88 protein-coding genes, 1 tRNA gene and 4 pseudogenes are annotated in these 108,116 nt (G+C 68.7%); 36 read left to right on the forward strand and 57 right to left on the reverse strand.

The window, feature by feature from the left end; all coding sequences use genetic code 11:
* Nucleotides 1-84: 84 nt before the first annotated feature.
* The 7 genes and pseudogenes from ABD089_RS07300 to ABD089_RS07330 all read left to right on the forward strand — a co-directional run.
* Nucleotides 85-282, forward strand: a pseudogene (locus ABD089_RS07300) (IS3 family transposase); the annotation flags it as partial.
* A 33-nt stretch (nucleotides 283-315) separates the two neighbouring features.
* Nucleotides 316-717, forward strand: a pseudogene (locus tag ABD089_RS07305) (IS30 family transposase); the annotation flags it as partial.
* 601 nt (nucleotides 718-1,318) lie between these two features.
* Nucleotides 1,319-3,811 (forward strand): sodium-translocating pyrophosphatase, encoded by a 2,493-nt coding sequence (locus ABD089_RS07310; RefSeq protein WP_343885863.1) that lies wholly within the window; start codon nucleotides 1,319-1,321, stop codon nucleotides 3,809-3,811.
* 161 nt (nucleotides 3,812-3,972) lie between these two features.
* Nucleotides 3,973-5,412: a threonine synthase gene (gene thrC / locus ABD089_RS07315; RefSeq protein ID WP_343885633.1), complete on the forward strand. Its 1,440-nt coding sequence runs from the start codon at nucleotides 3,973-3,975 to the stop codon at nucleotides 5,410-5,412.
* 33 nt (nucleotides 5,413-5,445) lie between these two features.
* Entirely contained in the window at nucleotides 5,446-6,144 is a 699-nt protein-coding gene (locus ABD089_RS07320; RefSeq protein WP_386769588.1) for an ABC transporter ATP-binding protein, read from the forward strand.
* The gene (locus ABD089_RS07325) at nucleotides 6,144-6,905 is read left to right on the forward strand and encodes an ABC transporter permease (protein WP_343885634.1); all 762 of its coding nucleotides are present in this window, start codon (nucleotides 6,144-6,146) and stop codon (nucleotides 6,903-6,905) included. Before ABD089_RS07320 ends, ABD089_RS07325 begins: the two co-directional genes overlap by 1 nt.
* A gap of 10 nt (nucleotides 6,906-6,915) precedes the next feature.
* The gene (locus ABD089_RS07330; RefSeq protein WP_343885635.1) at nucleotides 6,916-7,779 is read left to right on the forward strand and encodes a COX15/CtaA family protein; all 864 of its coding nucleotides are present in this window, start codon (nucleotides 6,916-6,918) and stop codon (nucleotides 7,777-7,779) included.
* Between the two features lie 103 nt (nucleotides 7,780-7,882).
* Here ABD089_RS07330 and ABD089_RS07335 read toward each other — a convergent pair whose 3' ends face one another.
* Nucleotides 7,883-8,815 carry a heme o synthase gene (locus ABD089_RS07335; protein WP_343885866.1) on the reverse strand — a complete coding sequence of 311 codons (933 nt, stop codon included), beginning with the start codon at nucleotides 8,813-8,815 and terminating at the stop codon, nucleotides 7,883-7,885.
* 173 nt (nucleotides 8,816-8,988) lie between these two features.
* Between ABD089_RS07335 and tal the strand changes: the two genes are divergently transcribed.
* From tal to pgl, 4 genes are read left to right on the forward strand one after another with little or no spacing between them, the layout of a single operon-like run.
* The gene (tal, locus tag ABD089_RS07340; protein ID WP_343885636.1) at nucleotides 8,989-10,155 is read left to right on the forward strand and encodes a transaldolase; all 1,167 of its coding nucleotides are present in this window, start codon (nucleotides 8,989-8,991) and stop codon (nucleotides 10,153-10,155) included.
* 52 nt (nucleotides 10,156-10,207) lie between these two features.
* Nucleotides 10,208-11,737, forward strand: coding sequence for a glucose-6-phosphate dehydrogenase (gene zwf / locus ABD089_RS07345; RefSeq protein WP_343885638.1), 1,530 nt, complete (start codon nucleotides 10,208-10,210; stop codon nucleotides 11,735-11,737).
* 11 nt (nucleotides 11,738-11,748) lie between these two features.
* Nucleotides 11,749-12,765: a glucose-6-phosphate dehydrogenase assembly protein OpcA gene (locus ABD089_RS07350; RefSeq protein WP_343885639.1), complete on the forward strand. Its 1,017-nt coding sequence runs from the start codon at nucleotides 11,749-11,751 to the stop codon at nucleotides 12,763-12,765.
* Nucleotides 12,765-13,487, forward strand: a complete 723-nt coding sequence (pgl, locus tag ABD089_RS07355) for a 6-phosphogluconolactonase (RefSeq protein WP_343885640.1) — start codon at nucleotides 12,765-12,767, stop codon at nucleotides 13,485-13,487. Before ABD089_RS07350 ends, pgl begins: the two co-directional genes overlap by 1 nt.
* A gap of 107 nt (nucleotides 13,488-13,594) precedes the next feature.
* Here pgl and ABD089_RS07360 read toward each other — a convergent pair whose 3' ends face one another.
* The 9 genes from ABD089_RS07360 to uvrC form a co-directional block, all read right to left on the reverse strand.
* A complete protein-coding gene (locus ABD089_RS07360) occupies nucleotides 13,595-13,951 on the reverse strand; it encodes an RNA polymerase-binding protein RbpA (RefSeq protein ID WP_343885641.1) in 357 nt (118 codons plus the stop codon).
* 72 nt (nucleotides 13,952-14,023) lie between these two features.
* The gene (gene secG, locus ABD089_RS07365; protein WP_343885642.1) at nucleotides 14,024-14,266 is read right to left on the reverse strand and encodes a preprotein translocase subunit SecG; all 243 of its coding nucleotides are present in this window, start codon (nucleotides 14,264-14,266) and stop codon (nucleotides 14,024-14,026) included.
* Between the two features lie 160 nt (nucleotides 14,267-14,426).
* A complete protein-coding gene (gene tpiA / locus ABD089_RS07370; RefSeq protein ID WP_343885643.1) occupies nucleotides 14,427-15,218 on the reverse strand; it encodes a triose-phosphate isomerase in 792 nt (263 codons plus the stop codon).
* Nucleotides 15,218-16,429, reverse strand: a complete 1,212-nt coding sequence (locus ABD089_RS07375; protein ID WP_343885644.1) for a phosphoglycerate kinase — start codon at nucleotides 16,427-16,429, stop codon at nucleotides 15,218-15,220. The genes tpiA and ABD089_RS07375 overlap by 1 nt, the downstream gene beginning before the upstream one ends.
* 94 nt (nucleotides 16,430-16,523) lie before the next feature.
* Nucleotides 16,524-17,525: a type I glyceraldehyde-3-phosphate dehydrogenase gene (gap, locus tag ABD089_RS07380; RefSeq protein ID WP_343885645.1), complete on the reverse strand. Its 1,002-nt coding sequence runs from the start codon at nucleotides 17,523-17,525 to the stop codon at nucleotides 16,524-16,526.
* 213 nt (nucleotides 17,526-17,738) lie between these two features.
* The gene (gene whiA, locus ABD089_RS07385; protein ID WP_343885646.1) at nucleotides 17,739-18,725 is read right to left on the reverse strand and encodes a DNA-binding protein WhiA; all 987 of its coding nucleotides are present in this window, start codon (nucleotides 18,723-18,725) and stop codon (nucleotides 17,739-17,741) included.
* Between the two features lie 157 nt (nucleotides 18,726-18,882).
* Complete coding sequence (locus ABD089_RS07390; protein WP_343885647.1) at nucleotides 18,883-19,833, reverse strand: gluconeogenesis factor YvcK family protein; 951 nt, start codon at nucleotides 19,831-19,833, stop codon at nucleotides 18,883-18,885.
* Nucleotides 19,830-20,711, reverse strand: a complete 882-nt coding sequence (rapZ, locus tag ABD089_RS07395) for an RNase adapter RapZ (RefSeq protein WP_343885648.1) — start codon at nucleotides 20,709-20,711, stop codon at nucleotides 19,830-19,832. The genes ABD089_RS07390 and rapZ overlap by 4 nt, the downstream gene beginning before the upstream one ends.
* A 53-nt stretch (nucleotides 20,712-20,764) precedes the next feature.
* Entirely contained in the window at nucleotides 20,765-22,729 is a 1,965-nt protein-coding gene (gene uvrC, locus ABD089_RS07400; protein WP_343885649.1) for an excinuclease ABC subunit UvrC, read from the reverse strand.
* Between the two features lie 417 nt (nucleotides 22,730-23,146).
* Between uvrC and ABD089_RS07405 the strand changes: the two genes are divergently transcribed.
* Nucleotides 23,147-23,545, forward strand: a complete 399-nt coding sequence (locus ABD089_RS07405) for a Rieske (2Fe-2S) protein (protein WP_343885650.1) — start codon at nucleotides 23,147-23,149, stop codon at nucleotides 23,543-23,545.
* A 379-nt stretch (nucleotides 23,546-23,924) separates the two neighbouring features.
* On the opposite strand, the gene uvrA is transcribed toward ABD089_RS07405, so the two are convergent.
* Nucleotides 23,925-26,939, reverse strand: a complete 3,015-nt coding sequence (gene uvrA / locus ABD089_RS07410) for an excinuclease ABC subunit UvrA (protein ID WP_343885651.1) — start codon at nucleotides 26,937-26,939, stop codon at nucleotides 23,925-23,927.
* Nucleotides 26,940-27,023: 84 nt separating this feature from the next.
* On the opposite strand from uvrA, the gene ABD089_RS07415 reads away from it, so the two are divergent.
* From ABD089_RS07415 to ABD089_RS07430, 4 genes are all read left to right on the forward strand, one after another.
* Nucleotides 27,024-27,761, forward strand: a complete 738-nt coding sequence (locus ABD089_RS07415) for a maleylpyruvate isomerase family mycothiol-dependent enzyme (protein ID WP_343885652.1) — start codon at nucleotides 27,024-27,026, stop codon at nucleotides 27,759-27,761.
* Nucleotides 27,762-27,776: 15 nt separating this feature from the next.
* Entirely contained in the window at nucleotides 27,777-28,400 is a 624-nt protein-coding gene (locus tag ABD089_RS07420; RefSeq protein ID WP_343885653.1) for an MBL fold metallo-hydrolase, read from the forward strand.
* A 102-nt stretch (nucleotides 28,401-28,502) separates the two neighbouring features.
* Nucleotides 28,503-29,231 (forward strand): LppU/SCO3897 family protein, encoded by a 729-nt coding sequence (locus ABD089_RS07425; RefSeq protein ID WP_343885654.1) that lies wholly within the window; start codon nucleotides 28,503-28,505, stop codon nucleotides 29,229-29,231.
* Nucleotides 29,232-29,444: 213 nt separating this feature from the next.
* Nucleotides 29,445-30,422 (forward strand): TerC/Alx family metal homeostasis membrane protein, encoded by a 978-nt coding sequence (locus ABD089_RS07430; protein WP_343885655.1) that lies wholly within the window; start codon nucleotides 29,445-29,447, stop codon nucleotides 30,420-30,422.
* A 5-nt stretch (nucleotides 30,423-30,427) separates the two neighbouring features.
* Here the strand turns inward: ABD089_RS07430 and uvrB are convergent, their stop codons facing one another.
* The 3 genes from uvrB to rpsA all read right to left on the reverse strand — a co-directional run bounded on the left by uvrB (nucleotide 30,428) and on the right by rpsA (nucleotide 34,804).
* Nucleotides 30,428-32,521: an excinuclease ABC subunit UvrB gene (gene uvrB / locus ABD089_RS07435; protein WP_343885656.1), complete on the reverse strand. Its 2,094-nt coding sequence runs from the start codon at nucleotides 32,519-32,521 to the stop codon at nucleotides 30,428-30,430.
* 66 nt (nucleotides 32,522-32,587) lie between these two features.
* Nucleotides 32,588-33,211, reverse strand: coding sequence for a dephospho-CoA kinase (coaE, locus tag ABD089_RS07440; protein WP_343885657.1), 624 nt, complete (start codon nucleotides 33,209-33,211; stop codon nucleotides 32,588-32,590).
* Between the two features lie 135 nt (nucleotides 33,212-33,346).
* Entirely contained in the window at nucleotides 33,347-34,804 is a 1,458-nt protein-coding gene (gene rpsA, locus ABD089_RS07445) for a 30S ribosomal protein S1 (RefSeq protein ID WP_343885658.1), read from the reverse strand.
* Nucleotides 34,805-35,404: 600 nt separating this feature from the next.
* Between rpsA and ABD089_RS07450 the strand changes: the two genes are divergently transcribed.
* Together ABD089_RS07450 and ABD089_RS07455 are read left to right on the forward strand one after the other, a co-directional pair.
* A complete protein-coding gene (locus tag ABD089_RS07450; protein ID WP_343885659.1) occupies nucleotides 35,405-35,527 on the forward strand; it encodes a hypothetical protein in 123 nt (40 codons plus the stop codon).
* 185 nt (nucleotides 35,528-35,712) lie between these two features.
* The gene (locus tag ABD089_RS07455; RefSeq protein WP_343885660.1) at nucleotides 35,713-38,604 is read left to right on the forward strand and encodes an FAD-binding and (Fe-S)-binding domain-containing protein; all 2,892 of its coding nucleotides are present in this window, start codon (nucleotides 35,713-35,715) and stop codon (nucleotides 38,602-38,604) included.
* On the opposite strand, the gene polA is transcribed toward ABD089_RS07455, so the two are convergent.
* On the reverse strand, nucleotides 38,561-41,338 hold the full coding sequence (polA, locus tag ABD089_RS07460) for a DNA polymerase I (RefSeq protein WP_343885661.1): 2,778 nt from the start codon (nucleotides 41,336-41,338) through the stop codon (nucleotides 38,561-38,563). The two genes, ABD089_RS07455 and polA, sit on opposite strands and share 44 nt — an antisense overlap.
* Between polA and ABD089_RS07465 the strand changes: the two genes are divergently transcribed.
* Nucleotides 41,337-41,756, forward strand: coding sequence for a PaaI family thioesterase (locus ABD089_RS07465; protein ID WP_343885662.1), 420 nt, complete (start codon nucleotides 41,337-41,339; stop codon nucleotides 41,754-41,756). The two genes, polA and ABD089_RS07465, sit on opposite strands and share 2 nt — an antisense overlap.
* A 4-nt stretch (nucleotides 41,757-41,760) precedes the next feature.
* Here ABD089_RS07465 and ABD089_RS07470 read toward each other — a convergent pair whose 3' ends face one another.
* The 22 genes and pseudogenes from ABD089_RS07470 to mraZ all read right to left on the reverse strand — a co-directional run bounded on the left by ABD089_RS07470 (nucleotide 41,761) and on the right by mraZ (nucleotide 65,016).
* The gene (locus ABD089_RS07470; protein ID WP_343885663.1) at nucleotides 41,761-42,375 is read right to left on the reverse strand and encodes an ANTAR domain-containing response regulator; all 615 of its coding nucleotides are present in this window, start codon (nucleotides 42,373-42,375) and stop codon (nucleotides 41,761-41,763) included.
* 40 nt (nucleotides 42,376-42,415) lie between these two features.
* Nucleotides 42,416-42,501 (reverse strand) — tRNA-Leu (locus ABD089_RS07475).
* A 131-nt stretch (nucleotides 42,502-42,632) separates the two neighbouring features.
* Nucleotides 42,633-44,051: a pyruvate kinase gene (gene pyk / locus ABD089_RS07480; protein ID WP_343885664.1), complete on the reverse strand. Its 1,419-nt coding sequence runs from the start codon at nucleotides 44,049-44,051 to the stop codon at nucleotides 42,633-42,635.
* A 151-nt stretch (nucleotides 44,052-44,202) separates the two neighbouring features.
* The gene (locus ABD089_RS07485) at nucleotides 44,203-45,123 is read right to left on the reverse strand and encodes an RluA family pseudouridine synthase (protein WP_343885665.1); all 921 of its coding nucleotides are present in this window, start codon (nucleotides 45,121-45,123) and stop codon (nucleotides 44,203-44,205) included.
* A 16-nt stretch (nucleotides 45,124-45,139) separates the two neighbouring features.
* A pseudogene (gene lspA, locus ABD089_RS07490) lies at nucleotides 45,140-45,584 on the reverse strand (signal peptidase II); the annotation flags it as partial.
* Between the two features lie 32 nt (nucleotides 45,585-45,616).
* The gene (locus tag ABD089_RS07495; protein ID WP_343885668.1) at nucleotides 45,617-46,045 is read right to left on the reverse strand and encodes a TraR/DksA family transcriptional regulator; all 429 of its coding nucleotides are present in this window, start codon (nucleotides 46,043-46,045) and stop codon (nucleotides 45,617-45,619) included.
* 227 nt (nucleotides 46,046-46,272) lie between these two features.
* Complete coding sequence (locus ABD089_RS07500; protein ID WP_343885669.1) at nucleotides 46,273-47,391, reverse strand: DivIVA domain-containing protein; 1,119 nt, start codon at nucleotides 47,389-47,391, stop codon at nucleotides 46,273-46,275.
* A 149-nt stretch (nucleotides 47,392-47,540) separates the two neighbouring features.
* On the reverse strand, nucleotides 47,541-48,047 hold the full coding sequence (locus ABD089_RS07505) for a cell division protein SepF (protein ID WP_343885670.1): 507 nt from the start codon (nucleotides 48,045-48,047) through the stop codon (nucleotides 47,541-47,543).
* A 113-nt stretch (nucleotides 48,048-48,160) separates the two neighbouring features.
* Nucleotides 48,161-48,931 carry a purine nucleoside phosphorylase YfiH/LACC1 family protein gene (locus ABD089_RS07510; protein ID WP_343885671.1) on the reverse strand — a complete coding sequence of 257 codons (771 nt, stop codon included), beginning with the start codon at nucleotides 48,929-48,931 and terminating at the stop codon, nucleotides 48,161-48,163.
* Between the two features lie 9 nt (nucleotides 48,932-48,940).
* On the reverse strand, nucleotides 48,941-50,197 hold the full coding sequence (gene ftsZ, locus ABD089_RS07515; protein ID WP_343885672.1) for a cell division protein FtsZ: 1,257 nt from the start codon (nucleotides 50,195-50,197) through the stop codon (nucleotides 48,941-48,943).
* Between the two features lie 221 nt (nucleotides 50,198-50,418).
* Entirely contained in the window at nucleotides 50,419-51,174 is a 756-nt protein-coding gene (locus ABD089_RS07520) for a cell division protein FtsQ/DivIB (RefSeq protein ID WP_343885674.1), read from the reverse strand.
* Nucleotides 51,174-52,610 carry a UDP-N-acetylmuramate--L-alanine ligase gene (gene murC / locus ABD089_RS07525; RefSeq protein WP_343885675.1) on the reverse strand — a complete coding sequence of 479 codons (1,437 nt, stop codon included), beginning with the start codon at nucleotides 52,608-52,610 and terminating at the stop codon, nucleotides 51,174-51,176. Before murC ends, ABD089_RS07520 begins: the two co-directional genes overlap by 1 nt.
* Nucleotides 52,600-53,733 (reverse strand): undecaprenyldiphospho-muramoylpentapeptide beta-N-acetylglucosaminyltransferase, encoded by a 1,134-nt coding sequence (gene murG / locus ABD089_RS07530; RefSeq protein ID WP_343885677.1) that lies wholly within the window; start codon nucleotides 53,731-53,733, stop codon nucleotides 52,600-52,602. Before murG ends, murC begins: the two co-directional genes overlap by 11 nt.
* Before the next feature lie 52 nt (nucleotides 53,734-53,785).
* Nucleotides 53,786-54,958: a putative lipid II flippase FtsW gene (gene ftsW / locus ABD089_RS07535; RefSeq protein WP_343885867.1), complete on the reverse strand. Its 1,173-nt coding sequence runs from the start codon at nucleotides 54,956-54,958 to the stop codon at nucleotides 53,786-53,788.
* Nucleotides 54,959-55,107: 149 nt separating this feature from the next.
* Entirely contained in the window at nucleotides 55,108-56,586 is a 1,479-nt protein-coding gene (gene murD / locus ABD089_RS07540; RefSeq protein ID WP_386769529.1) for a UDP-N-acetylmuramoyl-L-alanine--D-glutamate ligase, read from the reverse strand.
* Complete coding sequence (mraY, locus tag ABD089_RS07545) at nucleotides 56,586-57,656, reverse strand: phospho-N-acetylmuramoyl-pentapeptide-transferase (RefSeq protein WP_343885679.1); 1,071 nt, start codon at nucleotides 57,654-57,656, stop codon at nucleotides 56,586-56,588. Before mraY ends, murD begins: the two co-directional genes overlap by 1 nt.
* A complete protein-coding gene (locus ABD089_RS07550) occupies nucleotides 57,653-59,149 on the reverse strand; it encodes a UDP-N-acetylmuramoyl-tripeptide--D-alanyl-D-alanine ligase (RefSeq protein WP_343885680.1) in 1,497 nt (498 codons plus the stop codon). Before ABD089_RS07550 ends, mraY begins: the two co-directional genes overlap by 4 nt.
* Entirely contained in the window at nucleotides 59,146-60,702 is a 1,557-nt protein-coding gene (locus ABD089_RS07555; RefSeq protein WP_343885681.1) for a UDP-N-acetylmuramoyl-L-alanyl-D-glutamate--2,6-diaminopimelate ligase, read from the reverse strand. The genes ABD089_RS07550 and ABD089_RS07555 overlap by 4 nt, the downstream gene beginning before the upstream one ends.
* Nucleotides 60,699-62,786, reverse strand: coding sequence for a peptidoglycan D,D-transpeptidase FtsI family protein (locus tag ABD089_RS07560; RefSeq protein ID WP_343885682.1), 2,088 nt, complete (start codon nucleotides 62,784-62,786; stop codon nucleotides 60,699-60,701). Before ABD089_RS07560 ends, ABD089_RS07555 begins: the two co-directional genes overlap by 4 nt.
* Nucleotides 62,786-63,415: a cell division protein FtsL gene (ftsL, locus tag ABD089_RS07565; protein WP_343885683.1), complete on the reverse strand. Its 630-nt coding sequence runs from the start codon at nucleotides 63,413-63,415 to the stop codon at nucleotides 62,786-62,788. The genes ABD089_RS07560 and ftsL overlap by 1 nt, the downstream gene beginning before the upstream one ends.
* Complete coding sequence (gene rsmH, locus ABD089_RS07570) at nucleotides 63,412-64,440, reverse strand: 16S rRNA (cytosine(1402)-N(4))-methyltransferase RsmH (protein ID WP_343885684.1); 1,029 nt, start codon at nucleotides 64,438-64,440, stop codon at nucleotides 63,412-63,414. The genes ftsL and rsmH overlap by 4 nt, the downstream gene beginning before the upstream one ends.
* A gap of 147 nt (nucleotides 64,441-64,587) precedes the next feature.
* Nucleotides 64,588-65,016: a division/cell wall cluster transcriptional repressor MraZ gene (gene mraZ, locus ABD089_RS07575; RefSeq protein WP_343885685.1), complete on the reverse strand. Its 429-nt coding sequence runs from the start codon at nucleotides 65,014-65,016 to the stop codon at nucleotides 64,588-64,590.
* A gap of 287 nt (nucleotides 65,017-65,303) precedes the next feature.
* On the opposite strand from mraZ, the gene ABD089_RS07580 reads away from it, so the two are divergent.
* The 3 genes from ABD089_RS07580 to ABD089_RS07590 are packed head-to-tail and all read left to right on the forward strand — an operon-like array spanning nucleotide 65,304 to nucleotide 69,922.
* Nucleotides 65,304-66,224 (forward strand): AAA family ATPase, encoded by a 921-nt coding sequence (locus ABD089_RS07580; protein WP_343885869.1) that lies wholly within the window; start codon nucleotides 65,304-65,306, stop codon nucleotides 66,222-66,224.
* A gap of 3 nt (nucleotides 66,225-66,227) precedes the next feature.
* On the forward strand, nucleotides 66,228-67,487 hold the full coding sequence (locus tag ABD089_RS07585) for a DUF58 domain-containing protein (RefSeq protein WP_343885686.1): 1,260 nt from the start codon (nucleotides 66,228-66,230) through the stop codon (nucleotides 67,485-67,487).
* Nucleotides 67,487-69,922, forward strand: a complete 2,436-nt coding sequence (locus ABD089_RS07590) for a transglutaminase TgpA family protein (RefSeq protein WP_343885687.1) — start codon at nucleotides 67,487-67,489, stop codon at nucleotides 69,920-69,922. The genes ABD089_RS07585 and ABD089_RS07590 overlap by 1 nt, the downstream gene beginning before the upstream one ends.
* A gap of 154 nt (nucleotides 69,923-70,076) precedes the next feature.
* Here the strand turns inward: ABD089_RS07590 and ABD089_RS07595 are convergent, their stop codons facing one another.
* The 4 genes from ABD089_RS07595 to ABD089_RS07610 form a co-directional block, all read right to left on the reverse strand.
* A complete protein-coding gene (locus tag ABD089_RS07595) occupies nucleotides 70,077-70,436 on the reverse strand; it encodes a DUF3040 domain-containing protein (RefSeq protein ID WP_343885688.1) in 360 nt (119 codons plus the stop codon).
* Between the two features lie 74 nt (nucleotides 70,437-70,510).
* Entirely contained in the window at nucleotides 70,511-71,749 is a 1,239-nt protein-coding gene (gene dinB / locus ABD089_RS07600) for a DNA polymerase IV (RefSeq protein WP_343885689.1), read from the reverse strand.
* Nucleotides 71,746-75,795, reverse strand: a complete 4,050-nt coding sequence (locus tag ABD089_RS07605) for a DNA polymerase III subunit alpha (protein ID WP_343885690.1) — start codon at nucleotides 75,793-75,795, stop codon at nucleotides 71,746-71,748. Before ABD089_RS07605 ends, dinB begins: the two co-directional genes overlap by 4 nt.
* Nucleotides 75,795-76,262: a DUF6504 family protein gene (locus tag ABD089_RS07610; RefSeq protein ID WP_343885691.1), complete on the reverse strand. Its 468-nt coding sequence runs from the start codon at nucleotides 76,260-76,262 to the stop codon at nucleotides 75,795-75,797. Before ABD089_RS07610 ends, ABD089_RS07605 begins: the two co-directional genes overlap by 1 nt.
* A gap of 285 nt (nucleotides 76,263-76,547) precedes the next feature.
* Here ABD089_RS07610 and ABD089_RS07615 point away from each other — a divergent pair, with 285 nt between their 5' ends.
* The 4 genes from ABD089_RS07615 to ABD089_RS07630 all read left to right on the forward strand — a co-directional run bounded on the left by ABD089_RS07615 (nucleotide 76,548) and on the right by ABD089_RS07630 (nucleotide 81,314).
* The gene (locus tag ABD089_RS07615) at nucleotides 76,548-77,138 is read left to right on the forward strand and encodes a DUF4126 domain-containing protein (RefSeq protein WP_343885692.1); all 591 of its coding nucleotides are present in this window, start codon (nucleotides 76,548-76,550) and stop codon (nucleotides 77,136-77,138) included.
* Nucleotides 77,135-78,430, forward strand: coding sequence for an NAD(P)-binding protein (locus ABD089_RS07620; protein ID WP_343885693.1), 1,296 nt, complete (start codon nucleotides 77,135-77,137; stop codon nucleotides 78,428-78,430). The genes ABD089_RS07615 and ABD089_RS07620 overlap by 4 nt, the downstream gene beginning before the upstream one ends.
* Nucleotides 78,431-78,606: 176 nt before the next feature.
* Entirely contained in the window at nucleotides 78,607-80,796 is a 2,190-nt protein-coding gene (locus ABD089_RS07625) for a HelD family protein (RefSeq protein ID WP_343885870.1), read from the forward strand.
* An 8-nt stretch (nucleotides 80,797-80,804) separates the two neighbouring features.
* Nucleotides 80,805-81,314 carry an NUDIX domain-containing protein gene (locus tag ABD089_RS07630; protein WP_343885694.1) on the forward strand — a complete coding sequence of 170 codons (510 nt, stop codon included), beginning with the start codon at nucleotides 80,805-80,807 and terminating at the stop codon, nucleotides 81,312-81,314.
* Nucleotides 81,315-81,354: 40 nt separating this feature from the next.
* Here the strand turns inward: ABD089_RS07630 and ABD089_RS07635 are convergent, their stop codons facing one another.
* Genes ABD089_RS07635 through ABD089_RS07645 form a run of 3 tightly spaced genes read right to left on the reverse strand, consistent with a single transcriptional unit; the run spans nucleotide 81,355 to nucleotide 84,885 of the window.
* On the reverse strand, nucleotides 81,355-82,206 hold the full coding sequence (locus ABD089_RS07635) for a MaoC/PaaZ C-terminal domain-containing protein (protein ID WP_343885695.1): 852 nt from the start codon (nucleotides 82,204-82,206) through the stop codon (nucleotides 81,355-81,357).
* Nucleotides 82,206-83,636 (reverse strand): 3-oxoacyl-ACP reductase, encoded by a 1,431-nt coding sequence (locus tag ABD089_RS07640; RefSeq protein WP_343885696.1) that lies wholly within the window; start codon nucleotides 83,634-83,636, stop codon nucleotides 82,206-82,208. The genes ABD089_RS07635 and ABD089_RS07640 overlap by 1 nt, the downstream gene beginning before the upstream one ends.
* A 1-nt stretch (nucleotide 83,637) precedes the next feature.
* Nucleotides 83,638-84,885 (reverse strand): acetyl-CoA C-acetyltransferase, encoded by a 1,248-nt coding sequence (locus ABD089_RS07645; RefSeq protein WP_343885697.1) that lies wholly within the window; start codon nucleotides 84,883-84,885, stop codon nucleotides 83,638-83,640.
* A gap of 74 nt (nucleotides 84,886-84,959) precedes the next feature.
* Here ABD089_RS07645 and ABD089_RS07650 point away from each other — a divergent pair, with 74 nt between their 5' ends.
* Entirely contained in the window at nucleotides 84,960-85,628 is a 669-nt protein-coding gene (locus ABD089_RS07650) for a TetR/AcrR family transcriptional regulator (RefSeq protein WP_343885698.1), read from the forward strand.
* Nucleotides 85,629-85,719: 91 nt separating this feature from the next.
* Nucleotides 85,720-87,702, forward strand: a complete 1,983-nt coding sequence (locus tag ABD089_RS07655; RefSeq protein WP_343885699.1) for an acyl-CoA dehydrogenase family protein — start codon at nucleotides 85,720-85,722, stop codon at nucleotides 87,700-87,702.
* Between the two features lie 147 nt (nucleotides 87,703-87,849).
* Here ABD089_RS07655 and ABD089_RS07660 read toward each other — a convergent pair whose 3' ends face one another.
* Nucleotides 87,850-88,779, reverse strand: a complete 930-nt coding sequence (locus ABD089_RS07660; protein ID WP_343885700.1) for a methylenetetrahydrofolate reductase — start codon at nucleotides 88,777-88,779, stop codon at nucleotides 87,850-87,852.
* Between the two features lie 51 nt (nucleotides 88,780-88,830).
* Here ABD089_RS07660 and ABD089_RS07665 point away from each other — a divergent pair, with 51 nt between their 5' ends.
* Entirely contained in the window at nucleotides 88,831-89,949 is a 1,119-nt protein-coding gene (locus ABD089_RS07665) for a polyprenyl synthetase family protein (protein WP_343885701.1), read from the forward strand.
* Here ABD089_RS07665 and ABD089_RS07670 read toward each other — a convergent pair.
* Nucleotides 89,943-91,127, reverse strand: a complete 1,185-nt coding sequence (locus tag ABD089_RS07670; protein WP_343885702.1) for a thiamine phosphate synthase — start codon at nucleotides 91,125-91,127, stop codon at nucleotides 89,943-89,945. The genes ABD089_RS07665 and ABD089_RS07670 overlap by 7 nt on opposite strands.
* Nucleotides 91,128-91,360: 233 nt before the next feature.
* Between ABD089_RS07670 and ABD089_RS13835 the strand changes: the two are divergent.
* A pseudogene (locus ABD089_RS13835) lies at nucleotides 91,361-92,449 on the forward strand (protein kinase domain-containing protein); the annotation flags it as partial.
* 243 nt (nucleotides 92,450-92,692) lie between these two features.
* A complete protein-coding gene (locus ABD089_RS13840; RefSeq protein ID WP_417498539.1) occupies nucleotides 92,693-93,586 on the forward strand; it encodes a PASTA domain-containing protein in 894 nt (297 codons plus the stop codon).
* 21 nt (nucleotides 93,587-93,607) lie between these two features.
* Here the strand turns inward: ABD089_RS13840 and ABD089_RS07680 are convergent, their stop codons facing one another.
* The 7 genes from ABD089_RS07680 to ABD089_RS07710 form a co-directional block, all read right to left on the reverse strand.
* On the reverse strand, nucleotides 93,608-94,246 hold the full coding sequence (locus tag ABD089_RS07680; protein WP_343885703.1) for an MBL fold metallo-hydrolase: 639 nt from the start codon (nucleotides 94,244-94,246) through the stop codon (nucleotides 93,608-93,610).
* Between the two features lie 35 nt (nucleotides 94,247-94,281).
* The gene (locus tag ABD089_RS07685; protein ID WP_343885704.1) at nucleotides 94,282-95,304 is read right to left on the reverse strand and encodes a threonine aldolase family protein; all 1,023 of its coding nucleotides are present in this window, start codon (nucleotides 95,302-95,304) and stop codon (nucleotides 94,282-94,284) included.
* Nucleotides 95,304-96,692 (reverse strand): class II 3-deoxy-7-phosphoheptulonate synthase, encoded by a 1,389-nt coding sequence (locus ABD089_RS07690; protein WP_343885705.1) that lies wholly within the window; start codon nucleotides 96,690-96,692, stop codon nucleotides 95,304-95,306. The genes ABD089_RS07685 and ABD089_RS07690 overlap by 1 nt, the downstream gene beginning before the upstream one ends.
* Nucleotides 96,693-96,759: 67 nt before the next feature.
* Nucleotides 96,760-97,401: a response regulator gene (locus tag ABD089_RS07695; RefSeq protein ID WP_343885872.1), complete on the reverse strand. Its 642-nt coding sequence runs from the start codon at nucleotides 97,399-97,401 to the stop codon at nucleotides 96,760-96,762.
* Between the two features lie 17 nt (nucleotides 97,402-97,418).
* Nucleotides 97,419-98,573, reverse strand: coding sequence for a MacS family sensor histidine kinase (macS, locus tag ABD089_RS07700; protein ID WP_343885706.1), 1,155 nt, complete (start codon nucleotides 98,571-98,573; stop codon nucleotides 97,419-97,421).
* A 10-nt stretch (nucleotides 98,574-98,583) separates the two neighbouring features.
* Nucleotides 98,584-99,474, reverse strand: coding sequence for a lysophospholipid acyltransferase family protein (locus ABD089_RS07705; RefSeq protein ID WP_343885707.1), 891 nt, complete (start codon nucleotides 99,472-99,474; stop codon nucleotides 98,584-98,586).
* The gene (locus ABD089_RS07710; protein WP_343885708.1) at nucleotides 99,467-100,219 is read right to left on the reverse strand and encodes a lysophospholipid acyltransferase family protein; all 753 of its coding nucleotides are present in this window, start codon (nucleotides 100,217-100,219) and stop codon (nucleotides 99,467-99,469) included. Before ABD089_RS07710 ends, ABD089_RS07705 begins: the two co-directional genes overlap by 8 nt.
* 126 nt (nucleotides 100,220-100,345) lie before the next feature.
* Between ABD089_RS07710 and ABD089_RS07715 the strand changes: the two genes are divergently transcribed.
* Nucleotides 100,346-100,753, forward strand: a complete 408-nt coding sequence (locus tag ABD089_RS07715; RefSeq protein ID WP_343885709.1) for a hypothetical protein — start codon at nucleotides 100,346-100,348, stop codon at nucleotides 100,751-100,753.
* 21 nt (nucleotides 100,754-100,774) lie between these two features.
* On the opposite strand, the gene ABD089_RS07720 is transcribed toward ABD089_RS07715, so the two are convergent.
* A complete protein-coding gene (locus ABD089_RS07720; protein WP_343885710.1) occupies nucleotides 100,775-101,845 on the reverse strand; it encodes an ROK family glucokinase in 1,071 nt (356 codons plus the stop codon).
* Nucleotides 101,846-101,918: 73 nt separating this feature from the next.
* Nucleotides 101,919-102,155 carry a hypothetical protein gene (locus ABD089_RS07725; protein WP_343885711.1) on the reverse strand — a complete coding sequence of 79 codons (237 nt, stop codon included), beginning with the start codon at nucleotides 102,153-102,155 and terminating at the stop codon, nucleotides 101,919-101,921.
* Between the two features lie 116 nt (nucleotides 102,156-102,271).
* Between ABD089_RS07725 and ABD089_RS07730 the strand changes: the two genes are divergently transcribed.
* Nucleotides 102,272-104,014, forward strand: a complete 1,743-nt coding sequence (locus ABD089_RS07730) for a DEDD exonuclease domain-containing protein (protein WP_343885712.1) — start codon at nucleotides 102,272-102,274, stop codon at nucleotides 104,012-104,014.
* Nucleotides 104,015-104,021: 7 nt separating this feature from the next.
* On the opposite strand, the gene ABD089_RS07735 is transcribed toward ABD089_RS07730, so the two are convergent.
* Both ABD089_RS07735 and ABD089_RS07740 read right to left on the reverse strand, forming a co-directional pair.
* Nucleotides 104,022-104,297, reverse strand: a complete 276-nt coding sequence (locus ABD089_RS07735; RefSeq protein ID WP_343885713.1) for an Lrp/AsnC family transcriptional regulator — start codon at nucleotides 104,295-104,297, stop codon at nucleotides 104,022-104,024.
* Nucleotides 104,298-104,454: 157 nt separating this feature from the next.
* Nucleotides 104,455-104,973, reverse strand: a complete 519-nt coding sequence (locus tag ABD089_RS07740; protein ID WP_343885714.1) for a peptidylprolyl isomerase — start codon at nucleotides 104,971-104,973, stop codon at nucleotides 104,455-104,457.
* A 173-nt stretch (nucleotides 104,974-105,146) separates the two neighbouring features.
* On the opposite strand from ABD089_RS07740, the gene ABD089_RS07745 reads away from it, so the two are divergent.
* The 3 genes from ABD089_RS07745 (at nucleotide 105,147) to ABD089_RS07755 (ending at nucleotide 108,073) form a co-directional block, all read left to right on the forward strand.
* Complete coding sequence (locus ABD089_RS07745; protein ID WP_343885715.1) at nucleotides 105,147-106,472, forward strand: sunset domain-containing protein; 1,326 nt, start codon at nucleotides 105,147-105,149, stop codon at nucleotides 106,470-106,472.
* A gap of 399 nt (nucleotides 106,473-106,871) precedes the next feature.
* Complete coding sequence (locus ABD089_RS07750; protein ID WP_343885716.1) at nucleotides 106,872-107,408, forward strand: hypothetical protein; 537 nt, start codon at nucleotides 106,872-106,874, stop codon at nucleotides 107,406-107,408.
* A complete protein-coding gene (locus ABD089_RS07755; protein ID WP_343885717.1) occupies nucleotides 107,405-108,073 on the forward strand; it encodes a prepilin peptidase in 669 nt (222 codons plus the stop codon). The genes ABD089_RS07750 and ABD089_RS07755 overlap by 4 nt, the downstream gene beginning before the upstream one ends.
* Nucleotides 108,074-108,116: the final 43 nt, after the last annotated feature.

Genomic DNA, 108,116 nt, shown 5'->3' on the forward strand with positions numbered 1-108,116 from the left:
TCATGGACCACATCGCCTGAACAGAGCACCGAAACAGGCCCTGACCAGCCCCAATTAGCCGGATAATGCTTCGACAACGCCGCCGCCGAGGCGTTCTTCTCCTCCCTGGAGTGGGAAGTCCTGTCCCGGCACGAGTTCGACACCCGGGCCCAGGCCCGGGCCATCGTCATCGACTGGGCCTACGGGTTCTACAACCACCAACGCCGGCACAGCGCCGCTGGCATGATGTCACCGGTCAATTACGAGCAGACCACCGCGACGCCCGTCCCGGACGCCGCGTAGCCGCAAGCCCTCCACGATCTGGGGGGAACCGCAAACGGCCCATCACTGGGCGGCTACGGCGCGGTCGCGATGAACACCGCCCTGGCCGCGTCGATCACCGCCCTTCCACAACAGCTACGCAAGACCATCACCTGGGACCGCGGCAAGGAACTCTCAGCCCACGCCACATTCGCGATGGAGACCGGCACGAAGGTCTACTTCGCCGATCCACACAGCCCATGGCAGCGGCCCACCAACGAGAACACCAACGGGCTGCTGCGCCAGTACTTCCCCAAGGGCACCGACCTGTCCCGCTGGTCGGCAGAAGATCTGGAAGCCGTCGCCCATACCCTCAACAACCGTCCCCGCAAGACCCTTGGATGGAAGACCCCAGCCGAGGCCTTCGAAGAACAACTACGATCCCTAGAAGAAGCCGGTGTTGCAACGACCGGTTGAACCTGCCCTGTATCGAGCGATTCGCTACACCGAGCGGCGCCCCGAAGCCGAAGCCGTCGCACTAGTCGGATCCAAGGGTGACTCGTATGACGACTCCATGGCGAGTCGCTCAACTCGCTGTCCAAGGCTGAGTGCACCCGCAACCCGGGCAATCGGCCCATGGGCGGTTGGAAGAAGCGTCACCGACGTCACTGACTTGATATGGCTCGCTGCAGACTCGTCTGAGTCGTTGAGTGCTCGGACGGGTTCTTCTTGAGTGCGTCTGAAACTTGAGGGCGTCTGGACGGTTCCGTCAAGTAGACTGACCTCTGAGCGACCCGTCCCCGATTGTCGGGAGCGGGTCGTTGCGCGTCCCGGGGGTTGCGGACAAATGCCCCACCCCGGTCGCGGGGAGGGACCTGGACGGGCATAGGCTCGGACGCGAGACGGTTTGGCACCGCCCCCAGCCACGCCGACGCCACAGCTGACGCCGCCGTGACTGAACACGACTCGACGAAGAGGGAACATCGTGACCAGCACTGGATGGGAGACCATCCCCAGCGAAGACCCGGCGCGCCACCGCGGGCGCCGTCACCTCACCGCCCTTCTCGCCGCTGCGCCCTTGCTGGCGCTGGCTGGCTGTGGTGACGGGGGAGGTTCGCCGGGCACCACCGAGCACGCGGGCGGCGAGGCCAACCTGCAATTGCCCGACCTCTCCCTAGCCCACTTCTTCGGCATGTCCGGGCGCACCCTGCTGATGTTCGGCCTGGTCGTCTGCCTGGCCGGCATCGCCTTCGGCGTCGCCACCTTCGCCCAACTGCGCAACATGCCCGTCCACCGCTCGATGCGAGAGATCAGCGAGCTGATCTACGCCACCTGCAAGGCCTACCTGGTGCAGCAGGCGAAGTTCCTGATGCTTTTGTGGTGCTTCATCGCGGCGGTCATCTTCGTCTACTTCCTGTTCCTGATGCACATGCCTCTGTGGCGGGTGCTGGTCGTCCTGCTGTTCAGCCTGATCGGCATGGCCGGCTCCTTCGGCATCGCCTGGTTCGGCATCCGCGTCAACACCTTCGCGAACTCCCGCTCGGCGCACGCCTCGCTGGCCGGCAAGCCCTACCCCACCTTCGACATCCCGATGCGCTCTGGCATGAGCGTCGGCATGGTGCTGATCAGCGTCGAACTGCTGATGATGCTCGTGATCATGCTCTTCCTGCCCGGCAACCTGGCCGGCTCCTGCTTCATCGGCTTCGCGATCGGTGAGTCGCTCGGCGCCTCGGCCCTGCGCATCGCCGGCGGCATCTTCACCAAGATCGCCGACATCGGCTCCGACCTGATGAAGATCGTGTTCAAGATCAAGGAGGACGACGCCCGCAACCCCGGCGTCATCGCGGACTGCGTCGGTGACAATGCCGGTGACTCAGTCGGCCCCTCCGCGGATGGCTTCGAGACCTACGGCGTGACCGGCGTCGCGCTGATCACCTTCATCCTGCTCGCCGTCAACGAGGCGACCGCTGGCGCGAACTACCAGACCACCCAGGTCACCTTGCTGGTGTGGATCTTCTTCATCCGCGTGGTCATGGTGGTCGCGTCCTTCCTGTCCTATCTGGCCAACCAGGCCATCTCGAAGGCCCGCTATGCCGATGCCGACGAGATGGACTTCGAGAAGCCGTTGTCCAACCTGGTCTGGCTGACCTCAGCGGTCTCGATCGTGCTGACCTACCTCACCAGCTTCGCGATGATCCACTCACTCGGCGACGGGACGCTGTGGTGGAAGCTCGCGACGATCATCTCCTGCGGCACGCTGGCCGGCGCCCTGATCCCCGAGCTGGTCAAGGCCTTCACGTCGACCAACTCCCGCCACGTGCAGGAGGTCGTCGTCTCGGCCAAGGAGGGTGGTTCCTCGCTGGACATCCTCTCGGGCCTGGTGGCGGGCAACTTCTCCGCCTATTGGATCGGCACCGCGATCATCGGCCTGATGGCGGTCGCGTACGGCATCTCCACCCTCGGCCTCGGTGCGCTGATGGTGGCCCCCGCCGTGTTCGCGTTCGGCCTGGTGGCCTTTGGCTTCCTGGGCATGGGCCCGGTCACCATCGCCGTCGACTCCTACGGCCCGGTCACCGACAACGCGCAGAGCGTCTACGAGCTGTCGACCATCGAGCAGATCCCAGGCGTCGAGGACGAACTGAAGCGTGACTTCGGCTTCGACGTGCAGTGGGACCGCGCCAAGCACTTCCTGGAGCTCAATGACGGCGCCGGCAACACCTTCAAGGCGACCGCCAAGCCCGTCCTGATCGGCACCGCCGTCGTCGGTGCCACCACGATGATCTTCTCGATCATCATGGGCCTCACCAAGGGCATGACCGACCAGGCGGCGGTAGCCTCGCTCTCGCTGCTGCATGCCCCCTTCCTGCTCGGCCTGATCATGGGCGGCGCGATCATCTATTGGTTCTCGGGCGCGTCCATGCAGGCGGTCACCACCGGCGCCTACCGGGCCGTGGAGTTCATCAAGGACAACATGCACCTGGACGGGGTGACCAAGGCCTCGACCGAGGACTCAAAGCGCGTCGTCCAGATCTGCACCCAGTACGCGCAGAAGGGCATGTTCAACATCTTCATGGGCGTCTTCTTCGCCACCTTGGCCTTCGCCTTCGCCGACCCCTACTTCTTCATCGGCTACCTGATCTCGATCGCGCTGTTCGGTCTCTACCAGGCCATCTTCATGGCCAATGCCGGCGGCGCCTGGGACAACGCCAAGAAGATCGTCGAGGTCGACCTGGCCGCCAAGGGCACCCAGCTGCACGATGCCTCGGTGGTCGGCGACACGGTCGGCGACCCCTTCAAGGACACCTCCTCGGTGGCGCTGAACCCGGTCATCAAGTTCACGACCCTGTTCGGCCTGCTGGCCGTCGACCTCGCCGTCTCGATCACCAACAAGTCGATCACCCACGTGCTCGCGGCGCTCTTCTTCGTTGCCAGCGCCTGGTTCGTCTACCGCTCCTTCTACGGGATGCGGATCGGCAACACCATGGCCCAGGTGCACGACTCGCTGGCGGATGAGATCGCCCACATCCACGAGTTGGAGGCCGTGGAGGAGGCGGCCCAGCGCGGACACTGAGCCATCCGAAGCACCACTCCAATCCCAGCAGTGGCGCAACGCATGTCCATCTCCCGTCGTACCCTGCTTGCTCGGCGCCAGCAGTTCGACGGCACCCGCGTCCGGCCGTCCACCTCCTCGGTGGGCGGCCGGTCGCCGTCCGGGCCCGATAGGCTCAAGCCGTGCGTTACATCTCCACGCGATCGACCTCCGGTGAGCCGGGGCTGCCCTTCTGCGACATCCTGCTCGAGGGCCTGGCCCCGGACGGTGGGTTGTACCTGCCCGAGAGCTACCCGCAGATCGGCGACCGGCTGGGCGAACTGCGCGAGACCCTGGACCGCGACGGCTACGCCGAGGTCGGTTTCCAGTTGCTGAGCCTGTTCATCGACGATGTCCCCGCCGACGACCTGCGCGGCATCTGCCAGCGAGCGTGGAGCCCCGAAGTGTTCGGAACCACCGAGGTGGTCCCGGTGACGCGGCTTGGCGAGGGTCCCTTGTGGCTGGCACACCTGTCCAATGGCCCCACGGCAGCCTTCAAGGACATGGCGATGCAGCTGCTCGGGCAGCTCTTCGAGTACGAACTGGCCCGCCGTGGCCGCGAACTCACCATCGTCGGGGCCACCAGCGGTGACACCGGATCCGCCGCCGAGTACGCGATGCTCGGACGCCAGGGCGTGCGCGTCTTCATGCTCTCCCCCAAGGGTCGGATGAGCCCCTTCCAGCAGGCGCAGATGTTCGGCATCGACGACCCCTCGATCGTCAACATCGCCGTCGAGGGTGTCTTCGACGACTGCCAGGACATGGTCAAGGCCGTCAGCAATGACCTGGTCTTCAAGGCCAGGCACAGCGTCGGCGCGGTGAACTCGATCAACTGGGCACGGTTGGTGGCCCAGGTCGTCTACTACGTCGTCTCCTGGTTGCGGGTGACCACCGCAGACGACGAGGTCATCGACGTGTGCGTGCCCTCCGGCAACTTCGGCAACATCTGCGCCGGCCACATCGCCCGCCAGATGGGCCTGCCGATCGACGTCCTGTTGCTGGCCACGAACGAGAACAATGTGCTTGCCGAGTTCTTCGAGACCGGCGTCTACCGGGTGCGCTCGTCGGCCGAGACCCACGAGACCAGCTCGCCGTCGATGGACATCTCCAAGGCGAGCAACTTCGAGCGCTTCGTCTTCGACCTGCTGGGTCGCGACGGCGCCCGGACCAACGACCTGTTTGGCGTGCAGCTGGCCCATGAGGGCTTCTTCGACCTGTCCGACACGCCGGAGTTCGCCTCCGTCCGGGAGCGCCATGGCTTCGTCGCGGGCTCGTCCACCCACGCCGACCGGGTGGCGACGATCCGCCGGACGCTGGACGAGTACGGCGTGCTGGTCGACCCGCACACCGCCGATGGCGTGCACGTCGCCAGCGATTTCGTGGCGCGGCATGGTGACGCATCGCCCATGGTGGTGCTGGAGACCGCGCTGCCGGTCAAGTTCGCGGCCACCATCCGCGAGGCGATCGGACGCGACCCCGAGGTGCCCCCGGCCTTCGCCCACCTGGCCGGCCTCGGACGACATGTCGTCGAGCTGGAGGCCGACGCGCAGGCACTGAAGCAGCTCATCGCCGAACACGCGTAGGCTGTGCCGGTGCCTGAACCCCTCGATGTCGCGCTGGACCTGAGCGACGTGGTCGTGACGTTCGGTGACAAACCCGCACTCAACGGCATGTCCCTGACGGCCCGCCGTGGCCGCATCACTGCAGTCCTGGGCCCGAATGGCGCCGGCAAGACCACCATGATTCGCTGCTGCACCGGCCTGGTGACCCCCGAATCCGGGACGATCACCGTGCTGGGGCACCCCGCCGGCAGCACCGAAGCCGCCACCCGGATCGGTGTGATGCCGCAGTCCACGGGCGCGTGGTCCGGGATCGGCGCCGGTGAGCTGCTTCACTACCTTGCTGGTCTGTACGCCGACCCCCAGCCGGTCGACCAGGTGATGCGCCTGCTCGGTATCAACGACTTCGCCACCACCCCCTACCGGCGCCTGTCGGGCGGGCAGCAGCAGTCGGTCAACCTCGCCGGCGCGATCATCGGACGTCCGGAACTGGTCTTCCTCGATGAGCCCACCGCGGGCATGGACCCGCACGTGCGACGCCACACCTGGGGCGTGATCCGCGCCCTGCGCGACGCCGGCGTGGCGGTCCTGCTGACCACCCACGGGATGGACGAGGCGGAACGGCTGGCCGACTACGTGTGGATGGTCGACCAGGGCCACGTCGTCGTCCACGGGACCGTGCCCGAGATGACCAGCGGACAGGGTCTGGAAGACGTCTTCCTGGCCAACACCACCCCCCGCGTCGGAGGCGCTTGATGAGCCTCAACTTCACACCCCGTCCTGCTGCCGCCGACCGCGCGACGATGATCCGCCGGCATGGCCTGACGGAGGCGAAACTGATCCTGCGCAATGGGGAACAGTTGCTCGTCGCACTGGTCGTCCCGCTGGGGTTGCTCGTATTCGGACGCTTCGCCGGTGGCCGTTACGGCATCACCGAGGCGAACATCGCTCCCAATGTGCTGGCGCTGGCCATCTTCAGTTCCTGCTTCACCTCGCTGGCCATCGCCACCGCCTTCGAACGTCGGTACGGCGTCCTGGAACGGCTCTCGGCCACGCCCCTGGGACGCACCGGGCTGCTCACCGGCAAGGCGCTGGGCATCACCATGATCGCCACCGGACAGGTCGTGCTCCTGGCAATGGTCGGCCTGGTGCTGGGTTGGCGTCCACACCCCACACTGGCGCAGTCGGTGGTGCTGCTGCTGTGCGCGCCACTGGCAATGTTCGTCTTCGCGAACCTCGCGCTGACAATGGCCGGACTGTTGCGCGCCGAGGCGACCCTGGCCCTGGCCAACCTGCTCTACCTGGCAGGCATGATGGCCGGCGGCATCATGTGGCCCGTGGCCAGCTTCCCGGCGGCCGTGCGTCCCGCCGTCGCCGCGCTGCCAACCGGGGCCCTGGGTGAGGCCCTGCGCAACTGGAGCAATGGCGCGACGAACTGGTGGTCGCTGGCCGCCCTCCTGCTCTGGGCCGTGGTCTCGTACCTGCTGGCCCGCAAGACCTTCCGCTGGACTTCCTAGGAGCATCTCGATGGACAAGCTGTTCGGCACCACCGGTGCGCTGCGCAATTGGGCGATCGCCTCGCTGGTGGCCAACTGCGCCCTGATCGTCACCGGCGCGGTGGTGCGGCTGTCGGGTTCCGGGCTTGGCTGCCCGACCTGGCCGAAGTGCGACCAGGCCTATGTGCCCAAGGGCGTCGACAGCTACCACCCGCTCATCGAGTTCGGCAACCGGATGCTGACCTTCGTGCTGATCGCGCTGGCCATCGCCGTCCTCGTGGCCGCCTATCGCACCCACGCATCGCGTCGGGTGAAGGTGCTCAGCTGGTATGCCCTGGCCGGGCTGCCGCTGCAGGGGGTCGTCGGCGGGATCACTGTGCTCACCCACCTCAACCCGTGGGTGGTGGCACTGCACCTGCTGCTGTCGATCTGGCTGATCGTGGTGTGCACGCGGCTGGTGCGGGCCATTGCAGGCTCGCCCGTCGAGGCCCTCCCCGGGGGGCTGCGACGACTCGTCCAGTTGCTGTTCTGGGTGATGATGGTCGTGATCTGGCTGGGGACCGTCGTCACCGGCGCCGGACCGCACGCGGGTGACCACGGCGCCCAGCGCAATGGCCTGGAGATCTTGTCGGTGGCCCGTCTGCACGCCCTGTTCGTCTGGGTGGTCGTGGGTCTGACGCTGATCCTGCTGGTGCAGGCCTCCCGCCGTGGCTTCGCGCTGACCCGCAAGTACCTGCTCGTGCTGCTCGGAGCGGTGCTGCTGCAGGGCGCCATCGGCTACGCCCAGTTCTTCCTGGGCGTGCCGGTCGGATTGGTGGCGTTGCACATGGTCGGCATCGCTGTGGTCACCGTCGCCGTCGCGTGGCTGGACGATGGGTCAATCATCGCTCGATAGCGAACCCAACCGGCGCTGGTCACGCCAGTGTCGTGGCCAGCCTCGGCAGCGTCCGTGGACGCGTGCGAACACACCCCGGGAATCTACGGGGCCGCCCGGCAGATCAGAAGACGAGCGGGTCGATCGCGGCGGCGATGAACACCAGCGCCAGGTAGGAGTTGCTCCAATGGAACAGACGCATGGGCTTCAGCTGGGCGTCGGTCAAGCCAGCCCGGGCGCGGACCAGCAGCTGGATCGCCTCCCAGATGAAGACGAGTCCCGTGCCGCCGGCGATGGCCGGGTAGAGCCAACCGGTGTGCGCGGCAGGCCACAGCCCCAAGGAAGTCGCCACCGTGAGCACCGAGTAGAACAGGATCCGCCAGCACACGCCCACCGCGTCCATCACGACGGGAAGCATCGGCACCTCGGCGGCCGCATAGTCCTCGCGGTACCGGAAGGCGAGCGCCCAGGTGTGCGGCGGGGTCCAGAAGAAGACGACCAGGAAGAGGATGATCGGGGGCCAGGCCACCGCACCGGTCACCGAGGTCCAGCCGATCAGGGGCGGGAAGCAACCGGCGATGCCGCCCCAGACGATGTTCTGGCTGGTGCGACGCTTCAGCAGCATCGTGTAGATGAAGACGTAGAAGGCATTGGCGGCCAGGGCCAGACCGGCCGAGAGCCAGTTCGCGCCGAGCCCCAGGATCAGCGACGAGACGATGCACAGCACGGCACCGAAGACGACGGCCTTCCAGGTGTCCACCTGGTGGCGTGGCATCGGGCGGCGCCGGGTGCGGCGCATCACCTCGTCGATGTCACGGTCGAGCACGCAGTTGAAGACATTGGCCGAACCGGCCGAGAGCATGCCGCCGACCATGGTCACCAGCACCAGCGTCAGCTTGGGAATCCCACCGGCAGCAAGGAACATCGCGGGCGCGGTGGTGACCAACAGCAGCTCGATGATCCGCGGCTTCGTGAGCGAGACATAGGCCTTCACCACGTCGCCGAAGGTGGCGGGACGATCATCGTCAATCGTCACGTCCGGCCCCGCCGGACGAATGGTGTCGTGAAAGCTCAACTCGCGGTCCTCCCAGTCTCCGGAGGAGTCTACGCCGAAACGCCCCCGGGACCGATTTGATGGTTCAACCACCTACCGGGACGGGGCCATGGCTGGGTTGGGTGCACGGCCCTAGAGTTGGTGACACGGTCAGCCACGAGTGATGGAGGAAGTCCATGAAAGACCAGAACCGCCTGCATGATTCGAGCAAGCTGAATGACCCGAGCGGACTGCCTGACCAGACCCAGAATGCGCGGCTGCAGGCCCTGGCCGAGGCGGGGGTGTCCATCTGGCTGGACGACCTGTCCCGCGACCGGCTCAACACAGGGAACCTTGCCGAGCTGATCGCCACCTCCAGCGTCACCGGCGTCACCACCAACCCCACGATCTTCGCCGCCGCCTTGGCCAACGGCCGGGCCTACGCCGAGCAACTGGCCGGCCAGTCCGACGTCACCGAAGCCATTCGCACCTTGACCACCACCGACGTCCGCGATGCCTGCGACCTGTTCGCCGACATCAGCGAACAGACCGACGGCGTTGATGGCCGCGTCTCGATCGAGGTGGAGCCGGGCCTGGCCCGCGACACCGAGGGAACCGCCACCCAGGCCAAGGAGCTGTACGAGCTCGTCGACCGCCCGAATGTCCTGATCAAGATCCCCGCCACCCGCGAGGGCCTTCCCGCGATCCGTCGGACGCTGGCCGAGGGCATCAGCGTGAACGTGACGCTGATCTTCTCCATCGAGCGCTACAAGCAGGTCATGGACGCGTGGCTGGGCGGCCTCGAGGACGCGCTGGCGGCTGGCCGTGACATCGACGAGATCCACTCGGTCGCATCCTTCTTCGTCAGCCGGGTGGACGCCGAGGTCGACAAGCGCCTGGATGCCATCGGCACCGACGAAGCCATCGCCCTCAAGGGTGAGGCCGGGATCGCCAATGCCCGGATCGCCTATGCCGCCTGGCTCGAGGTGATGACCTCCGAACGCTGGGGGCGGCTGAAGGCTCGCGGGGCGCACCCCCAGCGTCCGCTGTGGGCATCGACGGGTGTGAAGAATCCCGACTACGACGACACCATGTACGTCACCCAACTGGTGGCCGACGGCTGCGTCAACACCATGCCCGAGAAGACGCTGCGGGCGGTCGCCGACCACGGCGAGGTCATCGGCGACACGATCACCAGCAATGTCGACGACGCGATCGACGTCATGGGCAAGCTGGCCGAGGTGGGCATCGACCTCGACGACGTCGTCGAACAGCTCGAGGACGAGGGCGTGTCCAAGTTCATGACCAGCTGGGACGAGCTGGTCGCTACGGTGGGTGCGGCCATGGGCCAGGCCCACTCCTGAACTGCACGCCTGAGCCCCGCACCTTCCCCACCCGGGTACCACGAGGAGAACGATGAGCGACACCGCTCGCACCAACCCCCTGCGCGACCCGCAGGACCGACGGCTTCCGCGCATCGCCGGACCCTGCGTGCTGGTCATCTTCGGCGTCACGGGTGACCTTTCCCGCAAGAAGCTGATGCCGGCCGTCTACGACTTGGCCAACCGGGGGCTGCTGCCCCCGGGCTTCGGTCTGGTGGGCTTCGCCCGCCGCGACTGGGCCGACCAGGACTTCGCCAAGGTGGTGCACGACGCGGTCAAGCAGTACGCGCGAACGCCCTTCCGCGAGGAGGTCTGGCAGCAGCTGCTCGAGGGCATCCGCTTCGTCCCCGGAGAGTTCGGGGACGACGCAGCCTTCGAGACGCTCAAGGAAACCGTGCAGACCCTCGACGAGGAACGCGGCACCGGCGGCAACCATGCGTTCTACCTGTCCATCCCCCCGGGCTACTTCGACGACGTGGTCGGCCAGCTGCGCAAGCACGGGCTGGCCGACCAGCGCCAGGGCCAGTGGAGCAGGGTCATCATCGAGAAGCCCTTCGGGCACGACCTGGACAGCGCCCGGGAGCTGAACCGCGTCGTCTCAGATGTCTTCCCGCCGGAGTCGGTCTTCAGGATCGACCACTACCTGGGCAAGGAGACGGTGCAGAACATGATGGCGGTGCGGTTCGCCAACCAGATGTTCGAACCCTTGTGGAACAACAACTACATCAGCCACGTGCAGATCACGATGGCCGAGGACATCGGCATCGGTGGCCGGGCGGGCTATTACGACGGCATCGGCGCGGCCCGCGACGTGATCCAGAACCACCTCTTGCAGCTGATGGCGCTCACCGCGATGGAGGAGCCAAACTCCTTCGAGGCCAGCCAGTTGCGCGTCGAGAAGCAGAAGGTGCTGTCGGCGGCCCGCACCCCGAAGGATCTGGCCGCGCACACCGCTCGGGGCCAGTACCTGGCTGGCTGGCAGGGTGGGCAGAAAGTAGTCGGCTTCCTGGAGGAGGAGGGCATCAAGCACGACTCCAGAACCGAGACCTATGCGGCGGTCCGCGTCGACATCGACAACCGTCGCTGGGCGGGTGTCCCCTTCTACCTGCGCACCGCCAAGCGGATGCCACGCCGGGTCACCGAGATCGCGCTCAACTTCAAGCGCGCCCCGCACCTGCCGTTCACCGACACCGAGGAGCTGGGGACCAACGCCCTGGTGATGCGGATCCAGCCGGACGAGGGCGTCACGATGCGCTTCGGCGCCAAGGTGCCGGGCACCCAGATGGAGATCCGCGAGGTCAGCATGGACTTCGGCTACGGGGGTGCCTTCACCGAGTCGTCCCCGGAGGCCTACGAGCGGCTGATCCTGGACGTCCTGCTGGGCGACCCGCCGTTGTTCCCGCAGCACGAGGAGGTGGAGCTGTCATGGCAGCTTCTCGACCCCGTGCTCGACTTCTGGGCCGACCAGCCCGGCCAGCCCGAGGGATACCTTTCGGGCACCTGGGGGCCCAAGAGCGCGGACGAGATGTTGGCCCGCGACGGCTTCGCCTGGCGTCGTCCCTGACAAGGAGAGACATGATCATCGAACTCACCCAGACCAGCGCCAGCCAGGTCAACCAGTCGTTGCTGAAGGCCCGGAGCCAGACCGGCACCTCGGGGCTGGCCTTCACCATGGTCGTCGTCACCGATTCCACCAACTACGACAAGGTGCTCACCGCTTGCCTCGAGGCAGCCCGGGAGCACCCCTCCCGCATTCTGGTCGTGGTCGAGAATGCCCGCCGGGATGCTGCGCGACTGGACGCAGAGATCCGCTGCGCCGACGGTTTCCCCGGGGACGTGGTGACGCTGCGCGTCAGCGGTGAGCTGGTGGAGCACTCCGGTTCGATCGTGCTACCGCTGCTGCTGCCCGACTCCCCCACCGTGGTGTGGTGGCCCAATGAGTCGCCCGTCCGCCCCGCCAATGACCAGATTGGTGCCCTCGGCACACGCCGGATCACCGATGCATCCGGCGACAAGGACCCGCTGGCGGCGCTCCAGGTACGCGCCGACAACCTGACCCCGGGCGACACGGACCTGACCTGGACGCGCCTGACGCCGTGGCGTGCCCTGCTGGCCGCCTCCTTGGACCAGTACCCTGCGACCATCAAGAGCGCCGTCGTCGAGGCCGACCGGGACAATGCCCCGGCCGAGCTGATGGCGGCCTGGCTGGAGGCGCGGCTGGGGGTGGAGGTGGTCCGCAAGGACACCGAAGGGCCGGGCATCACGGGTATCCGCCTGGCCACGCCCGCCGGTGACATCGAGGTGCTCCGCGGTTCCAGCGCCACCGCTGCGCAGTACTCCGTCCCCGGCCAGCCCCAGCGGATGGTCGCCCTGAAGCGGCGCGACATCAACGAGCTGATCGCTGAGGAGCTGCGGCGGATGGACGCCGACGGCATCTTCGAGCAGTCGGTGCAGATGCTGCGCACGCGCGGCGAGCGCGCCTCGCGGAAGGCACCCGTGAAGAAGGCTGCAGCCAAGAAGAACCGCGCAGGGAAGGCAGCCGGGGGCACATCACCGGCCCGCACGACGGACAAGCGAACGGGGCGGAACTGATGACCAGGGTGCTGCGCCACCAGAGCGCGGACGAGATGACCGAGGCGGCCGCCCGTCGCCTCTTGGATCGCCTGATCGGACTGCAGCAGGAGCGGGAGACCGTGCACCTGTGCCTGGCCGGTGGCACCACCGCACTGCGAGTGTATGACGCCTTCGCCGACCTGGCCCCCGAGTCGGGCCTGCAACCGGGGAAGCTGACGCTGTGGTGGGGCGACGAGAAGTACGTGCCCCCGACCGATGCCGAGCGCAACTCGCTGCAATCCTTGGCAGTGTTGGCACGGACCTTGCCGATCAATGTCTCGCAGACGCACCCGATTCCCGCCCCCACGGGTTCGGATGATCCCTCCGAGGCGGCCTTTGCCTATGCCCAGGAATTGGGCGACGTGACCTTCGACATCTGCCTGCTGGGCATGGGAGCGGATGGCCATGTTGCTGCTCTCTTCCCGCACAGCCCAGCACTGGAGGCAGCGGGACTGGCCTATGGCGTCACCGACGCCCCGGTCGAACCACCTGAGAGGGTCACGCTCACGCTCAACGCCATCAACCGCTCCAAGAGCGTGTGGCTCTTCGTGGCGGGTGAGGCAAAGGTTGAGGCGCTGCGGGGTGCCCTGGCCGGCGACCCGGACCTCCCCGCCTCACACGTCCGCGGGACGGACGAGACACTGTGGTTCATCGACCCGGCCGCCAGCGGGGACCTACCGTCCTTCCGTTGCGCCTTCTGAGACCTCCAGCACACCGTCCCAAGAACCCACGCAGGACAGCGAACTCCCAACAATGAACGAACCGCCGGGCACCCGAGGGTGTCCGGCGGTTCCTTGGTGAACATGACTCAGTAGAAGATCTCTCCGCGGGCGCGACGGGCGCGCAGGCCGGCGACGGCCTCGGCCAGGATGTCAGCTGCCTCCTGGTCGGAACGGCGCTCCTTCACATAGGCCAGGTGCGTCTTGTAGGGAAGGATCTTCGGCGGCGGCGGCGGGTTCTGCGAGTCAGTGTTCGCCGGCAGCCCACACCGGGGGCAGTCCCAGCTCTCTGGCACCTGGGCGTCGGCGGCAAAGGCCGGACGCGTTTCGTGCCCATTGGCGCAGAAGAAGGAGACGTACAGCCGGGGGGCGGTGTCGCCCCGCTCTGCCTCGCCCATGGGTCCGGCACCGACGCGGCTACCGCGGATGGCGCTGCCACCTGCCACTTGTCACTCCTATGTAGTGCTGTATTCGGCCGCGCCCCCGTGCGCGGCGATGAAGGGGTTTCGTGAGGTTCGTCAGCCGGCGCGGTACAGCACCAGCAGACCGATGATCGTGGCCAGCCACAGGAGGCCGACGATGATGGTCAGCCGGTCCAGGTTGCGCTCGGCAACCGAGGTACCGCCCATCGACGTCGACATGCCGCCGCCGAAGAGGTCGGACATGCCACCACCACGACCCTTGTGCAGCAGGACGAACAGGCTCAGGATGATGTCCACGACGATCAGGATGATCGACAGGGTCATGAGGGGCCAGGTCATCAGCGGCAGAATCACGTGGGAAAGCGTAACCCACGCCCTTGTCTTTTCCACATTCACCCCGACGCAGCCCAGCCGTGGGGCAATCCCTCCCCCTCCTGCCCAACGCAACAGGGCGCCACCCACTGGGGGTGGCGCCCTGTTGGTGGTTGCAGGGCGACGATCAGCCGACCTGCGGGAGCGCGTAGAAGCGGACGATGCCCGCGAACTCCTCCGGGTCGAGGCTGGCGCCACCGACGAGTGCGCCGTCGACGTCCGGCTTGGCCATCAGCTCGCCGACGTTCGCGGCCTTGACCGAGCCGCCGTACTGGATGCGCACGGCCTCGGCGGTGGGGGCGTCGTACAGCTCGCCGATGCACTGGCGGATCGCGCCGCACACCTCCTGCGCGTCCTCGGGGGTCGCCACCTCGCCGGTGCCGATGGCCCAAACGGGCTCGTAGGCGATCACGAGGTCGGCGACCTGGGCGGCGTCGATGCCCGCGAGGGCTCCCTTGACCTGGTCGAGGGTGTAGGTGACCTGGTTGCCCGCCTTGCGGATGTCCAGCCCCTCGCCCACGCAGATGATCGGGGTGATGCCGTACTCGATGGCCTTCTTGGCCTTCGTGTTGACGACCTCGTCGGTCTCACCATGGTACTGGCGACGCTCGGAGTGGCCGACGGCCACGTACTTGCACGCGAGCTTCGACAGCATCGCACCCGACACCTCGCCGGTGTAGGCACCCTTGTCCTGGGTCGAGATGTCCTGGGCGCCGTAGGCCAGCGGCAGGCGATCGCCCTCGATCAGGGTCTGGACGGTGCGGATGTCGGTGAAGGGGACGAGCACGGCGGCCTCGGACTGCTCGGGGTCGTAGCCCTTGTCCTTCAGCGTCCACGCGAGCTTCTGGACGAGTCCAGCAGCCTCGACGTGGTCCATGTTCATCTTCCAGTTGCCGGCCATGAGCGGCTTGCGGGTCATCAGTTGTTTCCTTCCAGTACGGTCAGGCCGGGCAGTTCCTTGCCCTCGAGGTACTCCAGCGATGCGCCGCCACCGGTGGAGATGTGGCCGAATTCCTCGTCGGCGTGGCCGAGCTCACGCACGGCGGCGGCGGAGTCGCCACCACCCACGACGCTCAGGCCCTCGACCTCGGTGAGGGCCTTGGCGACAGCGGCGGTGCCGTTGGCGAGTTCCTTGATCTCGAACACGCCCATCGGGCCGTTCCAGACGACGGTCTTGCCGGCCTTGATCTCGTCGGCGAAGAGCTTCTCGGTCTCGGGGCCGATGTCCAAGCCCATCTTGTCGGCGGGAATGGCGTCGGCCTTGACGACCTCGACCGGTCCGTCGACGGTGCGGGCGCCAAAGTCCATTCCGGAGGCGATGCGGACGTCGATCGGCAGCACGAGCTTCTTGCCCGCCGCCTTCGCCTGCTCGATGTAACCGGTGCAGGCGTCCAGCGAGGCCTCGTCGAACAGCGAGGTGCCGATCTCGTGGCCCTGCGCCTTGAGGAAGGTGTAGGCCATGCCGCCGCCGACGATGACGGTGTCGGCGATCTTCAGCAGGTTGTCGATGACGGCCAGCTTGTCGGCCACCTTCGCGCCACCCAGCACGACCACCAGCGGACGGTCGGGATCGGACAGCACCTTGGAGAAGACGTCACCCTCCTTCTTCACCAGCAGGCCACCAGCGCTGGGCAGCAGCTTCGCGACGTCATAGACCGACGCCTGCTTGCGGTGCACGACGCCGAAGCCGTCGGACACGAAGACGTCGCCGAGCTCGGCGTACTTGGCGGCCAGCTCTTGGCGCTGGGCCTCGTCCTTGCTCTCCTCGGCGGGCTCGTAGCGGACGTTCTCCACCAGCACGACGTCGCCGTCGGTCATGGCGTCCACCAGCGCGTGCGCGGACTCGCCGACGACATCGTCGGCCAGCTTGACCTCGGTGCCGATCAGCTCGCCGAGACGCTTGGCGACCGGGGCCAGGGAGTACTTGGGGTTGACCTCGCCCTTCGGACGTCCGAGGTGAGCCATGATGACGACCTTGGCGCCGGCATCGCGGAGCTGGGTCAGGGTGGGCAGTGCGGCCTTGATGCGGCCGTCGTCGGTGATGGTGGTGCCGTCGAGCGGAACATTGAAGTCGCAGCGGATGAGAACACGCTTGCCCTTCAGGTCGCCCAGGTCGTTGATCGACTTCACGTCAATCCCTTTCATTGGAAACGGGTGCGGATGTGCAAACGGGGTGGGACGCCGGAGCGTCCCACCCCGTCAGCGGTTTGATCGGGAGATCGGGTCAGAGCTTCTCGGCGACCAGGGCCGAGAGGCGGACGAGCGCGTTGGAGTAGCCCCACTCGTTGTCGTACCAGGACAGGACCTTCACCAGGTTGCCGATGACCTTGGTCTCGTTGGCATCGAAGATGCTCGTGTGCGGGTCGCCCACGATGTCGGTCGAGACGATCGGATCCTCGGTGTACTTCAGGACACCCTTGAGCTCGCCCTCGGCGGCCTCCTTGACGGCGGCCTTCACCTCGTCGACGGTGACCTCCTTCGAGGCGATGAAGGTGAGGTCGGTCAGCGAACCGGTGGGCGTGGGAACGCGAACGGCGAGCCCGTCGAACTTGCCCTTGAGCTCGGGGATGACCAGTGCGACGGCCTGGGCGGCGCCGGTCTTGGTCGGGATCATGTTCAGCGCGGCGGCACGGGCGCGACGCAGGTCGCTGTGCGGCGCGTCGAGCAGGCGCTGGTCACCGGTGTAGCTGTGGATGGTGGTCATGATGCCGCGCTCGATGCCGAACTTGTCGTTCAGCACCTTGGCCAGGGGGGCCAGGCAGTTGGTGGTGCAGGACGCGTTCGACACGATGGTCATGTCGTTCGTGTAGTCCTTGTCGTTGACACCCATCACGAAGGTGCCGTCGACGTTCTTGGCGGGAGCCGAGATGATGACCTTCTTGGCGCCGGCCTCGATGTGCGCCTTGGCGGACTCGCCGTCGGTGAAGAAACCGGTGGACTCGATGACGATCTCAGCGCCAACCTCGGTCCAGTTGATGTTCTTGGGGTCGCGCTCTGCGAAGACCTTGATCTCCTTGCCGTCGACCGTGATGGTGCCCTCGCCCGCGACAACCTCGCCAGCGAAACGGCCCATGATCGAGTCGTACTTCAGCAGGTGCGCCAGGGTCTTCGTGTCGGTGAGGTCGTTGACGGCCACCACCTCGAGGTCGGCGCCCTGCTCCTGCAGCGCGCGGAAGTAGTTGCGGCCGATGCGGCCGAAGCCGTTGATGCCAACCTTGACGGTCATGCGGATATCTCCTTCAGAGACTTTGTTCGGACGGCTTCCACCCTAGCGAATGGCTCCGAACTTGGGGGCTGGGGGTCGCTATTCGTGGGCGCAGCGCCGAGCCTCTCGGCATCCGGGGCGGGAGCGTGGGCAAAAGCGCTGGTCAGTGGTGGGCGGGCGGTGTTGCTGGGACGAACGGACCAGACCAGTTCACCCAATCTTCACCTGTGCCGGTCAGCCCCGATCGTCCAGGGAACCGTTCGGGAGGCCCGCCTCGGTGCCCGGGATTCCCCGGTCGAGGGCGGCCTTGTCGGCGGTGGCCAGCAACCGGCGGATCCGTCCGGCCACGGCGTCCTTGGTCAGTGGCGGATTGTGCAGCTGGCCCAACTCCTCCAGCGAGGAGTTCTTGTGTTCCAGACGCAGCGTCCCCGCGGCGCGCAGGTGGTCAGGCACGTCATCCCCGAGGATCTCCAGCGCACGTTCGACGCGAGCACCGGCAGCGACGGCAGCCCGGGCCGAGCGTCGCAGGTTGGCGTCGTCGAAGTTGGCCAGCCTGTTGGCTGAGGCGCGCACCTCGCGGCGCATCCGACGCTCCTCCCAGGCCATCAGGGACTCGTGGGCACCCAGCCGGGTCAGCATGGCCGCGATCGCGTCCCCGTCCCGGATCACCACGCGGTCGACATTGCGCACCTCGCGAGCCTTCGCGGGAACCTGCAATCGCCGTGCGGCGCCAACCAGTGCCAGTGCGGCCTCCGAACCGGGGCAGGTGACCTCCAGGGCCATCGAGCGTCCGGGTTCGGTGAGCGAGCCCCGGGAGAGGAAGGCGCCCCGCCAGGCGGCGACCTGGCAGCAGGAGCCGCCCCCGACGATGCTCGCAGGGAGGCCGCGCACCGGTCGACCGTGGCCGTCAAGCAGGCCGGTCTGGCGGGCCAGCGCCTCACCGTCGGCCACCAGCCGCAGGATGTAACGCGTCCCGCGTCGCAAGCCGGAACCGTTCACCATGATCAGGTCGCAGGTGTATCCATAGGTCTCCTGGATGGCGGTGCGCAGGCGTCGGGCTGCCGCGCCAGTGTCGAGCTCGGCCTCGATCACGATCCGCCCGCTGACGATGTGGATGCCGCCGGCGAAGCGCAGCATGCTGGCCACCTCGGCGACGCGGCAGCAGGGCCTGACCACTTTCACGGTGGCCAGTTCTGCCTTCACCTGCTGGGTCATCGCCATGGGATGTCCTTCCGTACTGCTTCGACTGCCCGCGCCGTTCCGACTCCCCCGAGACGTCCTTCACCGTCACCCATGGGGGTGACCGGAGCATTCAACCACGCCCGGGGAGCATGGGTGGCCCCGAAGGGGTGGCTGCACAGCTCGGCGCAGGAGCGCATCATGCCCCCATCAGGTCGGAGTACACCGCCGCCAGCCGGAGGGGGTCATGGCGCGGCGAGCCATCCCGGTCGGCCACGTCGGCAATGACCAGTTCGGCGCCGATCGCGCTGGCGTGGGCGCCCAGGTGCTGGTCGGTGGCGGCGAAGTGCGAATCGACGATGACGTGGTCGAAACGCAGCTCGGGGGCGTGGTCTGCCAGGATCTCGATGTGCTTGGACGGGCTGAAGCCGTCGGTCTCGTCGGAAGGTGCGATGTTCAGCGTGAGGATTCGGCGGGCTCGGCTCTCCTGGATGGCCGCAGCCAACTGCGGCACCAGCAGGTGGGGCAGCAGGGAGGTGAACCAGGAACCGGGGCCGAGCACGATGAAGTCAGAATCGTGGATCGCCTGCACCGCGTCCGGGCAGGCGGGCGGCTGGTCCGGCACCAATCGGATCGCCTGCACCGCGGCCCGAGTCTTGGCGACGGTGGCCTGTCCGACCAGGGTGCAGACCTCGTCTGGCCGCAGCGGGTCGAGGCCCACCACGTCCGCCTCGATGGTCAGCGGAACCAGGGACATCGGCAGCACCCGACCGCGGGTACGCAGCAACTCCCCCACCAGGTCCAGACCGGCCACCGCGTCGCCCAGGTTTTGCCACAGACCGGCGATCAGCAGGTTCCCGACGGCGTGGCCGGCGAGCGCGCCGTCCCCCCCGAACCGGGACTGCAACACATCGGCCCACAGGCGTCCGGCGTGGTCGTCCTCGCAGAGGGCGGCCAATGCCATCCGCAGGTCCCCCGGCGGCAGGCAGTCCAGCTCGGCGCGCAACCGTCCGGATGAGCCGCCATCGTCGGCGACCGTGACGACCGCCGTCAACTGGTCGGTGATCCGACGCAGCGCGGACAGGGAGGCCGACAACCCATGGCCACCACCCAGAGCGGAGACGGCGGGCAATCGGCGAACCGGCGTCACTCCTTCCCCAGGTCTCGGTGCATGACCGAGACCGGGATATCGCGTTCGCGGAGCCGTCGGGCGAATTCCTCGGTCATCGCGGTCGAGCGGTGCTTGCCACCCGTGCAGCCGATGGCGACCGTGACCTGGCGCTTGCCCTCGCGAAGGTAACCCGGACGAATGATCTCGAACAGGCGCTCCAGCTGGTCGAGGAAGGGAGTTGCCGCGTCCTGGCCCAGGACGTAGCCGGACACGGCCTCCGAGAGCCCGGTCTGGGGACGCAGCTCGGGAACCCAGTGCGGGTTCGGCAGGAAACGCACGTCCAGCACCAGGTCGGCGTCCAGCGGGATGCCGTTCTTGAAGCCGAAGCTCATCGCAGTGACGCGAAGTTGGCGTCCGAGGTCACCGCCGTAGGCGTCGGCCACCCTGCTGGAGAGCTGGTGGACGTTGATGTTGGTGGTGTCGATCACGATGTCGGCGGCGGCACGCAGGGTCGAGAGCATCCGGCGCTCCCGGTCGACGCCATCGAGCAGTCGTCCGTCGAACTGCAGCGGCAGCGGGCGTCTGGTGGATTCCTGCCGCTTCACGATGACGGCGTCATCGGCCTCGAGGTAGAGCACCTCGGGGTCGATGCCCTCGGCCTGCACCTGCTCGAAGACCTGGCCCAGCTGTTCGAACATCTCGCGAGTGCGCACGTCCAGGACGACTGCGACGCGGTCGAACTCGTGTGACCGGCACAACCGGATCAGGCCGGGCAGCATCACCGGGGGCAGGTTGTCGACGACGTACCAGCCGAGGTCCTCCATCACGTGGGCGGCGGTGCGCCGGCCGGCACCCGACAGCCCGGTGATGATCACCAGGCGAATGGGTTCGGCAGCCGGAGTGCTCGTAGTGGTCACGCCGCCCATTATGGCCGAGCCCCGAAGGGGCGGGGTCAGACCCGTGAACCTGCTCAGCCCTCGATCACTTCACCGGTGGTCATGTTGATCGCCTCACCCGGCGCCTGAGAGGCCAGCGTCGTCACGATGGCATCGGCCAGCTTGGGGCCGAAGCCGGGCACCTGGGCGATGTCCTCGGCTGTGGCGGCGCGCAGCTTCTTGAGGCTGCCGAAGTGCTTGAGCAGGGCCTTGCGGCGGGTCTCCCCCAAACCGGGGACACCGTCGAGCACCGACTCGACCATCGCCCGCGAGCGCCGGCCACGATGGTGGCTGATCGCGAAGCGGTGCGCCTCGTCCCGCAGCCGCTGCAGCAGGTACAAGCCCTCGGAGGTGCGTGGGAGGATCACCGGATACTCCTCGTCAGGCAGCCACACCTCCTCCAGACGCTTCGCCAGGCCGACCAGCGCGACCTCGTCCGCCAGCCCCAGCTCGGTGAGCACCTGCGCGGCGGCGGCCACCTGTGGCTGGCCACCGTCGACCACCACCAGGGCAGGGGCATAGGCGAACTTCCGCGGCGCCCCCGTGGTCGGATCGATGAGCATCGGCCCGTCCTCACCCTCGACCATCGACGCACGATCGTCCAGCAGCCGGCGGAAGCGGCGGGTCAACACCTCATTCATGGCGCGCAGGTCGTCGCTGCCCTCGAAGGAACGGATCACGAACCGCCGATACTCGCTCTTGCGCGGCAGGCCGTCCTCGAAGACGACCATCGAGCCGACCACCTCGGTTCCCTGCAGGTGCGAGATGTCGTAGCACTCGATGCGCAGTGGCGCCATCGGCAGGGCGAGTGCGTCGCGGATCTCCTCCAATGCCCGATTGCGTGTCGACAAGTCGCTCGCACGTTTTATCCTGTGCTGCTGCAACGCCTCGGACGCATTCCTGGTCACGGTGTCGAGCAGGGTCTTCTTGTCACCTCGCTGGGGGACGCGGATGTGCACCCGCGCGCCGCGCTGTTCGGCCAACAATTCCTCGAGCACGGGTCCGGATGAGGGCATCACCGGCACCAGCACCTCGCGCGGGATGCGGGCATTCTCGGTGTCAGGCTCCGAACCGTAGATCTGCAGCAGGAACTGTTCGACGAGTTCCTCGGTGGGGGCGTCGTCGGCCCGGTCGGCGACCCACCCGCGCTCGCCGCGCACCCGTCCACCGCGGACGTGGAAGATGTGCACCGCGACCTCGAGCGGGTCCTCCACCAGGGCGACGACGTCGGCGTCCGTGCCGTCGTCCAGCACGATCGCATTCTTCTCCGTGGCCTGCCGCAGCGCGACGAGCTGGTCGCGGTAGACGGCGGCCTTCTCGAACTCCATCTGTTCGCTGGCCGTCTTCATCTGCCGCTCGACCTTGCGGGTCAGCTGCCCCGTCTGACCTGCCATGAAGGAGGCAAAGTCCGAGACGATCTCGCGGTGCGCCTCGGGGGTGATCCGGCCGACGCACGGCGCGGAACACTTGCCGATGTAGCCCAGCAGGCAGGGACGACCGGCCGAGCGCGCGTTGTTGAAAACCCCCGTGCTGCACGAGCGCATCGGGAAGACGTGCAACAGCGCGTCCACGGTCTCGCGGATCGCCCACGCCTGACCGAAGGGGCCGTAGTAGCGCCAGCCCTTGCGCTTCGCGCCGCGACCGACGAAGACCCGCGGATACTCCTCGCTCCAGGTGAGGCAGAGCCAGGGGTAGGACTTGTCGTCGCGGTACTTCACGTTGAATCGAGGGTCGTACTGCTGGATCCACGTGTACTCGAGCTGCAGGCTCTCCAGCTCGTTCTGCACCACGGTCCACTCGACCTTCGCAGCGGTTCGCACCATCGTCTGGGTGCGGAAGTGCAACCCGGCCGGGTCGGCAAAGTAGGAGTTGAGCCGCTGGCGCAGGTTCTTGGCCTTGCCGACGTAGATGACCTGGTCGTGCGCGTCACTGAAGCGGTAGACCCCCGGATCGGTCGGGATCGTCCCCGGTTTCGGGCGATAGGTGGAGGGGTCGGCCATGGTTGCGAGTCTAGGGGCGGCCTCCGACACTGCCCATCACCGCGAACTCGCCTCCCAGCGGTGCGGTCCCCCCGCCACCGGGACCGTGCTGACCGCCGCCGGGACCGCCCCGTTGGCCGTGCTGAAAGTTCTGGGCCCGAAAGCTCTGGGCCCAAAAGTTCTGGGGCTGTGGTGTTGGTTGCGACTGGCGGGCCAGCGGAGCCGGGGCGGCGTGGGCACGTCATGCATGCTGGGCAGCCGGGAAAGGAGCTCCGAGGTTGTCCCGTTCTCGAGGTGCTGTTCCGCACCCCAGCCGCCCTGGCCATGTGTGGCCCATGTGGACCCTGTGGCGATCCCCGAGTAGCTCGGATGCCCCTGCGGCGGGTTGCCATACGGGCGTTAGGGTGGGGCCAGACGCATCACCGAGAGGACCTCACCATGACCCCCGCTTCCCGACGTACCCTGCTCAAGACCGGCGGCCTGGCTGCTGCCGGGATCGGTGCGGCTTCGGTGGCCGGCTGCTCCTCGCCGGAGAAGATCAGCGGTGGCGCCACCTCCGTGGCCGCGGCCGACATTCCCCTCGGCAGCGGCAAGGTGCTCGAAGGCACCAACTACGTCGTGACCCAGCCCACCCAGGGAAAGTTCTGCGCCTTCGTGCGCACCTGCCCGCACGCCGGCTGCGCCGTCCAGAAGGTTCAGGAGGCTGAGATCATCTGTACCTGCCACGACTCACGCTTCTCGATCGCCGACGGCTCCTACCTCAGCGGCCCCGCGAAGGCGCCGCTGGGTGCTGCGAATGCGACGCTGAGCGGCGACACCGTCAACATCACGGCCTGAACCTCACGACCGCAATGGGCGGTCACCGCGCGACGAACGTCGAAGACATCAACGCGCTGGCACTAGCCCTGCTCGGCCTCATGCGCGAGGACGGGCCTGGCGCACCCGGTCCAGGGGGCCGGGAAGAAGACCACCTGCTTGCATGAGACCGCGCCCCAACGCGCTGGACGACAGCGACAGCGCCTGGACGACGTCATCTGCCGCTGGGCGCTGGAGGAAGCCCACCAGCCCCTGGCCCCGGACCTTGGTTCGCCTTGTGCAGCACCGCCCATTTTCGACCGACATCCCCTCGTACGGGTGTGCCGGCACCGGCTCGGCGAGGCGGATCCCGACGGCCTGCACGAGGTCTTGACCGAGGCGTGCCTGAGGCGCGGCCCCCTCACGAAGGAGTGGCTGGCGCGCTCTTCCTGGCTGTCGCCTTCTTGGCTGTCGTCCTGCTCGCGGTTGCCTTCTTGGCTGTCGTCTTGCTCGCGGTTTTCTTCTTGCTCGCGGTTGTCTTCTTGATCGGCGCCGGAGTCTCCCCGACCAAGGCTGCCTGTCCCATCGGCACCTCCCGTCCCTTGAGCATCGGCGCGAGGAAGGTGCCCGTGTGGCTGGCGGGGTGCACCGCGACCTCCTCGGGCGTTCCCACCACGAGTACCGCGCCACCGCGGGAGCCGCCCTCGGGACCCATGTCGATCACGTGGTCGGCGGTCTTGATCACGTCCAGGTTGTGCTCGATCACGACGACCGTGTTGCCTTGGTCGACGAGCTTGCCAAGCACCTGCAGCAACCTGCGGATGTCCTCGAAGTGCAGGCCGGTGGTGGGTTCGTCGAGCACGTACAGGGTCCGACCGGTGGAGCGCTTCTGCAGTTCGGCTGCCAGCTTCACGCGCTGTGCTTCACCGCCGGACAGTGTCGTGGCCGGCTGCCCGAGCCGGACATAGCCGAGGCCGACCTCGACCAAGGTCTCCAGGTGCCGCGAGATTGAGCCGATGGCGGCGAAGAACTCCGCGCCCTCCTCGATCGGCATGTCCAGCACCTCGCTGATCGACTTGCCCTTGTAGTGCACCTCAAGGGTCTCGCGGTTGTAGCGAGCCCCGTGGCAGACCTCGCACGGCACGAACACGTCAGGGAGGAAGTTCATCTCGATCTTGATCGTGCCGTCGCCCATGCAGTTCTCGCAGCGTCCGCCCTTCACGTTGAAGGAGAAGCGGCCCGGCTGGTAGCCGCGCACCTTCGCCTCGGGGGTCTGCGCGAAGAGCGTCCGGATCTTGTCGAAGACGCCCGTGTAGGTGGCCGGGTTCGAGCGTGGGGTGCGCCCGATCGGCGACTGGTCGACGTGGATCACCTTGTCGATGTTCTGCACACCCGTGATCGAGTCATGGCGCCCGGGGACGGCCTTGGCCGAGTAGATCTGCTTGGCCAAGGAGGTGTAGAGGATGCCGTTGACCAGTGACGACTTGCCCGATCCGGAGACGCCCGTCACCGCGGTCAGCGTGCCCAGCGGGAAGCTGACGTCCACATTGCGCAGATTGTTCTCCCGGGCACCGTGCACCGTCAGCGCCTGCCCATTGCCCGGACGACGTACCGCGGGCAGCGGGATCTCGCGGCGGCCGGACAGGTAGGCACCGGTCAACGACGAGGGACTGGCCAACAACTCGCTGACCGGGCCGGAGACGACGACGTGGCCGCCGTGCTCCCCCGCGCCCGGGCCGATGTCGACCGCCCAGTCGGCCACCCGGATGGTGTCTTCGTCGTGCTCGACCACGATCAGGGTGTTGCCGAGGTCCCGCAGCCGCTCCAGGGTCTGGATCAGGCGGTGGTTGTCCCGCTGGTGCAGGCCGATGGACGGCTCGTCCAGCACGTAGAGCACGCCCACCAGACCGGAGCCGATCTGCGTCGCCAGCCGGATGCGCTGCGCCTCCCCACCGGACAACGTCCCGGCGGCGCGGGACAGCGAAAGGTAGTCCAGGCCGACGTCCAGCAGGAAGCGCAACCGCTCATTGATCTCCTTGACCAGTCGCTCGGCGATCTGGCGGTCGCGGTCGGAGAGCTGGATGTCGCCCAGGAACTCGGCCAGTTCACCGATCGACAGACCGGAAAGCTGGGCAATGTTGCGACCGTCCACCGTCACGGCCAACGAGGTGGGCTTCAGCCGCGCACCCCGGCAGGCACCACAGGGGATCTCGCGCAGGTAACCACCCCATCGGTCGCGCGCGGAGTCGGTCTCGGCCTCGTCATAGCGGCGACGGACGTAGCGCAGCACGCCCTCGTAGCGCTGGGTGAAGGTCCGGGAGCGCCCGAAGCGGTTCCGATAGCTGACGTATACGGGGTTGTCGACGCCGTTGAGCACCAGCCCCTGGACCGTAGCGGGCAGGTCGCGCCAGGGAGTGCGGGTGGAGAAACCGTGCTCTGAGGCCATGGACGCGAAGACGTGCTCGTAGTGCCCCGCGACGTGCGCGCTGGCCCACGGCGCGATCGCACCCTCGGACAGGCTCTTGGAGCGGTCAGGGACGACGAGTTCTGGATCCACTTCCAAGGTGGTGCCCAACCCCGAGCACGCGGGGCAGGCACCCCACGGCCCGTTGAAGGAGAACTGTCGCGGCTCCAACTCCTCGATCGAGATGTCGTGCTCGTTGGGGCAGGCCATCTTCTCCGAGTAGCGCCGCTCCCGCTCCGGGTCGTCGGCGGCGCGGTCGACGAAGTCCACCCCGACCACGCCCTGGGCGAGCCCCAGCGCGGTCTCCACCGAGTCGGTGATGCGCTGCTTCGCCGTCGCCTTGACCGCGACCCGGTCGACGACGACATCGATCGCGTGCTTCTTCTGCTTGTCCAGGGCCGGGACCTCGGCGAGCTGGAAGACCTCACCATCCACCCGGACGCGTGAATAACCGTCCTGGCTGAGCTGGCGGAAGAGGTCGACGTACTCACCCTTGCGTCCGCGGACGACGGGCGCCAGCACCTGGAAACGCGTCCCCTCGGGCAGCGCCATCAGCCGGTCGACGATCTGTTGGGGGGTCTGCCGTCCGATGGCCTCCCCGCAGATGGGGCAGTGCGGCACGCCGATGCGTGCGAACATGAGACGCAGGTAGTCGTAGACCTCGGTGATGGTGCCGACGGTCGAGCGCGGGTTCTTCGAGGTCGACTTCTGGTCGATCGACACCGCCGGCGAAAGGCCCTCGATGAAGTCGACATCCGGCTTGTCCATCTGGCCCAGGAACTGGCGCGCGTACGCCGACAGCGACTCGACATAACGCCGCTGCCCCTCGGCGAAGATGGTGTCGAAGGCGAGCGAGGACTTTCCCGAGCCGGACAGACCGGTGAAGACGATCAGGGCATCGCGCGGCAGGTCCAGGGAGACATTGCGCAGGTTGTGCTCGCGGGCGCCGCGGACGATGAGTCGGTCATTCACGCTGGCAAGAATAGGGGGGCCCTCCGACAAAACTTGGGCACCGTCGCTCGCACCCACCCCGAGGGGTTGGTTAGGTTTGGACACATGAGTGACCTCGGCACGCCATCAGAGCTGCCTGATCAAGTCTCCGTGGCGCAGCTGCGACGCCGCGAACGGGAGGCCACCCAGAGCCTGCTCGGGGACACCATCACGATTGGTGATCAGGACTGGCAGGAGGCCTCACGCCTCCCCGGCTGGACCCGGGCGCACGTAGCGACCCACATCGCCCGCAATGCCGATGCCCTGCGCCGCAGCGTGACCGGCCTGTTGAACCACACCTCGACGCGCATGTACCCCTCGGAGGCGGAGAAGGTGGCCGACCTGGAGGCCGGTTCCCTGCGCGGGGCGCTGGAACTGCAGATCGACCTCGACACCTCCGCCGGCGAACTCTCCCATGCCTTCGACCAGCTCGAGGACGTCGACCCCGACGAGGTGGTCCAGCTGGCTCCCGGCCAGCGGGTGAGCGTGCGCCAGTTGCCCTTGGCACGGTTGAACGAGGTCGTGCTGCACCATGTCGACCTGGACTGCGGCTACACCGCCGAGATGGTGGACGGTGACATCGCGCGCTGGCTGCTTGAGTGGAACTTTTCGCTGATCGGCGACTCCGACCTCTTCCCCGCCCTCGAGGTGTGCTCCCACTCCGGCTGGCATGCGCGCATCGGGGGCCCCGGGCGGCCCACGACCGTGCGTGGCACCGATGCCCGTCTGCTGTGCTGGCTGACGGGCCGCGCGGGTGCTGAACTGATCGAGGGCGCCGACGACGTCGAACTGCCAACCTGGTGACGAGAGGATTCCTTGATGGGTTTCACGCTGGGCAATGGGTTGACCTGCCACCAGGTGGTGGTCGGTGCGCTGAAGAACAATGCCTACCTGCTCACCGATGACAACGGGCACACCCTGCTCATCGACGCTGCGGACGACGCCGAGTCACTGGTGGAGATGGTCGACGGCCGCGCCGTGAGCGACATCGTCACCACCCACCGCCACCACGACCACATCGGCGCACTGGCCGAGATGGTCGCCCGCACCGGTGCCACCCCCTGGTGCGGCAGCCCGGACGCCGAGGCTATCGAGCAGGCCACCGGTATCCAGAGCCGCGGGCTGTGGACCGGTGACCACATCATGCTCGGTGCCCAACGGATCGACGTGATCGGTCTGGTTGGCCACACCCCTGGTTCGATCACGCTCGCAGTTCGCGCCGACACCGGCCCGACCCACCTGTTCACCGGCGACTGCCTGTTCCCCGGTGGGGTGGGCAAGACGTCCACCTCGAAGGACTTCACGGCACTGATGGACGACGTGACGCGCGAGCTCTTCGATGCCTTCCCGGACGACACGCTGGTCCACCCCGGCCACGGAAGCCCGACCCGGCTCGGCGCCGAGCGGCCACATCTGGCCGAATGGCGAGCCCGGGGCTGGTGAGCCTCCTGCCCGGGCGGTGATCCCTGCCCCGACGAGCCAGCGTCTAGGGTGGTGGTGCCAGGCGGCCTGATCCCGGGTCGTCTCTCGAGGGAGGTATGGGACATGGACAACGACAGCCCACCGGCTGCGACACCGCAGGACGGCGCCCCAGACGAAGCGGCCGGGCGATCCGCCGCCACCGCGGCGCAGATCGGCGCCCTGGCCGCCCAGTTCGGGCGCGGCTACGACTCGGTCCAGTGGAAACAGGGCGGCTACCAGGCCGACGACTGGGATTCCGGGCCGAACTACGTCCCCAACCGGGCCAGGGCCACCCCGGCGCCCCGTGGCCGCACACTGACCGCCGCGATCCTGGCCGCCGTGATGACAGCACTCGTGGTGGTCGGCTCGATGGGCGTGTGGCGCACCTTCAAAGACAAGACGACGGCCATGGACCTGGGTACCTGCGTCTCATTGTCCAAGAGCGGCGACCAGTGGACGACGGCCCGCGCCGAGTGCGAGTCCGCTGACCAGGTCACCTACACCATCGTCAGCCGGGTGAATGGGCAGGCCAGCTGCCCCGACCCCTACGCCCCCTTCCTCTACCGCGCAGAGGACGGCACTGTGACCCGTACCTACTGCCTGATGGAGAACCTCGTCCAGGGCTCCTGTTACGCTCCGGACACCAACAACCAGGTCTCGCGCGTCGCGTGTGACGACCCAAGGGCTCGCGTGAAGGTCGCCACCCGAGTGGACGGCTACGCCGACGCCAATCGCTGCACCACGGGCGAGCAGGCGGTCATGTTCGGCAACAGCCCGCAGCGGACCTACTGCTTCACCGAGTCCACCTCCTGACACGCGTCGGGACCTCTTCCCCTGGGACTGCAGCCGCTGGACGATTCGTCTGGATCTTGACCTGCGTGGGAAACTCTTCTGCGGAGGGGAGTACTCCCACAACGCGCAGGTCGTCATCCCGGCTCTCACAGCCCGGCCGCGCTCCCGGTCGTCACGGACGAACGGGCGGAGAAGACCTCTGGCCCACTGCCGTCCGAAAGGTGCCCCCCGCACATGAACGTGCACTACTACACCTGGCTCATCACCATCGCGGTGATGACAGCCGTGCTGTTGTTCGACATCTTGGTGATCGGACGCAAACCACACGAACCGTCGATGAAGGAATGCACCATCTTCGTCAGCATCTACATTGCGCTGGCTATTTTCTTCGGCATCGGCGTCACCCACTTCTCGGGAGCGCAGTACGGCAAGGAGTTCTTCGCCGGCTGGTTGACCGAGTACAGCCTCAGCCTCGACAACCTGTTCATCTTCATCATCATCATGACCAAGATGAAGGTGCCCCGTCAGCTGCAGCAGTTCGCCCTGCTCGTCGGCATCATCCTGGCGCTGGTGTTCCGGGGCATCTTCATCGCACTGGGCAAGTCCATGATCGAGGCCGCCGCCTGGGTCTTCTTCCTCTTCGGCGCCTACCTGCTCTACACGGCGCTGGACCTGGTAAAGGACTACTTCGAACACGACCACGACGACGAGGCCACCGAGAACCTCCTGATCCGCTGGGTCAAGCGAACCCTCCCGTTCACCGACGACTGGCAGGGCGCCAAGAGCACCATCAAGATCGATGGCAAGCGCTTCTTCACCCCGATGTTCCTGGTGATCGTCGCCCTCGGCTCCACCGACGTGTTGTTCGCCCTCGACTCCATTCCGGCGATCTACGGCCTCACCAATGAGGCGTACTTGGTCTTCACCGCGAATGTCTTCGCCCTGATGGGCCTGCGGCAGCTGTACTTCCTCATCGGCGGGCTGCTGAACAAGCTCGTCTACCTACCGATCGGCCTGTCGATCATCCTGGGCTTCATCGGCGTGAAGCTCGTGCTGCACGCCGCGCATCACTACCACTGGGTGGGCGACTGGGCGGAGATCGGTATTGAGGTGAGCCTCGGCGTGATCATCACCACGCTGCTGACCACCACGGTGGCGAGCCTGCTCAAGACCCGCAACATGCCCGCGGACGAGATCGAGACCATGCACTAGGGGCCCTACTTGTTGGCCTCGATCATCTGGCGCAGTTCCTTCTTCAGGTCGCCCAGCTCGTCGCGCAGCCGCGCCGCCAGCTCGAACTGAAGCTCGGCGGCCGCGGCGTGCATCTGCTCGGTGAGTTCCTGCACCAGATCAGCCAGCTCGCTGGCGGCCATCGCGGAGGTGTCCAGACCACGGGCCTTGTCGAGGTTCGTCGGCACCGGGGAGACCGGCTTGCGGCCCTTGGGCTGTGCCTTGCTCACCAGCTCCTGGGTGTCGGCTTCCTCGCGCGCGAGCATGTCGGTGATGTCGGCGATCTTCTTGCGCAAGGGCTGCGGGTCGATGCCGTGCTCGGTGTTGTAGGCGATCTGCAGATCCCGGCGACGGTTCGTCTCGTCGATCGCCTTCTCCATCGACGGCGTGATCTTGTCGGCGTACATGTGCACTTGGCCGCCGACATTTCGTGCAGCACGCCCGATCGTCTGGATCAGTGACCGGTCAGAGCGCAGGAAGCCCTCCTTGTCCGCGTCCAGGATGGCGACCAAGGAGACCTCCGGGAGGTCGAGACCCTCGCGCAGCAGGTTGATGCCGACGAGCACGTCGTACTCCCCCATCCGCAGCTCCCGCAACAGCTCCACGCGGCGCAGGGTGTCCACCTCTGAGTGCAGGTAGCGGGTGCGCACCCCGTTTTCCATCAGGTAGTCGGTCAGGTCCTCGGCCATCTTCTTGGTCAGCGTGGTGACCAGCACGCGCTCGTCGCGCTCCACCCGCAGCCGAATCTCGCCCATCAGGTCGTCGATCTGGCCCTTGGTGGGCTTGACCACGACCTCCGGGTCGACCAGACCGGTCGGACGGATGATCTGCTCGACGAAGCCATCGGAGCGGGCCATCTCGTAGTTGCCCGGCGTCGCGGACAGGTAGACGGTCTGGCCGATCCGCTCCACGAACTCCTCGAATCGCAGCGGACGGTTGTCCATCGCGCTGGGTAGCCGGAAGCCGTGGTCGACGAGCGTGCGCTTGCGGGACATGTCCCCCTCGTACATGCCGCCGATCTGGGGGACGGTGACGTGCGACTCGTCGATCACCAGCAGGAAGTCGGACGGAAAGAAGTCCAGCAGGGTGTTCGGGGCGGTGCCGGGGGCACGTCCGTCGATGTGGCGCGAGTAGTTCTCGATGCCCGAACAGGAGCCGATCTGGCGCATCATCTCGATGTCGTAACTGGTGCGCATCCGCAGCCGCTGGGCCTCCAGCAACTTGTTCTGCTTCTCCAGTTCCGCGAGGCGCTCGCCCAGCTCTGCCTCGATCGTGCCGATTGCCCTCTCCATCCGCTGCGGACCAGCGACATAGTGGGTGGCCGGGAAGATGTAGATCTCGTCGTCATTGCTGACAATCTCACCGGTCAGCGGGTGCAGCGTGGTGAGCTGCTCGATCTCGTCGCCGAAGAACTCGATCCGGACGGCATTCTCCTCATACATCGGGTAGACCTCGAGGGTGTCCCCGCGCACCCGGAAAGTTCCCCGGGTACCAGCCAGGTCATTGCGGGCGTACTGGATCTCGACCAGCCGGCGCAGCACAGCCTCCCGCTCGACCTCCTCGCCGACCTTCAGCTTCACCATCCGCTCCACGTACTCCTGCGGGGTGCCAAGACCATAGATGGCGCTGACGGTGGCCACCACCACGACGTCGCGCCGAGTCAGCAGCGAGGCGGTCGCGGAGTGGCGCAGCCGCTCCACCTCCTCATTGAGCGAGGAGTCCTTCTCGATGTAGGTGTCCGTCTGCGGGACATAGGCCTCTGGTTGGTAATAGTCGTAGTAGCTGACGAAGTACTCCACAGCATTGTCGGGGAAGAACTCCCGCAACTCCGTGGCGAACTGGGCGGCCAGCGTCTTGTTGGGCTGCATCACCAGAACGGGGCGCTGAACTCGCTCGGCCAGCCACGCCACAGTGGCGGTCTTGCCGGTACCGGTGGCGCCCAGCAGGACGACGTCCTGCTCGCCGGCCTTGATCCGTCGCTCCAGCTCGTCAATGGCTTGGGGCTGGTCACCGCCGGGCGAAAAGTCCGCCTTCATGGTGAGCGGGGCGACGACGCGCTGGAGTTCCTCGACTGCTCGCATGACTTCGAGGCTACAAGCCGGGTGTGACAGATTCGTCCTGTGATGGTCTGGGCAGTTTCGAACAGGTCAACAGCCGCAGCCGTCCCCCATGCCACCGCGGAGCCGGAGCAGTTCGTGCCATACCGCGTGCACGCGTTCGCGCAGCTGCTCCAGCGTCCCATCATTGCGGACGACGAAGTCCGCGAGCGCCAGCCGCTGTTCCCGGGAGACCTGCGCGCTCATCCGCGCTCGCGCCTCGGCCTCCGACAGCCCATTGCGGGCCATCAACCGGGCCAGTTGGGCGTCCGGGCCGACATCGACGACCACCACGACGTCGAAGCTCTTCGCGGCACCGATCTCGACCAGCAGCGGGATCATCGACACCACGATCGCGTAGGGGTCGAGCACCTGTGACTCGATCTGGTTGCGGGCCGCGAGCACCAAAGGGTGGATGATCGCGTTCAGGTCGGCCCGGGCGCCATCATCGCCGAAGACGATCGCACCCAGCCTGGGGCGGTCCAGGAATCCGTCGGCGCCCAGCACCTCGGGCCCGAAGCGATCCACCACCTGTTGCAGCCCCGGCGTGCCCGGCGCGACGACATCGCGGGCCAGCTGGTCGGAGTCGATCACCAGCGCCCCGAGCCGCGCCATCTCGTCGCCGACCGCGCTCTTGCCCGAGGCGATGCCCCCGGTCAGTCCGACCCTGATCATTCCTGCCCCCTCGCCACCGGGCTCCCTCGCCACACTGCCCCAACCCTATGGCCTTCCCCAGAACGGCACGAGGCCCCGACCGTGAAGAACGGTCGGGGCCCCATGGGGTCTTGCTCAAAGGTGAGGCTGGGCTGCTCAGGCGTTGCCGGAGAGCTTGTCGCGCAGGGCCTGCAGGGCCTCGTCGGAGGCCAAGGAGCCCTCCGGCGCCTCGGCCGGAGCGGCCGAGCTGTAGGAAGCGGAGCTGGTGGCCTCGGTGGCGGCGGCCGCATCGGCCGTCTCCGCGTCGGCAACCTGACGCTTGTGCGCCTCCCAGCGGGACTGGGCCTCGGCGTACTGCTGCTCCCAGGCGCGCTGCTGGTCCTCGTAGCCGGGCTTCCACTCGTTGGACTCCGGATCGAAGCCCTCGGGGTAGATGTAGTTGCCCTGCTCGTCGTAGCTGGCGGTCATGCCGTACAGCGAGGGGTCGAAGTCGTCCGCAGCGGTGTCGACACCCTCGTTGGCCTGCTTGAGGGACAGCGAGATGCGGCGACGCTCGAGGTCGATGTCGATGATCTTGACCATGACCTCGTCGTTGACCGCGACGACCTGCTCGGGGATCTCGACGTGACGCTCGGCCAGCTCCGAGACGTGGACCAGGCCCTCGATGCCCTCTTCCACGCGCACGAACGCGCCGAAGGGGACGAGCTTGGTGACCTTGCCCGGCACAATCTGACCGATCTGGTGCATGCGGGCGAAGGTCTGCCACGGGTCCTCCTGCGTCGCCTTCAGCGACAGGGAGACGCGCTCGCGGTCCATGTCGACGTCCAGCACCTCGACCGTGACCGGCGTACCGACCTCCACGACCTCGGAGGGGTGGTCGATGTGCTTCCAGGACAGCTCGGAGACGTGCACGAGGCCGTCCACGCCGCCCAGATCGACGAAGGCACCGAAGTTGACGATGCTCGAGACGACACCCTTGCGGATCTGGCCCTTCTGCAGCTGCGTGAGGAAGTTCTGGCGAACCTCACTCTGCGTCTGCTCCAGCCAGGCGCGACGCGACAGGACCACGTTGTTGCGGTTCTTGTCGAGCTCGATGATCTTGGCCTCGAGCTCCATGCCCACGTACGGCTGCAGGTCGCGGACACGACGCATCTCGACGAGGGAGGCGGGCAGGAAGCCACGCAGGCCGATGTCGACGATGAGGCCGCCCTTGACGACCTCGATGACGGAGCCGGTGACGACGCCGTCCTCTTCCTTGATCTTCTCGATCGTGCCCCAAGCGCGCTCGTACTGTGCGCGCTTCTTGGACAGGATCAGACGACCTTCCTTGTCCTCCTTGGTCTGGACCAGGGCCTCGATCTCATCGCCGACGCTGACGACCTCGAAGGGGTCGACGTCGTGCTTGATGGAGAGTTCCTTGGAGGGGATGACACCCTCGGTCTTGTAACCGATGTCGAGCAGGACCTCGTCCCGGTCGACCTTGACGACGGTGCCGGTGACGATGTCGCCGTCGTTGAAGTACTTGATGGTGGCGTCGATCGCAGCCAGGAAGGCTTCGGGCGAGCCGAGGTCGTCGAATGCGACCTGAGGTGCGGCCTCAGTGCTGGAGGTCATGTAGTAGGGCTCCGATTTGGATGTGGTGTGTCGTGGGCGCGCTGGAGCCCGCCGCAAGAGCCAGAATTGGTCCAAGGGTTCACCCCGGGACGACCAACCATCACGAGCGCAACCTGCTCCGTCCGAGGATGCGCAGGCCACAGCGCCCCAACAGCCTATCTTTTGGCCTGCTGAAGGGCAATCCGAGTTCCGAGCCCGGACGACCGATCGCCAGTTGGGCTCGACTGAGTTACCGACGGCGCGGGGTCGACGGTGCATGACACAAATCAGGGCCTGTTGTTGCCATGGGACCAATGAACACCCCACGAAAGGCCTCGGCGGCCATCACGGCCCTGCTGATGCTGGTCTTCGCCGTCCTTGCGTGGCGTTAGTTGCGACGATCGGACGAGCTGTCGCCCGAGCCCGTGCCAGCGACACATAGCGCCCAACCCACGACCACCAGCAGCCCGTCGCCGGCCCCGAGCAGCTCCATCTCCGGCACCGGCACCGCATCCCCGACAACTGGTTGACGAGCCCGACGAACTCGACGAACTCGACGAGCGCCAGCAAGCCGAGCGCTGTCTCAGCTCCACCATCCCCATCAGACCAACTCGTTTCGCGGTGCCGCGCATCGACCTCAGCACGCAGGTGCTCAACGTGGAGGTGGCCGCCGACGGCACCGTCGGCACCCCACCCATGAATGACAACACGCTGGTCTCCTGGTTCGACGCGGGGCGACCGTGATGATCAACAATGACGGCGAGCCCGCAGGGTGAAGGTGATCTGCCGGGACTGGCAGCCAAAGGCCCGCATCTGGAATTCCCGCGTCATCTTCGGCTTCGAGCCGCTGGCCGGCCGACACCACGGGACGACCACAAATATTTGGTCGGACCATTGTGCGCCGCGGCCGTCAGGGCTTGACTGGTGCCATGAGCCGAGCAACCATCCCCCAGCCCACCGCCACAGCACCGCTCATCGCCGAGCTGGCATCGCGACTGGGCATCGCGCCAGACAGCGCACTACTCAGCGGGGCGCCCCTCGAACTGGCCGCCGCTGCGGTGGACGCCTCCCATTATCTGCTGACCCCTCGGCTGCTGATGCGTGCCCGCACCGCGGCCGATGTGTCGTCCGCCATGGCTGCCGCAGCCAACCTGCGGGTGCCCATGACCTTCCGCGCGGGTGGCACCTCGCTGTCGGGCCAGTCGCTCTCCCAGGGCCTGCTGGTCGACGTGCGGCGTCACTTCCGTGACATCGAGGTGCTGGACGGGGGCCTGCGAGTTCGGATGCAACCGGGCGCCACGGTGCGCCAGGTCAATGCCCGGTTGGCACGATTCGGGCGCAAGCTGGGCCCCGACCCGGCCTCCGAGATCGCCTGCACCATGGGCGGCGTGATCGCCAACAATTCGTCCGGCATGACCTGCGGCACCACCGCGAACACCTACCAGACCCTTGAGTCGGTGGTGCTCGTGCTGCCGAGCGGGACGATCGTCGACAGCTCGCTGCCCGACGCGGACGAAAAGCTGCTGCGCGACGAACCGGGGCTGCACGCCCTGCTGCTCGAGCTACGCAAGCGCTGTCTCGAACCGCAGCACCGCACCGAGATCGAGCGCCAGTACGCCCACAAGAACACCATGGGCTATGGCCTGAACTCATTGGTCGACCACGAGAGCCCGGTCGAGATGCTGGCCCACCTGATGGTGGGTTCCGAGGGCACGCTCGGTTTCGTGGCCGAGGCCACCCTGCGCACCATCCCCGACCTGAAGCACGTTGCCACGAGCCTCTTGCACTTCCCCACCCTCGCCGCCGCCACCGCCCAGTTGGGCGAACTGGTGGGCTCGGGCGCCAATGTCGTCGAGCTCTTGGACGCCGCCTCGCTGCGCGTCTGTCGCGAAGACTCGGTGGGCGATGTGCTGCCGAGCACGTCCAGCGCCGATGAGGCGGCCCTGCTCGTGGAGTACCAGGCCGCAGCACCCGACGAACTGGCTGAGCTGACGGACCGTTCGCGCGAGCTGATCGCTTCGCTGGGCGGTGAACAGACCAGCGACCCGAGGCGCCGCGGCGCCCTGTGGCAGTTGCGCAAGGGCCTCTACACCAAGGTCGCCGGCGACCGCCCGTCGGGCACCACGGCCCTGCTCGAAGACGTGGCCGTACCGCTGCCCGAGCTGGCCCCGGTCTGCGTCGAGTTGCAGCGGATGTTCGCCGGCCACGGCTACCGCGAGTCGGTCATCTTCGGCCACGCGAAGGACGGAAACATCCACTTCCTCGTCAACGAGGATTTCCGCGATGACGTCTGTGTGCAGCGTTACGAGGCCTTCACCGAAGACATGGTGCAGCTGGTTCTCGACCACGGCGGCAGCCTGAAGGCCGAACACGGCACCGGGCGCATCATGGCCCCCTACGTCGAACGCCAGTACGGCGCCGAACTGTTCGGGGTCATGAAGCAGGTCAAGCAGGCCTGCGACCCCGCTGGCATACTCAACCCCGGTTCGGTGCTGGTCGAGCAGAAGCCCGCCGATGAGGCCAAGGCCCAGCTCTTGGACGAGGTGAAGCTCACCCCCAGCGTCGAGGCCGAGGTCGATCGGTGCGTCGAGTGTGGCTACTGCGAGCCCGTATGCCCGTCCGCCGACCTGACGCTGACACCCCGGCAACGCATCGTCGTGCGCCGCGCCATCGCCCAGGCCCGCGCCGAGGGCAAGGACGAGTTGGTGGCCACCCTCGAAGAGCAGCAGCGCTACCCCCTCATCGACACCTGCGCCGTGGACGGCATGTGCTCCACCGCCTGCCCGCTGGGTATCAACACCGGCGATCTGGTGCGCCGGCTGCGCGCCGAACAGGCCAACCCCGTGCTGCAGGCGGGCTGGCAGGCCGCCGCGAAGGGCTGGGGGCCGTTCACCGCCGCAGCCGCGGTGGGCATGAACGTGGTACAGAAGCTGCCGACACCCCTGCTGAACGCTCCGTTGGGTGTGGCGCGCAGAGTCATCGGCACGGACGTGATGCCGACGCTCTCGGCGGAGCTGCCCGGCGGTGGCGCTCGCCGTCACCCGGTGCCCGCCGACGACCCGTCCTATTTGTATCTGCCGGCGTGTGTGAACACCATGTTCGGGACACCGGACGGGGTGCCGTTGGCCACGCGTGTGCTCGGGCTGGCCCAACGCGCTGGGGTGGCGCTCGAGGTGCCTGATGATGCGGCGGGGTTGTGCTGCGGGACCCCGTGGAAGTCCAAGGGCATGACCAGGGGCTACGAGGTGATGACCGAACGGGTCGCCCGCGTGCTTGGCCATGCCAGCCAGTCGGGTCGGCTGACCATCGTCTGCGACGCCACCAGCTGCACCGAAGGCCTCGAGATCGCCGCCCGGCATGCAGGAGTCGAACTGCACTTCATGGACGCGCTGGAGTTCGTGGCGACCGAGGTGCTGCCGAAGCTTCCGCCGGTGACCAAGGTCAGCTCTGCCGTGCTGCACCCCACCTGCTCATCGACCCAGCTGGGGCTCAACGCCGCGCTCCAGACGATCGCGGGCTTCGTGGCCGACGAGGTCGTCGTGCCGATGGCGTGGCGCTGCTGCGCCTTCGCCGGCGACCGGGGGCTCTTGCACCCCGAGTTGACGGCTTCGGCGACGGCGCCCGAGGCGGCCGAGGTGAATGCGCGCAGCTTCGATCTTTACCTGAGCGCGAATCGCACCTGCGAGCTCGGCATGACGCGTGCCACCGGCCATGAGTACACGCACGTGTTGGCCGTGCTCGAGCAGATGCTGCTCGACCAAGAGCGCGGCCCCAGCCCTAGTGGGCGGCCTCGTGCCAGGAACGTCCGGTACCGACGCTGACGTCCAGCGGGACGTCGAGTGCCATCGCGTGGCCCATCTTGTCGCGGACCAGAGCCTCCACCGCGTCGCGCTCCCCCGCCGCGACCTCGAGCACGAGTTCGTCGTGCACCTGTAGCAGGATGCGCGAACCGAGGCCCTGACGGACGAGTTCCGACTCCACGTCCAGCATCGCCTGCTTGATCATGTCGGCGGCTGAACCCTGGATCGGCGCGTTCAGCGCCATCCGCTCCGCCATCTCACGGCGCTGACGGTTGGACGAGTTCAGGTCGGGCAGGTAGCGGCGCCGACCGAGCAGGGTCTCGGTGTACCCCGTCCGCCGGGCCTGGGCGACCACCCCGCCCAGGAAGTCGCGCACCCCGCCGAACTCGGTGAAGTAGTCGTCCATCAGGGCCTTCGCGTCGCTGACGGAGATGCCCAGCTGGTTCGACAACCCGAAGGCACTCAGGCCATAGGCCAGGCCGTAGTTCATTGCCTTGATCCGGGCCCGCTGCTCACCGGTGACCGCCTCGGCGGTCGTGTCGAAGACCTTGGCGGCCATCTGGGAATGGAAGTCCTTGCCCGAGTTGAAGGCCTCGATCAGGCCCCGGTCGGAGGAGACGTGCGCCATGATCCGCATCTCGATCTGGGAGTAGTCGGCTGTCATCAGGCACTCGTACCCGTGCCCGACCACGAAGCCCTCACGCACCCGGCGCCCGGCCTCGGCGCGGATCGGGATGTTCTGCAGGTTCGGGTCGGTGGAGCTCAACCGGCCGGTCGCCGCGATCGTCTGCACATAGGTGGTGTGGATGCGACCGTCCGGCTGGACGGAGGCCAGCAGCCCGTCGACGGTCTGGCGCAGCCGGATCTGGTCACGGTGCGCGAGCAGGTGCTCCAGGAAGGGATGCTGGGTCTTGGCGTACAAGCCCTCCAGCGCATCCGCGTCGGTGGTCCAGCCCGACTTGGTCTTGCGTGTCTTGGGCATGTTGAGTTCGTCGAAGAGGACTCCCTGCAGCTGCTTGGGCGAGCCCAGGTTGATCTTCTTGCCGATGGTCTCGTAGGCGGCCTGTTCAGCCTCGATGACGTGCGCGTCGAACTCGCCGCGCAGCTGTTCCAGCCGATCGACGTCCACCGCGATGCCGACGCGTTCCATCCGGGCCAGCGTCCCCTGCAGCGGCAGCTCCACCTCGGCCAGCAGCTTGGCGCCGCCCTGGGCTGCCAGTTCGGCCTCCAACGCGATGGCGAGGTCGATCACGGCGCGAGCGCGCACCATCGAGGCCTGCGCCGCCTCCTGCGAGCTGGAATCGTCGTCGCCGAAGAGCATGTCCTGGTCGGCGTCGGAGGCCTCCCCCGAACCCTCGACGCGCAGTTCTCGCTTCAGGTACCGGATCGCCAGGTCGCCGAGGTCGAAGCTGCGCTGGTCGGGGCGCAGCAGGTAGGCGGCCAGCACCGTGTCACAGGTGATGCCGCGCAGCTCCCAGCCCCGGGCCCAGCAGGCCAGCCGTGGGCCCTTGGCCTCGTGGATGGCCTTCCCGATGCTCTCGTCGGCCAACCAGGTGGCCAATGCCGCGTCGTCGTCGGGTGTCAGCTCGGTGCTGTCGAACCAGCACGCCGAGCCGTCGGCCGCGGCCAGGCCCAGCCCGGTGACGTCCCCAGTGCCGGCGCCCCAGTGTCCGATCACATCGATACCGGTGATCTCCCCGTGACCGTGCTCAGCCAACCAGGCAGTCAGCTCACCGGGCGCCAGCACCGAGCCGGTCACCTCGAAGCCGCCCTCGGGCTCGGTCTCGGCGGCTGGCAGGGTCTCGATCAGTCGGTCGCGCAGGACGCGGAACTCCAGTCCGTCGAACAGCGTGTGCACCTTCTCGCGATCCCAGTCGTGGCGGGCGAGCTGGTCGATCGTGACGGGCAGCTCGAGGTCGCGCACCAGCGCATTGAGCCGGCGGTTGCGCACCACATCGTCCAGGTGGGCGCGCAGGCTCTCCCCGGCCTTGCCCGGAACCTGGTCTGCCCGGCGGACGAGGTTCTCCAGGCCCTCGTACTGGGCGATCCACTTGGCGGCCGTCTTCGGGCCCACGCCCGGCACGCCGGGCAGGTTGTCGGAGGTCTCCCCCACCAGCGCGGCCAGCTCCGGGTACTGCACGGGCGGCACGAGGTACTTCGACTCCACCGCCTCCGGGGTCATCCGGGCGAGGTCGCTGACGCCCTTGCGCGGGTAGAGCACGGTGACCCGGTCGCTGACCAGCTGCATCGCGTCCCGGTCGCCCGTGACGATCACGGTGTCCACGCCCTGCTCGGAGGCCTGCAGCGAGAGCGTGGCGATGATGTCGTCCGCTTCGTAGTCGTCCTTCTCGACGTGGACGATGTTCAGCGCGTCCAGCACCTCTTTGACCAACTGCACCTGGCCCTTGAACTCGTCCGGGGAGGCGGAGCGGTTGGCCTTGTACTCGGAGTACTCCGCGGTGCGGAAGGTCACGCGGGAGAGGTCGAAGGCCACCGCGACATGGGTGGGCTGCTCGTCGCGCAGCACGTTGATGAGCATGGACGTGAAGCCGTACACCGCATTCGTGTGCTGGCCGGTGCTGGTCGAGAAGTTGTCAACCGGCAGCGCGAAGAAGGCGCGATAGGCGACGGAGTGTCCGTCGATCAGCAACAGCTTGGCGGGAGTCTCGTTCACGGTGGTGACTCTAGCCGGGGCGTACGACAAAACCGTCCTGCGCGCAGCACACCCCTCATCGGTCCATAGACTGCGGCCCATGCATGGCGAGAACCTGCCCGAATGGGCCGTTGACCTGTTCAGCCCGCTGGACGACAAGTTCGGCACCGAGTTGCTGGAGGTGTCCCCCGAGCGAACCGTGGGACGAGCACCGGTGAAGGGCAACACCCAGGTGGCCGGCCTGTGGCATGGCGGGGGTTCGGGGCTGCTGGTGGAGACGCTTGGGTCGATCGCGGCCTATGCGACCGCCCAGCCCGACCGGATCGCCGTTGGGATGGAGCTGAGCGTCACCCACCATGCTGCGGTGACCAAGGGCACCGTGACGGGCGTGGCCACCCCGCTACACATCGGACGCCAGACCTGCACCTATGAGGTGGTGCTCACCGACGACGACGACCGCAGGGTCGCCACCGGACGCCTGACCTGCATGTTCCTGCCCCGGCGGCCAGGTCAGGACTGAGCTTTCAGACCTTCTGGTTCTTGCCCTGGGCGATGACCTTGTCGGCCACCTCGCGCATCGAGATGCGCAGGTCCATCGCGGTCTTCTGGATCCAGCGGAAGGCCTCCGGCTCGGAGAGCCCAAGGCCCTCCTGCAGCATTCCCTTCGCCTGGTCGACGGCCTTGCGGGAGGCCAGCCGCTCCTCGAGGTCGGCGACCTCATCCTCGACCGCACGGATCTCGGCGAAACGTCCCATCGCGATCTCGATCGCGGGCACGACATCGGAGGCGTCGAAGGGCTTGACCACATAGGCCATCGCGCCCGCCTCACGAGCCCGCTCGACGAGGTCGCGCTGGCTGAAGGCCGTCAGCATCACGACGGGGGCGATGCGTTCCTCGGCGATCTGCTCGGCGGCGGTGATGCCGTCCATCTTGGGCATCTTGACGTCCATCACGACCAGGTCGGGCTGCAGTTCGCGGGCCATGGCGAGGGCCTCCTCGCCGTCACCGGCCTGGCCCACCACCTCATAGCCCTCTTCGTTCAACAGCTCGACGAGATCCATCCGGATCAGTGCCTCGTCCTCGGCGACCAGGACGCGCGGCTTCTTTGCGGCGCCTCCGGCCTGCTCGGTGTTGCTCATGGTGCGCTCCTCGGCCTGCTCGTTGGGATCTGCTTGCTACTGGTGCCCGGGAGGGGAGTCGAACCCCTACGGTCGTGAGACCAGACGGGTTTGAGCCGTCCGCGTATGCCATTCCGCCACCCGGGCCTGAGCCCGTCGTGCGCCAGCCGTCACATTCTGCCACAAGGCGGCAGGTGCTGGCCCACCTTCGTCCTACAGCCCGGAACAGCACAGCGCCGCCCCCGGGCCCGGGTGACGGCGCTGCGCTGCACGGCTGCTCAGGAATCCCGGCCGCGGACCTTCATCACGCGCAGGTTGTTCGTCTTGCCGGGAACGCCCATTGGCGATCCGGAGACGATCACGACGCGGTCACCGGGCTCGGCCAGACCGTCGGCGAGCAGGGTTCGCTCGACGTAGTTCACCATGCCCTCCTGGTCACCGAACTCGACGGTCTTGACCGCCGTGGCGCCCCACGTGACCGTCATCTGCTGACGGGTGGTCTCGTCCGGCGTGAAGACCAGGATCGGGGTCTTCGGGCGCAGTCGGGACAGCCGACGTGCGGTGTCACCCGACTTGGTGAAGGCCACCAGGTATTTGGCGTCCAATGCCTCGGCGACCTCGGAGGCCGCCTTGGCGATCAGGCCGCCGGTGGTGTGGATGTTCCAGTCGATCCGGCTGATGGAGGCGAGGCCGTGCTCCTCGGTGTTGGTCACGATGCGCGCCATCGTCTTGACCGTCTCGATCGGGTAGGAACCAACCGACACCTCACCGGAAAGCATGACCGCGTCGGCGCCGTCGAGGATGGCGTTGGCGACGTCGGACGCCTCGGCGCGCGTCGGACGCGGAGCCGAGATCATCGATTCCAGCATCTGGGTGGCGACGATGACCGGCTTGGCCCAGCGACGAGCCGCCTTGACGATGCGCTTCTGAACCAGAGGCACCTCCTCCAGCGGGAGCTCCACGCCCAGGTCGCCACGGGCGACCATGAAGGCGTCGAAGGCGTCGATGATCGCGTCGAGGTTCTGGATCGCCTGCGGCTTCTCCAGCTTCGCGATGACGGGCACGCGGCGACCCTCCTCGTCCATGATCTCGTGGACGCGGACGATGTCGTCGGCCGAGCGGACGAAGGACAGGGCGATCATGTCGACGCCCTTGCCCAGCGCCCAGCGCAGGTCCCTCTCGTCCTTCTCGCTCAGGGCAGGCACGGAGACGGCGACGCCGGGCAGGTTGATGCCCTTGTTGTTCGAGACGGGGCCCGCGACGGTGACCTTGCAGACCACGTCGGTCTCGGTGACCTCAACGGCCTGCAGCCCGATCCGGCCGTCGTCGATCAGGATGTCATCGCCGGGCTTCACGTCGCCAGGGAGGCCCTTGAAGGTGGTGGAGCACCGGGTCTGGTCGCCCAGGATGTCGTCGGTGGTGATGGTGAAGGTCTGGCCATAGGTCAGGGTCACCTTGTCGTCGGCGAAGCGACCCAACCGGATCTTGGGGCCCTGGAGGTCAGCGAGCACGCCAACCGTCCGGCCCACCTTCGCGGCAGCCGCACGGGTCTGCTCGAGGCGCTTCTCATGCTCGGAATAGTCGCCATGGCTCATATTGAGCCGCGCCACATCCATTCCAGCCTGAACCAGTTCTTCCATCCGCTCCGGGGTCGACACTGCCGGCCCGAGCGTGCACACAATCTTCGCTCTACGCACGTGCGTCACCCTACCGGACAGACAGCCTCCAGCAGGAGGTGGGGCGCCCCTTGTGCCGCACCAAGTGGCCGCGGCGGCCCTTGTGAAGGGGGAAATGCCTCTTCGCGGTGGCCATTCTCAGTGCCCTCACAGCCGAAGGTTCACCGGGAGTTCATCCCTGCCGGACGATGTCCAGTGCGCGCTGCAGGTCGTCAGGGTATTCGGAGGTGAAGGTGACCCACTCCCCCGTCCCCGGATGGGTGAAGCCCAGCTGGACCGCGTGCAACCACTGCCGCTCCAGGCCGAGCCGCTGGGCCAGCACCGGGTCACTGCCGTAGGTGGGGTCCCCGACGCAGGGGTGGCGCAGCGCAGCCATGTGGACGCGAATCTGGTGGGTGCGACCTGTTTCCAGGTGGACCTCGAGCAGTGAAGCGGAACGGTGCGCCTCGAGGGTCTCGTAGTGGGTGACCGAACGCCGACCACCTGCAACGACCGCCATCTTCCACTCCGATCCGGGGTGGCGGGCGATCGGGGCGTCGATGGTGCCGGCCAATGGGTCGGGGTGCCCCTGGACGAGCGCGTGGTAGGTCTTCTCCACGCTCCGGTCCCGGAATGCCTGCTTGAGAACCGTGTAGGCCGTCTCGCTCTTGGCGACGACCATCAGCCCGGAGGTGCCCACGTCCAGGCGCTGGACGATGCCCTGCCGCTCGGCGGCACCGCTGGTGGAAATCCGGAAACCGGCCGCAGCGAGGTGCTCCACGACGCTGGGCCCCTCCCAGCCCAGTGACGGATGGGCGGCGACGCCGACCGGCTTGTCGACCACGACCAGGTCTCGGTCGTCGTGGACGATGCGCAGGCCCTCGACCTCCCGTGGGGTCACCTGCACACCGGCGGGAACCGCCTCGAGGTCCACCTCCAGCATCTGCATGGCGCGCACCCGCATCGAGGGCTTGTCCACCGTGGCGCCGTCCAGACGGACCGCCCCTGCCTCGACGAGGTCGGCGATCCGCGAGCGGGACAGGCCGGTCATCCGCGCTGCTGCGGCATCGACCCGGTCGCCGTCCAGACCGTCGGGGACGAACAGGACGCTCATCAGGAGTCCTCGCTCGATCGTTCCCGTGGTGACCGGAAGGAGGCAAGGACGACGATCGCGGCGGTCGTGGTCAGGCAGATGTCGGCGACATTGAAGACCGCGAAGTGCGGCAGGGAGATGAAGTCGATGACGTGGCCCCTCAGCGGGCCGGGTGGCCGGAGCAGTCGATCGACGAGGTTGCCGACGACACCGGCCAGCGCCAGGCCGGCCAGCGCACCCTGAGCGGCGCCCCGCAGTCGCGGGGCCCAGACCAGCAGGGCCAGGGCCGCCACGATGGCAAGGCAGCTGATGACCACCGTCGCCCCGGTACCCAAGGAGAACGCCGCACCGGGGTTGCGCACCAGCAGCAGCCTCAGGAAGCCGCCCAGGTAGCTCGGCGGGTCAGCGGGGTCCAGCCGGGTCACGGCGAGGTGTTTGGTCCACTGGTCCAGGGCCAGACCCAGAGCGGCCACCAGACCCATTGTGGGCAGCGCACGTCCGGCAGCCGCGCCGGTCAGCGCCGTTCCGCGCGCTGCTTGCACGTCACGCACATGGTCGCCCGCGGAAAGGCCTGCAGCCGTGCCTTGCCGATCGGCTCTCCGCAGCGCTCGCACAGCCCGTACTGTCCCGTGTCGAAGAGGTCCAGCGCCAGCCGTGCCTGCTCCAACATCTCGCGCTGGTTGGCGGCCAGCGACATCTCCTGGTCACGCTCGAAGTTGGAAGAGCCCACGTCGGCGGGGTCCAGCCCGGCGCCGTCACGGCCCTCACGCATCAGGTCGACGAGTTCGGCCTCGTGCACGGCAATCGCCTTCTGCAAGCGGTCGACCTCGTCCACCAGCTCGGTGCGCACCTCTTCGACCTCTTCGGCCGTCCAGGGCTCTTCGCCCTCACGAACGGGGAGAGTGACGGTCGAGGCGGCAGCGCCGCCCGGCTTCGTGGCCATGTGTCGTCCTTCCGGTCTGCGGTCCACCCTTGGCCCGCGGAGGAGTTCGGGTCTGAGCGATGAGGGTACACCTCTTGTCAACGACGGGGAGCCAGCTCACCGCACGGCCGATGATTCCCCCCTCTGACACTGACCAGCCCCCGCCCTGCCGGTGGCAGAGCGGGGGCTGGATGCGTCCGTCCGGCCATCAGGCCATAAGGGAAGGACTCCAGGCCATCAGGGAAGGATCAGTTGTTGCCCTCGGCGAGCAAGGCGTCCAGACGAGGGGTCTGGGAAGCGATGGCCGGGCGCTCCTCCCCGAGCAGCACGGGCGTGCCCTCGGGCTCGAAGGTGGAGTTCTCCAAGTGCGCGATCTGACCGCGAAGGTGCTCAGTGAGGGTGGAACGGTAGCTGCCCTCGTAGGTGCGCAGGTCGTCCACCTTGCCGACGAGTGCATCACGCTCGGCCTCCAGCGCGCTGAACAACTCGGACCGACGGGCCTCGGCGTCCGCGTGCACCCGCTCGGAGTTGGCGGCCGCCTCCGAGGTGAGCTGGTCCGCCTGGGCCTTTGCCTCGTTGGCCAACTGGTCGGCATTCACGCGAGCCTCGGACTGGATCCGCTCGGCGCGGGTCTGGGCGTCGACGGTGAGCTCGTGGGCGCGGCGCTCCGCCTCGCTGACGGCCTGCTGGGCGCGGGCGTCGGCTTCGGCCACCTTGCGCTGGGCCTCTGCCTCGGCCTCGGAGACCAGGGTCTCCGCCTGCTCGGTGTGCAGCTGGACCATCCGGACGACCGCGGGGCTGGCCTGCGCGGAGGTGGTCACGACGATCTTCTCGACACGTCCGGCACCATCGCCGTCGACCACCGTGAGCGGGGTGGCCTGGCGGGCGGCATCCAACTCGCCGCGGACCTGGGAGACCTCGGCGCGTGCCTGCTCGACCTCCTTGCGAGCCGCATCCAGTTCGCTGCGCAGGCCGGCATTCTCCTCGCGGAGGCGCTGGAGCTCGCCGGCGTCCACGGAATCGTTCGAGACGGAATCGTTCGAGACGGAATCGTTCAAGACCGCGTCGCTTGCATTGAGGGCCGGGCCGGCATTGCTGGACTGGGCGCGCAGCGCCTCGATCTCTGCCTGGAGACGGGCATTCTCGTCGGCCAGCGCGGAGCTGTTCGTGGGGTCACCGGCCGTCTCGCGGTCGCCGCCGAGCGCGTCAAGCTGGGCCCGGAGGCGCTCGTTCTCCTCCGACATCTGCACGAAGGTCAGGTCGACGGCATCGACGAAGTCGTCCACCTCTGTGGCCCGGTATCCCTCTCCCTGTCGCTTGGCGATCGGGAAGCGGACGTTCTTCACGTCCTCAAGGGTCAACGTCATCTCAGTACTCCCAGTTGTGTGCGTCCCAGCGGAACGTCAGGTGTCGGACCAATAGCCGGACCTGACGGACGCACTGGCGCCGTCGTGCCGACTACCCGTCAGGTTACTGCACCCCTACCCGGCACGAAGGAAGACCTCCACCCAACGAATCAGCTCTGGTTGAAGAAGCCGCCAGCGGCGATGCGCTCCTTGTCCTCCGCGGTGACGTTCACGTTCTGCGGGGACAGCAGGAAGACCTTGGAGGTGACGCGCTCGATGGTGCCGCGCAAGCCGAAGATCAGGCCAGCGGCGAAGTCGACGAGACGCTTGGCGTCCGCCTCCTCCATGTCCGAGAGGTTCATGATCACCGGCACGCTGTCACGAAAGTGCTCGCCGATGGTGCGGGCCTCGTTGTAGGTGCGCGGGTGGACGGTGATGATCCGCGTCAGGTCGGCAGTGCGCTGCACGGGTTCCTCCTTCTTGTGCTGGGAAGAAACGGCAGACACCGGTGCTGCTGGACGACGGTCCGGCAGTTGGGTGATGGTGGACGGCTCGTACTCGACCTCGTCCTCATAGACGGCCTGCGTCAGCTCACCGTCGGCCTCCTCGTAGTCGTAGCGGGCCTCCTCGACCACGCCCAACCATTTCCCGGCCCTGCGGAACACGCTCTCGCTCATCAACCCCTCCTCGAACAGTCGCTGTCGAGGCTACCCGACGGTGCGCCCCGGTCCCGCTCACCCGGTGGCCGACACGCGCGGGAATCCGAGGCAGACGCGAATTCCTGGACCCCTCAGGGTTGGAGCCACACCAGGCCAGCCAGGCGCCCCGCGGCCGCACCATCGCGGCGATGGGAGTGCAGGCTGGCAGTGGTGAGGGTGCAGGGGTCGACCCGCTCGACGCGTGCCCCCAGCCGCACCAGCTCAGCCTCGCAGCCGGCGCCGAGATCGAGCGCCGCCGTTCCCTGGGGAGTGCGCGAGCGTGCGGCCGGGTGCGCAGCGGCGACCTCATCGGCCATCTGCTCGGGCACTTCGTAGCAGGAACCACAGACGTGGGGGCCGATCCAAGCGGTGATGTCGGCGGCGCCGAGCGCCCGCATTGCTGCGACCGTGTTGGCCAGCACCCCGGTGGCGAAGCCGACCCGTCCGGCGTGCGCTGCGCCGACCACGCCGCGGTCGGCATCGGCCAGCAGCACCGGGACGCAGTCGGCAACCCTGATGCACAGTGCCACGCCTGGCAGCGCCGTCACGCTCGCGTCGGCGACCGGCAGCGGGTGCTCGCCCGCGTCGGCGCCGAGCCGGACGGGGTCGCCCCAGCTGGCGAGCTGGCGCTCGTCCATGACCAGGACGTCGGGGGTGTGACGCTGGTCGAGGGTGATCACCGGCCCCAGGCCGAGAGTCGACCGGACGCTGGCGAAGTTGGCCCGCACCAGGTTGGCGTCGTCGACGTCGACGCGACCCAGGTTGAGCGGGCCCAGACCTGGGCTGGAGAAGCCATCATGGCGGTCCGTGAAAACGACCCCGACGCCAGAATTGGCGCCGGGGTCGAGTCGGAAGCTGAACAAGTCAGTGCTTCACTTCAGGAAGTCCGGGATGTCCAGTTCGTCGTCCGCGGGGGCTGGACCACGCTCGGCCACCGGCGGGGTGCCGGGCTGGGCGGCCGGGGTCTGGGCCTGCTGGAAGCCACCCTGCTCGTTCTGGCCGGAGCCATGCTGGCTGGCGCCGGCCTGGCTGGATCCGCCACTGAAGACGCCGGGACCGTTGGCGACATGCTGGGCGGTGGGGACCGTCTGCGCAGAGGGCGGGGTGAGTGCGGTGTTCCGAGTGCCGTTCTGGTTCAGGCTGGGACGCGCGGAGATGCCGGGCTGGCGGCGGGGCGGCTGGCCGCCGTCGAAGCCGGCCGCGATCACGGTGACGCGGACCTCGTCGCCCATCGAGTCGTCGATGACGGTGCCGAAGATGATGTTGGCCTCGTCATGGGCCGCGGCCTCGATCAGGTTTGCGGCCGAGGAGACCTCGAAGAGGCCGAGGTCGGAGCCACCGGCGATCGACAGCAGGACGCCGTGCGCACCGTCGATGGAGGCCTCGAGCAGCGGGGAGCTGATCGCCATCTCCGCGGCAGCGCGGGCGCGGTCCTCACCACGGGCCTGACCGATGCCCATCAGGGCGGAACCGGCATTGCTCATGACCGACTTGACGTCGGCGAAGTCGAGGTTGATCAGGCCGGGGGTGGTGATCAGGTCGGTGATGCCCGACACGCCCTGCATCAGCACCTGATCGGCCTGGCGGAAGGCGTCCAGGATGGCGACCTGGTGGTCGGTCATCTGCAGCAGCTTGTCATTCGGGATGACGATGAGGGTGTCGACCTCTTCACGCAGGCGGGCGATTCCCTCCTCCGCCTGGTTGGAGCGGCGCTTGCCCTCGAAGCTGAAGGGGCGCGTCACGACGCCGATGGTCAGCGCGCCGATCGAGCGGGCGATCTTGGCGACGACGGGAGCGCCACCGGTGCCGGTGCCACCACCCTCACCAGCGGTGACGAAGACCATGTCCGCCCCGCGCAGCACCTCCTCGATCTGGTCCTGGTGGTCCTCGGCGGCCTGACGACCCTTGTCGGGGTCGGCGCCGGCACCAAGACCGCGGGTCAGCTCACGGCCGACGTCGAGCTTCACGTCCGCATCGGACATGAGCAGGGCCTGGGCATCGGTGTTGATCGCAATGAACTCGACGCCCTTCAGGCCCGCCTCGATCATTCGGTTGACGGCGTTCACGCCGCCGCCGCCGACTCCGACGACCTTGATGACTGCCAAGTAGTTCTGCGACGCACTTGCCACGGGGATCCCGCCTCAATTCTCTAGCCGTTGGAGCTGCAAACCCACCGTGCGACGGCACGCACCCATGGGGTTCGGTGACCGTCACAGGCTATGTGCGGCCAACTTTGGGTGTCCAACACCGGCCTCGGCCAACTGCCAGAGTCTCAACCCGACCTTGAGGGCCTCGAGGGTGCAGCCCCGACGGCGGCAAGGTCAGGGCCATGCCGCCTGGCGGCGTCGATTCAGCGCGCGGTCGGATTGGCCGGGCTGGCGACATTGAAGACGGTGAACTTTTCTCGCGCCACGAGGGCCTCGGCCACCTGCGCCTTGGTCGCGGAATCTGCGGCCGAACCCCACAGCACCTGCTGGCCGGTCGTCAGCTTCACAGTGATGTCGTCCGGGCCGCTCGCCTCGACGGCGTCCAGCTTCTTCACCAGCTTGGGGGTGAGATTGGTGACGACGGTCGCGACGTCGGCGAGCAACCGGTTCTCGACGCTGGGGGTACGCACCAGCGGCAACGACTTGTTCCGCTTGGCGCCCTGGACGAAGACCACGCCGGCCGCGTCGACGGACTCGTAGGTGGTGCCCTCGAGGCGTTGGTAGACCGCGACGCGCTCAGTGACCTCGATGACGACGGTGCTGGGCCACTTGGTGTGCACTCGGACTCCCCCGACCGGGGGCAGTACGGCGACCCGCTGGCCGATCGGGCCGGTCTTCAGCTTCGAAAGCGGAACGCCCATCGGCACCTGGGCCGCGGCGAGCACCTGGTCGGTGCTGACGAGCTTGTTGCCCTCGACGCGCACCTGCTTGCTGGCAAAGACCGGCGAGAAGGAGACCAACCACAGCGCGAGCGCGAGCAGCAGCACCAGCGCCGCTCCCCCACCAACCAGTCCGAGGTGGCGGCGTCGTTCGCGCCGACGCCGCTCAGCGATGGCCGCGGAGACGTCGGTGGGCGTGGCCGGGCGAACCGGCCCGGTCTTGGGGACCGACGACGGCATCAGTCCGCTCCAGGCGCCAGCTGGGCGAGCAGGAGGGGCCCGACCAGGGTCACGTCTCCCGCTCCGAGCGTCATCAACAGATCGCCCGGACGCAGCAGGGCGGCCAGTTCCGGCGCAAGTCGTCCCTTGTCGGCGACGTAGACGGCCTCACCGCCGTGGCGGCGCACCGCCTCCAGCACGAGTTCACCGGTCACGCCGGGCACCGGGTCCTCCCGGGCGGCGTAGATGTCGGTGAGCACCACCAGGTCGGCCAGGGTGAGGGCCTCGCCGAACTCGTCCGCGAAGTCCATCGTCCGGCTGAACAGGTGCGGCTGGAAGCAGGCGACCAACCGGCCCCCGGCGGCAGCCTTGCGGGCCGCGGTGAGGGCGGCCCGAATCTCGGTCGGGTGGTGGGCGTAGTCGTCGTAGATGCGGACGTCGGGCTCCTGGTCCCCGGCGCCAGGGACCCTGGCCTGACCTACCAGCTGGAAGCGACGCAGGGTGCCGGTGAAGCTCTCCGCGCCGGCGAGCAGCGCCTTCGGGTCGTGGCCCAGCAGCCGCCCGACGGCGAAGGCCGCCGCGGCGTTGGCCAGGTTGTAGCGCCCCGGCACCTTCAGCTCGAGATGGCCGGAGAAGCCGTCGTGGCTGATCACCGCCCGGGCCGTCGTGCCCTCGAAGTCGAGCTCGCTCAACAAGACGTCCGAACCGGGCGCTTCACCGTAGGTGACGACCTGCTGGCCGGCGGCGCGCAGCCGCTCCCCGAGCGAGGAGGCGCCCTCGTCGTCGGAGTTCAGCACGACCGCCTCGACCCCGTCGGCCGTGGCGAAGCGCACGAAGCCGTCGAAGTAGGCCTGCGGGGTGACCCAGTTGTCGAGGTGGTCGGCCTCCACATTGGTGATGACCGCGATCCGCGTCGGGTACTGCAGGAAGGATCCGTCGGACTCGTCGGCTTCGACGACGAAGGCGTCTCCGCTGCCCAGTTGCGCGCTCTTGCCGCTGGCCGCCAGCGGGGACCCGATCACATAGGAGGGGTCGGCGCCTACCTCGGTGAGCAGCACCGCAGCCATGCCGGTGGTGGTGGTCTTGCCGTGGGTGCCCGCGACGGAGATTCCGGCGTGGCCGAGCATCAGCGCCGCCAGCGCAGCGGAGCGGTGCCAGATGGTCAGGCCCCGCTCGCGGGCGGCAACCAGCTCGGGGTTGTCCTCGCGAATGGCGGACGAGACCACGACCGTGCGGGCATCGCCCAGCTGGGCGTCGCAGTGCCCGACATGGGTCCGAATGCCCTGGGCCGACAGCGCCCGCAGGGCGGCCGAGTCGGACTGGTCGGAGCCGGAGACCTCGACGCCCAGATCGTGGTAGAGCTGCGCGATGCCACTCATGCCGGCACCACCGATGGCGATGAAGTGGATCGGCCCGGCCCGATTGGCGGGGAAGACCTCGACGGGTTCACGAAGCATGGGGGTGTCCTTCCGGCCTGTGCCCGGCGATTTCGAGGACGACGGACGCCAGGCGGTCGGCCGCGTCATGGGCGAAGAGGTGGCGACCGGCGCGGGACATGGCGGCCAGCTGCTCGGCGTCGTGGATGCGGCTCAGCACCTCGCGGTTCAGGCGGCTGGCGTCAAGCTCGGCGTCCGGCACCAGCACTCCCCCGCCGGCGGCGACCAATGCGTCGGCATTGCGGGCCTGTTCCCCATTGCCGTGCGGCAGCGGGACGAAGACCGACGGCAGCCCGATGGAGCCCACCTCGCAGACCGTCCCGGCACCGGAGCGGCACACCATCATGTCGGCGGCGGAGTATGCGCGGTCCATCTGGTCCACATAGGCCAGCGGCAGGTAGCCGGCACCCGTCTCGGGATGGGTCACCTGCACCATGTCGTCGGTGAAGTTCTTCGGGCCGAGGATGTGGAGCACGTGCACCCCGGCGGCCAGCAGGTCGTCGCGGGCGGCCAGCGTGGCCTGGTTGATGGAACGCGCGCCCTGCGAACCGCCGGAGACCAGCAGCAGCGGAAGGTCTGCACGCAGCCCGAACTGCTTGCGCGAGCCGTGGCGCAGAGCCTCGTCGACGCCGGTGGCCGCGAGCTGGGTGACGGCCCCGCGCATCGGCATGCCGATCGCCTCGCAGCGCGGCAACGGCGTGTCGGGGAAAGCGGAGAAGGTGCGGGTCGCGAACCGGGCGGCCACCTTGTTGGCCAGACCGGGAACGGCGTTCTGCTCGTGGATGACGACGGGGATCCGGCGGGTGCGGGCGGCCAGGTAGGCGGGCAACGCGACATAGCCGCCGAAGCCGACCACGACCTTGGCATCGCGCTCGCGCAGGATGCGGGCCGCCGTGCGCACCGAGCCAGCCAGCCGCGCGGGAACCTTGGCGAGCTCGGGGGTGGGGCGTCGCGGCAGCGGCACGGGCTCGACCAGGTCCAGCGGGTAGCCAGCGGCCGGAACCAGCCGGGTTTCCAGTCCCTTGTCGGTGCCGATGCAGCTCACGCCGGCGTCTGGCGCGGCCCGACGGATTGCGTCCGCGCTCGCCAGCATCGGGTTGATGTGACCAGCGGTACCGCCGCCGGCCAGCACGACGTCAACCATCTCTTTCCCCTGTCCCCACACCTTGCGCCAGCAGATCGTCCGACGACACGGATCAGCGCCCGCCGTCCACAACCGTAGTCACCCGCGGCGCCGGCTCGCCACGTCGGCGCGCCAGCAGGCGACGGGCAGCGGGCTCGTTGCGGGCACAGGCAAGCAGCAGGCCGACGGCCAACAGATTGGCCAGCAGCGCCGAGCCGCCGGCCGAGAGGAAGGGCAGCGGGACACCGAGCACGGGCAGCATGCCCATCGCGACGCCGATGTTGGTCATGGCCTGGAACATCAGCCAGGCGGCGATCGCCCCGGACAGGACGCGGGAGAAGGCAGAGTCGGATCGCAGGGCGATCCGGATCGCTGCGAAGCCGAGGATGAAGAACAGGGCCAACACGATCAGGCTGCCCACCAGGCCCATCTCCTCGCCCAGCACAGCGAAGACGAAGTCGTTCTGGGCACCGTCGTAGAGATTGCCCCACTTCTGGCGCGAGCCGCCCAGGCCGACGCCCCACCAACCACCGGAGGCCAGCGCGTAGATGGCCGAGACCGGCTGCTGGGAGGCGAAGGGGTCGTCCTTGGCCAGGCCGAGGAAGGCGAAGATGCGCACCATGCGGTTGGGCGAAGTGGCGACCAGCACGGCCACACCCAGCACACCCAGGCAGGCCAACAGGCCCAACATCCGTCCGGGCACACCCAGGATCCACAGTACGGCGAAGAAGATGGCGGCGATCACGAGGGCGGTGCCGAGGTCCTTCTCGGCGAGCACCAGGGCCAGCACGAGCCCGAAGCCGATCACCAGTGGCGACAGCTCCTTGACCCGGTCGATCACGGCTTCCTTGGCCTGCACGAAGCTCGCCGCCCACAGCACCAGGGCCAGCTTGGCGAACTCGGCGGGCTGCACTCGCAGCACCCCCAGGTTCAACCAGGATCGGTTGCCCTTGCCCGCGTCATAGCCGAGCGGGGTGAACACGGCCAACAACAACACAAGGGCCAAAGCCATCGCCACCCACCCCAGCGGCTTGAGGATCCGCTCGGGGAGACGGGAGAGCCACCAGGCGAATGGCAGGCCGAGCACCAGGAAGATCATCTGGCGCTTGGCGAAGTAGTAGGGGTCGTCATTGGTCGCTGTGGCATAGACCGAGGAGGCCGAGAGCACCATCAGGGCACCCAGGGCAACCAGCAGGGCAGTCGAGACCAGCACCAAGTAATAGCTGGCGAGGGGCCGGGCGAGGATCTCGCCCACCAGGTTGCGCGTCCGGGCCACCTCGGGCACGACACGCTGCCTGGTGCGGCTGCGGCCGGCGGAACTGAGGGAAGCCATGGGGAAGGTCTCCTGGTCGGGTGTGGATGGGCTCTTCGGTTGTCGCGTCACAGCTGACGAAGTCACAGTGCCCGGACGGCAGCCGCGAAGTCATCCCCCCGCGCGTCGTAGCCGGACCACATGTCCAACGAGGCGCAGCCCGGTGCCAGCAGCACCGTGTCCCCCCGCCGGGCCATCGTCGCGGCCGCTCGGACGGCCTGCGCCATGGCACCAGTGTCCGTGTCGTCGATGACGATCACCGGCACATCGGGCGCGTGTCGGGCCAGGGCCTCGGCGACGACCTGGCGGTCGACGCCCAGCAGCACCGCCCCGCGCAGCTTGGCCGCGTGGGTGGCGACCAGGTCGTCGAAGGTGGTGCCCTTGGCCTGGCCGCCGGCGATCCACACGATGTGGTCGAAGGCGCGCATGGACGAATTGGCGGCGTGCGGGTTGGTGGCCTTCGAGTCGTCCACCCAGGTCACCTCGTCGCGCGTGGCGACGGTCTGGATCCGGTGCCCGCCCAGGTTCAGGTTCCGCAGGCCGTCGCGAACGGCGGTGGCACCGACCCCGAAGGAGCGGGCCAGCGCGGCGGCAGCGAGCGCGTTCTCGATGTTGTGCGGTGCATTGGGCTGCACGTCGGAGACGCTGCACAGCTCCAGCGCGGAGTCCTTGCGCTGCTCCACGAAGGCCCGGTCGACGATCAGGTCGTCCACCACGCCCAGCATGCTCATGCCGGGCATGCCGAGGGTGAAGCCGATGGCGCGGGCGCCCTCGGTGACGTCGGCATCCTCGACCATCTGCTCGGTCACGACGTCCGCGACGTTGTAGACGCAGGAATGGCGCACGCGCTCGAAGATCTTTGCCTTGTCGAAGGCGTAGTCGGCCATCCCGCCGCCGTGCGCGAAGCCCTCGCCCGCGTACCACTCGAGGTGGTCGGCCTCCACGTTCAGCACCGCGGACGAGTGCATGGCCAAGGACTTGGACCAGTGCAGCTGGAAGCTGGACAGCTCCACGGCGAAGACGTCGTAGGGGGTCTCGTCCAGGACGGCTTCCATCACCGGACGTCCGATGTTGCCCACCGCGCAGGCCTTGAGACCAGCCGCGAGCAGCATCGACTCGAGCATCTGGGTGGTGGTGGTCTTGCCATTGGTACCGGTGACGGCGAGCCACGGCACGGCACGGTCGGGCTGCTGCAGACGCCACGCCAGTTCGACCTCGCCCCAGATCGGGATGCCGCGCGCGGCGGCCTGGGCCAACAGCGGCGCCGACGGACGCCAACCCGGGGAGGTGATGACCAGGTCGACGTCGTCGGGCAGGGTCGCGGTGGAACCAGCGCCCAGACGGACGTCGGCATCGAGCATCTCCAGCACGGTGGCCTTCTCGGCATTGGCCGAGCCGTCGTTGTCGTCCAGGACGGTCACCTGCGCGCCAACGTCGAGCAGCCCGTCAGCGGCGGCGAAGCCGGAACGGCCAAGACCCGCGACGACGACCTTGGCCTGCGGCCACGGCGCGGTGCGGTCGGCACCCTCGATCCAGTCCAGCGTTGTACCGTCTTGCGCCATTACTGGCCCACCACCCATTGCGCGTAGAACAGGCCCAGGCCGGTCGCCACCGCCAGGCCACAGATGATCCAGAAGCGGATGACCACCGTCACCTCGGCCCACCCGAGCAACTCGAAGTGGTGGTGGATGGGGGTCATCTTGAACAGACGCTTGCCGCCCGTGGACTTGAAGTAGCCGACCTGCAGCATCACCGAGACGGTCTCCATCACGAACAGGAAGCCGATGATGACCAGCAGCAGTTCGGTGCGGGTGCAGATCGCCAGGCCGGCCAGCGCAGCACCCAGGCTGAGCGAGCCAGTGTCGCCGAGAAAGATCTTGGCGGGCTTGGCATTCCACCACAGGAAGCCGAAGCAGGCCCCAGCGAGCGCCATCGCCACCACGGCCAGGTCGTGCGGGTCGCGCACCTCGTAGCACAGCGGGCCCTGCGTTGACTGGCGTCCGCACCACTGGTTGAACTGCCAGATGTTGAGCAGGGCATACGCGGCGAAGACCATCGTTGCGGCACCGGATGCCAGGCCGTCCAGACCGTCGGTGAGGTTGACGGCATTGGAGGCACCCGCGATCAGCAGGATGATCCACACGATCGCCAGCACAGCGGGCAGCGCCGCCCAGGAGATGTCACGCAGGAAGCTGATCGAGGTGGAGGCGGGGCGGATGCCGCGGTCGTTGGGGAACATCAGGGCGGCAACGCCGAAGCTGATCGCCAAGAAGGCCTGGCCGACGAGCTTCCAGCGTCCCTGCAGGCCAAGCGAACGCTGCTTGGAGATCTTCGACCAGTCGTCCATGAAGCCGAGCACGCCGTGCCCGACGAACAGGTAGAGCACCAGCAGTGCCGAGACCGAGACCTCGGTCCACGTGAACAGGTGGGCCAGGAAGTAGGAGAGCACCACCGAGATGATGATCACCAGACCACCCATCGTCGGTGTGCCGCGCTTGGTGTGGTGGGCGGTCGGGCCGTCGTCACGGATGAACTGCCCGTAGCCCTTGCGGACCAGGAAGCCGATCAGCACGCGGGTGCCGAGCAGGGTGCCGATCATCGACAACCCTCCGGCCAACAAGATGTTCTTCACGCCTCAGCTCCGCTCTTGTCGGCCGTCGCGGCGACCAGCTCGTCCGCGACCGTCTCCAGGGCCAACCCTCTTGATGCCTTGACCAGCACCACGTCTGCCGGACCCAAGGCTAGCGATCCGGACACCTCCCGCCTGGGCAGCGCGCGGGCCTCGATGCCGGCGTCTCGTGCCGCGCCGGCGATCTGTTCCGCATACTCCCCGACCGCGACAACCTCGTCCACGCCCACCTCGGCGGCCAGCCGACCAAGCTCGGCGTGCAGGGCAGGCGCGTCGTCGCCGAGTTCCAGCATGTCGCCCAGGACGGCGATGGCTCGGGCGCAGGGGTCAATGGCACGTCGGGCCGCGGCGATGCCGCCCAGCGTGTGCAGGGCTGCCGCCATCGAGTCGGGGTTGGCGTTGTAGGCGTCGTTCAGGACCGCGGCACCATCGGCGCGTTCGGTCAGTTCCATCCGCCAATGGGAGCGGGTGGTGGCTGCTGACAGGGCGTGCGCAACGATCTGGGGCTCGACGCCGGCGGCGATCGCGGCGGCGGCAGCGGCGATGGCGTTGCTGACCTGGTGGTCGCCCAGCACCCGCAAGGAGACCTCGTGGCGTTCGGTGGCGCCGTTGCGGACGACCTCAAGGGTGAAACGGGACCGCTGCAGTGCGTCGGCGTGCACGTCGACCGCGCGGACGACCAGGTCACAGCGGACGTCATCGGGCAGTGACTCATCGGGCAGCGACTCATGGGGCAGTGACTCGTGTGGCAGCGGCTCGGCGGAGCGGGTGAACCAGGCGATGCGGCCCGCGGTGCGGGTGACCATCGCGGCGACGCGGTGGTCGTCGGCGTTGAGGACGGCCCAACCCTCGGCCGGCAGGCCCTCGACGATCTCGCCCTTGGCCTGCGCGATGCCCTCGGCCGAGCCGAACTCGCCCAGGTGCGCGTGGCCGACGTTGAGCACCATGCCCACCCGCGGGGGGACGACCGAGCAGAGCCAGGCGATGTGACCCAGGCCGCGGGCGCCCATCTCACTGACCAGGAAACGGGTGTCGTCCTCCACACCGCAGGCGGTCAGCGGCACGCCGATCTCGTTGTTGAAGGAACCGACCGGGCTGACCGTCGGAGCGGCAGCCTCGAGCACCTGGGCCAGCAGGTCCTTGGTGGAGGTCTTGCCCGAGGAACCGGTGATCGCGATCGTGGTCAGGCCATCGGCGATGGCCTCGGCCACCACGCCGCGGGCCAGCGCGGAGAGCCCGGCCACGGAGTCGTCCACGACCAGGTGGGCCAGGTCTGCGTCCGTCTCGCGCGTTCCCAGCACGGCGACAGCGCCGTTGGCGCGGGCCTGCTCGGCGAAATCATGCCCGTCCACGCGTTCCCCCGCGATCGCGACGAAAAGGGCGCCCGGGGTGGCCTGACGGGCGTCGATGACGACCTTGTCAATGACGACATCGGCGGGCCCGACGAGCCGGGCCCGGGCGTGGCGCGCCGCTTCAGCGGTGGTCAGCTTCTTCATCGGCCCTCCCCGGCCATGGTCTGGATTTCGTTCCACAGTTCGCGCACGGTGCCGGCGTCGTCGAAGGGCAGCACCTCGCCGGCGATTTCCTGGCCCCGTTCGTGCCCCTTGCCCAGCACCAGCACGACGTCACCGGCACGGGCGCTGGCCAGCGCGTGCGCGATCGCCTCCCGGCGGGGGCTCACCTCCACGACCTCGGGACGTCGCCCTGCGTCCGTGGCAGACTCGACCCCCGCCACCACCGCCGCGCGGATCGCCTCCGGGCTCTCGGTGCGGGGGTTGTCGTCGGTAACGACAACCAGGTCGCTACCTCTGGCCGCGGCGGCGCCCATCGGACCACGCTTGGCCCGGTCGCGGTCACCGCCGGCACCGATCACCACGATCGTCCGGCCTCCCTCGTCTGGCTCGACCGCGTCGATTGCGGCCGAGATGGCCTGGGGCGTGTGGGCGAAGTCGACATAGCAACGGGGCGCGTCGGGGTCGTTGAGGACGAGCTCCATCCGGCCCGGCACCTGGGCGTGCCGCAGGCCCTCGATGGCGCCATCGACGTCGATCCCGGCCTCGGTCAGCATCGCGAGCGCCATCACGGCATTGCGGACGTTGTACTCACCGGGTAAGTCAATGGTGAACTCGCGCTCACCATAGGGTCCGGCCACCTTGAGCCAGCTACCCGTTGGGGTGGCGCGCCGATCGAGGATCTGGTGGTCGCTGGGCCCAAAACCCGTGCTCACCAGTCGCGGGAGCTCTTGGCCTGCCAATTTCTGCGCCAGCCGCAAGCCGTACTCGTCGTCGGTGTTGACCACGGCGACCCGGCACCAGCGCGGGTCGAAGAGCCGCGACTTGGCCTGGAAGTAGTCCTCCATGGTCGGGTGGAAGTCGAGATGGTCGCGCCCGAGGTTGGTGAAGCCCGCGACGTCGAAGCCGACCTCGTTGACGCGCTGCAGCACCAGCGCGTGGGAGCTCACTTCCATCGCGACGGCGGAGGCGCCACGCTCCAGCATCACGGCCAGCAGGGCCTGCAGGTCGGGCGACTCGGGCGTGGTCACGGTCGTCCGGGAACTCTCGATCGGCTCCCCGTCCAGCCGGAAACCATTGGTGCCGATGGTGCCGACCCGCTCCCCCGCGGCGACCAACGCGGCCTCCACGAGGAAGCAGGTGGTGGTCTTGCCGTTGGTGCCGGTCAGGCCGAACATCCGCAGGTCGTGGGTGGGCCGGCCGAAGAGAGTGGCTGCGGCCAGCGCCATCGCGGCGCGGGGGTTTTCGCAGACCACCACCGGCAGGCCGGTGGCCGCGGCCCGGTCACGTCCGTCGACGTCGGTCAGGACGGCCACCGCACCCTGCGCCGCTGCAGCGCTGCTGAAGTCGGCGCCATGGGCCTTCGTCCCGGGCAGCGCGACGTAGAGCGTCCCCGGTCCGACGGTGCGCGAGTCGAGGGTGATGTCGCCGACCTCGGGATCTGCGTCGGGTTCGCCATGGATGACGACGTCAAGACCCGTGAACAGGCTGGACAAGGCAGCGCGCCTGACGTGCGCCGGGCGGAGCAGGCCGCTCACGGCTCGTAGTCCAGTGGCTCGTCCGCAGCCTCCGTCGTCGAGGGCAGCACACCGTAGCGCGGCAGCGCCAGCTTCATGATGCTGTTGGCGACCGGGAGCGCGATCTCGGAGCCCTGGTGGCTCTTCTCCGGCTGGTCGATGACGACATAGACGAGGATCTGCGGGTCTTCGGCGGGGGCGGCCAGCGCGAAGGAGGCGGTGTAGCCGGTGTAGCCACCGCTGTTGTTGGCGCGCTCGGCGGTGCCGGACTTGCCGATGGTGCGGTAGCCGTCGATGGCTCGCTGCTCGGGGTTGAGCTGGATCACGGCCTCCATCATGTCCTGCACCTGCTCGGCAGCTGCGACGGACACGACGCGGTGCGAGGCGGTGGCCGGCAAGTCAACCGTGGCACCGGTGCCGTCGGTGGCCGCCTTGACCAGCGTGGGCGCGTTGTAGACACCGTCGTTGGCGATCGCGGCCACTGCTGCGGCCTCCTGGACGGCGGTCACCGAGAGGCCCTGGCCAAAGGCGATCTGGTCGCGTGTGTACTGCGGCATGTCGGCGGTGGGGAGCACACCGGCGGACTCACCCGGCAGCTGGATTCCCGTCCTGGCGCCAAGCCCGAAGGACTTGAGGTAGTCGACGATGTCCTGCTCGGTCATCACCTTGCGCTTGTCGACGGCATCGCTGATCAAGGTGGCCATGCCGATGTTGGACGACTTGGCGATGATCCCGCGCGCGGTCAGGTACAAGCGGTCGTGGGAGAAGGAGTCGCGGATGTAGCCGTCGCCGGAGGCGTACTTGTCCTCCACCACGACGCGACTGTCGGCGGTGATCCCGGCCTTGTCGGCCAGCATCGCCATCGTCAGCACCTTCTGCACCGAGCCGGGCTCGTAGGGCGTGGTGACCGAACGGTTGCCCAGATTCTCCGCCTTCACCTTGGTCATGTCGGTGGGGTCATAGCTCGGCAGGGAGGCATCGGCCAGCACCTCGCCGGTCTTGACGTTCATGACGATGGCCGTGCCGGTTTTGGCAGCCGACCCCTCGATGCCCTTGGCCAAGGCGGCTTCGGCGATCTGTTGCATTTCGGAGTCCAGCGTCAGCGTGACATTGTCGCCGTCGACAGCCGGGGTGAGCACCTGGGAGCCGAGGGGAATCCGTCCGTAGGCGCTGGCCTCATAGCTCTCCGAGCCATTGGTGCCCTTGAGCATGTCCGTCAGTGAGAGCTCCACGCCGCCGGTGGCCTTCTGCTCGTCATTGATGGTGCCGATGAGGTTGCCGCCCACAGATCCGCCCGGGTACTGGCGCACCGGGTCGTCCTCCTTGTACAGGCCGTACCAGTAGGGCGCCTTGTACTCCTTGCCGTCGACGGTCACCTTGCCGCCCTTCGCCAGTTCGGCCTGGAGCAGTTGGTAGGTCGCGGCGGGGACGTGGCGCTGGATGACGACGTACTGCTTGAGGCTTCCGTTGGTGCTCTTCTCAGAAAGCTTGGGCAGGTAGTCGGTCGACTTGCCGCCCAGGTACTTGGCCAGCGCCTCGGCGATGGCCACCGCATTCTGTGAGGCGATGGCGGTCTCGCTGGTGGTGAGGTCGCGGCGCTTGTCGACGCCGTTGCGGGCGATCATCGAGGGGTCCGCGATGATCTTGACCGCAGGCTCGCTGGCGGCCATCACGACCCCATTGCGGTCGGTGATGGTGCCGCGCTGGGCTATCAGGGTGGCCGTGCGCGTCATCTGCTTGGCCGCCTTGGAGGCATAGGCCTGGGAGTCGAAGGCCTGCAGCTGGAAGGCTCGGACGACAAAGCCACTGAGCACCAGCGCGACGAGCACCAGCAGGATGTTGAGCCGGCGCCGCGGGGACGCGAGCGCGAGCCGGGCGTTGCCGACCGAGCTGGCGGCGCGGCCGGCGCTGGCGCCCAGGCCGTCTGCGATCGGACGCTTGCTGGTTGCGGGTCGCGGGCGCTGGGAACTCGTGCGCTGGGAGCTGGTGCGCGGGGAGCTGGTGCGCTGGGAGTTCGTGTGCTGTGCAGGCGTGCGCGAGGCACCGGACGCGCTGCGGCCGGTGCCTCGGGTTGACTTGCGAGAGGGGTCTGAGGGGTTGGCCATCACTGCCCGCCGCTCGTGGTCTGGGCAGTGTTGGTCTGGGCAGCATCTGCCGCGGCCTTGGCCTTCGCAGCGGCCGCCGCTGCCTTCGCCTTGGCCTTCTGCTCGGCGAGGCGCTGCGCTGCCCTCTTCTTCTGTGCCTCGATCAGGTCCGCCTTGCGCTTGATCTCCGTGGCGTTGGCCTTCTCGATCGCCTCGGTGATCGCCTGCGCGCTCCTGTGCTTCTGCTCGGGGGCCTCGCTGGCCGTGACCGCAGTGGTATCTCCCAGCACCTGCCCGGAGGGCAGCACCAGGAAGGCCGGGGAGGTGTTGGGGCGAAGCCCGAGGTCCCAGGCCTTGCTCTGCAGGGTCGTCGGGGACCGCAGGGACTGCACCTGGCTGGTCAGGGCTGCCTGCTGGTAGCCCTTCTGCTCGGCGGTGGCCTGCAGCGCGTTGAGGGTTCGGGCGCGCTGCTGGATGGAGACGTTGAGCAACAGGATGCCCACCATGCCGGCACCCAGCAGGCTGACGAGCAGGACGACGAACGCAATGGTCGACAACCGCGCCGGACGGCGTTCCAGCGCACGCAGCATCGGACGGGCCGGGCCGGACGCTCGTTCGGAGCGCTCGACGGGAGCAACAACTGCGCTCATGCGGTGGCCCTCCTCACTCGCTCAGCGACCCGCAGGCGCGCCGATGCTGCCCGCGGGTTGGTCAGGACCTCGTCGGCCCCCGGCTTCTCTGCGCCTCTGGTCAACAACATCAGTTCGGCACGCATCCCTTCGGGAACGACAGGCAGGTTTCGGGGTGCCTTGTCGGTGGCACCCTCCCGGAAAAGGTTCTTGACCATCCGGTCCTCCAGCGAGTGGTAGGCGAGGACCGCCATCCGGCCACCCACTGCCAGTGCGTCCATGGCCGCGGGTAGCACGCCCTCGAGTGCCTCCAGTTCCGCGTTGACCTCGATCCGCAGCGCCTGGAAGGTGCGCTTGGCAGGGTGTCCCCCGGTCTTGCGCGTGGCCATCGGGATGCCGCTGGCGACGACGTCGACCAGGCGGGCAGAGGTGGTGAAGGGCTCGACCTCGCGGGCCTCGACGATGCGTGCGGCGACCCGGTCGGCAAAACGCTCCTCGCCGTAGATGCGCAGGATGCGGGCCAGCAGGCGGCGGTCGTAGGTGTTGACGATGGTCGCGGCGGTGAGCTCCTGCTTGCCGTCCATCCGCATGTCCAGCGGGGCGTCGACGGAGTAGGCGAAGCCACGCTCGCGCTGGTCGATCTGCAGACTGGAAAGACCCAGGTCCAGCAGCACCGAGTTGACCTCGGCGATGCCCAGTTCGGCCAGCACCTCGGGAAGCTCGTCGTAGACGGCCTCGACGAAGGTGACACGATCGCCGAAGCGGGCCAGCCGGCGTGACGCGATGTCGAGGGCGGCGGGGTCACGGTCGATGGCGATCACCTGGGCCTGCGGGCAGGCCTCCAGAACGGCCTCGACATGCCCGCCCATGCCGGTGGTGCCATCGACGTGGACGGAGCCGGGGGCGGCGAGGGCGGGGGCCAGGAGTTCGATGATCCGGTCGCGCATCACGGGGACGTGGATGCGGGTCAGGTCGGGGGACGTGGAAGCGGCTGCCTCGGAATCGGGCGCGTCGGACGCGGGGACGTCAGTCAGCACATCGTCCATCTCGACCCTTCCCTTCGGAGCTTGTGCCGCCAGGTTTCAACCCGTGACCCGTGGGAAGTCCGCCTGGCACCGGGGAAGGTGCGCCAGGAGGTTGGGCCCCGGATTGAAGCCTCGCGGCACAATCCATCACTGCTCGACCACCCCTGCTCACAGAGCGGGGAAGATCTCCTCGTCCATCTCGGCGAAGGCCGATTCCTGCTGCGCGGAGTACTCCTCCCACGCGGCGACGTCCCAGACCTCGACCCGGTTGATGGCGCCCACCACGACGATCTCCTTCTCCAACCCTGCATACCTGCGCAGCAGCGGCGGGATCGTGACCCGTCCTTGCTTGTCCGGCACCTCGTCCGAGGCCCCGGCCGCCAGCATGCGCTGGAAGTCACGAACCTGCTTCACGGTCGCCGGGGCGTCCATCACCTGCTTGGTCATCTCGACGAAGGTCGCCGACGGGTAGATCGCCAGGCATCGGTCCTGCGCCCGGGTGATCACCAGTCCAGCGGCCAGCTCGTCGCGAAACTTCGCCGGCAGGAAGAAACGGCCCTTCTCGTCGAGCTTCGGCAGGTGGGTGCCCAAGAACATGGCGGGCCACCTCCCAATCACTCCCAGATCGTGCCGATCTCCTCCACTGCGCTCCACCATACTCCACTACTCCCCACACGCACCACCATTCCCCACCACTTCTCCCACCGGACGGGGCCCCCTTCGGGATGGACGACACGTCCTCGGGCAGGTCGCCTTGTACGCTGAAACACGCCCGCGGTCATCCGACCCGGTCACGACAGGCTCCGATGGAGCAGCAACGAAGGAGAACCCGGGTGGACCAGCACGAAGTGCGACCGCAGACCCTGGCCGACGTCGTCGACGTGATGGGCACGGTCCGCGAGTCGATCCAGGGCGTGATCGAGGGCAAGACCGCCCAGGTGGACACGGCGCTGGCCGTACTGCTGGCCCAAGGGCACCTGCTCGTCGAGGACGTGCCCGGGGTGGGCAAGACGATGCTGGCCAAGGCGTTGGGACGTTCCATCGACTGCACCGTGCGCCGCGTGCAGTTCACCCCCGACCTGCTCCCCAGCGACATCACCGGCGTCAGCGTCTACAACCAGGAGACGCGCGAGTTCGAGTTCAAGCCAGGCGGCATCTTCGCCAACATCGTCGTCGGCGACGAGATCAACCGGGCCTCACCCAAGACCCAGTCGGCCCTACTGGAAGCGATGGCCGAGCGCCAGGTGTCAGCGGATGGCATCACGCACGAGCTGAGCGCACCCTTCATGGTCGTCGCAACCCAGAACCCGATCGAGATGGAGGGCACCTACCCCCTCCCCGAGGCCCAGCGTGACCGCTTCATGGCCCGGATCGAGATGGGCTACCCCACGCGCAATGCCGAGCTGGACATGCTCGACCACCACGGTCAGGTCAACCCGCTGGACTCGCTGACCCCGGTCACCGATGCGGCCACCATCAATGGCCTGATCGATGCGGTCAAGGATGTCTACGTCGCCCCGGCGGTGAAGGACTACATCATCGGCATCATCTCCGCCACCCGTGCGTCCAAGGAACTTCGTCTGGGCGCCTCGCCGCGCGCGAGCCTGCACCTTCTCCGCGCGGTCCGTGCCCAGGCCGCGATGGCCGGACGTGACTACACCATCCCCGACGACGTCCAGGCGCTCGCGAAGGTGGTCCTGTCCCACCGCGTGCTGCCCTCGACTCAGGCGCAGCTGGCGGGTCGCACCGTTTCCGAGATCATCGACGCGGCGGTCGAGAAGGTCGCCGTACCCGACCGGAGATAGCCCTTGTTCGCCAATCCCTGGCGCCTGCTGACCCTGCGCGGCAAGGCCTTCGCCCTGTTGGGGCTCGTCGTGGCGGTGGCCGCGGTGGCCCTTGGCCAGCGTGACCTGGCCTGGTTGGGCGTGCTCCTGCTGCTGCTGCCCCTGGCGGCGGTGCTGGTCGTCGGACGCTCCCGGCTGCACCTGATCAGCGAGCGCACCATCGACCCTCCGCGCGTGACCCTGGGCCAGCGGATGCAAGCCAGCCTCACCCTGCACCGGGCCGGGTCGATGCCCGTCGGCCTGCTGCGGTTCGAGGACGCCGTGCCCCGCGAGCTGGGCCGACGTCCGCGCTTCACGCTGCACTCGATGGGCGGAGAGTGGGAGCGCACGCTGAGTTATCCCCTGATGGGTCTGGCCCGTGGGCGCTACCGCACCGGCCCGCTGATGGTGCGCGCCGTCGACCCCTTCGGACTGGCCCGGGTCGACCGCCAGTTCCGAGCCTCCAACGAGGTGCTGGTCACGCCGCGGATCGTGCCCATCAACGAACTGGGCGCGGCTTCGGGGTCCAATGCCTCCGGCGAGGCCACCCCGCAGAAGATCGGCCTGGTCGGCCACGACGACGTGCTGGTGCGCGAGTACCGCGACGGCGACGACGTGCGCCGCATCCACTGGCGCTCCACCGCCCGGCGCAACGAACTGATGGTGCGCCGCGAGGAACAGGCCTGGGAACCCTCAGTGAGCCTGCTGCTCGACTCGCGCAGCAGCTCGCACGCCGGGCAGGGACGCACCTCCAGTTTCGAATGGGCCATCTCAGCAGCCACCTCGATCGCGCACCATATGCTGACCAGCGGTTTCCGGCTGGAGATGGTCGACGCCGACGGCCAGGTGCCGACCACCTCCTCGGAGGACCCCTTCGCGGCCAAAGAGGCCGTCCTGCTCGCCATGACCGATGAACAGCCGAGCACCCGCGAGACCCTCGATGCCGCCGTCGGCAACAACCTGCTGCGCGGCGAGATGATGATCGCCGTGCTCGGACGGCTCAACCAGCACGACGTCGCCCAGCTCGCCGCAGCACGCCGTGGCCGCACGGTCGGCCTGGCCGTGATCCTGGACGTCGACTCCTTCACCATCCGCAGCCTGCGGGCCGAGCCCGACGTGATCGCCGAGCATGAGGCCTGCGTCCGACAGCTCGCGGACTCGCAGTGGCGAGTCGTGCAGGCGAAGCGCGGCGATTCGATCGCCCAGGCCTGGGCCGAACTTGACCACCGCGGAGGAAGGCCCTGATGCGCGCCACCGACCGTTTTGCCATCGCCACCGGCGTGGCCATGGCGCTGGGCGCCGGAACGCTCACCCCACTCACCCAGGACCGTGCCTTCTGGTGGATGGCGGCACTGCTCGTCGCGGGGATCGCCCTGGTCTCGGCGCTGGGCCGTCGCGCCGGGCTGCCCGCCTGGCTGGTACACCTGCTGCAACTGGTGCTGGTCGTCGCCGTCGCCGGCGGCCTCGGCCTGTGGTGGGCACCACGCCCATCCGGCGTCGAGGGCAACCTGGCCCGGCTGGGACGCTTCTACCTGGACGCAGTGGTGCAGGTGCGCACCGAGATGGCCCCGATGACCGCCACCCGGCACGTCCGCTGGCTGATGGTGCTGGTGGTCGGCCTGGTCACGATCCTCGCCGACCTGCTGGTGACGACCCTGGTGGCGCCCGCGTGGGCGCTGGCCCCGCTGCTCACCCTGTACCTCGTCCCTGCGCTGGCGTTGAAGCAGGACCTGTCATGGAAGCCCTTCGTGCTGCTGGCCCTGGGCTACCTGGTGGTGCTGGTGGCCGAGAGCATCGGCGTGAACGCAAGCTGGACGCGGAATCTCTCGGCCGACACAGCCGAGCAGACCCACACCACCTGGGGTGCCGTCCGCTTGGCCGGGATGATGGCCGTTCCCGCGCTGCTGCTGGCCCTGGTGCTCGGTTCGGCGCTCCCCCGCGTAGGCAGCCTGTCCATCGACTCCTCCCGGCCGAAGGGCAGTGGTCCGCTCCAGATGCAGGACCCCACCCTCGACCTCGCTCGGAACCTGAACCTCCCGGTCGACCGCGTCGTGATGACCTACACCACTGACGAGGCACGCGGGCTGTACCTGCGCACCGCGTCCCTGACTGTGATGGACGCCGACGGCTGGCACCTGGCCCCGGTCACGCTGCAGGACGGGGCGCTGCCAGCAGCCCCGGGGCTCACCCAGCCCGGACGCACCGTCAACGCGTCGGTGAAGGTGGGTGACCTGGGTGGTGAGTACCTGCCCGTCCCCTATGCCCCGAGCAGCTTCAACGCGGCTGGGCAGTGGCGCCACGACCCGGTCTCGTTGGCCATCGTCAGCACGCGGGACGAGAACCGTGCCGAGTCGCTGCGGAACCTGGAGTACACGGCCACCTCGGTGCTGAACGACCCGGTCGCCGAGACCTTCTCGATCGCGCAGCCGGGCACACCCTCCGATGCGAAGCAGACCGCCGCGGTGCCCTCGGACGTGCCCAGCGAGATCATCAAGATCACGCACGACGTGACCAAGGGCGCCGGTTCGCCCGTATTGAAGGCCGCTGCGATCCAGGCCTATCTCGCGGACCCGCGCAACTTCAGCTACTCGACCACCGCGCCGCCCGGCGATGGCTATGACGTGTTGTTGAACTTCCTGACCACCGACAAGACCGGCTACTGCATCCACTTCGCCTCCGCGATGGCCCTGATGGCGCGCATCGAGGGAATCCCCTCTCGAGTCTCGGTCGGCTTCCTGCCCGGTGAGCAGAAGGACGGGGTCTGGGAGGTCAAGGCGTCCAACATGCACGCCTGGCCCGAGCTGTACTTCGCCGGTTACGGCTGGGTGCGATTCGAGCCCACCTCACGCGTCGCCAGCGCCCCCGACTGGACAATGGTCAGCGACTCGGTTCGTCCCTCCACCCAGCCCTCGGCCAGCGGCAGCACCTCCACCTCGGCCACCCCCTCACCGTCGTCCAGCCCGACCCCGAAGCCGTCGACGGCGTCATCGCCGAATGCGTCCCCCGCTTCGCAGGGGGGAAGCTTCCCCTGGGCGCGGATCCTCGCCTGGACCGCTGGGATCCTGGCCGCGCTGTTGGTACTGGCCGCACCGGCCATGCTCCGCGAGTTCCTCCGCCGCCGACGCGTCGGCTGGACCGGTGACCCCTCGGTGCGGGTCGAGCTGGCATGGGCTGAGATCCGCGCGCTGGTCCGAGATCTGCGGATGCACTGGCCGCCTGGCTCTCCACGGGAGAAGGCAGCCGTGGTGGGCAGTGACCTGGACGACGAAGGCCGCGAGGCCCTGAACCGCCTGGCGCTGCTGGTGGAGAAGGTGCGCTATTCCCGCGAGTTGGGTGAGGTGCCCGATGACCTGGGTGTGGAGCAAGTGCGCTCCGGCCTGCTGCTCGACCGCTCCTGGTACCAGAGGCTGTTGGCCTTCTGGGTGCCCGCCTCGCTGGGTTCGCCCGCCCGCCGCCGGTTGGTCAACCTGCGACGCTCGATGCAGCGCACCGCGGTGGTCTCCCCCAATGAACCCACCAGCCTCGACCCGGGCATCTTCGGGCGCCAGGAGTCCCGGTCGTCCGACATCGAGCACGCCCGCGGGCTGGCGGCCGAGGACGCCGAGAGCGTCGGCTCCGAGGCCGGACGTGATGATCCGGACGATGACACCCGTCCGGCCCGGCACGCCGCGAACGACTGAGGCTGACGGCTCCAGAAGGCAAGGAGCATGCAGCTCTTGAGAAACGGAACACCCCAACCGCTCGGCAGATCGACCTGGATCTGCCGAGGCTGATCCACCGAGCCTGATCCACCGAGCGCTGTTCCTCGCGTGTCCTGGTGCCTGCAGGTTCAGGTCAGCGAAGATCTTCGCGCGTGCGTCGCGGGCGGGTTGCCTGCTCGACGCGGTGACCCTCGGATGAGGGAGGGACCTGGACCGACTCGCGGCCCTTCACCAGGGCCCCGACCATCAGGACATAGCCGAGCACTCCAAGCAGGGGATGTATCTCGACCCCGGCGACCAGCGCGGCCAGGCCCAGCAGGAAGACGAGCACGCTGGCAAGGGCGACGTGGCGGCGGATCTGGCGTGGCGCAGTGCCTCGCATCGTGCGGGCCAGCTGCGGGTCGTCCGCGGCGAGTGAGGCCTCGAGCTGCGCGAGCAGACGCTGTTCTTCGTCGGACAACGACATCGCGGCCTCCTTTCGTCCTTCGGCCATGTGACCAGTCTAGGTGCGTCCGGCGCGAGTCGGAAGAGCTGGGGTGGCAGTGAAAGGATCGTGCCGAGCAGACCTCAGCGACGCGTCAGGCTGGCCCGTTGGACCGCCGCCGGACCAAACCGGGCGTTCGCACGGTCGGCCACCACCTCCAGCTCGCGCATCCCCCGGTCCGGGGCGTCCAGGGTGGGCTGGGCGTAGGAGTGCTCGGCGTCCACCAAGTGCTCCAGCCGGACCCCCACCCGTCGCACCCGTGCCCGTTGCAGGTTGAGCTTGGTGAACAACCGCCAGGCCGCCTCGAAGACCTCATCGGTGACGTCGCTGGGGTTCAACAACTGGCAGGAGCGGGTGATGGTGGTGAAGTCGGCGAAGCGCACCGAGATTGTCACCCCGCGCCCGACCATCTGCGCCGCGCGGGCGCGGGAGGCGGTGCGGGCGCTGAGCCGCAGGAACTCGGTGCGGATCAGCTCCGGGTCGTCGGTGTCACGGCCGAAGGTCTCCTGCGAACCGATGGAGCGTTCCGACTCGCTGGGCACGACATGTCGGACGTCGTGCCCCCAGGACAGGTCGTGCAGCAACAGGCCCTGACTGCCCAGCGCCCGTTGCAGGGTCGCGCGCGGCGTGTGCGCGATGTCACTGACCTGGCGCAGGCCGATCCGGTGCAACTTGGCGGCCGTCGACTCCCCCACCCCCCAGATGGCCTCCACCGGCAATGGGTGCAGGAAGTCGACGACGTGCTCGGGGAGCACCTCGACCAGCCCGTCCGGTTTGGCCTGCTTGCTGGCGAGCTTCGCGACGAACTTGTTGGGCCCGATGCCCACCGAGCAGGGGACCAGTTGCTCGTCCATCACCTGGGCGCGCAGGCGTTCACCGATTCGGCGCGCATCACCCAGCCGGCGCAAGGCACTGGTGAGGTCGAGGAAGGCCTCGTCGATGCTGGCGGCCTCGACCCGGTCGGTGATCGTGTCGAGGATCGCGAAGACGCCGCGGGAGACCAGCGAGTAGGTGTCGAAGTCGGGGGGAACGGCCACGCCGCGCGGACACAGGCGTCTGGCCCGGGTCGAGCTCATGCCACCCTCGACGCCGAACCGGCGGGCCGGGTAGTTGGCGCTGAGCACGACACCGCGCTGGGCCCCGCCGACCCACATCGGCACCTCCCGCAATTCGGGGCGCCGGGCCATCTCGACCGAGGCATAGAAGGCATCCATGTCGACGTGCAGGATCGTGCGCTGCCTGCCGTCCCGGGTGGCGGTCCGCCTGGACGGGCTGCCCTGTGCTGTGGTCATCTGGCTGGTGGTCATCTGGTTGGTGGTCATCTGCCCGAACTCCCTGGTGAGGAGTGCCACAGCTTGCGCGGCGGCTGGTTGGCGGGCACGCCTGCGGGCTGGACGTCGGCATAGGGCGACTGCTTGAAGCCGCTCGCGTGCACCAGTACCCGGCGCTGGCCCATGCCGCCCGCCCTGGTGTGTTCGGGTTCGGGGGTGTGTTCGGGTTCGGGTTGTTCAGGTTCGGGTTGTTCAGGTTTGGGGGCATGTTCAGGTTTGGCTGTGTGCTCGGGGCTGGCGGGAGCCGGTTCGGTGGCCCAGTCGGTGTAGCGCTGGGTGTCGACCAGCGGTTCCACCTCGACCAATCCCTCTGGGGTGGCGTTGATGACCTCCAGCACGGCGGCGATGGCGGCCCGACGGTCGCCGCCCTCGGCCAGCACGGAGGTCCAGATGCCGTGCAGGTGCTGCAGGTCCCAGGCACCGAGGGCGCGCAGGGAGACCCCCTTGGGGCCGGTGCGGCGCAGTTCTCCACGCACCACCAGCAGCCAGGACGAGAAGACGGTGTTGGCGTAGGGCCCCTGGGCGTCTTCGAAGAAGGTCGCGTCGACCGGGCCGGTCCCGTCGTCCAGGGTGAGGAAGACCACCCGACGTCCGGACCGGATCGGCGGCGTCTGGGTCGCCACCTTCACCCCGGCGACGAGCAGGTCGGCCTGCTGGCGGTGGCCGAGCAGGTCCCCCGAGCGGGTGGCACCCAGCTCGGCGAGGAAGTCGGCGTAGTCGTCCATCAGGTGGCGGCTGGCGTCCAGACCGAGGATCTCCAGCTCGGCCTCCAGCTTCTCCTGGGCGGTCATCTCGGGCAGGCCGGTCGCCACCACGTCCGCCGGGGGCGTCCAGGCTTCGGGAGCGGTGCTCCCCCCAGTGAAATGCTCGTCGCTGACGTGCTCGACGTCGCACTGTTCGGCGTCGCACTGTTCGGCGTCGTCCTGTTCGGCGTCGCACTGTTCGGCGTCGTCCTGTTCGAAGGGCGCGCTGAAGTCGAGCGCCAGTTGCACGCCGACGAAGTGGTCGGCGCGGTGCGCGGCGATGACATTGCCCTTGGCCTGGCGCCGGGCCAGGTCGCGCGGGTCTTCGGTGGCAGCGACCGCGGGCTGGCCCCGACGCAGTCCGCGGGCCCGGGCCAGGGCACGGTCGTCGGCCATGGACGCACGGCGCAGATCGGCCAGCGCGAGCAGCAGGTCGCGGCGGGTCAGCCGCCCGTTGCGCAGCAGGCCGTGGGCCCGGCCCACCCCGTACATCTGGTCGAAGGCTCCGGCGAGCACCATTCGCTCGGCCACCGTCACCGGCACCTTCGCCCGAGCCCAGAAGTCGGCCAACGAGGCATAGGGCTGTCCGGCGACGATCCGCACCACGTCCAGGTCGGCCATGCCGGCCACGTCGGCCAGCGAGAGCCGGATCCCCCAGCCGGATCCGTCCGGCAGGCCCGGGGGCGGGACGAAGGCCGGTGCCGCCTCGTCGAGGGGCACCGGCTCGACCCGGTACACGTCGGACGAGCGGTTCACGTCCACCCCCAGCACGGCGACCCCCATCCGGCGGGCCTCCTCGAGGATCAGCCGCTTGGGGTACATCCCCGGATCATGGGTGAGCACCCCGGCGACGAAGGCCGCCGGGTGGTACCACTTCAGCCAGGCCGACTGGTAGGTCGGGAGCGCGAAGGCCGCCGCGTGCGCCTTGCAGAAGCCGAAGGAGGCGAAGGACTCCAGCACGAACCAGATGCGTTCGATCATCTGGGTGCTGTAGCCGCGTGCGCGGGCCAAGGGCACCAGCCACTGCTTCACGTCGGCCTGCCCGGCGCGATCCCCCAGCGCGCGACGGGCCTCGTCCCCCTGTGCCAGCGAGCAGCCGGTGACCACGGAGATGATCCGGATGATCTGCTCGTGGAAGACCACCACGCCCCCGGTCTCGCGCACCACCGGCACCAGGCTGGGGTGCAGGTACTCGGGTTCCTTCCAGCCCTGGCGGGCATTGAGGAAGGGGACGACCATGTCGGACTTGACCGGGCCGGGACGGAACAGCGAGATGTCGATGATGATGTCGTTGAAGTCCTGGGGGCCGAACTTGCCGACCAGCTCACGCTGGCCGGGCGACTCGATCTGGAAGCAGCCGAGTGTCTGGGCGTGGGAGACCATCGAGTAGACGGCCGGGTCGTCGAAGGGGGCGAGGTGGTCGATGTCCGGCCGCTCACCACCGACCCGCACCACCTCGTCCAGCGCGTGCGCCATGGACGACTGCATCCGGATGCCCAGCACGTCGAGCTTCAACAGCCCGAGGTCCTCGACGTCGTCCTTGTCGAACTGGCTCATCGGGAAGCCGCCGAAGCTCGCCTCCAAGGGGGTGCGGTCGCGCAGCGTCGCGTCGCTGAGCAGCACCCCACAGGGGTGCAGGGCGACGTGGCGGGGCAGGCCGTCGAGCGACTCGACCAGCTCGAACAACACGTCGAGGCGACGCTCGGCCAACCCGGCGGCCCGCAGCTCGGGCAGGTCGCGCAGGGCCGCGCGCGCGTCCCGTGCCCGGATGTGCGGGAAGGACTTGGCGATCGCGTCCACCTCGTCGGGCGGCAGGCTCAGCGCCGCACCCACGTCACGCACGGCATGGCGCACCCGGTAGGTCTCCAGCATCGCGACGCAGGCCACCCGGTCACCGCCGAAGACCTCGAGCACCTTCTCGTAGATTTCGGTGCGCCGCGCCGACTCCACGTCGATGTCGATGTCGGGCAGGGCCTGGCGCAGTGGCGAGAGGAAACGCTCCATCACCAGCCCATAGGCCAGCGGGTCGACCCCGGAGATGCCGAGCAGGTAGTTCACCAGACTGCCGGCACCCGAACCACGGGCCGCGCAGCGGATGCCCATCGAGCGCACCAGGTCGACCACCTGCGCGACGGTCAGGAAGTAGGACGCGAAACCGAGCCGGGCAATCACGTCCAGCTCCTCGTCCAGACGCCGGCGCACGGTCGCGTTCCAGTCGCCGTAACGGGCCGGCACCTGGCCCTCGCAGCGCGCGCGCAGCAGGCCCATCGCCTCGGCCGCCGTGGCTCCGGTGGCCCCGCCCCTGGACCGGTCACCGAGGAAGAGCTCGAACTCGGGCAGGTGGATCTCCCCCAGCCCGATGTCGGCGCGGGGGTCGAGCCGGGAGCGGATCGCCACCTGGCGGGTGTCACCCACCAGCCTTTCCACGCCGTTGGCCCCTCGGCCAGCGATCCGGGCGACCTGTTCGGCCACCTCCAGCATCTGTTTGCCCGACTTGAGGTGGCCCTCGGCATTGCGCCGGTCGACATTGCGGATGTCCAGCGGCACCAGCCGACGGGCCGCGTCCAGCACGTCCACCGTCGCCGCCTGGCGCCGCTCGGCCATCCGGACGAGGTTGGTCAGCACCCCCGTCAGGCCGTAGGAGTCGGCGACCGCGAGCATGCCGCCTGCCTGGTGTGCACTCGCCACGCCACGGCCGGGCACCAGGTGGTTGGAGCAGGCGATGACGAGCTGTGCAGGGTCGACCAGGTCGAGCCAGCGACGCAGTTCCCGCTCGGCCAGGTCCCGGCGGCCACGGGCCATCTCCAGCCCGAACTGGCTGTCGGCGCCCAGCATGACGAGCAGTTCCCCGCCGTCCGCGTGCCGGGCGAAGAGCTCCGGGGTGCTGACCGTGAGACCCCGCTCGCCGGCCAGGTGGGTGTCGCTCACCAGCCGGCACAGCTGGCCCCAGCCGGCGCGTGAGGTGGCCAGAGCGACCGTCCGGGGCAGCCTCGGGTCGCGGATCTCGCCGCCGCGAGCCGCGGTCGTGCGCCGGGGCGAGGGATTGTTGCCCGGATGGTGCGGGTCGTCGACGCTGAAGGGCACGGCCAGGTCGACCCCGACCACCGGCGCGATGCCTGCCCCGAGGCAGGCCTTCGCGAACCGGACGGCGCCATAGAGTCCGTCCCGATCGGTGAGGGCGAGGGTGTCCATGTCGTACTCGGCGGCGCGGGACACCAGCGCATGCGGGCTGGCGGCGCCGTACTGCAGGGAGTAACCGGAGGCCACCCGTAGGTGGACGAAGGGGTCGGACATCAGTCCACCACGGCCCGCAGCAGCCACGCGTCGTCGGCGCCCACATTCGCCAGCTCGTAGACGCCGCGGCTGCCAGCGCGTCCATTGGCGGCCTCCACTCGCCACACCTCCTGCTCGCACAGCAGGTCTCCCCCGGACCCCACAACGGCGCCGTCGAGCTCGTGCTCCCAGTCCTCACCGCGGGCCGCACGAACACCAGGACCGGTCCACCAGGCACCGGACTCGACCCAGCGGGCCTGGACCTCGAGCACGCGCCACAGCCGGTCGCGCCAGATGAACTGGGCAGGCCCCTCCAGGGTCGTCGGCTCCAGACCGCTGATGCCCTCGCCGATGCGCCCGCGGCGCACCTCGATCGTCTCCTCGTACCGGCGCATGTCTTCCCTCCATCGCGCTGCCTTCGCCACCGGACGTCCGGCGCGGATGGGGGTCGAGGCCACCCGCACCGGACGTGTACCGGGCTCGTCCACGCGCCCGACCGGACCTCCCGGGGGTCTTCCCCAAGCCCCCTGATCCGGGAATCCAATCGAACGCGCGTTCGAACATGGCCAACTATAGACACCGCCTCCGACAAGAAATCAAGACCGTGCGCAAGGGGTGGCCAAAGGGGTGGGCCGCAGCCCGAGGACGCCCCGTACGGCGCGCCCCGGATCCCGGCCCTGGCGGATTGCCGCTTGGGGAAGGTGATCATCCGCGACGACTCCCAGCAGAGACGAATGCGCGAGCCCCCGCCCGCTTCGCCGATAATTGCCCCCATGGAACTGTTCCCGATGGTCTTCGCCACCGGCTGGGCGAGCGGCATCAACGCCTGGGCGACCGTGTTCGTGCTCGGTCTGCTCGGACGCTTCGCCGGCACCGGCGCCATCCCGGCCGGCTTCGAGCGCACCGACGTGCTGGCGCTGATGGGCGTGCTGGCCCTGCTGGAGCTCGTTGCCGACAAGATTCCCTATCTGGATTCGGCCTGGGACGCGGTCTCCACCTTCATCCGCCCGGTGGCCGGCGCCGTGATCGGCGCCCTGATGGCCGGCCAGACCGGTTCGCTGACGACCATCGCGCTGGCCTCGGTCGGCGGCGTGACCGCCCTGCTCAGCCACATCTCGAAGTCAGGCCTGCGGCTGGCGATCAACACCTCGCCGGAACCAGTCACCAATGTCTCGGCCTCCATCGGCAACGACATCTCCGTGCTCGGCGTGCTCACCCTGGCCGCCACCCACCCCGTCCCGGCCGCCATCGTCGCCGGAACCCTGCTGGTGTTCGGCCTGGGCCTGTTCGTGCTGGTCTTCGCCCAGGTCAAAAGGGGCTACCGCTTGGCCCGCGCGCGGCTGGGCAGAGGGGTCACCGCGTGAGCCTGGGACCCCACCCCACCAACTCGGCGACTCCCGCTCCGCCCGTCCCGACCCGGGTCGACCTTGGCGATGAACCCGTCGTCGTCCACGGCGCCACCCTTGGCGGCCTGGCCGTCGCCGCCCGGCTGGCCAAGCAGGGCCATGTCGTCGTCCTCGATGCCCACGGCCAACGCGACGGCGGCCACTGGGCACCGCGCGAGGTGCAGGAGGTGCTGGTGGATGACCTGCCGCAGACCTTTCTGCTGCCGGCGGCCTGGCGCGACCTGTTCAAGAAGTCCGGACGGGCGATGGACGCCGAACTGACCCGTCACGGCCTCACACTTGAACCCGCCCCAGCGCAAGAACACCGCTTCGCCGACGGACGCACCCTAGTACTGCCCGCCGAGCGCGGCGACCAGTTCCACGCCGTGGAGGATGCCTTCGGACGGGGCGCCGCCGAACGCTGGCGAGATGTGCTCGACGAGTTGGACGAGGTCTGGCAGCAGCTGCGCCTGACCGGTCTCGAGCGTCGGTTCGAGGCCGCCGCCCTGGACGCTCGCGCCAAGCAGAAACTGCTGGCCGGGCTGACCCTCGAGGGTCTGGCAGAGCGCGTGCAGGACGCTCATCTGGGCACCATCATCCGTAGCCAGGCCAGTCTCGCCGGCGCCCCGCCCGGCCGCGCGCCGGCCCTGCTGGCGGTGCGGCTGGCCGTCCATCGCCGCTTCGGCAGCTGGCAACTGCTGCGTGAGGGGGCCCCCGAACGCGCGTCCGCCGTCGTCGACCTGCTCACCGAGCGCGCCGGCCTGCGCGGCGTGCAGCGCACCTCCCACAGCGGCCCGACGTCCGCCACGGTGGAAGCTCGCCCACAGCGGCCCGCGGGCTGGTTGGCCCGCCGTTCCTGCCCGCCGGCGCTGGCCCCGCAGGTGCGACAACGTATCGTCGAGGCCACCTCCGAAGGCATCGTCGAACGCCTGGACCACCGCGCCGGGAACCCAGTTGTCACCTGGCACCGGCCGCTGCCGGACGGACGGGCCGTCGAGACCGTCCATGACCACCGCACCGTACGCCCTGACCTGGCCTGGGGGCTGGCGCCAGCCTCCTTCCGGGTCTGGCGCAGCCGTCCCGGAATCAGGGCTGACGAGGGCTGGAATGCCAGCTGCGCGCAGCATGCCGGCAACGAGCCCTGGGCCGAGCTGCTCACCGCCGCCCTGGTGGCCTATGAGGTGCACGAAGAGCGCACCGGGGAGGACATCAGGCCCACCAACAAGACCCAGCCCGCCCCGCGCAAGCAGGCCCGACCAGCGCTTTCCTGACTACACGCGGGGGTGTTCGCCCCTGGGTGCCCGGAGTTCCTCCCACCGCCACCACGAGGGGTAGCATTGACCCTCAGTCCACGTGAGGAAAGCTGTTGACCGCACCGAAGTTCACTGCTGCACAGGAGTCCGCCGCTGGGGCACCCCAGGCGCAGGAGTCCGGCCCCTCGGCCGAGGTGGCTGAGCAGATCGCCATCGAGCAAGCCCACGTCGACCGGGTCTACGAACAGTTGGAGGTCGCGACCGAGTCCGCCCGCAATGTCGAGCGGGAGGGACGGGGCAAGTTCGTCACCGACCGCGGCGACTGGATGCGCGAGGAGGACGGTACCGCGCTGTTCGAACGCGACGCCTTCGCGTTCCAGGCCGCCAAGCGGCTGGCCGTGCTGGACGCCGAGCACGAGGGGCTGGTCTTCGGACGTCTTGACCTGACCGATCCCGACACCCGCTACATCGGGCGCATCGGCGTCCGTGACGACGAATACGAGCCGCTGGTCATCGACTGGCGCGCACCGGCCGCCGAAGCCTTCTACCGCGCCACACCGCAGAACCCGATGGGTGTTGTGCGCCGCCGCGTGCTGCGTTGCCGCGACGACCGCGTGATCGGCGTCGAGGACGACCTGATGGACCCAGAGGCGGACAGCGACCTGCCGATCGTCGGGGAGGGTGCGCTGATGGCCGCCCTCAGCCGCGCCCGTGGGCACCAGATGCGTGACATCGTCGCGACCATCCAGGCCGAGCAGGACGAGGCGATCCGCGCCCCCTACCAGGGCGTCACGGTGATCTCCGGCGGCCCCGGCACCGGCAAGACCGTCGTCGCGCTGCACCGTGCGGCCTACCTGCTCTACTCGAACCGCAAGCGGTTGGAGAAGGGAGGCGTGCTGGTCGTCGGGCCGTCGAGCGTGTTCATGAACTACATCGAGCGCGTCCTGCCCAGTCTGGGTGAGGACTCCGTGACGCTGAAGGCGATCGGCGGCGTCGCCTCCGACGTGCTGCGCGTCAACGTCGACCGGGTCGACTCGGCCGAGGCCGCCACCATCAAGGGCAGCCGTCGGATGGTGGAGTTACTGCGCCGCCTGGTCGTCGAACCGATGACCACCACCGACGACGCCCTGCGGGTGCGAGTGACCGCCAAGGGCGAGGTGCTCACCCTGGACGCCCGCAAGCTGCGCCGGATGCGCTCGGACCTGCTGTCCAGCCACAAGAACAACAAGGCCCGCGAGGTCGCCGATCAGGCGGTGCTGAACTCGCTGTGGTCGCGCTTCCCGTCCGAGGAATACGACCTCGAGCGAGACCAGTTCGACGAACTGGTCCGCGGCCAGGCCGGTTTCCAGATGGCGATGAATGCCTGGTGGCCGACCCTGTCTGCCCAGCAGGTGCTGAGCCGCTGCGCCGACCCGGCGTTGCTGGAGCGTCTCGCGAGCGACCTGATGGACGCCCACGAGCGCGAGGCACTGGCCAGCAGCTACGCCACCCACGACGGCATTGACGAGGACGAGCTGGACGCCCAGACCTGGTCGGTGGCCGACGTGGCACTGCTCGACGAGCTGGTTGCCATCATCGGCCCGGCGCCCCGGCAGAGCGAGGACGAGAGGTCGCTGTTCATCGAGGGCGGCGGCGACGTCGAGGAACTCGTCACGATGGCCGACGTGCTGCGCGACGAGCGCGAACTCGACGATGACGAGCCGAACAACACTTTCGCCCACGTACTGGTCGACGAGGCACAGGACATCACGCCGATGCAGTGGCGCATGCTGCGCCGCCGTGGGCCCCAGGCCTCCTGGACGCTGGTCGGGGACGTTGCGCAGAGCTCGTGGCCCATCCAGTCCGAGACGGACGAGGCGATGGCCGAGCTCGTGGGCCGGGCCCCCTATCGCCAGTTCCGACTGAGCACGAACTACCGCTCCCCGGCCGAGGTCTTCGAGCTGGCCGCCAAGGTGATCCAGCGAGTCTTCCCCGATGCCGACCTGCCGCACGCGGTGCGCTCGACGGGCGTCGAGCCAGCGCTGCTGGTCGCTCCGCGCGACCAACTGATGGAGGCGATCGGCGAGCAGGTGGCCGAACTGGCTGCCCAGGTGGAGGGGACCATCGGGCTGGTGGTCCCGCCCTCGCTGGTGCCACAGGTGCGCCGCGGTGCATCGCAGGTGCCTGCGCTCGTCGCGCACCTGGACCGCACCGTGCTGGTCACCCCCCTACAGTCCAAGGGCCTCGAGTACGACGGCGTCCTGGTGGTCAGCCCCGACGACATCGTCGCCGAGGCGCCCGGCCGGGAGCGCGTGCTCTACGTCGCGCTCACCCGCGCCACCCAGCGGATGCATGTGCTTGACCTGGACGCCGAGGGCGCCTGGCGCGAGGCCCTGCAGGGCTGAGCGACGACGTGGCCAGCGAGGAGGTTGTCGATCTCTTCGACGAGCAGGGACGCAGGGTCGGCACCGCCCCGCGCCGGGAGGTCCGGCGCGACAACCTGCGTCACGGCGCGACCGGGATCGCGGTGGTCAACGGGGCCGGGGAGGTCTTCGTCCACCGTCGTGCGGACGACAAGGACGTCTACCCCGGGCGCTGGGACTTCCTCGCCGGCGGCGTGCTCCAGCACGGCGAGCGTCCGGAGGAATCGGCAGCCCGGGAGCTGTCCGAGGAACTGGGCATCAACGGCGCCGCCCTGCATCCGCTGGGCGAGGGCGACTACGCCGACGATGCCACCCGCTACCACGCCTTCCTCTACCTCGTGCGCTGGGATGGCGAGGTCAGCTTCACCGACCACGAGGTGGCCGAGGGCGGCTGGTGGACGGTGGAGCTGCTGCGCGAACGGATCCAGCTGTCCGACTGGTCGTTCATGCCCGACTCCGTTGCCCTGATGGGCCACCGACTCGACGAACTCACCCCCTGACGGAGCTCAGCAGGTGATGGCACTCACCACGTCACGGCACTCACCAAGTCACAAGGCCCACCAGGTGGGGCTTGGCGTCCTTGTTGACCACCGCGAAGCGCGCTTGGCCGTCTGACTCGGACGAGACGAAGCCCGCCCGTCCGGGCAGCATCAGCGGCTTGGCGAACTGCACCTGCGCACGATAGGCCTCGGGGAGCCGTCCCTCCAGCGCCGACAGCGCGCGCGCGTGGGTCCACATTCCGTGGATGATCGGGCGCGGCAGCCCGAACAGCCGCGCCCCCAGCGGGCTGGTGTGGATCGGGTTGTTGTCGCCGGAAACCCTGGCGTACTGGCGCCCGAGGTCGGCGGGCAGCCGCCACTGCTGCGAGGGCGCCCCTTTGGGAGCGTCCAGCCGCAGCGTCGGCATCGGTTCCCCGGGAAGCTTCGCCTTGCCCGACAGGTAGGTGGACGTGCCCCGCCAGACCGTCTCCCCCGCCACGGACACCTCGCCGGCCAGGTCGAAGACGACGCCCTTGGCGTGCGGACGAGGGTCAACGCAGCGCACCGACATGTCGAGCAGCTCGTGCGACCCCACGGGGCGCAGCAACTCCATGTCATTGCTGACGTGCAGGATGCCAGCCAACGGGAAGGGGAAGTCCTTGCGGGACATCACCCAGCCCTGGAGGCTGAAGGTCAGCACGTGCAGCCAGGTCGGGGGCACCTGGTCACGCAGGGTGAAGCCGGTCACCCGGTCATAGTCAGCGAGCCCGGTCGGGCTCTGCTTCACGCCCGCCACGCGGACGGTGAGCTCGGGGATCCCGTGGGTGGCCACGTCAGGACGGCGAGGCGACAACGCCGCCCGGGTCACCAGACCCCCGACCGCGGGGAGCCCGGGCAATACGACCTCGGCCATCACGCACCCACCAGGTTCTGACCGCAGACCCGCACGACCTGGCCGTCGAGCGCACCATTGGCTGGATCACACAGCCAGGCGATGGTCTCGGCGACATCGACGGGTTGGCCGCCCTGGCCGAGCGAGTTGGTGCGCCGGAACATTTCGCGCTGCACGAAGGGGATGGCCGCGGTCATGTCGGTCTCGATGAAGCCGGGTGCCACCGCATTGACAGTGACCGGACGGCCGCTGAGTTCATCGCGCATCGCGCGCACCAGGCCCATCACGCCCGCCTTGGAGGCGGCGTAGTTGGTCTGGCCCTTGTTGCCGGCCACGCCCGAGGTGGACGCGATCCCGACGATACGCGCCTGCTCGGACAGCCCGCCGGGCACCGAGGGGTCGAGGAGCACCTCGTTCATCCGAATCTGCGCCGCCAGGTTCACCTCCAGCACCTGCGCCCACTTGGCATCATCCAGGTTCGCCAGCATCTTGTCGCGGGTGATCCCAGCATTGTGGACGATGGCCCAGACCCGCTCATCGGCGCCGTGGCGGGCCACCACGTGGTCGGCGATCGCCCGTCCGGCACCCTCGCTGGTGATGTCCAACTGGAGCGCCGTGCCCCCGATCTCGTTGGCGACCTTCGCCAGCATGTCCCCGGCCTGGGGCATGTCGACGCAGACGACCTTGGCACCGTCACGTGCCATGGTGCGCGAGATGGCCGCGCCGATGCCGCGGGCCGAGCCGGTTACCACGACGACGCGTCCGGCCAGCGGCTGATCGTTGCGATAGCCCTCGCCCAACTCGTCGCCGGCCTTGCGATGGGACAGCTCGATGGTCTGCCCATCGACGAAGGCAGAGCGGCCCTGTAGGCAGAACAGCAGCGCGGAGCGCAGGTCGTCGGAGTCGACGCCGGCCCCTAGCCGCAACAGGTTGGACGTCGAGCCGCCCCGAAGTTCCTTGCCGACGGTTCGGTTGATGCCGTCGATGGCCTGTGCGACGGCCTTGGCCTCCAGCCCCTCCACCGCATCGGCGGCATCGGCGACCAGCACAACCCGGCCCGAGCGGGCCAGTCCCTTCATGGCCGGACGGAGCATCGCGCGCACCCCCTCGAGCTGCGCGATGGTGCGCACGCCGGTGGCATCGATCACCAGCGCACCGAGGCGGGCGTGGTAGGCGGGAGCCTGCACGCGTCCGTCGGCGTCGGTGGAGCGCTGGTCGGCAACGTCCAACAGCGGCTCGGTGGTGACGATGGCCAGGTCGGCCAGAGCCTCGGCGACGCGCACGCCACCCGCGACCACACCGAGTGCCACCGGACCGCCGGGCATCTCGCGGCCGCGGCGCAGCTTGGGCGGGTCGGCCAGACCGGCCTTCTTCGCCAGCGCATGCCCAGGGGCGGTGCGGTAGATGATCTCCAGCAAGGACTTCTTCGGCTTGGAGTTGGGGTTCGCCATGTCAGCAGGCCTCCAGGATCGCGGTGACGCCCTGCCCACCGGCAGCGCAGATGGACACGAGCGCGCGGGAACCCGAACCGCGCTGGTGCAGCAACTTCGCGGCGGTGGCGACGACGCGCGCGCCGGTCGCGGCGAAGGGGTGGCCGGTGGCGAGGGAGGAACCGGCGACGTTCAGGCGATCCGGGTCGACGGCGCCGATCCCGGCCCGTTCCCAGCCCTTGAGGGTGGCCAGCACGGTCGAGGCGAAGGCCTCGTGCACCTCGACGATCGTGAAGTCGGCCAGCGTCATGTCGTTGCGGGCCAGCAGCGTCGGAACGGCACGGACGGGTGCCAACAACAGGTCCTCGGCGCCGGTGACGTAGTCGGTGGCGGCGACCTGGGCGTCGACGACCGTGGCCAGCATCGGCCAGCCGTGCTCGCGGGCGTAGTCGTCGCTGGCCAGCAGCACCGTGGCGGCGCCGTCTGTCAGGGCGGTCGAGTTGCCGGCGGTCATGGACGCTCCCTCGCCGCGGCCGAAGACGGGCTTCAGGGAGGCGAGCTTCTCGGCAGTGGTGTCGGGGCGCAGCAGGGTGTCGCGGGTGACGCCGAGGTAGGGGGTGACCAGGTCGTCGAAGAAGCCGTCCTGCCATGCAATGGCCAGCTTGCGGTGCGACTCGAGGGCGATCCGGTCCTGCTCCTCGCGGGTGATGCCCCAGCGGGTGGTGGTGAGCGCCTGCGACTCGCCCATCGACAGCCCGGTGCGCGGCTCCACCACCGCCGGCGGCACCGGAGCGAGGTCCTTGGGGGTCAGGCCGACGAAGGCCTTGGCCCGCTGGACGGGGGTCTTGGCGTGGCTGGCTGCCAGCAGCGCGCGGCGCAGTTTCTCCCCCACCACGATCGGGGCATCGGACGCGGAGTCGACGCCGGCGGCGATGCCGTTCTCGATCTGGCCGAGGCGGATCTTGTTGGCGATGTAGATGACGGCCTCCAGCCCGGTGCCGCAGGCCTGCTGCAGGTCACAGGCGGGGGTGTGTGGTCCGAGCGCGGAGCCGAGCACGGCTTCCCGGGTCAGGTTGAAGTCGCGGGTGTGCTTGAGCACCGCGCCACCTGCCACCTCGCCGAGGTCGGCGCCGGCCAGCCCGAAGCGGGCCACCAATCCGTCCAGGGCAGCGGTGAGCAGGTCGGTGTTCGAGGCCCGCGCATAACGCGTCCCGGCCTTGGCGAAGGGGATGCGGTTGCCGCCGACGATGACGGCCGAGGGGGTCGACATTGAGCCTCCAGGTTTGGGGAACTATCAGCTACTGGGGGTAGCCGGTACCGAAAGTATCAGGTACCTTGGGCGTCATGCCAGACCCCGTGGTCATCGATTCAGCAACCACCCAGCCTTCGGTCGACGGACGATCGACCCGCTGGGACCCGCACCGCGCCAACCGCCGGCGCGAGCTGGTGGCTGCCACGCTGCGCACCATCCGCGAGCACGGGGCCGGCGTGGGCATGGACGAGATCGCCTCCAGCGCCGCCACCTCCAAGACCGTCTTCTACCGCCACTTCGGTGACCGTAGGGGCCTGTGGGAGGCCGTCGTCGAATCCGTCCACGGCTACATCCTGAGCAACCTGTCCACTCCCCTGCAGCAGCTGCTGGATGACCCGGTCGGGCTGGTGCTGGGCCTGGCCGATGCCTACCTCGGCGTCGTCGAGCGCGACCCGGAGATCTACCGATTCGTCACCACCCGGCCCGACCCCGAGGCCCCCGACCCCGTCGTCGGGTTCACCGGCCGGATCGGAACCCTGGTGGCCGACGCGCTGCGTCCACACATGGTGCGCGACGGCTTCAGCCCGGAGGCCGCCGAAACCTGGGGCCAAGGGGTCGTCGGCTTCATCTGGGCCATCGCCGAGCAGTGGATGACTGCCGGCATGGCACGTCCTCGGGCCGCCCTGGTCGCCGACGTCGGCGACCTCGTCCGCCCGGCCTTCGCGCCCATCACCGGCGCACCACAGCTCTCAGCATCCTGAACGACCCGTTCTGAACGACCCGTTCTGAACGACCCGTCCTGACCGACCCGTCCTGACCGACATGGATCACCCAACCCGACAGGAGCCAACGATGACTCTCACCGACGCAACGCCCACCATCACCAACGACACCATCACGAACACCGCCGACGTCTCCCTGCCCCCGGCCACCGGACGCGCCCTGGCCGAGGCGCTGGACGGACCCTTCCACGCCACCAAGCAGCGTTGGCGCGACGAGCTGGACGCCGACGACGTTGTCCGCGACCCCTCCCTCGACCTCGCCGGCGCCCGCGCCTGGACCCTGGAGCGGATCCAGCGCCTCTCGGCGCGGAACTTCGTCACGGCAGGCTTCCCGGCCGCCGTCGGCGGCACCGGGACGAGCGCCGAGTCGGTCGCGAACTTCGAGATGATGGCGATGGGTGACCTCTCGCTCACCATCAAGTCGGGCGTGCAGCACGGGTTGTTCGGTGGCGCGATCGCCAACCTGGGCAACGAATGGCACCACGAGACCTTCCTGCCCCGCGTCATCGACTGCTCCCTGCTGGGCTGTTTTGCGATGACCGAGCTAGGCCACGGGTCCGACGTCCAGTCGGTCGAGACCACCATCACCTGGATCCCGGAGACCGGCGAGTATGAGGTCGACTCCCCCACCCCGACCGCCCGCAAGGCCTACATCGGGAATGCCGGTGCCGACGGGCGAATGGCGGCGGTCTTCGGCCAGCTCTACGTCGACGGGGAGAACCAGGGCGTGCACACCATCCTGGTGCCGATCCGCGCCGAGGACGGGTCGGCGCTGGCCGGCGTCGACTGCGGTGACCAGGGGCACAAGGGTGGGCTGCTGGGCGTCGACAACGGAACCATCGCCTTCGACCACGTGCGGGTCGGTCGAGAGATGCTGCTGGACCGCTTCGGCGGAGTCGGCGAGGACGGTGTCTACCACTCCGACATCGAGAGCAAGAATGCGCGCTTCTTCACCATGCTGGGCACGCTGGTGCGAGGCCGGATCTGCGTCGGCGGCGGAGCGGCCAGCTCGTGCCGTCGGGCGCTGTCGATCGCCACCCGCTACTCGCTGCAGCGCACCCAGTTCCGCAAGCCCGGCCTCGGCGAGGAGGTCACCCTGCTCGACTACCAGGCCCACCAGCGCAAGCTGCTGCCCAACATCGCGCGGGCCTACGCCTACGGGTTCGCCCAGAATGACCTCGCGTTGGAACTGCAGGCCGTGCTCGATCTCAATGCCTCCGACCAGCGCGATGAGGCGCGTTCCCGCGAGCTGGAGAGTCGCGCCGCCGGGATGAAGGCGCTGCTGACCCGCTGGGCCAATGACACCATCCAGGTCTGCCGCGAGGCCTGTGGCGGCCAGGGCTACCTGAGCGGCAATGGCATCACGCTGGCCCGCCAGGATGCGGACGTCTTCGCCACCTTCGAGGGCGACAACACGGTGCTCAACCAGCTGGTCGCCAAGGCCCTGCTGCTCGACTACCGCAAGGCCTGGGGCGAGATGGACTTGCGCGGCACCGCCCAGGCAACCGCGAAGATGGCCGTCGGTGCAGTCCGGGAGACCAGCGCGCTGGCGCTGGTGAACCGGCTGGGTGAGCGCGTGGGCTCCCGCACCAGCGAGCGAGAGCTCCTCACCACCCGCGAGTGGCAGCAGCAGATGTTCGCCTTCCGGGAGGAGCATGCCCTGGCCGGCTTGGCGGCGCGGATGCGCAAGGCGGCCAAGCTGCCCAAGGACGAGCAGTTCGAGGCGATCAACCGGGTGCAGACGCACATGCTCTTCGTCGCGCGTGCCAACACCGAACACCGCGTGCTGGAGGCCTTCATTGCCGGGATCAAGGCGACCAAGGACGCAAAGGCCGCCACCGTGCTCTCGGAGCTGTGCGACCTCTACGCGTTGTCCTCCATCGAGGCGGACGCTGCGTGGTTCATGGAGCACAACCGGATCAGCCCGGCGCGCTCCAAGTCGATCACCCAGGGCGTTGACACCCTGTGCCGGGAACTGCGTCCACACGCTTTGGCGCTGGTGGAGGGGATGGGCGTTCCCCACCAGTGGTTGCAGGCCGACTGCCTGAAGTGACCTCTGGTTGATCGGCCAGTGCGCGGACGCCCCACTCACGGAACTGCCCGGCGGGCTCATCTCTCGTTCTGCGCTGCGCTGGCCACAGCCATGTTCTGCGTGGTTGCGGGCACCATGTGCTCGAACCCCGGAGAATGAGCCGGCCGACTACCAGCGGCTCTCGGCCAGCTTGGCGAAGATCTCGCGGGTGGCGAGCGACCGGTTCTGCGTGAAGAACTGCAGGCCGGGAGCTCCGCCGCGCAAGAGCGTCACCGCGATCTCGGACGCGATCCGGGAACCCACCTTGCGCACCTGGGCGGGGTCGTCGGCAACGGCCCCCAGCCGGTTGACGACCTGCTCGGGGACCGGTGCCCCCGACAGCTCCGCGAAGCGCTCGATCTGGCGCACATTCGTGATCGGCATGATCCCGGGGATGATCGGGATCTGGCAGCCCAGGTCGCGCACCCGCTCGACCAGGTCGAAGTAGGCGTCCGGGTTGAAGAACAGCTGGGTGATCGCGAAGTCCGCCCCCGCCTCCGCCTTCTCCACCAGGATCCGTGCGTCCAGCGCAGCGTCCTGCTTCTCGGGATGGACGTCGGGGAAGGCCGCGACGCCGACGCAGAAGTCGCCGTGCTGCTTCACCAGCCGCACCAGTTCGGTGGCGTTCGCCAACCCCTCGGGGTGCTGTTCCCACGGTGCGGTCGGACCGCCGGGCATGTCTCCGCGGATGGCGAGCACGTGCTTGAGCCCGGTCTCGCCGTAGGCCTCGACGGTGCGCACCAGGTCGGCAGTGGCCTGGGATGCGCAGGTGAGGTGTCCCATCACCGTCAGGTTGGTGGTCGAGGCGATCTCCCGGGTGGCCTTGATGGTGCGCTCGCGCGTCGAGCCGGAGGCGCCGTAGGTGACCGAGACGAAGTCGGGGCCGAGCGGCTCCAGGTGGCCGATCGCGTCGCGCAGCTGTGCCGCGCCGGCATCGTCCTTGGGCGGGAAGAACTCGAACCCGAACAGCGGGCCGTTGGCCTCGGCGAGACGCTCCGCGATGGTCGGACTTTCCGCGGTGGTGGGACGCGTCTGTCCGGCGGGGGTCGTTTCGGGCATGGGGTCAACTCTAGGGCGCACGCCGACATGGCCCCCGGCTAGGCTCAGTCCGTGGCCACCACCCAGACCCCCCTCCACTCCTTCACGCCCGCTGATCCGGTTGGCAGGGGCTTTCGAGAGGCGGTTGGGGACGCCATCGACGCTTTCCTGACTGCCCGGGGCCCCGAGCTCGCGGCGATCGGTCCCGAGCTGGACCTGACGCTTGGGCTGGCGCGCGACTTCACCGGCGGTGGCAAGCGGTTGCGTCCGGCCTTTTGCTGGTGGGGGCACGTCGCCGCAGCCGGCGCCCCCTCCGACCCCGACGCCCTGGTCCGCGCCGCCGCCAGCCTCGACCTGCTGCACGTCTCCGCCCTGGTACACGACGACGTCATGGACGGTTCCGACACCCGCCGCGGCCTCCCAGCAGCGCACCGGCAGTACCAGGCACTGCACGAACAGCGCGCGGGACGCGGCTCGTCCGAGGCCTTCGGACGCGCTGGCGCGATCCTGCTGGGCGACCTGCTGGTGATGTGGAGCGAGCAGATGTACGCCCGCAGTGGTCTGGACCTCGCCGCACTGGAACGCGGACGCCCGGTGCTGGAGGCGATGCGCACCGAGGTCACCTGCGGTCAGGTGCTGGACGTCGTGGCGCAGTCGGCCCCGGCCTCGGCCGACCTGGCCGACGCATTGGCCACCGCCAACCGCGTCGTGGAGTTCAAGACCAACCGCTACACGGTGCAGCGTCCGCTGCAGCTGGGCGCGGCGCTGGCCGGTGGCAGCGACGAACTGCTGGCCCATCTGGCCGACTTCGCGTCTCCACTCGGCCGCGCCTTCCAGTTCCGCGACGACGTGCTCGGTGTCTTCGGGGACGTCGAGCGCACCGGCAAGCCCGCGGGGGACGACCTCCGCGAGGGCAAGCGCACCGTACTGGTGGCCCACGCGCTGGCCGGCAGTTCCCCCACCGCGGCGGCGGAACTGGACGAGATGCTGGGAAATCCTGGCCTGGACGAGGGCCAGATCGACCGGGCGCGCGAGATCATCACCGCCAGCGGTGCCCTGGCGGCCGTCGAACGCACGATCAGGGACGGATATCAGCAGGCGCTGGCCGCGTTGGAACGTGCGGACGTGACCGACGACGGACGCACGGCGCTGGCCGCACTGGCCGACGCCTGCATCAACCGCGACTACTGATCGGAGTTGTTGGATTCAACGTTGTCGGAGTCAACGTTGTCGAGATTCCGCGCGTCGAACTCCGACTGATCCTGCCCCGGCTGATCCTGCCCCGGCTGATCCTGCCCCGGCTGATCCTGCCCCGGCTGATCCTGCCCCGGCTGATCCTGCCCCGGCTGATCCTGCTCAGCCTGAACCTGCTCGGGCTTGAAGTCCTCGACGACCGGCGCGGCCTGCTCGGGCTGGAAGTCCTCCACAACCGGCTCGGCCTGCTCGGGCTGGAGGTCCTGGCTGGGAGCGGGAGCGTCGACGGGCTGCTCGGGAGCCGGGACCTCAGCGGTGGCCAGGTCAGCGGGCAGTTCCTCCGTCGGCTCCTGGGCGCGGGCCTCGTCGGCCGGGACGACGTCCTCGACCGGGGCGTCCTCGACCACCGGAGCAGCCGGCTCGTCCTCATCCGCAGCGGAAACGACCGGCGCGGAACCGATCAGCGTCGCGTGCGGGGCGTCCCCGAAGACCTTGATGGAGAACTGTTCCAGTTCGGGTCGCGCGTCCCAGGCCTGCTGCAGGACGGCCTTGATCCGCTCGGCCGCAGCCTGGGGGTCCTTCGCTGCGGTGATGGCCCCGGACACCGAGACGCGTAGCGCACCAGCCTCGACGACCTCGGCCAGGTTCTTCTCGTTGATGGAACCGACGGCGAACCACGGCTTACCCTCGCCCACCGGCGCGACCTCGGCGGCCCGGCGCACCAGATCCAGACCCTGCAGGTTCAGCTTCGCAGCACCGTAGACGGGCCCGACCAGCATCCAACCGATGGCATCGTCCTCGCTGGCGGCGCGCACCTGCTCCTCGCTGTGCACACTGCGCCCGACGATGGCGAACTCGCTCAGCCCACCGCGGTCGACCGCGCCGGCGGCGGCTCCCAGATGCAGGTAGTCGGCGCCGAAACGCTCGGCCGCGCCGAGGCTGCCGCCGACGATCACCCCCGCGTCCAGCTGGAGGGCGATGGAACGGGCCAGCTCCAGCGCCTCCACGAGTTCGTCGTCGGTGGCCTGCGGGTCACGCAGCTCCACCAGGTCGACGCCACCGCTGATCGCGGCCACCAGGAAGTCCTTGAGGTCGCCCTGCTTGGCGCGGGTGTCGGTGATCAGGTGCAGCTTGGCCAGCTTCAGGCGGGTGTCGAGGCCCTTGAGAACAGTCACGGGCCCACTCTAGGAGCAAGGGCGGCCATCTGTCGGCGCAGGCCCACCCGGAAGTTTGGCTCACCCGGAAACTTGGCCCACCCGGAAACTTTGGCCCCCCGGCGCAAGATCCTCCCGGATCGCGCGGCGCGCCCTCTCGGGGAGCGCACAGGAGCGCGTCCTAGACTGCCTCCAGGCAACACGGCCCCTTCCTTCCCCGACCGTGTTTGGAGTTTGTTGTGACCACCACGAGCATGAGCGACCCCTTGGTCGGACGTGTGCTGGACGGTCGCTACGAGATCTTGGCAAGACTGGCTCGTGGCGGCATGGCTACCGTCTACCGCGCCCAGGACCGCCGCCTGACCCGCACCGTCGCGGTGAAGGTGATGCACGACGGGCTCGGTGACGACGCCGAGTTCACCCGCAAGTTCGACCGCGAGGCCCGGTCCGCGGCCACCCTGTCCAACCCGCACGTGGTCAGTGTCTTCGACCAGGGCTCCGACAACGGACGTCCCTACATCGTGATGGAGTTCGTGCAGGGCTGCACGCTGCGCCACATCATCACCCGCGAGGCACCGCTACCTCCCTCGCGCGCCCTCGACCTGCTGGAATCCGTGGTCAGCGCCCTGTCCAGCGCCCACGAGGCAGGCCTGGTGCACCGCGACGTCAAGCCCGAGAACGTCCTGATCTCCGACCGCGGCCAGATCAAGGTCGCGGACTTCGGGCTGGCCCGCGCCGTCACCTCCCAGACCGCGACCGCCACCGCCGGGCTGTTGATCGGCACCGTCAGCTACCTGCCGCCGGAGCTGGTCACCCATGGCCGGGCCGATGCCCGATCCGACGTCTATTCCGCCGGCGTGGTGCTCTTCGAGCTGCTCACTGGCAAGAAGCCGCACCAGGGCGAGACCCCCATCCAGGTGGCCTATTCACACGTCCACAACGACATACCCGCGCCCTCGACGCTGCTGGTGGGCAATGACCCGCGCTCGATGGACTCCCGCAGGATAATTCCGCCCTACCTGGACGCGCTCGTCGTGGCCTGCACCCGGCGCCAGCCCGCCGACCGGCCAGCCGACGGACGCGAGATGCTGCACCTGCTCCGCGTGGCGCGCCGGGCGTTGTCACACGGGATCCTGGACGACCCGGCGCTCACCGACCAGATGTCGGCCACGATGCGACGCGACCCTGCCGAGACTGGATCAACCGCTCCCGACGCCAGCAGCCTCTTGGCGGCCGACCTGGCCCACGCCGGACGGCCGACGAGCCCTGAATCGGTCACCGGCCCGATCCCGCCGCTCCGGCCCTCCGAGCCCTTCCGCGCTGCCATCAACCACAGCGGGACCAACCACAGCGGGACCAACCACAGCGGGCCCGGCGACAGCAGGGCCAGCGGCGGTGAGCCCGTCCGTCCGGCCCGTCAGGGGCTGGCGGCGGTCCCTGCCCGCACCCCGGTCAGCCCGGTGGACTGGCATGTGGGCTCGGCCCGCCTCGCCGTCGCACGCCCCGCCAAGCCACTGGCCGGGTCGACTTCCCAAGGCCCGCGTCCGGCGCCGCAGCACTTCGGCAACGACCACACCCGCCGCCAGATGGCGCGCCGTCGCCGCGGGGTGCTGGGCCTGCTGCTCACGCTGGTGCTGGCCACCGCGCTGTGCAGCGGCGCCTACTGGTGGTTCAGCGAGGGGCAGTGGAGCTCCACCCCCGCGCTGGCCGCGACCCAGCAGTCGGATGCGAATGCGGTGGCCGCGGCCAATGGCCTGGCCGTCTCCTTCGTCCAGCAGTACAGCGAGTCGATCCCCAAGGGAACCGTCATCCGCACCGAGCCCGCATCCGGTGAGCGGATCAAGAACCACGGAACCGTGGTCGCCTATGTGTCCAAGGGGCCGGAGCGCTACGCCGTCCCCAAGCTGATCGGGTTGACACTCGACGAGGCCACACGGACGTTGACCGACACCAACCTGGCCGTTGGTGACGTCACCAAGGTCTACGACGAACAGATCCCCGCCGACCAGGTGATCACCACTTCGCAGCGCCGTGGTGACCTGCTGAAGAGGGGCGTCGAGGTCGACCTGACGATCAGCAAGGGTCGTCGTCCGATCGAGGCCACCGACTGGACCGGGAAGAAGGCCACCGACGCCAGCTACTCGCTGCGCAACCTCGGGCTGACGGTGACCACCTCGGAGCAGAACTCCGACACCGTCGCCGCCGGACGGGTGGTCAGTCAGAGTCCCGCCAAGGGCACCTTGTACAAGGGCGACCCGGTCAGGCTCGTCGTCTCCAAGGGCCCGGTGATGGTCCAGGTGCCGACGGTCGCGGGGTCCAGCGAGGAGTCGGCCAGCGAGAAGCTCACCGCCGCCGGTTTCAAGGTCAAGGTCGTGCACGCGACCGCCGACTGGCTGCGCCTCGACGTGGTCCGCGCCGCCTCACCCTCGCAGGGCAACATGGCCAAGCAGGGTTCGACCGTGACCATCTGGGTGATCTGAGCCCGCCGGGCTGCCCCCACCTCAGACGGTGAACGTCCGCTGGTCCCGGTGATCGCTGAACTGCGTGCCGGTCATCTCGTTCAGGCGTCCGAAGGTCAGCTGCCAACCCCGCTCGCTGAGCAGTCCGTCGTGGATCAGCAAGCCCCGCGCGGCACCCACGGCACGGACGAAGTCGATGTGCTCCTTCATCGCCGCCCAAGGTCCGTGCGCCGGTGCAGCCAGAACGTCGATGCCGCAAGGCACCACCGAGAGGCAGTCACCGGGGTGAAAGAACGTCGGCTCCCCCTCCGCAGCGATGACAAGACCCACATTGCCGATCGACGGGATGTCGCGGTGGATGACGGCGTGGGTGCCGCCCACCGCGGTGATGGTCACTCCCCCGAGCCCGACGGAGGTGTCGGCGGCCAAGGGCTGCGCGGTCGGCAGGTCAACCTGTTGTGGGACGGTGGGTTCGACCCAGACTGCTGCCTGCGGGTTTGCCGCGACCAGCGCGGGCAGGTGTTCGGGGTCAGCGTGGTCGGGGTGCTGGTGGGTGACCAGAATCGCGTCCAGGTCGGTCAGGCCGTGCCAGTCGGCGCTGAAGTTCCCGGGGTCGAGCAGGATGCGCCGGTCGGCTGTTTCGACCAGGACCGTGGAATGGCCGAGCTGGGTGATCTGCATGGACCCATATTGCCCTGCAGACAAGCAGTCTGCCCTCAGGCCAGGAGGCTGCCCAGTGCCTGCCCGGCGGCGGCGCAATCCTGGGTGGTGACGTCGAGGTGGGTGACGGCGCGCACCGCCCGCGCACCGACCACCGAGAGCGCCACGCCCTGATTGGCGAGCTCCTTGACCACCTCACCAGCTGCCCGGGAGCCCGTGTCGACGACGACGATGTTGGTCTGCACCCGGTCCGGGTCGCAGGAACCCGGCGCCGCCAGCGCCACCTGCTCGGCGAAGGCGCGGGCTGCTGTGTGGTCGTCGGCGAGGCGCTCGACGTGGTGCTCGACCGCGTACTTCGCGCCAGCGGCGAGCATCCCCGCCTGGCGCCAGCCCCCGCCGAGGCGCTTGCGGTGCACCCGCGCCCGGGCGATGGTGTCCGCGTCCGAGAGCAGCATCGACCCGACCGGTGCGCCGAGACCCTTGCTGAAGCAGACGCTGACGGTGTCGAAGAGCGTGCCATAGGACTGCAGCGCGACGCCCGTCGCGACGTGCGCATTCCAGATCCGGGCGCCGTCAAGGTGTCGGCCGAGCCCCCCGTCTGCCGCCATCTCGCTGACGCCGGTCAGGTCGTCCAGGCCCCACACGGTGCCGCCGCCGAAGTTGTGGGTGTTCTCCACCTCGATCGCGGTGGTGCGCACCAGGAAGGGTCCGTTGTCGGGCGCCACCAGGGGAGCAAGGTTCGCCGCGGTGGTGGTGCCCTCGGTCGAGGTCCAGGTGCGGGTGGTGATCCCGTGCAGGGCGGCGTGGGCTCCCAGTTCGGCCCGGACGATGTGCGCCTGTGCGTCGCACAGCACCTCGTCCCCGGGACGCACCAGCGACCAGATGCCCAGCAGGTTGGCCAGCGAGCCGGTGGCACAGAAGAGCCCGGCTTGCTGGCCGAAGAGCTCGGCCACCTGCGCCTCGAACTCGTTGACGCTCGGGTCCTCGCCGTAGACGTCGTCCCCCACCGGCGCCTCGAGCATCGCCCGGCGCATCGCGCCGGTGGGACGGGTGAGGGTGTCCGAGCGCAGGTCGATCATCAGAAGTCGAGCGCCTGGAAGTCGGCGAAGGGCTTGTCGGCGCGCTTGATCCGTCCGTCCGAGAGACGCTCGGCCACCATGAACGCCAGCTCCAGCGACTGGTTGCGGTTCAGGCGCGGGTCGCAGGCCGTCTCGTAGCGGGTCGCCAGGTCAGCCTCGGACAGGTCAAAGGCACCGCCCAGGCACTCGGTGACGTCGTCACCGGTCAGCTCGATGTGCACGCCACCCGGCCAGGTGCCCAGCTCGTGGTGTACGTCGAAGAAGCCGTTCAGCTCCTCCACGACGTCGGAGAAGGAACGGGTCTTGAAACCATTGGCGGCCTCGAAGGTGTTGCCGTGCATCGGGTCGCAGACCCACACCACCTTGCGTCCGGAGGCCTCGATGCCCTTCACCAGCGGCGGAAGCTTCTCGCGAACGTTCGCGGCCCCCATCCGGGTGATGAAGGTGATCCGACCGGGCTCGCGGTCCGGGTCGAGCAGGTCGGCCAGCCCCAGCGCGTCCTGCGGCGTGGAGGTCGGGCCGAGCTTGATGCCCAGCGGGTTGCGGATGTGGCGCAGCAGCTCGACGTGTGCACCATCCAGCTGGCGGGTGCGCTCACCGATCCAGACCATGTGACCCGAGGTGTCATAGGGCTCCTGGGAGCGCGAGTCGATGCGGGTCATCGCGTGCTCGTAGTCGAGCAGCAGCGCCTCGTGGGAGGCGTAGAAGTCGACGCCGGAAAGGGTGGAGTCGTCCACACCGCAGGTCACCATGAAGGCCAGCGCGCGCTCGATCTCGTCGGCCAGCTGCTCGTAGCGGGCCTCGACGCCGGAGTTGCGCACGAAGTCGGCATTCCAGGTGTGGATGCCACGCAGGTCGGCGAAACCGCCCTTCACGAAGGCGCGGACGAGGTTCAGCGTGGCGGCGGAGGCGTTGTAGATGCGCAGCAGTCGCTCGGGGTCGTGACGCCGAGCCTGCTCGGTGAACTCGAAGCCGTTGACGGCATCACCGCGGTAGGCGGGCAGGGTCACGTCGCCACGGGTCTCGGTGTCCTTGGAGCGCGGCTTGGCGTACTGGCCGGCGATCCGGCCGACCTTGACCACCGGCACCTGGGCGGCGTAGGTGAGCACGACGGCCATGCTGAGCAGCACACGCAGCTTGCCCTTGACGTTGTTCCCGGTCACGGTGTCGAAGGTCTCGGCACAGTCACCACCCTGGAGCAGAAAGGCCTTGCCATTGGCCACGTCGGCCAGCTTGCCGCGCAGCTCATCGCACTCTCCGGCGAAGACCAGTGGCGGCAGGGTACGCAGGGTGTCGAGCACGCCCGCCAGCTCGTCGGCGTCGGCATAGGTCGGCTGCTGCACCTGGGGAAGGGCGTGCAGGGCGTCGAGGCTGGGGATCGCGGACATGGCGAGAAGGATAGTCGGCGAGTCGGCCCCCGCCCGACCCATCCCACTCCGGTGGCGGCGGTGCCCGTCAGCTCGGCTCTTCGCCGTATCCCTGCTCGAGGGCGTAGAGGGTCAGCTCGACCCTGTTGTGCAGCTGCAGCTTGCGCAGCACGTTCTGGACGTGGTTCTGGACGGTGCGATGGCTGACCACCAACTCGTCAGCGATCTCGCGGTAGGCCATCCCCTTCGCCACGCGGCGCAGCACGTCGATCTCGCGGCTGGTCAGCTGGGGCCCCTCCTCGTTGCGCTGCTGCGCGACGGTGGCCATCCGCCGGAACTCGCCCAGCACCAGGCCTGCCAGGCCGGGTGTGAAGATGGCATCGCCCTCGGCCGTCCGTTTCACGCCCTCGATCAGCTCGGCCTTGGACGCAGACTTGACCAGGTAGCCCTTGGCGCCGGCCTTGACCGCGCGCAGCACGTCGTCCCGCTCGCCGGACGCGCTGACGACCAGGACGTGCGTGTCCGGGAACTCCTGCAACAACAGCTGGGTGCAGGTTGCCCCGTCGGGGTCGGGGATGCGCAGGTCCATGACGATCACTTCGGGACGGGTGGCCCGGGCACGGCGCAGGCACTCCTCGCCGGTGTGGGCGACGGCGACGATCTCGAAGCCCTCGGCGACCAGGTCCTCGCTCAGCGCGTCGATCCACATCGGGTGGTCGTCGACCAGCATCACCCTGCGTCGTGCGCTCACCGTTCCTCCTGTGTTGGTACCCGGAACTCCCACTCGACGCCCCGGCCGGGAAGCGATCGGGCGATCGCCACTCCCCCGATGTCGGCAATTCTGCCAAGGATCGAGTTCTGGATGCCGAGCCGCCCCGAAGACGTTGCCCTGTCGACCTGCTGGCGGGTCATGCCGTGGCCATTGTCGCGCACCGAGACGATCACCTGACCGTCCTCCTCCTCGACGAGCACCCAGGCGCGGGCGCTGGGCCCGGCATGCTTCTCGACATTGGCGATCACCTCGCGCACGGCTGCGTCGAGTTCCTGCGCACGACGACGGTCCATCACCACCTCACCCGCCATCAAGGAGACAGTCACAGTGTCGCTGTCGTGCTGTTCGAGCATGGTGGTGATGTCAGTGCCCTGGTTGTCGGGCAGTTCCTCGGGGAGGTCGACATTTCGGTCCTGGAGCAGCGCGCGGAGCCGGGACTCCTGCTGGCGCGCCACATTGGCCAGGTAGACGCCTTTGGGCCCGAGCTCGGGACCCTCGCGCTCCACCATCGCCAGCACCTGCAGGGCCCCGTCGTGGACGATCCGGTTCATCCGGTCACGTTCAGCCAGTGCCGCAGCCCGCGCGTAGTCCGCCTCGCGGTCGGCGATCGAGGCACGCAGGGTGTCGACGATGCGGCCGAGACCCCATGACAGCACCAGCAGGCCGGCGATGATGCCAACGGTGCGGACGTCGATCGTGCGGCCCATCACCAACTGGACGACGCCCAGCAGTGCGCCCGCGGCGAGCCCGCTCCCGGCGCCCGCCCACACCGCCACCGCCAGTGGAGCGGCCAGCACCCAGAACCCGGGCAACGGCATGGCGTCCAAGCTCATCGCGGCACCGCCCAGCACCAGCCTGGAGATGGCAAGCAGGGCCACCGACAGGCCGAGGTCCGACCACATCAGCCACGGCTGGCGCCCGCTCGGATCGGCCTGCATCCTTCCCACGAAGGGGGTCCAAACAGCCATCAGGACCAGCGCGGCGACCATCAGCCAGGGGTGGGCTGCCTCGTCGCGCCGCTGCAGGCACAGGGCCGCAGCGTGCGCGAGCATCACCCATCGCAGCACCTCGATCACCGTGTAGGTGGAGTGCAGGACGTCGGCACCCGGATTGCTCGCCCTGGTGATCACGAGCGGCTGTTCACGACATGGCATCCGGGGCATCGGGTTTGTGACGCACCGGTTCGGTCACGTCGCGTGGTTGACCCTGGGGCGAGGGGTGGCGCACCTGACGGACGGCCTCGCGCCGAGCGCGGTCGGCGGCAGCGGCCCGTTCGGCGTGTGCGCGCGCTGCCTCGGCTGCCGCTGCCTGCTGACGGGCCAGCTCCTCGGCATCCTGCTGGGCCTGTGCCGCAGCCTGCTGTTGGGCGAGCTCCCGCTGGGCGCGTGCGCGCGCTGCCTGCTCCTTGGCCACCTGCCCCTGCTCCCGGCGCTCCTGATGCAGGGCCTGGCGCTCGGCCCAGACGTGGCGGTCGACGTAGACCTGGCCGGAGCACGCGGCGATGGCGGCCATCACGGTGTCGGTCGCGGCGCGCAGGGCGAGTTCCCGGTCGGGCAGGGAGGCGAAGCGGGACAGGTCCTGGGCCTCGCCGAAGACGATCGTCGATCCCAGTACCCGTCCGGAATCCACGATGACGCCGGCGGGGATCACCGGGACGCCCTTCTCCAGCGCCAGTTCGGCGACGTCCGTGGTGCCACGATAGAGACGCCCGTCCGGGGATCGTCGTGCCTCGGGGAAGAGCCCCAACAGCTCACCCTTTGCCAGGATTCGGCGGGCGGGTTCGAGCTGGTCGGCGGGCTCGCGACGGGCCACCCGTGAGAGCAGGCCACGCACGCGAGCGGGCTCCGTGCCCACGAAGGTGATCCGGCGCCCGGCCACCAGGTTGGTCAGGAGGCCGTCGACGACCGAGACGTGGTTGAAGGCGACGATCGCCGCCCCTGCGGCGGGCAGGTTCTCGATACCCTCGACCTGGCCCACGATCGCCTCGCGGACCTTGTCGAAGCGTCCTGCCTCGGGCTGGCTGTCAGGCACCGGTCTGGACCTCCTCGTCGATGGGTGCCCCCGGGAAGGGCAGCACCCGCTCACTCACCTCGGAGCCCACGAGGTCTCCGTGCTTCACACTCGCACCGTAGACGTCCACGTACTCCTGGCCAGACAACCGCTGCACCTGGGCCATCACCTGATTGGTGAGCCGGCGCAGGGTCTGCTGGTCGGTTTCGTTGCCTGAGGGGGCCTGCAAGCACATCGGCTCACCAATGACGATCCTGGCGCCGCGCATGTAGCGCACGCCCAGCGGACCGCGGCGCAGTGCGGTGTCGACCATACCGACCGGGACGACGGGAGCACCTGAGGCCAGCGCGATCCGCGCGACGCCCGTCTTGCCCTTGTAGAGACGTCCATCAGGTGAGCGGGTACCTTCGGGGAAGATTCCGACGACGTGGCCCTCCCGCAACGCCTGCAGGACTGGTTCCAGGCCCTCGGCGCTGGCGCGCCCCCCAGTTCGGTCCAGCGGCACCTGACCCACCGCACGTAGGAACCACGCGACGACGCGTGACCTGATCCCTTGGTCACCTCGGAAGAGCTCAGCCTTCGCGGGGAAGACCATCTGGCGAGGCAGGCTGGCCGGCACCAGGAAGGTGTCGCCGGCGCCCAGGTGGTTGGCGGCCAGCAACACTCCCCCGCTGGCGGGCAGGTTTTCCAGCCCGTCGACCTGTGGACGACAGAAGACCTTGACGTAGGGCACGAACAGGACGTGCTTGAACAGCTGGTACCACACCGGCGCTTCCTCCTTGCGGGGCAACACTACGGGAGCGGGACTGCTCGCGGCTGGGAAGCCACGACGCGCCCGCGTAGCATGGGGGCGTACTCGATCGGGCGGGTGCACGGACACGGGGGGTCAGCGATGAACGACGATCGCGACGTCGACGCGCGCTTCTGCGAGATCATCGGGGCGGAATTCGGCACGCCGGTGCCCCGGGCGCCGCTCCAGGCCCCCGCGGCACACCAAGCTCCCACCAGTGACTTCAACCTGCAGGACGCGCTGGACGAGGCGGAACCCTCCGATTCGCACTGGTCGCGCCACACCCCTGACACGCCGCCGCCCATGACCCGGCCGCGCAGCGCAGTGCTGCTGGGCATCGTGTTGATGGGTGGTGGGCTGCTGGTCACCGTGCTCGGCTTGTTCGGAGCGAACTTCAGCCGCGCCATTACTTGGGCGGGCATCATCGCCTCGCTCGTGGGCCTGGCCACACTGTTGATGTCGACTCCCCGCCGCCGGATCGATCCCTGGGACGACGGCGCTCGACTCTGAGCCTTGCCACGCCGCGGGCTGCTACCGGCCCGATGGTTGCTGGCCCAGTGAGGCGTCCATCAGCTCCATCAGCGTCCGATGGCGACGTGGACGAGCACGTTTGCGCCGCGGCCAGAAGCCGCTACGCGGGCCCACGCCGGGCGGCTCGACGATCGAGTGCCGCGCCAGATCTGCCGCCCCCAGCAGACCTGCGTCATTGCGGAACTGCGCCAGGACCAACTGTGCGGGCGGACGGAAGCCACGGCCTGTCAGGAAGCGGTCGAAGGCGGCCTGCGCTGGCGCCAGCACCAGATCACCGGCCGCGCTGACGCCGCCGCCGATCACGAACAGGTCCGGGTCAAGTGCCGCGGCGAGGTTGGCCAGGCCTCGGCCGAGCCAGATGCCGACGTCGGCGATCAGTTCGGTGGCCATCGGGTCGCCGGCCATGGCGGCGGCGGTCACGTCGGGGCCGGTCAGGGCTTCCACGTCGCCATCCACGGCCTGCAGGAGCGCCTGCGCCCGCGGAGACCGCTCGCGCATGAGGGCCTTGGCGTCGCGAACCAGCGCATTGCCGCTGGCGTACTGCTCCCAGCACCCGCGGTTGCCGCAGGGGCACCAGTGCCCTTCCGGCACAACACCCATGTGGCCGAACTCGCCGGCCATGCCGTAGCGGCCACGGAAGAGGCGTCCGTTGACGACCATCGCACCGCCGATTCCAGTGCCCAGCGTGATGCACACCATGACGTGGGAGTTGCGCCCGGCGCCGAAGCGGAACTCGGCCCACGCCGCGGCATTGGCGTCGTTGTCGACGATCACGGGGGCATCAATGCGCTGGCTGAGGCGTTCCTTCAGGGGTTCGTTGCGCCAGGCCAGGTGCGGGGAGAAGCGGACGATCGCCTGATCGGTGTCGACCCAGCCGGCGGCGCCGATGCCCACCGCCCCCGATGGATGGGTGCGGTCCAGTTCCTGGACCACCTGGACGATCGCATCCTCGACCGCCTCCGGCGAATGCGTGGGGCTCGGGATCTGCAGTCGGCGCAGGATCTGGCCGTCCTCGCTGACCACACCGGCGGCCACCTTGGTGCCGCCGATGTCGATGCCGATGCTCAGCATGCGCTGCTTCCTCCAGGACGGGCCGGGCCGGGGCCTGCACTGCCACGCCCGGAGCTTGTGGGATGGCCTGATCCTAGGCTCGCAGGCGCTGGCCCCACAAACACCCCGAGTCTGTGTCGGCGCCGCGCCGGCTGGGCATCAGCCGCAGCGGCGGCACCAGCCCCTGCCCCGCCAGGGCAGCCACCGCGTCAGCCTCCTCGTGGGTGAGTTCCGGCATCTCGGGGGCGCCCAGCAGCGCGGAGACCACGCAGTTTGCGCAGGCGGGCCCGGCATTGCGGCACCCGCCGCAGTCGATGGTGAGCTTGTCCATGCCCACCATGCTTGGCGCAACCTCCGACAGCTTTCTCGAATCCATTTCGAACAAAGACCCGCCTGGTCGTCGGCAGGGCGCCGGGAGTGTCGGAGCCGCCGCCTAGCGTCACTGCCATGCCGACGACCGCCGCCTATCGAGCCGACCAGCCGTCCTTCGACGACCTGGGAACCCCCCTGTCGCAGATCACCTTCTGCGTCGTCGACCTGGAGACCACCGGCAGCGGACCGGAGGCGCAGATCACCGAGATCGGGGCGGTCAAGGTGTGTGGCGGCGAGGTGGTGGGCGAGTACCAGACGCTGGTCAACCCCGGTGGCCACATCCCCGCCGTGATCGCCGTCCTCACCGGCATCACCAATGCGATGGTCGCCACCCAGCCGCGGATCGCCCAGGTGCTGCCCAGCTTCTTGGAGTTCGCCCGCGGCACCGTACTGGTCGCCCACAATGCCGGCTTCGACATCGGCTTCCTCAAGCGGGCCTGCGCCGAGCATGGCCAGTCGTGGCAGGCCAATGCGGTGGTCGACACGGTCGCCCTGGCCCGGCAGGTGCTGTTACGTGACGAGGTGCCCAACTGCCAGTTGTCCACCCTCGCGGCGCACTTCGGCGCCACCACGGTGCCCAACCACCGGGCCCTGTCCGACGCCCGCGCCACCGTCGACGTGCTGCACGCCCTGGTGGAGCGGGTGGGCAACCTGGGCGTCGACACGCTGGAAGACCTCACCGAGTTCACCCACCGGGTCTCCCCCCAGCGACGCGCCAAGCGTGCTTGGGCGAAGGAGCTGCCCACCGGCCCCGGCGTCTACTGCTTCTACGCCGACCAGCCGGACGGGTCGGGTGGGATGCGGCGCGAGATCCTCTACGTCGGCAAGTCCAAGTCCATCCGCACCCGCGTGCGCACCTACTTCACTGCGTCCGAGAAGCGCGGACGGATGGAGGAGATGGTCCGGGTGGCGAGCGGCGTCGAGGCCCACCCGTGCGTCACCCCCCTCGAGGCAGAGGTGCGCGAGCTGCGGATGATCGCGGCCCACTCCCCCCGCTACAACCGACGCTCCCGCAACCAAGACCGGCTGCTGTGGGTGAAACTGACCAAGGAGGCCTTCCCGCGCCTGTCGGTGGTCCGACGGGTCAGTGACGACGGCTGCCACTACTGGGGCCCCTTCTCATCCCGGCAGGCCGCCGACGACGCCCTGCTGGCGATCTACGACGCCTTCCCGATCCGCCAGTGCACCCAGCGGCTCTCCGCGCGACGCCCGGCGGCCGGATGCGCCCTGGGTGAGATGGGGCGCTGCCTGGCTCCCTGCCAGCTGGGCGAGCAGGTGGTCCGTTACGCCGACCTGATCGATCGGCTGCGTTCCTCACTCGGGGAGGACGTCCGCCCTGTGCTGGGGACGGTAGGGGTGAGGTTGCGGCGACTCGTCGACCAGCAGCGCTATGAGGAGGCGCAGGTGGTCAGCCAGCGGCTGGCCGGCTACGCCCGCGCCTCCGTGCGGCACCAACGGGTACGGTCCATCGCCAGGCTGCCACAACTGGTCGCAGCGCAGTGGGACGGATTGGGCTGGCAGATCCACGTGGTCCGCCATGGACGCCTCGCCGCGGCCGCTCGTGCCCTGCCGGGCGAGGTTCCGCAGGCGGTCGCCCGCGAGGCCGTCTCCCGCGCCGAGACCGTGTTGGCCCCGGTGGGCGGTTGGCCCGCGGGATCGGTCGAGGAGTGCGAGCGGATCGCCGCCTGGCTCGAGACCCCCGGTGTCCGGCTGATGGAGGTGGACGGAGAGTGGTCCTGGCCGATCCACGTCGGTCTCGGCCAGGGCGACCTGGCCCGGCTCACTGTCGGTGCGGCCCAGCCCGTCCTGGCCGGTTGAGCGAGCTTCAGTCGCCGATGGAGAAGGTGGCGTCCAAGTCGCGCGAGGAGTAGGCGCGGAAGGCGATGTGGGTCTCGGTGTCAAGGACGCCGGGAACCTTGTTGAGGTGGTCGGAGATGACCTCGGCGACCGCCTCGGTGTCTCGCACCCGCACCATCGCGATCAGGTCGACCTGGCCGGTGACCGAGTAGACCTCGGAGACGCCGTCAAGGGCGGCGATCTGTTCGGCCACCTCTGGAATGCGGGCCACATCGGCCTTCACGAAGACAATCGCGGTGATCATGCCCGCATCCTATGGCGCGACCAGCCCAGGGGCGACGCGGTGAGCCGTCGCGCTGGGACGAGCTGCGAAGACAACGTGAGGAGACGACGGTGCCCGGGAGCGCGTGGCTCCCGGGCACCGTCTGGGTGGTTCTGGGTCGTGCTGTGGGCTCTGGGCCTCAGGCGATCTCGACCGACTCGATGACGACGGGCTCGACCGGGCGGTCCATCGGGCCGGTGGGGACGCTGACGATCTCGTCGACGACGGCGCGCGAGGCCTCGTCTGCGACCTCACCGAAGATGGTGTGACGGTTGGTCAGGTGGCGGGTGTTGGGCGCCGACACCGTGATGAAGAACTGCGAGCCGTTGGTACCGGGGCCCGCATTGGCCATGGCCAGCAGGTAGGGCTTGCCGAAGTTCAGTTCGGGGTGGAACTCGTCCGCGAACTTGTAGCCCGGGCCACCGGTTCCGGTGCCCAGCGGGCAGCCGCCCTGGATCATGAACTCGGGGATGATGCGGTGGAAGGTGAGCCCGTCGTAGAAGTTGCCCGTGGTGGGCTGGCCCGTCTTCGGGTCCGTGTACTCCTTGGTGCCCGTCGCGAGGCCCACGAAATTCTCGACCGTCTTGGGGGCCTGGTCTTCGAACAGGTTGATGACGATGTCGCCGTGGTTCGTGTGCAGCGTTGCGGTGTTGGCCACTGTCTCTTGCCTAACTGTGTTCCGGGCCCGAGGGCCGATGGCTTGACCCCATGAGCCTAGCGCGCCGCGCTGGGACCTCACGCAGCCGAGGTCGCCGACGCCGTTCGCTGTCAGCCAAGGGTGCACTCACGCCCTGTTGGAGCGCTGCGCAGCGCAGGTAGCGTGGTGGGCGCATGCTCGACCACGAGCTTGACGACATCGAAATCACTGGAGGAAATGTGTCCCGCCAGAAGGATGACAACCAGGCCGTCGAGTACGACTCGGCCGCCGACCACAGCATCATCGAGAACGTGCTGAAGGCGATCGGGCCGCTGCTCGCCACCGCCGCGGTGAAGGCAGCCACCACCCGCGACAAGACGAGCGCCACGGTCGCCGGGGTGCGGGCCGCGGCAGTGTCCGACGACTCGTCCGAGGTGTCCATCCCCCTCGCCGAGCAGGCACGGGCGAAGGTCCAGCCACTGGCTGAACAGGCGAAGGAGCGCATCCAGCCGCTCGCGGCGCAAGCCAAGGACCAGGGCCAGGCCCTCGCCGCCCAGGCCAAGGACCAGGGACAGACCCTCGCCGCCCAGGCCAAGGACCGGGGCCAGACCCTCGCCGGTCAGGCCAAGGACCAAGGTGTGCACCTGACCGAACTGCTGGCCCCATTGGCCGCCGTCGCCGCGGCCCAGGCCGGTCAGGCCAAGGACCTCGCGGTGCCGCTGGCTCAGAGCGCCCAGGAGCGTGTCCAGCCCGCCGTCGACACTGCGCGCGCGAGGGTGACCGATGACCTCGTCCCGAGCCTGCTGGACCTGCTGCACCAGGCGGAGGCGCACCCCGCTGTGTCCGAGGCCACCAGCCGCGGCAAGGCCACCGTCGCCGCCCTCAAGGGTGAGATCGCCGTTCCCGAGCCCGAGGCCAAGGGCTCCGCCGCAGCGCGCGTCGCCAAGGTCGCCGCCGCGGGTGCAGTGCTGGCCGCCGTCGCGGTGGCCGTCCGCACCTTCCTGGGCAGCAAGGACGACGAGTGGACGGCCCACCAGCCGTCCTCGGCCTATGTCCCCGGCGATGAGGACGTGACCCTGGACGAGGCCGAGACGGAGCCCACCTCCGACGTTGACCTTGCCGAGGCCGGAGCTGCCGCGGTCGACGAGAACGCCAGCACCGTGCCCGCTGACCGCTCGGCCAGTGGTGCATCGCCAGACCAGCCCGCCGCCCCCCTTGAGGAGACCAAGGTGGACCACTCGTCGGTGGAGGAGACCGAGCGGGAGGCAGTGATGGCCGATGAGGGCGGGATCACCGACGACTCCGAGACCGTCGCGGAGGATGTCAACGCGCTCAATGAGTACGGCGAGGGCGCCTATGTCGGCGACGAGGCCCCGGCCGGGTACGTGATCAAGGGCAACGAGCGCTCGATGAAGTACCACACCCCCGGGTCGACCGGTTACGACCGGACGATCCCCGACGTGTGGTTCAGCTCCGTGGAGGCCGCCGAGAAGGCTGGTTTCTCCCAGGCACAGCGCTGACCAAGGCCGACGCCGACGCGACGTCGGCACAGGTCGAAGGGTCCGCCCCCCATTGGGGGCGGACCCTTTGTCCACGCTGGACGATCCCCGCAAGGGCACTGGGGGTGATTCAGCGTCATGGGCGGGCGGCAGCAAGCGATGACGCGACGTCATGGGTCTTCCTGTCGAGGGTTGCCGCACCGATGCGACCGGGGGACGCCCGTCAAGGGGGCTTGGGCAATGCGTCCCGCCGACTTCCATCATCACCGGACACCGCCCGACCTACCGACAGCTCGACCGTGACAACTTTCGTGCAGCACAGGGTGTTGTCCGTTCCTGAAGATCCAACCGGTCTACCTCACAGGGGGCCTTCCCGGGGTGGCGAAGAGGGTGAGAAACCTCTACAGAACCGGAGTCCCCATGACTGCCCTGCCAGACGGCCGCTCGGATGCGCCCCTCCACCGCCCAACCACGGAACTGGCCGATCTGGCCGACTGGGTGCTGGCGGCGCCCTTCCGCAGCCATGTGCAGCAGCTGGTCGACCAGACCGGCATCCGGCCCCGCCACCTCGCGGTGCTGGTCGGTGTACCGACGGCGACCGTGCTGCGGCTAGTACACCCCCGGCCCCGCCACTCCCCCGACCGGATCCGCCGTCGGGACGCAGAACGACTCTTCGGGCTGGACGCGCACGGGCTGCGCGACCTCGCCGAGAGCAGGGTGGGAGCGGCCGAGGGACGCGTCCTGGCCACCCGCGTCGTTGCCCGGGTCGGAACCGAGGAGGCCGTCAGGCTGACCGGTCTCTCCGAGGGTGACCTCGTGACGCTGCTGCAAAGTCCTCACCCCACCTGCAGCCGATTGGTGGTGGCGCGGTTACAGGACGCGCTGGGTCAGCTCGTCGCCCGTCCGACCCTGTGCCTGCCTAGGGTGGGGGACGTGGGCCTCCAGGCGGCGGCATGACGCAAGCAGCAGCGGTGCTCGTCTGCGCCCTGCTGGGGCTGGCTGGGGCCCTTGTCGTTCCGAGGCTGCCCGAACCCACCGACAGTGGCGATGGCATCCAACCCCGGTATCACGAGCTCACAGGCACCACCATGCTGCTGCCGGTGACTGTCCTCGGGATGACGGCGGGTTTGGCCGTCGCCACCACGCCCTGGCGTGTCTGGCCTCTCCTGGTGGGCTTCGCGGGGCTGGGCGCAGCGCTCACGGTGGTGGACCTACGGACGACCTTTCTTCCACAACAGCTCGTGCGCGTCTGTTGGTGGCTGACGGGGCTCGGCGCTCTCGCCGTGGCGTGCACCAGCAGCGACCGAACCTCACTGGCCGCCCGCTGGCCGGTGGCCGTCGTGGTCACCACCGCCCTGTTCTGGCTGTTCTGGCGCTTCGGTGGTCTGGGCTTCGGTGACGTCCGCCTGGCGCCAGTGCTGGCGCTGTGCACCTCCTTCCGCAGCCTGGACGAGTGGTACCTCGCCTTGCTGTTCACCGGGGCGCTGGGGGTTCTGCTCGGGCTGGGGACCACGTGGTGGCGCCGTCGCCACCCCTCCCGATTCGGCAGCGCCTTCGCCTACGGGCCGGCGATGTGGGCCGGCTGCTGGCTGGCCCTGGCATGGACCTCCCTCTCCTGCTGAGCGGATTGGTGAAGCGCGACCCTGCAGATGCAGCGGACCCCGC

Source organism: Luteococcus sanguinis (assembly GCF_039527675.1).
Classification (GTDB): Bacteria; Actinomycetota; Actinomycetes; order Propionibacteriales; family Propionibacteriaceae; genus Luteococcus; species Luteococcus sanguinis.

What these genes read in the sequence shown, in the direction of transcription:
- ABD089_RS07325 (WP_343885634.1), top strand. Translation starts at nt 6,144, where the DNA reads ATGAGCCTCAACTTCACACCCCGTCCTGCTGCCGCCGACCGCGCGACG.
- ABD089_RS07330 (WP_343885635.1), top strand. Translation starts at nt 6,916, where the DNA reads ATGGACAAGCTGTTCGGCACCACCGGTGCGCTGCGCAATTGGGCGATC.
- tal (WP_343885636.1), top strand. Translation starts at nt 8,989, where the DNA reads ATGAAAGACCAGAACCGCCTGCATGATTCGAGCAAGCTGAATGACCCG.
- zwf (WP_343885638.1), top strand. Translation starts at nt 10,208, where the DNA reads ATGAGCGACACCGCTCGCACCAACCCCCTGCGCGACCCGCAGGACCGA.
- ABD089_RS07350 (WP_343885639.1), top strand. Translation starts at nt 11,749, where the DNA reads ATGATCATCGAACTCACCCAGACCAGCGCCAGCCAGGTCAACCAGTCG.
- pgl (WP_343885640.1), top strand. Translation starts at nt 12,765, where the DNA reads ATGACCAGGGTGCTGCGCCACCAGAGCGCGGACGAGATGACCGAGGCG.
- secG (WP_343885642.1), bottom strand. Translation starts at nt 14,266, where the DNA reads ATGACCTGGCCCCTCATGACCCTGTCGATCATCCTGATCGTCGTGGAC.
- tpiA (WP_343885643.1), bottom strand. Translation starts at nt 15,218, where the DNA reads ATGACCCGCAAGCCGCTCATGGCCGGCAACTGGAAGATGAACATGGAC.
- gap (WP_343885645.1), bottom strand. Translation starts at nt 17,525, where the DNA reads ATGACCGTCAAGGTTGGCATCAACGGCTTCGGCCGCATCGGCCGCAAC.
- whiA (WP_343885646.1), bottom strand. Translation starts at nt 18,725, where the DNA reads ATGGCGATGACCCAGCAGGTGAAGGCAGAACTGGCCACCGTGAAAGTG.
- uvrC (WP_343885649.1), bottom strand. Translation starts at nt 22,729, where the DNA reads ATGGCCGACCCCTCCACCTATCGCCCGAAACCGGGGACGATCCCGACC.
- ABD089_RS07405 (WP_343885650.1), top strand. Translation starts at nt 23,147, where the DNA reads ATGACCCCCGCTTCCCGACGTACCCTGCTCAAGACCGGCGGCCTGGCT.
- ABD089_RS07415 (WP_343885652.1), top strand. Translation starts at nt 27,024, where the DNA reads ATGAGTGACCTCGGCACGCCATCAGAGCTGCCTGATCAAGTCTCCGTG.
- ABD089_RS07420 (WP_343885653.1), top strand. Translation starts at nt 27,777, where the DNA reads ATGGGTTTCACGCTGGGCAATGGGTTGACCTGCCACCAGGTGGTGGTC.
- ABD089_RS07425 (WP_343885654.1), top strand. Translation starts at nt 28,503, where the DNA reads ATGGACAACGACAGCCCACCGGCTGCGACACCGCAGGACGGCGCCCCA.
- ABD089_RS07430 (WP_343885655.1), top strand. Translation starts at nt 29,445, where the DNA reads ATGAACGTGCACTACTACACCTGGCTCATCACCATCGCGGTGATGACA.
- uvrB (WP_343885656.1), bottom strand. Translation starts at nt 32,521, where the DNA reads ATGCGAGCAGTCGAGGAACTCCAGCGCGTCGTCGCCCCGCTCACCATG.
- coaE (WP_343885657.1), bottom strand. Translation starts at nt 33,211, where the DNA reads ATGATCAGGGTCGGACTGACCGGGGGCATCGCCTCGGGCAAGAGCGCG.
- rpsA (WP_343885658.1), bottom strand. Translation starts at nt 34,804, where the DNA reads ATGACCTCCAGCACTGAGGCCGCACCTCAGGTCGCATTCGACGACCTC.
- ABD089_RS07455 (WP_343885660.1), top strand. Translation starts at nt 35,713, where the DNA reads ATGAGCCGAGCAACCATCCCCCAGCCCACCGCCACAGCACCGCTCATC.
- ABD089_RS07465 (WP_343885662.1), top strand. Translation starts at nt 41,337, where the DNA reads ATGCATGGCGAGAACCTGCCCGAATGGGCCGTTGACCTGTTCAGCCCG.
- polA (WP_343885661.1), bottom strand. Translation starts at nt 41,338, where the DNA reads ATGGGCCGCAGTCTATGGACCGATGAGGGGTGTGCTGCGCGCAGGACG.
- ABD089_RS07470 (WP_343885663.1), bottom strand. Translation starts at nt 42,375, where the DNA reads ATGAGCAACACCGAGCAGGCCGGAGGCGCCGCAAAGAAGCCGCGCGTC.
- ABD089_RS07485 (WP_343885665.1), bottom strand. Translation starts at nt 45,123, where the DNA reads ATGAGCGTCCTGTTCGTCCCCGACGGTCTGGACGGCGACCGGGTCGAT.
- ABD089_RS07495 (WP_343885668.1), bottom strand. Translation starts at nt 46,045, where the DNA reads ATGGCCACGAAGCCGGGCGGCGCTGCCGCCTCGACCGTCACTCTCCCC.
- ABD089_RS07500 (WP_343885669.1), bottom strand. Translation starts at nt 47,391, where the DNA reads ATGACGTTGACCCTTGAGGACGTGAAGAACGTCCGCTTCCCGATCGCC.
- ABD089_RS07505 (WP_343885670.1), bottom strand. Translation starts at nt 48,047, where the DNA reads ATGAGCGAGAGCGTGTTCCGCAGGGCCGGGAAATGGTTGGGCGTGGTC.
- ABD089_RS07520 (WP_343885674.1), bottom strand. Translation starts at nt 51,174, where the DNA reads ATGCCGTCGTCGGTCCCCAAGACCGGGCCGGTTCGCCCGGCCACGCCC.
- murC (WP_343885675.1), bottom strand. Translation starts at nt 52,610, where the DNA reads ATGCTTCGTGAACCCGTCGAGGTCTTCCCCGCCAATCGGGCCGGGCCG.
- murG (WP_343885677.1), bottom strand. Translation starts at nt 53,733, where the DNA reads ATGGTTGACGTCGTGCTGGCCGGCGGCGGTACCGCTGGTCACATCAAC.
- murD (WP_386769529.1), bottom strand. Translation starts at nt 56,586, where the DNA reads ATGGCGCAAGACGGTACAACGCTGGACTGGATCGAGGGTGCCGACCGC.
- ABD089_RS07550 (WP_343885680.1), bottom strand. Translation starts at nt 59,149, where the DNA reads ATGAAGAAGCTGACCACCGCTGAAGCGGCGCGCCACGCCCGGGCCCGG.
- ABD089_RS07560 (WP_343885682.1), bottom strand. Translation starts at nt 62,786, where the DNA reads ATGGCCAACCCCTCAGACCCCTCTCGCAAGTCAACCCGAGGCACCGGC.
- ftsL (WP_343885683.1), bottom strand. Translation starts at nt 63,415, where the DNA reads ATGAGCGCAGTTGTTGCTCCCGTCGAGCGCTCCGAACGAGCGTCCGGC.
- rsmH (WP_343885684.1), bottom strand. Translation starts at nt 64,440, where the DNA reads ATGGACGATGTGCTGACTGACGTCCCCGCGTCCGACGCGCCCGATTCC.
- mraZ (WP_343885685.1), bottom strand. Translation starts at nt 65,016, where the DNA reads ATGTTCTTGGGCACCCACCTGCCGAAGCTCGACGAGAAGGGCCGTTTC.
- ABD089_RS07580 (WP_343885869.1), top strand. Translation starts at nt 65,304, where the DNA reads ATGGGCACGGTCCGCGAGTCGATCCAGGGCGTGATCGAGGGCAAGACC.
- ABD089_RS07590 (WP_343885687.1), top strand. Translation starts at nt 67,487, where the DNA reads ATGCGCGCCACCGACCGTTTTGCCATCGCCACCGGCGTGGCCATGGCG.
- ABD089_RS07595 (WP_343885688.1), bottom strand. Translation starts at nt 70,436, where the DNA reads ATGGCCGAAGGACGAAAGGAGGCCGCGATGTCGTTGTCCGACGAAGAA.
- dinB (WP_343885689.1), bottom strand. Translation starts at nt 71,749, where the DNA reads ATGACCACCAACCAGATGACCACCAGCCAGATGACCACAGCACAGGGC.
- ABD089_RS07605 (WP_343885690.1), bottom strand. Translation starts at nt 75,795, where the DNA reads ATGTCCGACCCCTTCGTCCACCTACGGGTGGCCTCCGGTTACTCCCTG.
- ABD089_RS07615 (WP_343885692.1), top strand. Translation starts at nt 76,548, where the DNA reads ATGGAACTGTTCCCGATGGTCTTCGCCACCGGCTGGGCGAGCGGCATC.
- ABD089_RS07635 (WP_343885695.1), bottom strand. Translation starts at nt 82,206, where the DNA reads ATGGCCGAGGTCGTATTGCCCGGGCTCCCCGCGGTCGGGGGTCTGGTG.
- ABD089_RS07640 (WP_343885696.1), bottom strand. Translation starts at nt 83,636, where the DNA reads ATGGCGAACCCCAACTCCAAGCCGAAGAAGTCCTTGCTGGAGATCATC.
- ABD089_RS07645 (WP_343885697.1), bottom strand. Translation starts at nt 84,885, where the DNA reads ATGTCGACCCCCTCGGCCGTCATCGTCGGCGGCAACCGCATCCCCTTC.
- ABD089_RS07650 (WP_343885698.1), top strand. Translation starts at nt 84,960, where the DNA reads ATGCCAGACCCCGTGGTCATCGATTCAGCAACCACCCAGCCTTCGGTC.
- ABD089_RS07655 (WP_343885699.1), top strand. Translation starts at nt 85,720, where the DNA reads ATGACTCTCACCGACGCAACGCCCACCATCACCAACGACACCATCACG.
- ABD089_RS07660 (WP_343885700.1), bottom strand. Translation starts at nt 88,779, where the DNA reads ATGCCCGAAACGACCCCCGCCGGACAGACGCGTCCCACCACCGCGGAA.
- ABD089_RS13840 (WP_417498539.1), top strand. Translation starts at nt 92,693, where the DNA reads ATGGCGCGCCGTCGCCGCGGGGTGCTGGGCCTGCTGCTCACGCTGGTG.
- ABD089_RS07680 (WP_343885703.1), bottom strand. Translation starts at nt 94,246, where the DNA reads ATGCAGATCACCCAGCTCGGCCATTCCACGGTCCTGGTCGAAACAGCC.
- ABD089_RS07685 (WP_343885704.1), bottom strand. Translation starts at nt 95,304, where the DNA reads ATGATCGACCTGCGCTCGGACACCCTCACCCGTCCCACCGGCGCGATG.
- ABD089_RS07690 (WP_343885705.1), bottom strand. Translation starts at nt 96,692, where the DNA reads ATGTCCGCGATCCCCAGCCTCGACGCCCTGCACGCCCTTCCCCAGGTG.
- ABD089_RS07695 (WP_343885872.1), bottom strand. Translation starts at nt 97,401, where the DNA reads ATGCTGGTCGACGACCACCCGATGTGGATCGACGCGCTGAGCGAGGAC.
- ABD089_RS07715 (WP_343885709.1), top strand. Translation starts at nt 100,346, where the DNA reads ATGAACGACGATCGCGACGTCGACGCGCGCTTCTGCGAGATCATCGGG.
- ABD089_RS07720 (WP_343885710.1), bottom strand. Translation starts at nt 101,845, where the DNA reads ATGCTGAGCATCGGCATCGACATCGGCGGCACCAAGGTGGCCGCCGGT.
- ABD089_RS07725 (WP_343885711.1), bottom strand. Translation starts at nt 102,155, where the DNA reads ATGGACAAGCTCACCATCGACTGCGGCGGGTGCCGCAATGCCGGGCCC.
- ABD089_RS07730 (WP_343885712.1), top strand. Translation starts at nt 102,272, where the DNA reads ATGCCGACGACCGCCGCCTATCGAGCCGACCAGCCGTCCTTCGACGAC.
- ABD089_RS07735 (WP_343885713.1), bottom strand. Translation starts at nt 104,297, where the DNA reads ATGATCACCGCGATTGTCTTCGTGAAGGCCGATGTGGCCCGCATTCCA.
- ABD089_RS07745 (WP_343885715.1), top strand. Translation starts at nt 105,147, where the DNA reads ATGCTCGACCACGAGCTTGACGACATCGAAATCACTGGAGGAAATGTG.
- ABD089_RS07750 (WP_343885716.1), top strand. Translation starts at nt 106,872, where the DNA reads ATGACTGCCCTGCCAGACGGCCGCTCGGATGCGCCCCTCCACCGCCCA.
- ABD089_RS07755 (WP_343885717.1), top strand. Translation starts at nt 107,405, where the DNA reads ATGACGCAAGCAGCAGCGGTGCTCGTCTGCGCCCTGCTGGGGCTGGCT.